This is a genomic window from Thermostichus sp. OS-CIW-29 (genome assembly GCF_054058195.1).
In genome coordinates, this window is record NZ_JBSSAB010000003.1 from 1 (window position 1) to 112762 (window position 112762).

105 protein-coding genes, 2 tRNA genes, 1 other RNA gene, 1 pseudogene and 1 riboswitch (1 of these 110 cut by a window edge) are annotated in these 112762 nt (G+C 57.9%); of the genes and pseudogenes, 44 read left to right on the top strand and 65 right to left on the bottom strand.

Annotated features, from left to right (window positions below; genetic code table 11):
- Positions 1-91: 91 nt before the first annotated feature.
- The 3 genes from ACVWZJ_RS01645 to ACVWZJ_RS01655 all read right to left on the bottom strand — a co-directional run bounded on the left by ACVWZJ_RS01645 (position 92) and on the right by ACVWZJ_RS01655 (position 2791).
- On the bottom strand, positions 92-679 hold the full coding sequence (locus ACVWZJ_RS01645; RefSeq protein ID WP_457394221.1) for a hypothetical protein: 588 nt from the start codon (positions 677-679) through the stop codon (positions 92-94).
- 93 nt (positions 680-772) lie between these two features.
- Entirely contained in the window at positions 773-1387 is a 615-nt protein-coding gene (locus tag ACVWZJ_RS01650; protein ID WP_414350202.1) for a Uma2 family endonuclease, read from the bottom strand.
- A 120-nt stretch (positions 1388-1507) separates the two neighbouring features.
- Positions 1508-2791, bottom strand: a complete 1284-nt coding sequence (locus ACVWZJ_RS01655; protein WP_457394224.1) for a serpin family protein — start codon at positions 2789-2791, stop codon at positions 1508-1510.
- A gap of 84 nt (positions 2792-2875) precedes the next feature.
- Here ACVWZJ_RS01655 and ACVWZJ_RS01660 point away from each other — a divergent pair, with 84 nt between their 5' ends.
- From ACVWZJ_RS01660 to ACVWZJ_RS01700, 9 genes are all read left to right on the top strand, one after another.
- On the top strand, positions 2876-3052 hold the full coding sequence (locus ACVWZJ_RS01660; RefSeq protein ID WP_414380870.1) for a hypothetical protein: 177 nt from the start codon (positions 2876-2878) through the stop codon (positions 3050-3052).
- A gap of 72 nt (positions 3053-3124) precedes the next feature.
- Positions 3125-3649, top strand: a complete 525-nt coding sequence (locus tag ACVWZJ_RS01665; RefSeq protein WP_414352063.1) for a DUF192 domain-containing protein — start codon at positions 3125-3127, stop codon at positions 3647-3649.
- A 145-nt stretch (positions 3650-3794) separates the two neighbouring features.
- Positions 3795-5090: a bifunctional sterol desaturase/short chain dehydrogenase gene (locus ACVWZJ_RS01670; RefSeq protein ID WP_457394349.1), complete on the top strand. Its 1296-nt coding sequence runs from the start codon at positions 3795-3797 to the stop codon at positions 5088-5090.
- Between the two features lie 183 nt (positions 5091-5273).
- Positions 5274-6044, top strand: coding sequence for a DUF4397 domain-containing protein (locus ACVWZJ_RS01675; RefSeq protein ID WP_414388065.1), 771 nt, complete (start codon positions 5274-5276; stop codon positions 6042-6044).
- A 174-nt stretch (positions 6045-6218) separates the two neighbouring features.
- Positions 6219-7118, top strand: a complete 900-nt coding sequence (locus tag ACVWZJ_RS01680) for an FAD-dependent thymidylate synthase (RefSeq protein ID WP_041436581.1) — start codon at positions 6219-6221, stop codon at positions 7116-7118.
- 77 nt (positions 7119-7195) lie between these two features.
- Positions 7196-7933 (top strand): class I SAM-dependent methyltransferase, encoded by a 738-nt coding sequence (locus ACVWZJ_RS01685; RefSeq protein ID WP_457394230.1) that lies wholly within the window; start codon positions 7196-7198, stop codon positions 7931-7933.
- A 353-nt stretch (positions 7934-8286) separates the two neighbouring features.
- A complete protein-coding gene (locus ACVWZJ_RS01690; RefSeq protein WP_011433382.1) occupies positions 8287-9846 on the top strand; it encodes a sugar transferase in 1560 nt (519 codons plus the stop codon).
- 10 nt (positions 9847-9856) lie between these two features.
- Positions 9857-10603, top strand: a complete 747-nt coding sequence (gene purC, locus ACVWZJ_RS01695; protein ID WP_414344193.1) for a phosphoribosylaminoimidazolesuccinocarboxamide synthase — start codon at positions 9857-9859, stop codon at positions 10601-10603.
- A gap of 17 nt (positions 10604-10620) precedes the next feature.
- Positions 10621-12111: a DUF2157 domain-containing protein gene (locus ACVWZJ_RS01700; protein WP_457394233.1), complete on the top strand. Its 1491-nt coding sequence runs from the start codon at positions 10621-10623 to the stop codon at positions 12109-12111.
- A 1074-nt stretch (positions 12112-13185) separates the two neighbouring features.
- Here ACVWZJ_RS01700 and hemC read toward each other — a convergent pair.
- Positions 13186-14172: a hydroxymethylbilane synthase gene (gene hemC, locus ACVWZJ_RS01705; protein WP_457394236.1), complete on the bottom strand. Its 987-nt coding sequence runs from the start codon at positions 14170-14172 to the stop codon at positions 13186-13188.
- A 278-nt stretch (positions 14173-14450) separates the two neighbouring features.
- Here hemC and ACVWZJ_RS01710 point away from each other — a divergent pair, with 278 nt between their 5' ends.
- From ACVWZJ_RS01710 to serS, 4 genes are all read left to right on the top strand, one after another.
- Positions 14451-14912, top strand: coding sequence for a YlqD family protein (locus ACVWZJ_RS01710; protein ID WP_011433386.1), 462 nt, complete (start codon positions 14451-14453; stop codon positions 14910-14912).
- Positions 14913-15099: 187 nt separating this feature from the next.
- Positions 15100-16581, top strand: coding sequence for a glycosyltransferase (locus ACVWZJ_RS01715; RefSeq protein ID WP_457394239.1), 1482 nt, complete (start codon positions 15100-15102; stop codon positions 16579-16581).
- A gap of 63 nt (positions 16582-16644) precedes the next feature.
- On the top strand, positions 16645-17637 hold the full coding sequence (gene ilvC / locus ACVWZJ_RS01720) for a ketol-acid reductoisomerase (protein ID WP_457394242.1): 993 nt from the start codon (positions 16645-16647) through the stop codon (positions 17635-17637).
- Between the two features lie 34 nt (positions 17638-17671).
- Positions 17672-18979 carry a serine--tRNA ligase gene (gene serS, locus ACVWZJ_RS01725; protein WP_414399944.1) on the top strand — a complete coding sequence of 436 codons (1308 nt, stop codon included), beginning with the start codon at positions 17672-17674 and terminating at the stop codon, positions 18977-18979.
- 333 nt (positions 18980-19312) lie between these two features.
- Here the strand turns inward: serS and ACVWZJ_RS01730 are convergent, their stop codons facing one another.
- From ACVWZJ_RS01730 to ACVWZJ_RS01790, 13 genes and pseudogenes are all read right to left on the bottom strand, one after another.
- Positions 19313-19717 (bottom strand): hypothetical protein, encoded by a 405-nt coding sequence (locus ACVWZJ_RS01730; RefSeq protein WP_011433390.1) that lies wholly within the window; start codon positions 19715-19717, stop codon positions 19313-19315.
- A 68-nt stretch (positions 19718-19785) separates the two neighbouring features.
- Positions 19786-19883, bottom strand: an RNA gene (ffs, locus tag ACVWZJ_RS01735) — signal recognition particle sRNA small type.
- Positions 19884-19955: 72 nt separating this feature from the next.
- Positions 19956-20672: a carbon dioxide-concentrating mechanism protein CcmK gene (locus tag ACVWZJ_RS01740; protein ID WP_011433391.1), complete on the bottom strand. Its 717-nt coding sequence runs from the start codon at positions 20670-20672 to the stop codon at positions 19956-19958.
- Positions 20673-20704: 32 nt separating this feature from the next.
- Complete coding sequence (locus tag ACVWZJ_RS01745) at positions 20705-21388, bottom strand: LbetaH domain-containing protein (RefSeq protein ID WP_238376729.1); 684 nt, start codon at positions 21386-21388, stop codon at positions 20705-20707.
- 66 nt (positions 21389-21454) lie between these two features.
- Positions 21455-23416 (bottom strand): ribulose bisphosphate carboxylase small subunit, encoded by a 1962-nt coding sequence (locus ACVWZJ_RS01750; protein WP_011433393.1) that lies wholly within the window; start codon positions 23414-23416, stop codon positions 21455-21457.
- A gap of 71 nt (positions 23417-23487) precedes the next feature.
- The gene (locus ACVWZJ_RS01755; protein WP_011433394.1) at positions 23488-23787 is read right to left on the bottom strand and encodes a EutN/CcmL family microcompartment protein; all 300 of its coding nucleotides are present in this window, start codon (positions 23785-23787) and stop codon (positions 23488-23490) included.
- Positions 23787-24128, bottom strand: a complete 342-nt coding sequence (locus ACVWZJ_RS01760) for a carbon dioxide-concentrating mechanism protein CcmK (protein ID WP_011433395.1) — start codon at positions 24126-24128, stop codon at positions 23787-23789. The genes ACVWZJ_RS01755 and ACVWZJ_RS01760 overlap by 1 nt, the downstream gene beginning before the upstream one ends.
- Positions 24129-24199: 71 nt before the next feature.
- Entirely contained in the window at positions 24200-24508 is a 309-nt protein-coding gene (locus ACVWZJ_RS01765; RefSeq protein WP_011430450.1) for a carbon dioxide-concentrating mechanism protein CcmK, read from the bottom strand.
- 138 nt (positions 24509-24646) lie between these two features.
- A pseudogene (locus tag ACVWZJ_RS01770) lies at positions 24647-24830 on the bottom strand (hypothetical protein); the annotation flags it as partial.
- 483 nt (positions 24831-25313) lie between these two features.
- A complete protein-coding gene (locus tag ACVWZJ_RS01775; protein ID WP_011433396.1) occupies positions 25314-26039 on the bottom strand; it encodes an energy-coupling factor ABC transporter ATP-binding protein in 726 nt (241 codons plus the stop codon).
- Positions 26040-26046: 7 nt separating this feature from the next.
- Entirely contained in the window at positions 26047-26874 is an 828-nt protein-coding gene (locus ACVWZJ_RS01780) for a cell division protein FtsQ/DivIB (protein WP_457394248.1), read from the bottom strand.
- A 57-nt stretch (positions 26875-26931) separates the two neighbouring features.
- Positions 26932-27150: an NAD(P)H-quinone oxidoreductase subunit O gene (ndhO, locus tag ACVWZJ_RS01785; RefSeq protein ID WP_011433398.1), complete on the bottom strand. Its 219-nt coding sequence runs from the start codon at positions 27148-27150 to the stop codon at positions 26932-26934.
- Between the two features lie 130 nt (positions 27151-27280).
- On the bottom strand, positions 27281-27685 hold the full coding sequence (locus ACVWZJ_RS01790) for a hypothetical protein (protein WP_011433399.1): 405 nt from the start codon (positions 27683-27685) through the stop codon (positions 27281-27283).
- Between the two features lie 1278 nt (positions 27686-28963).
- On the opposite strand from ACVWZJ_RS01790, the gene petE reads away from it, so the two are divergent.
- Both petE and ACVWZJ_RS01800 read left to right on the top strand, forming a co-directional pair.
- Positions 28964-29374 (top strand): plastocyanin, encoded by a 411-nt coding sequence (petE, locus tag ACVWZJ_RS01795; RefSeq protein WP_011433401.1) that lies wholly within the window; start codon positions 28964-28966, stop codon positions 29372-29374.
- Positions 29375-29557: 183 nt separating this feature from the next.
- Complete coding sequence (locus ACVWZJ_RS01800; protein ID WP_011433402.1) at positions 29558-29788, top strand: hypothetical protein; 231 nt, start codon at positions 29558-29560, stop codon at positions 29786-29788.
- 36 nt (positions 29789-29824) lie between these two features.
- On the opposite strand, the gene ACVWZJ_RS01805 is transcribed toward ACVWZJ_RS01800, so the two are convergent.
- On the bottom strand, positions 29825-30037 hold the full coding sequence (locus ACVWZJ_RS01805) for a DUF2997 domain-containing protein (RefSeq protein WP_011433403.1): 213 nt from the start codon (positions 30035-30037) through the stop codon (positions 29825-29827).
- A gap of 88 nt (positions 30038-30125) precedes the next feature.
- Here ACVWZJ_RS01805 and ACVWZJ_RS01810 point away from each other — a divergent pair, with 88 nt between their 5' ends.
- Entirely contained in the window at positions 30126-31175 is a 1050-nt protein-coding gene (locus ACVWZJ_RS01810) for a potassium channel family protein (RefSeq protein WP_011433404.1), read from the top strand.
- Positions 31176-31204: 29 nt separating this feature from the next.
- Here the strand turns inward: ACVWZJ_RS01810 and ACVWZJ_RS01815 are convergent, their stop codons facing one another.
- From ACVWZJ_RS01815 to ACVWZJ_RS01845, 7 genes are all read right to left on the bottom strand, one after another.
- Positions 31205-31873 carry a PHP domain-containing protein gene (locus tag ACVWZJ_RS01815; RefSeq protein ID WP_011433405.1) on the bottom strand — a complete coding sequence of 223 codons (669 nt, stop codon included), beginning with the start codon at positions 31871-31873 and terminating at the stop codon, positions 31205-31207.
- Positions 31874-31971: 98 nt separating this feature from the next.
- The gene (locus ACVWZJ_RS01820; RefSeq protein ID WP_011433406.1) at positions 31972-33135 is read right to left on the bottom strand and encodes a pyridoxal-phosphate-dependent aminotransferase family protein; all 1164 of its coding nucleotides are present in this window, start codon (positions 33133-33135) and stop codon (positions 31972-31974) included.
- Positions 33136-33169: 34 nt separating this feature from the next.
- Positions 33170-33241: transfer RNA gene (locus ACVWZJ_RS01825), tRNA-Cys, on the bottom strand.
- Between the two features lie 82 nt (positions 33242-33323).
- The gene (locus tag ACVWZJ_RS01830) at positions 33324-34505 is read right to left on the bottom strand and encodes a CO2 hydration protein (protein WP_011433407.1); all 1182 of its coding nucleotides are present in this window, start codon (positions 34503-34505) and stop codon (positions 33324-33326) included.
- 36 nt (positions 34506-34541) lie between these two features.
- Entirely contained in the window at positions 34542-36050 is a 1509-nt protein-coding gene (locus ACVWZJ_RS01835; RefSeq protein ID WP_011433408.1) for an NADH-quinone oxidoreductase subunit M, read from the bottom strand.
- 12 nt (positions 36051-36062) lie between these two features.
- On the bottom strand, positions 36063-37916 hold the full coding sequence (locus tag ACVWZJ_RS01840; protein WP_041436592.1) for an NAD(P)H-quinone oxidoreductase subunit F: 1854 nt from the start codon (positions 37914-37916) through the stop codon (positions 36063-36065).
- 104 nt (positions 37917-38020) lie between these two features.
- Positions 38021-39238 (bottom strand): lipid-A-disaccharide synthase-related protein, encoded by a 1218-nt coding sequence (locus tag ACVWZJ_RS01845; protein ID WP_457394352.1) that lies wholly within the window; start codon positions 39236-39238, stop codon positions 38021-38023.
- A 101-nt stretch (positions 39239-39339) separates the two neighbouring features.
- On the opposite strand from ACVWZJ_RS01845, the gene ACVWZJ_RS01850 reads away from it, so the two are divergent.
- From ACVWZJ_RS01850 to ACVWZJ_RS01860, 3 genes are all read left to right on the top strand, one after another.
- The gene (locus ACVWZJ_RS01850; RefSeq protein WP_011433411.1) at positions 39340-39675 is read left to right on the top strand and encodes a hypothetical protein; all 336 of its coding nucleotides are present in this window, start codon (positions 39340-39342) and stop codon (positions 39673-39675) included.
- 109 nt (positions 39676-39784) lie between these two features.
- On the top strand, positions 39785-40831 hold the full coding sequence (locus ACVWZJ_RS01855; RefSeq protein ID WP_011433412.1) for a thiamine phosphate synthase: 1047 nt from the start codon (positions 39785-39787) through the stop codon (positions 40829-40831).
- A 219-nt stretch (positions 40832-41050) separates the two neighbouring features.
- Positions 41051-42574 carry an AAA family ATPase gene (locus ACVWZJ_RS01860; protein WP_238376975.1) on the top strand — a complete coding sequence of 508 codons (1524 nt, stop codon included), beginning with the start codon at positions 41051-41053 and terminating at the stop codon, positions 42572-42574.
- A 103-nt stretch (positions 42575-42677) separates the two neighbouring features.
- Here the strand turns inward: ACVWZJ_RS01860 and ACVWZJ_RS01865 are convergent, their stop codons facing one another.
- From ACVWZJ_RS01865 to ACVWZJ_RS01880, 4 genes are all read right to left on the bottom strand, one after another.
- Entirely contained in the window at positions 42678-43535 is an 858-nt protein-coding gene (locus tag ACVWZJ_RS01865; RefSeq protein WP_011433414.1) for a DnaJ domain-containing protein, read from the bottom strand.
- A gap of 202 nt (positions 43536-43737) precedes the next feature.
- Complete coding sequence (locus tag ACVWZJ_RS01870; protein ID WP_011433415.1) at positions 43738-45270, bottom strand: leucyl aminopeptidase; 1533 nt, start codon at positions 45268-45270, stop codon at positions 43738-43740.
- Positions 45271-45351: 81 nt separating this feature from the next.
- Positions 45352-46677: an FIST signal transduction protein gene (locus tag ACVWZJ_RS01875; protein ID WP_011433416.1), complete on the bottom strand. Its 1326-nt coding sequence runs from the start codon at positions 46675-46677 to the stop codon at positions 45352-45354.
- 92 nt (positions 46678-46769) lie between these two features.
- The gene (locus ACVWZJ_RS01880; protein ID WP_238376731.1) at positions 46770-48452 is read right to left on the bottom strand and encodes a M23 family metallopeptidase; all 1683 of its coding nucleotides are present in this window, start codon (positions 48450-48452) and stop codon (positions 46770-46772) included.
- 340 nt (positions 48453-48792) lie between these two features.
- Between ACVWZJ_RS01880 and cysS the strand changes: the two genes are divergently transcribed.
- The 5 genes from cysS to ACVWZJ_RS01905 all read left to right on the top strand — a co-directional run bounded on the left by cysS (position 48793) and on the right by ACVWZJ_RS01905 (position 56893).
- Positions 48793-50376 carry a cysteine--tRNA ligase gene (gene cysS / locus ACVWZJ_RS01885; RefSeq protein ID WP_041436596.1) on the top strand — a complete coding sequence of 528 codons (1584 nt, stop codon included), beginning with the start codon at positions 48793-48795 and terminating at the stop codon, positions 50374-50376.
- A 152-nt stretch (positions 50377-50528) separates the two neighbouring features.
- Positions 50529-53192 (top strand): TIGR03960 family B12-binding radical SAM protein, encoded by a 2664-nt coding sequence (locus tag ACVWZJ_RS01890; RefSeq protein ID WP_011433419.1) that lies wholly within the window; start codon positions 50529-50531, stop codon positions 53190-53192.
- Between the two features lie 766 nt (positions 53193-53958).
- Positions 53959-56130, top strand: a complete 2172-nt coding sequence (locus ACVWZJ_RS01895; protein WP_414329422.1) for an Rne/Rng family ribonuclease — start codon at positions 53959-53961, stop codon at positions 56128-56130.
- Positions 56131-56165: 35 nt separating this feature from the next.
- Positions 56166-56807, top strand: coding sequence for a ribonuclease HII (locus tag ACVWZJ_RS01900; protein ID WP_011433421.1), 642 nt, complete (start codon positions 56166-56168; stop codon positions 56805-56807).
- A gap of 12 nt (positions 56808-56819) precedes the next feature.
- Positions 56820-56893 (top strand) — tRNA-Arg (locus tag ACVWZJ_RS01905).
- A 17-nt stretch (positions 56894-56910) separates the two neighbouring features.
- Here ACVWZJ_RS01905 and msrP read toward each other — a convergent pair.
- The 6 genes from msrP to gvpA all read right to left on the bottom strand — a co-directional run bounded on the left by msrP (position 56911) and on the right by gvpA (position 61412).
- On the bottom strand, positions 56911-57867 hold the full coding sequence (gene msrP, locus ACVWZJ_RS01910; RefSeq protein WP_457394263.1) for a protein-methionine-sulfoxide reductase catalytic subunit MsrP: 957 nt from the start codon (positions 57865-57867) through the stop codon (positions 56911-56913).
- A gap of 172 nt (positions 57868-58039) precedes the next feature.
- Positions 58040-58459, bottom strand: coding sequence for an LptA/OstA family protein (locus ACVWZJ_RS01915; RefSeq protein ID WP_457394266.1), 420 nt, complete (start codon positions 58457-58459; stop codon positions 58040-58042).
- Positions 58460-58531: 72 nt separating this feature from the next.
- Positions 58532-58867, bottom strand: coding sequence for a gas vesicle protein (locus tag ACVWZJ_RS01920; RefSeq protein ID WP_414408153.1), 336 nt, complete (start codon positions 58865-58867; stop codon positions 58532-58534).
- Between the two features lie 41 nt (positions 58868-58908).
- On the bottom strand, positions 58909-59793 hold the full coding sequence (gene gvpN / locus ACVWZJ_RS01925) for a gas vesicle protein GvpN (RefSeq protein WP_011433426.1): 885 nt from the start codon (positions 59791-59793) through the stop codon (positions 58909-58911).
- 79 nt (positions 59794-59872) lie between these two features.
- On the bottom strand, positions 59873-60904 hold the full coding sequence (gene gvpC, locus ACVWZJ_RS01930) for a gas vesicle protein GvpC (RefSeq protein WP_457394269.1): 1032 nt from the start codon (positions 60902-60904) through the stop codon (positions 59873-59875).
- Between the two features lie 289 nt (positions 60905-61193).
- Positions 61194-61412, bottom strand: coding sequence for a gas vesicle structural protein GvpA (gene gvpA / locus ACVWZJ_RS01935; protein ID WP_011429717.1), 219 nt, complete (start codon positions 61410-61412; stop codon positions 61194-61196).
- Positions 61413-61818: 406 nt separating this feature from the next.
- On the opposite strand from gvpA, the gene ACVWZJ_RS01940 reads away from it, so the two are divergent.
- The 6 genes from ACVWZJ_RS01940 to aroH all read left to right on the top strand — a co-directional run bounded on the left by ACVWZJ_RS01940 (position 61819) and on the right by aroH (position 65221).
- Positions 61819-62037, top strand: coding sequence for an Hfq-related RNA-binding protein (locus ACVWZJ_RS01940; protein ID WP_041437389.1), 219 nt, complete (start codon positions 61819-61821; stop codon positions 62035-62037).
- Between the two features lie 323 nt (positions 62038-62360).
- Positions 62361-63044 (top strand): V4R domain-containing protein, encoded by a 684-nt coding sequence (locus ACVWZJ_RS01945; RefSeq protein WP_414414032.1) that lies wholly within the window; start codon positions 62361-62363, stop codon positions 63042-63044.
- Positions 63041-63292 carry a hypothetical protein gene (locus ACVWZJ_RS01950; protein ID WP_414408155.1) on the top strand — a complete coding sequence of 84 codons (252 nt, stop codon included), beginning with the start codon at positions 63041-63043 and terminating at the stop codon, positions 63290-63292. The genes ACVWZJ_RS01945 and ACVWZJ_RS01950 overlap by 4 nt, the downstream gene beginning before the upstream one ends.
- A 36-nt stretch (positions 63293-63328) precedes the next feature.
- Complete coding sequence (locus ACVWZJ_RS01955; protein WP_414417972.1) at positions 63329-63787, top strand: globin family protein; 459 nt, start codon at positions 63329-63331, stop codon at positions 63785-63787.
- 269 nt (positions 63788-64056) lie between these two features.
- The gene (locus ACVWZJ_RS01960; RefSeq protein ID WP_457394274.1) at positions 64057-64743 is read left to right on the top strand and encodes a V4R domain-containing protein; all 687 of its coding nucleotides are present in this window, start codon (positions 64057-64059) and stop codon (positions 64741-64743) included.
- 103 nt (positions 64744-64846) lie between these two features.
- On the top strand, positions 64847-65221 hold the full coding sequence (gene aroH, locus ACVWZJ_RS01965; protein WP_011433434.1) for a chorismate mutase: 375 nt from the start codon (positions 64847-64849) through the stop codon (positions 65219-65221).
- 384 nt (positions 65222-65605) lie between these two features.
- Here aroH and ACVWZJ_RS01970 read toward each other — a convergent pair whose 3' ends face one another.
- Positions 65606-66007 carry a hypothetical protein gene (locus tag ACVWZJ_RS01970; RefSeq protein WP_011433435.1) on the bottom strand — a complete coding sequence of 134 codons (402 nt, stop codon included), beginning with the start codon at positions 66005-66007 and terminating at the stop codon, positions 65606-65608.
- 181 nt (positions 66008-66188) lie between these two features.
- Between ACVWZJ_RS01970 and ACVWZJ_RS01975 the strand changes: the two genes are divergently transcribed.
- A complete protein-coding gene (locus ACVWZJ_RS01975) occupies positions 66189-66992 on the top strand; it encodes a Ycf66 family protein (RefSeq protein ID WP_011433436.1) in 804 nt (267 codons plus the stop codon).
- 81 nt (positions 66993-67073) lie between these two features.
- On the opposite strand, the gene ppc is transcribed toward ACVWZJ_RS01975, so the two are convergent.
- Positions 67074-70010 carry a phosphoenolpyruvate carboxylase gene (ppc, locus tag ACVWZJ_RS01980; protein WP_011433437.1) on the bottom strand — a complete coding sequence of 979 codons (2937 nt, stop codon included), beginning with the start codon at positions 70008-70010 and terminating at the stop codon, positions 67074-67076.
- 273 nt (positions 70011-70283) lie between these two features.
- Here ppc and ACVWZJ_RS01985 point away from each other — a divergent pair, with 273 nt between their 5' ends.
- From ACVWZJ_RS01985 to ACVWZJ_RS02000, 4 genes are all read left to right on the top strand, one after another.
- Positions 70284-70520 carry a hypothetical protein gene (locus tag ACVWZJ_RS01985; RefSeq protein ID WP_148202738.1) on the top strand — a complete coding sequence of 79 codons (237 nt, stop codon included), beginning with the start codon at positions 70284-70286 and terminating at the stop codon, positions 70518-70520.
- A gap of 121 nt (positions 70521-70641) precedes the next feature.
- Complete coding sequence (locus ACVWZJ_RS01990; RefSeq protein WP_011433441.1) at positions 70642-70836, top strand: hypothetical protein; 195 nt, start codon at positions 70642-70644, stop codon at positions 70834-70836.
- 26 nt (positions 70837-70862) lie between these two features.
- Complete coding sequence (gene ribD / locus ACVWZJ_RS01995; protein ID WP_011433442.1) at positions 70863-71975, top strand: bifunctional diaminohydroxyphosphoribosylaminopyrimidine deaminase/5-amino-6-(5-phosphoribosylamino)uracil reductase RibD; 1113 nt, start codon at positions 70863-70865, stop codon at positions 71973-71975.
- A 340-nt stretch (positions 71976-72315) separates the two neighbouring features.
- Entirely contained in the window at positions 72316-73347 is a 1032-nt protein-coding gene (locus tag ACVWZJ_RS02000; RefSeq protein WP_238376732.1) for a hypothetical protein, read from the top strand.
- Positions 73348-73461: 114 nt separating this feature from the next.
- On the opposite strand, the gene ACVWZJ_RS02005 is transcribed toward ACVWZJ_RS02000, so the two are convergent.
- Positions 73462-73683: a hypothetical protein gene (locus tag ACVWZJ_RS02005; RefSeq protein WP_011433444.1), complete on the bottom strand. Its 222-nt coding sequence runs from the start codon at positions 73681-73683 to the stop codon at positions 73462-73464.
- 67 nt (positions 73684-73750) lie between these two features.
- Positions 73751-74131, bottom strand: a complete 381-nt coding sequence (locus ACVWZJ_RS02010) for an Npun_F0494 family protein (protein ID WP_011433445.1) — start codon at positions 74129-74131, stop codon at positions 73751-73753.
- 82 nt (positions 74132-74213) lie between these two features.
- On the opposite strand from ACVWZJ_RS02010, the gene ACVWZJ_RS02015 reads away from it, so the two are divergent.
- A complete protein-coding gene (locus ACVWZJ_RS02015; RefSeq protein ID WP_011433446.1) occupies positions 74214-74462 on the top strand; it encodes a hypothetical protein in 249 nt (82 codons plus the stop codon).
- 315 nt (positions 74463-74777) lie between these two features.
- On the opposite strand, the gene ACVWZJ_RS02020 is transcribed toward ACVWZJ_RS02015, so the two are convergent.
- Positions 74778-75608, bottom strand: coding sequence for a DUF1350 family protein (locus tag ACVWZJ_RS02020; RefSeq protein ID WP_011433447.1), 831 nt, complete (start codon positions 75606-75608; stop codon positions 74778-74780).
- Between the two features lie 311 nt (positions 75609-75919).
- Between ACVWZJ_RS02020 and ACVWZJ_RS02025 the strand changes: the two genes are divergently transcribed.
- Both ACVWZJ_RS02025 and ACVWZJ_RS02030 read left to right on the top strand, forming a co-directional pair.
- A complete protein-coding gene (locus ACVWZJ_RS02025) occupies positions 75920-76975 on the top strand; it encodes a TauD/TfdA family dioxygenase (RefSeq protein WP_011433449.1) in 1056 nt (351 codons plus the stop codon).
- 200 nt (positions 76976-77175) lie between these two features.
- A complete protein-coding gene (locus tag ACVWZJ_RS02030) occupies positions 77176-77358 on the top strand; it encodes a hypothetical protein (RefSeq protein WP_011433450.1) in 183 nt (60 codons plus the stop codon).
- Between the two features lie 92 nt (positions 77359-77450).
- Here ACVWZJ_RS02030 and ACVWZJ_RS02035 read toward each other — a convergent pair whose 3' ends face one another.
- The 4 genes from ACVWZJ_RS02035 to crtE all read right to left on the bottom strand — a co-directional run bounded on the left by ACVWZJ_RS02035 (position 77451) and on the right by crtE (position 80422).
- Positions 77451-78290 carry a SirB1 family protein gene (locus ACVWZJ_RS02035; RefSeq protein ID WP_011433451.1) on the bottom strand — a complete coding sequence of 280 codons (840 nt, stop codon included), beginning with the start codon at positions 78288-78290 and terminating at the stop codon, positions 77451-77453.
- A 45-nt stretch (positions 78291-78335) separates the two neighbouring features.
- Complete coding sequence (locus tag ACVWZJ_RS02040; RefSeq protein WP_011433452.1) at positions 78336-78983, bottom strand: hypothetical protein; 648 nt, start codon at positions 78981-78983, stop codon at positions 78336-78338.
- 13 nt (positions 78984-78996) lie between these two features.
- Entirely contained in the window at positions 78997-79458 is a 462-nt protein-coding gene (locus ACVWZJ_RS02045; protein WP_011433453.1) for a divergent PAP2 family protein, read from the bottom strand.
- Positions 79459-79528: 70 nt separating this feature from the next.
- On the bottom strand, positions 79529-80422 hold the full coding sequence (gene crtE / locus ACVWZJ_RS02050) for a geranylgeranyl diphosphate synthase CrtE (protein WP_011433454.1): 894 nt from the start codon (positions 80420-80422) through the stop codon (positions 79529-79531).
- Between the two features lie 243 nt (positions 80423-80665).
- On the opposite strand from crtE, the gene hemE reads away from it, so the two are divergent.
- Together hemE and ACVWZJ_RS02060 are read left to right on the top strand one after the other, a co-directional pair.
- Positions 80666-81766: a uroporphyrinogen decarboxylase gene (gene hemE, locus ACVWZJ_RS02055; protein WP_457394284.1), complete on the top strand. Its 1101-nt coding sequence runs from the start codon at positions 80666-80668 to the stop codon at positions 81764-81766.
- Between the two features lie 390 nt (positions 81767-82156).
- A complete protein-coding gene (locus ACVWZJ_RS02060) occupies positions 82157-83140 on the top strand; it encodes a glycosyltransferase family 2 protein (RefSeq protein ID WP_011433457.1) in 984 nt (327 codons plus the stop codon).
- Here ACVWZJ_RS02060 and ACVWZJ_RS02065 read toward each other — a convergent pair.
- Positions 83095-83976 (bottom strand): inositol monophosphatase family protein, encoded by an 882-nt coding sequence (locus ACVWZJ_RS02065; RefSeq protein ID WP_011433458.1) that lies wholly within the window; start codon positions 83974-83976, stop codon positions 83095-83097. The genes ACVWZJ_RS02060 and ACVWZJ_RS02065 overlap by 46 nt on opposite strands.
- Before the next feature lie 141 nt (positions 83977-84117).
- On the opposite strand from ACVWZJ_RS02065, the gene ACVWZJ_RS02070 reads away from it, so the two are divergent.
- Positions 84118-86094: a protein kinase domain-containing protein gene (locus ACVWZJ_RS02070; RefSeq protein ID WP_457394287.1), complete on the top strand. Its 1977-nt coding sequence runs from the start codon at positions 84118-84120 to the stop codon at positions 86092-86094.
- Between the two features lie 399 nt (positions 86095-86493).
- Here the strand turns inward: ACVWZJ_RS02070 and ACVWZJ_RS02075 are convergent, their stop codons facing one another.
- The 5 genes from ACVWZJ_RS02075 to ACVWZJ_RS02095 form a co-directional block, all read right to left on the bottom strand.
- Positions 86494-87687: an RNA-guided endonuclease InsQ/TnpB family protein gene (locus ACVWZJ_RS02075; RefSeq protein WP_457394289.1), complete on the bottom strand. Its 1194-nt coding sequence runs from the start codon at positions 87685-87687 to the stop codon at positions 86494-86496.
- Positions 87688-87759: 72 nt separating this feature from the next.
- Positions 87760-89283 (bottom strand): S10 family peptidase, encoded by a 1524-nt coding sequence (locus ACVWZJ_RS02080; protein WP_457394292.1) that lies wholly within the window; start codon positions 89281-89283, stop codon positions 87760-87762.
- Between the two features lie 77 nt (positions 89284-89360).
- Positions 89361-89954 carry a hypothetical protein gene (locus ACVWZJ_RS02085; RefSeq protein WP_414330664.1) on the bottom strand — a complete coding sequence of 198 codons (594 nt, stop codon included), beginning with the start codon at positions 89952-89954 and terminating at the stop codon, positions 89361-89363.
- A gap of 202 nt (positions 89955-90156) precedes the next feature.
- Positions 90157-91179: a thiamine-phosphate kinase gene (gene thiL / locus ACVWZJ_RS02090; RefSeq protein ID WP_457394295.1), complete on the bottom strand. Its 1023-nt coding sequence runs from the start codon at positions 91177-91179 to the stop codon at positions 90157-90159.
- 114 nt (positions 91180-91293) lie between these two features.
- On the bottom strand, positions 91294-91944 hold the full coding sequence (locus tag ACVWZJ_RS02095; RefSeq protein ID WP_011433463.1) for a class I SAM-dependent methyltransferase: 651 nt from the start codon (positions 91942-91944) through the stop codon (positions 91294-91296).
- Between the two features lie 116 nt (positions 91945-92060).
- Between ACVWZJ_RS02095 and ACVWZJ_RS02100 the strand changes: the two genes are divergently transcribed.
- Positions 92061-92276 (top strand): hypothetical protein, encoded by a 216-nt coding sequence (locus tag ACVWZJ_RS02100; RefSeq protein WP_011433464.1) that lies wholly within the window; start codon positions 92061-92063, stop codon positions 92274-92276.
- A 24-nt stretch (positions 92277-92300) separates the two neighbouring features.
- On the opposite strand, the gene ACVWZJ_RS02105 is transcribed toward ACVWZJ_RS02100, so the two are convergent.
- The 3 genes from ACVWZJ_RS02105 to ACVWZJ_RS02115 all read right to left on the bottom strand — a co-directional run bounded on the left by ACVWZJ_RS02105 (position 92301) and on the right by ACVWZJ_RS02115 (position 95635).
- A complete protein-coding gene (locus tag ACVWZJ_RS02105) occupies positions 92301-93155 on the bottom strand; it encodes an ABC transporter permease (protein ID WP_011433465.1) in 855 nt (284 codons plus the stop codon).
- A 140-nt stretch (positions 93156-93295) separates the two neighbouring features.
- Positions 93296-94309 (bottom strand): ATP-binding cassette domain-containing protein, encoded by a 1014-nt coding sequence (locus ACVWZJ_RS02110; RefSeq protein ID WP_457394298.1) that lies wholly within the window; start codon positions 94307-94309, stop codon positions 93296-93298.
- A 132-nt stretch (positions 94310-94441) separates the two neighbouring features.
- Complete coding sequence (locus ACVWZJ_RS02115; protein WP_457394301.1) at positions 94442-95635, bottom strand: RNA-guided endonuclease InsQ/TnpB family protein; 1194 nt, start codon at positions 95633-95635, stop codon at positions 94442-94444.
- 300 nt (positions 95636-95935) lie between these two features.
- Between ACVWZJ_RS02115 and ACVWZJ_RS02120 the strand changes: the two genes are divergently transcribed.
- On the top strand, positions 95936-96931 hold the full coding sequence (locus ACVWZJ_RS02120; protein ID WP_414351221.1) for a hypothetical protein: 996 nt from the start codon (positions 95936-95938) through the stop codon (positions 96929-96931).
- A 431-nt stretch (positions 96932-97362) separates the two neighbouring features.
- Here the strand turns inward: ACVWZJ_RS02120 and ACVWZJ_RS02125 are convergent, their stop codons facing one another.
- From ACVWZJ_RS02125 to ACVWZJ_RS02180, 12 genes are all read right to left on the bottom strand, one after another.
- Positions 97363-98499: an aminotransferase class V-fold PLP-dependent enzyme gene (locus tag ACVWZJ_RS02125; protein ID WP_457394357.1), complete on the bottom strand. Its 1137-nt coding sequence runs from the start codon at positions 98497-98499 to the stop codon at positions 97363-97365.
- Positions 98500-98769: 270 nt separating this feature from the next.
- Positions 98770-100395, bottom strand: a complete 1626-nt coding sequence (locus ACVWZJ_RS02130) for a peptide chain release factor 3 (protein ID WP_011433470.1) — start codon at positions 100393-100395, stop codon at positions 98770-98772.
- Positions 100396-100689: 294 nt separating this feature from the next.
- Positions 100690-101523: a hypothetical protein gene (locus ACVWZJ_RS02135; RefSeq protein ID WP_041436605.1), complete on the bottom strand. Its 834-nt coding sequence runs from the start codon at positions 101521-101523 to the stop codon at positions 100690-100692.
- A gap of 1 nt (position 101524) precedes the next feature.
- On the bottom strand, positions 101525-102325 hold the full coding sequence (locus ACVWZJ_RS02140; RefSeq protein WP_011433472.1) for a ParA family protein: 801 nt from the start codon (positions 102323-102325) through the stop codon (positions 101525-101527).
- A gap of 158 nt (positions 102326-102483) precedes the next feature.
- Complete coding sequence (locus tag ACVWZJ_RS02145) at positions 102484-103668, bottom strand: pyridoxal phosphate-dependent aminotransferase (RefSeq protein WP_457394306.1); 1185 nt, start codon at positions 103666-103668, stop codon at positions 102484-102486.
- Positions 103669-103725: 57 nt separating this feature from the next.
- The gene (locus ACVWZJ_RS02150) at positions 103726-104328 is read right to left on the bottom strand and encodes a hypothetical protein (RefSeq protein WP_238376736.1); all 603 of its coding nucleotides are present in this window, start codon (positions 104326-104328) and stop codon (positions 103726-103728) included.
- 61 nt (positions 104329-104389) lie between these two features.
- Positions 104390-105301: a cell division protein FtsX gene (locus ACVWZJ_RS02155; protein WP_457388007.1), complete on the bottom strand. Its 912-nt coding sequence runs from the start codon at positions 105299-105301 to the stop codon at positions 104390-104392.
- Between the two features lie 93 nt (positions 105302-105394).
- Entirely contained in the window at positions 105395-106069 is a 675-nt protein-coding gene (locus tag ACVWZJ_RS02160) for an ABC transporter ATP-binding protein (RefSeq protein ID WP_011433476.1), read from the bottom strand.
- The gene (locus tag ACVWZJ_RS02165; protein ID WP_457388008.1) at positions 106056-106985 is read right to left on the bottom strand and encodes an ABC transporter ATP-binding protein; all 930 of its coding nucleotides are present in this window, start codon (positions 106983-106985) and stop codon (positions 106056-106058) included. Before ACVWZJ_RS02165 ends, ACVWZJ_RS02160 begins: the two co-directional genes overlap by 14 nt.
- A 4-nt stretch (positions 106986-106989) precedes the next feature.
- Positions 106990-107883, bottom strand: a complete 894-nt coding sequence (locus tag ACVWZJ_RS02170) for an ABC transporter permease (protein WP_011429071.1) — start codon at positions 107881-107883, stop codon at positions 106990-106992.
- Positions 107880-108881 (bottom strand): ABC transporter permease, encoded by a 1002-nt coding sequence (locus tag ACVWZJ_RS02175; RefSeq protein WP_011429070.1) that lies wholly within the window; start codon positions 108879-108881, stop codon positions 107880-107882. The genes ACVWZJ_RS02170 and ACVWZJ_RS02175 overlap by 4 nt, the downstream gene beginning before the upstream one ends.
- A complete protein-coding gene (locus ACVWZJ_RS02180; RefSeq protein WP_457385430.1) occupies positions 108866-110491 on the bottom strand; it encodes an ABC transporter substrate-binding protein in 1626 nt (541 codons plus the stop codon). Before ACVWZJ_RS02180 ends, ACVWZJ_RS02175 begins: the two co-directional genes overlap by 16 nt.
- Positions 110492-110739: 248 nt before the next feature.
- Positions 110740-110944: riboswitch (cobalamin riboswitch) on the top strand.
- Positions 110945-111401: 457 nt separating this feature from the next.
- Between ACVWZJ_RS02180 and metE the strand changes: the two genes are divergently transcribed.
- A protein-coding gene (gene metE / locus ACVWZJ_RS02185; protein ID WP_457394309.1) for a 5-methyltetrahydropteroyltriglutamate--homocysteine S-methyltransferase crosses the window boundary here: on the top strand, positions 111402-112762 show its 5' portion. The gene runs 904 nt beyond the window's last position; only the first 1361 of its 2265 coding nucleotides appear in the window; the start codon lies at positions 111402-111404; its stop codon lies beyond the right edge, outside the window.

Genomic DNA, 112762 nt, shown 5'->3' on the forward strand with positions numbered 1-112762 from the left:
TCCGGGCTTGTTTTGTTCTCTGGTAGAGCAGAGCAGGCCCAGGGCTACTGAAAGCCCGCTCCGTACCGCTTAGCGGTCGGAGCCGGGTAGTTTACGGTGAAGAGTTGTTTCTTAGGTTTCCTGAGTGTTCGGATAGATAGTTCTGAATCCAGCGCACCAGCCGCTGAGAGAGCACGAAAGCTTCTGGTTCGTCCCCTTTGATGCCGACTTGGCTGCTAAAGCAGGCGATGACCTCCTCGTTCAGCTCCGGTTTAGAAGGATCTCCGCGAAACTGCAACCGCACCTGACTTTGTACCTGGAAACTCTCTTGAGCTTGGTTATCCAAAACTTCCTGACCCACTCGATGCAGCCGCACTCCTTGCAACTGAGCCAAGGGATAGGAAAACACCTGCTGCCGCCAAATCCCCCAAGGGCCACGCAGGTGGGTCAGGGTCACCACCTGCCTCTCTCGATCTAGGCTCAAGATCTGGCCTAGCCCCCAAGGGATCCCAGCCCACAGGCCCATCCCCACAGCCACCAAACCCAACAGCGGCGAACGGGCCCACAGTTGGGATCCCAAAATTAGCAGCACCAAGCCCCCTGCCGCCCGCCAAGCCAGTTGCTGAGAGGTAAACCGCTGTAGGGCAATGCGCAGCCGTTTGGGATTGCGCTCCAGAACCTGCGGATAGACCGGTGCCATGAAATGGGATCCCACTGCTTAGGCTAGCTTAACAGGGGTTGCTTTTCCCTAGGCGCTGAAGGCGTCTTATCCGGGCATTGCGTTGGTGAAAAACTACAACTCCGGCTCGGCAAAAAACTCTGATAAATCCAGCGCAAATCCAGGGATCACCTCTCCACCTTCCAGGATGTCGCCGGGTTTCTTCAATGCTTCAGGCTCAGGCCGGCGATAGACCAGAACGTATTTCTCTTCAGGATGAATGATCCAGACCAGCCGGGATCCATTCTCAAAATACTCAACGAGCCTATCATGGATCTCTCCAACGGTGTTGGCATCGGAGAGAACTTCTACAGCCAAGTCTGGGGATCCCTCAATATAACCCCTTGGGATCCCGCCCAGAGATTGCAGTCGTTCTTTGGAAAAAAAAGAACAATCCGGAGAACGGCGATTGCCGGATTTCATTTTGAAGGAAGTATCGGAATCGAAGGTAAATCCAATCCTTTGACTGCGAACGTAGGAGCCCAGAATGATGTGAATCAAACTTACGTAGTACCCATGCTTTGCACCTGCCGAGCCCACGGTAACCAGTTCTCCGTTCACAACCTCATAGCGATTGCCATCCTCCGGTAAAGCCATAAACTCTTCGTCAGTCCAAATTTTTCGAGAAGCTGCCGGAGAACTATCAGCAGGTGCCTCGGCCAATTTTTCTCTTTCCAAAACCTCGACCATCATGACCTCCGCAATGAAAAACGGCTAAACCAACCAAGGGAGCCGGTCTGGGGTCAACACATCCTGAAGAGCGATCTGCACGCCCGGTAAGAAGTCAGCAAGCTGCCCTGAGGGATCCCCTTATTTAGGATCCACCAGGGATCCCATGAACAACACGGTTTGGGCCGCTGGGTTGCCGCCGGATCCGGAGGCCACAATGGCAAACCAGAAGGGCCGATCTGCCACAAATTGAAAGGGCTCTTGCCGGTCGACAGCAGTCCGGGAGACGATCACCCCAGTAGCGGCTGCCGCCTCGGATCCCTCTTCGTTCACTTCAATTGCTGCTTTGTGCAGGACTTTGCTGATCCGCGCTGGCTCTGGGGTCATCTGGCTGAAATCGGCTCGGTTGGAAAAGGCAACTCCCAGGCCCAACTGCTGCAGAACGGAAGTGAGATCCGTTTCATAAGCCAATTCAAATCTCGGGATCCGCACCGAACCGGCACGGGGGCGCAGGGATCCCGTCCATTCTTGCCAAGTTTCCGGGCTCAGCTCTGCCCGCAGCGATTCCAGCTTCACTCCCTTCTTGGGCAGCAGGATCAGCATTTCCAGTTCTCCTTCCCCGTAGGGCAGGCTCACCACCTGCAACTGCTCGGTTTCCAGGTAGTCGTAACGACCTGATTGAACCATCATGGGTACTCGGACGCGGCGGCCATCCAACCGAGTAAAGGGCTGAGTTTGGGTGCGCTCCGGATCGAAGGGCTGAGTCCACTCGCCTTTGAAGTAGATGGCATTGAGCAAAACCATCAAATCCTCGCGGCTGAGGCGATCCACAATGCGGTTGATCTTGCCCTGGGTGCGCTCGGCCACCCAGCCGTTGATCTGGTTCACCGTTTGCCGGGATCCCAAATTCACCCGATTCACCACCGCTTGGTAGTAGGTGGCCAAAGCCTGCAAAAACTGGGGCTGTAAGGTGAGGGTTTGATCCACCCAGAGGCCGTTGGCCATTTGCACCTGGACTGGCCCTCCTGCCGGGGATCCCTCCGCCAGCCAGCCCACCATTTGGGCATTGCTCCAGTTCAACTCATTGAGGGAAAGGTCCTGTGCCTCCAGCACCTCGGCCATTGCCGTTTGAGTCTCCCCAGAGGCGCCGTTGTAGAGCATGCTCAGGGCCAGGCGGATGCTCAAGGGGGAGAAAAAGAGGTTCTCTTGGGGCTGCTGACGGAGCAGGTGATCAAACAGTTTCAGCGCAAAGCGGCTTTGGGCTTGTTGGGCCACGGTCTTTTCCCCATACCCTTCCCCATAGGTCACCGTTGGCTCAAAGGGAATCCGCACCGGGGTTTCCTGTGAACGGGATCCCATCCCGTGAGTGGGCCAGAGGCCCAGGCTCAGTAAACCCAGCAGAGCCAGAAGAGGGATCCGGCTCACCGAGGATCTATTGAATCTATTGAAATTGAAATTGAAAGGGTCTTTCATACGGCTCTCCTGGCAGGGTGGGGAACGATAAAGTCTATGGCTATGCTATCGGGTCGGTTGTGGGCTGCCCTTGCCCAGGGCCGCCATTCCGGCTGCGCTCAAGGGGGAAAAGCACAGGCCGCTTCCGGCAAGCAAGAATTGGCAAGGCTCTCCCAGGGGGGAACTTCCTGCGTCTGGCTGGTCAAGTCGCAGCAGCAGCGTCTGGCGCGATAGGATGAAGCCTGCACAGGAGAGTGCCACATGGTTCTGTTCACGATACACGTTCCAAAAGGGTGCAGAGTCGCCTTGGGCCTGGCTCTACTGCTCCTGGGATCCGGCTTGGGATGTACTGCTGCCACGGAGAGATCTCCCGCCTCACAAACTCAGGTAACCGAAGCCATCTCTCCATCCCCCCCAGCCATAGGGCAGCCCCAGCAACTGCCGGTTGAAGCCGAAGTCACCCTTGCCGGCCAACGCTTTGAGCTAGAGGTGGCCCGCACCCCTGAGCAACAGCGCTTGGGCCTGATGTTTCGCACCGATTTGCCGCCGGATCGGGGCATGTGGTTTCCCTTTGATCCGCCCCAGCCAGCTTCTTTTTGGATGTTCAACACCCTGATCAACCTGGACATCATTTTCCTTCACCAAGGCAAGGTGGTGTACATTGCCGCCGATGTGCCCGGCTGCCCCGCCCAACCCTGCCCCACCTATGGGCCGCCTCCTTCCCAGTTGGTGGACGGTGTGCTGGAGTTCCGTGGCGGGACGGCTGCTGCTTTGGGTTTGGCCGTTGGAGATCCGGTCGAGATCCGAGAGCTTCAGCCCGCAGCCCCTTGATCTCTCCCTCCCTTGGGGACAAGGAAGACGGGCTCGAAGATGATCTTTTGAAGAATTTTTGCGATGATTTTTGAGAGTCGCCAACTGAGTCCATAAAAGAGGCGACCGCGAGCTCAGGATTGGTTTGGCCACCGCAAGCGAGTCTATGGATGTCAGCAGCGTAAGTCATTGGATAGGGGTGGGGGCTGTCGCCCTAGCCTCCATCCTTTGGGCTGAGATCGTGCGGGATGTGCGCCATTGGCTGGCCCACCGGTGGCCCTGGCTGATGCCCAAACACATCCTGCACCACCGCCTGTTCCGCCCCGACCTTAGCGTGGTGGATGCACAGCTGTACCGAGAATCCCAGTGGCACCACGACGTTCCCGAAGCGGCGACGATGATCCTGGCCGGGATCCCTTGGGTGGTGGTATTGGGCCAGGGATCCCTGCTGTACGGCCTGGCGGCAGCGGTGGGGGTGGTCTACTCGGCCAGTTTCTGGGTGGCTGGTATGCTGCGGGGTTGGGGGCTGGCCCTGCAGACGGATATCACCCACCAGCCGGGGCCTTTCCCCGTTCCTCCCAGCCAATGGCATGTCAACCGCGCCTACCACTGGCGGCACCACTTCGACGATACCAACGCCTATTTTTGCGGCACCCTGACTCTCGTAGATCGGCTCATGGGCACCAGTCTCTCCTTGAAAGGCAAGCGAGTAGCCGTCACCGGCGCCTCCGGCACCCTGGGCCGGGCCTTGCTCAAGCATTTTCACCAGCAGGGGGCCAAAGTCATCGCCCTCAGCTCCCATTCGGATTCGGTTCACATCGAAGTGGACGGCCAGATCCAGCCGGTGGAGACCGTTCGCTGGCAGGTGGGGCAAGAGGGATCCCTGGCAGAGCTGCTGGAGCGGGTGGATATCTTGGTGCTCAACCACGGCCTGAACGTCCACAGGCAACGGGATCCCGAGTCTGTCCGCCAGTCCTATGCCGTCAACACTTTCTCCAGTTGGCGCCTAATGGAGCTGTTCTTCCAGACGGTGCGCGGCAACCCTGAGATGGCCACCAAAGAGGTGTGGGTGAACACCTCAGAGGCTGAGGCTAGCCCTGCTTTCAGTCCCCTCTACGAGCTCTCCAAGCGGGCCCTAGGCGATCTGGTTACTCTGCGCCGCCTCGATGCTCCCTGCACAGTGCGCAAGCTCATCCTCGGCCCCTTCAAGAGCAAGCTCAATCCCATCGGGGTTATGTCGGGAGATTGGGTGGCCGCTCAGATCTTGGCCCAGGCCAAACGAGACTGCCGCAACATCATCGTCACCATCAACCCCCTGACCTACTTGCTTTTCCCCCTGAAAGAGCTGGCTGTGAGCACTTATTTCCGCTTGTTTAGCCGTCGGTCTCCCCAGCCAGGGATCCCTGCCCCCAACCCAGATCCTGCAGGTGGGGCCGAGTCCGGTGATTTGCCTTTGGTTTAGTTAAAAGGAACTAGATCCCAACCCGTTCCATAGCTCTATGGCATTGGGCGCAAAAGTGGAGTAAGACAAGAGCAGGTTCCTTGGCGTGCCAATGGGAACTTTTGGGGAGCGAGAGTGCCCTCCTTGGGTTTGCAGAAATACAGCAGTTCGATCCCTGATGAGCGTTGGGTGTGAGGAGTAGGAGTGAGCGTGAACATGGTGCGACAGTGGGTGAGCGCAGTACTCTGCGTGGTGGGTGGATCGTTGATGTCGGGGCTTTTGTCCGGCTGTGCCATCCCGATGCCTTCGGCATCTGCGGGAGTTTCTGAAGTCCAAGTGCGCTTGGTGCATGTGGCCCCCAATGCCCCTCGGATCGACTTGGAAGTGGGAGGGGTGAGAGCTGCTCGGGGCATAGCCTATGGCTCGGTGAGCGAGTACGTGCGCATACCGGCGGGCGAGTACGACATTGTTTTGTTTTCAACGCCTGAGAACCCTGGCCAGCCTGCGAGTTCTGCGGTTGCGGCCAGAACCGTAGCCAATCTCAGGGGCGGGGGAGTATTCTCGGTGGTTGCTGCCAACGAGCCGAATCGCATGACGGCCCTGGTGCTGGAAGACAACATCCATCCGCCCTTTGATCAAGCCCTGGTGCGGTTTGTCCACGCTGCCCCTGATGCGCCGGCCCTGCAATGGCAAGGGGAGCAAGGGCGGGTACTGCTGCCCCAGTTGGCGTTTGGACAAGTATCCACCTTTCAAGCTATGCGCCCCGGCTTTACCCAAATTCAAGTGGCCATAGCCCCTTCAGCCTCCGCGCCAGGTGTGCAGTCGGCTCCCAGCCGGAGCATTCCCCTGCAGCGGTTTGACCTGCAGCTGGAGGCGGGGAAAGTCTATACCCTCTATGTAGCGGGATTGTTGCGCAGCAATCCGGCCCTAAGCCTGGTGCTGGCAGAGGAAACTCGAGCTCGCAGGCTCCTATAGCCAAGGTGTTTCGGTCTCTCTTCTCCTTACACTGAGTTAAGGAATACCTCAGGGTGGGGGCAGATAGGGAATATGCTCTGTGGTGGAGCAGGCCAATGCCGTTGGCGTTCTCCGCTGCCAATATGATCTTACAAGGATCTCAGAATCCTAACATGCGGTGCGAAGCACTAGGGGATGCAGCCTGTGGATGCTTTGTTTCAAGTTGTGGTGCTGAATCAAACCCCAGATCCAGAACGGGTCATCTACCAGGCAATGCACCAGGATTACAGCCCTGATTTTGTCACCTCAGAAAGCCGGATCCCGGAAAAGTATGGAGAGGCCGTGGTGCGGCATTTGCTGGAGGGCAACCGTGGCCACTATGGGCCTCTAGAGCATCCTCAGATCACCTTTGGGGTGGGCTATTTTCCCCACGCCGTCATGCAACAGGCCCGTACTCATCGGGTGGGAATTTCTTTTGATGTTCAATCCTTCCGATATACAGGCCAGCAAATTGCCGATTTGGGCAAAAAGCTCTTGTTCGCGTCAGCGGTGCGGAGCACAACCGAGACTGCTGCTCCTGTTGGCGAGACCGGCTACGGTTGCGTCAGCGATCGCGTCAGCGGGCCGGAGGCCTATCGCGACAGCGGTGCGGAGCACATTGCGGAGCACAGTGGCGGGACGGAGTCCTCCTTGTCTTTGCAAGAGCTGGAAACTTTGTTTTACGTTCCTGCCAGCGTCAAGGAGGGCAAAGCCAAAACCCGCCAGGGCTGCAAGCCCATCTCCCCCGCAGCTTTGGATATCATTCTTGCGCAATATCGCAGCCAGGCCATTGCTTATTATCGCCTGGTAGAAGAGTGCGGATTGCCCTATGAAGATGCCCGTAACATCATTGGCTACGGGATCCGACAACACTTCGTGGTCTCTTTCAATTGCCGTAGTCTAATGCATTTTTTGGATTTACGAGCCAAAGAAGATGCTCAACGAGAAATTCAACATCTGTGTGAACTGATTTGGCCCCACTTTGAAGCGTGGTGTCCCCACGTGGCGGCCTGGTATCGTAAGCATCGCTGGGGAAAGGCTCGATTATCCCCCTAAACTTAGTTTAGATAGATATGCTCTGCTAACCCCTTCTGCGGCTAATCCTGTTTTTGATCTTTTGTTGGGTTACGGGTATGGATCCCGAAGCTTATGAGCAAATGGCAGGCTTGGAAGACCGGCATTGGTGGTTTTTGGGTCGCCGTCACATTCTGAGTCGGGTTATTGGATCCCTGTCGCTTCCCCCCTCTGCTTATATTTTGGAAGCTGGCTGTGGTAGCGGCGGCAACCTGGAGATGTTGTCCAGATTTGGCAAAGTTTGGGCTATGGAAAAGAGTGAAATTGCACTGCCGCTGGCCCAAGCTCGCGGTATTGGGATCGTGGCAGAGGGGGAGTTGCCAAACCAGATCCCCTTTGGTTCTCAACGATTTGATTTGATTGCTTTGCTGGATGTGCTGGAGCATCTGGAGAATGACAAAGAAGCTCTCCTAGCCCTCAGTCAAAGGTTAACCCCATCTGGCTACTTAGTTGTAACTGTTCCGGCTTATCCGTGGCTGTGGAGTTTACATGATGAGCTTAATCATCACAAGAGACGATATACCCGCGGGCAACTTTTGTCGTTGCTTAAAAGCTCAGGTCTAGAAGTTTATACCCTTGTTTTCTTCAACAGTTTTCTTTTCCCAATCATTTCAGGGATCCGCATAATGCAGAAAGTGCTTCGCCTGAGGGAAAGCCAAGATCTGAAAATGCCGCCGCTTTGGCTCAATCGACTGCTGACGGGTATTTTTGCTGCAGAAGCCTATCTGATACCTAAGTTTTCTCTGCCCTTTGGTGTATCTCTGCTGGCAGTAGCCGGCCCGGCAACGAAATCGTAGTATCCTGTCATCATTGCTGTTCTCAGACTGCACTTTGATCATTGCTTAAACTCTCATGTTTCGACATCCAATGTCTGCAATTCTGGTAGTTTCTACAACAGCCTTTTCCGACGGTACTTAACCCACTCAACAGGGATTTTTATCTCTTGCATGATGAGGATCCCAATTACTTAAAGAACTTATTTTGTGTCAGCAGCATGAAGTCCTTTGAAGCTGGGAAGGGCCGTCAATAGAATTATCTGGTGAGGGCTACCCATTCAAGTTTTGGTCAACACTGATCTTGTCCAATAGCCTCAGATGCACAATCTTTTCTGTAAGATTGTCAACAGTCTTGATGCCGAAGGAGATAACCCTTGGCCGAACGCGGCTATAAAACTCGTCTGGATCTGCATCGTTTGTGGGTGCCCTTGGCCTGTTTTGGCGATGGCCTTTGTATTTGGTTGGCCTTTGGGGCGGGCTACTGGCTGCGCAGCTTGCGTCCTCATCAGCTCTTGCCTTGGGATGTCTACGCGGCCTTGGGATTGTTGACCGCCCTCAGTTATTGGGGCATTCAGGCGGGCTTAGGCGGATACGGTGAGTCGAAGCGCTTGTCTCGCTTTGAAGAATGGGCCAGTTTGCTGGTGGGGTTGGGATTGACGTTTGGTTTGGTGCTGGCAGGGGCCTTTTTCGTTCGCTCGGTCTCTTTGTCGCGGCTGGTGGTGGGCTACGCCGGCTTGTTGGCTCTGCTGAGTTTGACTTTGGTACGGGTGGGGTTGCGGCTGGGCATGGGCTGGTTGTGCTCTAGGGGCTACGGTCGGCGGCAGGTCATCTGGGTGGGATCCTGGTCGGTGTTGGCGGAAGTGTTGGAGCGATTGCAGCGATCCCCGCAGTTGGGCTTCCAGGTAGTCGCCTGGGCAGGCGTAGAGCAAGGCTCTTTTGAGGAAGATCCCCCATCTCAAAATGGGGATCCCTGTCAAGATTCATATCCAGTACTAAACACCGCCCGCCCTACCTCTGGCGGGGTTGAGTCTGCCGACAGGACTCTGTCCGGCTCATCCCGAGGAACCCTCTCCTGCTTGTGCAGTCAGCTTGAGCCTTCCTGGTCGGCTCTTGAGCGTCTGGATCTGGTCCATTTGATTGCCTATCTGCAAGCCCACCCAGAAGTGCAGGAGGTGTGGTTTGGGCAACCGGAGCTGGCAACTGCTCCTCTGTTGCTCAGTTTGCAAACATTGTCGGTGCAGGTGCGCTTGGTGCCGGATATCTTAAGTTTTTTAACGGTGAACTTCAGCCTGCAGTCTCTCGACGGGATCCCGCTTCTAACTCTGCGTCAGCCCCCTTTGCGCTACGCCCACAACCGGTTCCTCAAGCGAGCTGTAGACATCCTAGGAGCTTCCCTGGGCCTGATCTTGCTTAGCCCTCTGTTTTTGATTATTGCCCTGCTGGTAGCCTGCAGCAGTCCTGGCCCCATTCTGTATTGGCAAGAGCGGGTGAGCTTGGACGGGCGTCGCTTTTGGATTGCCAAGTTCCGCACCATGCGAGTGGATGCTGAGGCAGCCGGCCAGCCGGGCTGGACGCGCCCCGGGGATCCGCGCCGAACCAAGATAGGAGCCTTTTTGCGCCGCACCAACCTGGACGAGCTGCCCCAACTGTGGAACGTCCTGAAAGGGGAAATGAGCCTAGTGGGCCCCCGCCCAGAGCGGCCCTACTTTGTCGAGCAGTTTAGCCAGGAGATCCCCAAGTATCCGGATCGGCATTTGGTGAAAAGCGGCCTGACTGGCTGGGCCCAGATCCACGGCCTGCGGGGAGATACCAGCATTGCCCGCCGCACCCAGTATGATCTCTACTATGTGCAAAACTGGTCGCTGTGGCTGGATCTGCGCATCTTGGCCATCACCTTCTGGCAAGGGATCCGCGGACGGCTGGCCGGATACTAGGGGTTAGCGTATGCCATTCTCCCCCCAAGAGCTGCTCTACGAGGGCAAGGCCAAGCGCATCTACCGCACTGCCGATCCCAGGGTTTATCTTTGCCAATACAAAGACGACGCCACGGCCTTCAACGCCCAAAAGCGGGGATCCATCGCCGGCAAGGGAGAGGTGAATTGCACCGTCTCCAGCCATGTGTTTGCCTACCTGGCGCAGCAAGGGATCCCCAACCATTTCTTGGCCCAAACCGGCCCCACCGAGATGCAGGTGCGAGCCTTGCACATCCTGCCTTTGGAAGTGGTGGTGCGCAACCGCACAGCGGGTAGCCTCTGCCGACGGCTGGGTCTGGAGCAGGGCCTTCCCATCGAGCCGCCGCTGGTGGAGTTCTATTACAAAAACGATGCCTTGGGGGATCCCTTGGTGACCCCAGATCACATCCGCCTATTGCAGTTGGCCACGCCGGAGCAGGTGGAGCGCTTGGGATCCCTGGCTTTGGCCATCAACAACCATCTGCAGGCTTTCTGGCGAAGCTGCCGCCTAGAGTTGGTGGACTTTAAGCTGGAGTTTGGCCTGGACGAGAAGGGAGAGATCCTGCTAGCCGACGAGATTAGCCCCGATACCTGCCGTCTTTGGGATCGGGGGGGATCTGAGCCGCGAGTGCTGGACAAGGATCTCTTTCGCTTTGATCTGGGGGATCCAGTAGCTGGCTATCAAGAGGTGTTGCAGCGGGTGCTTCAGGCAGTGGGATCCCAATTCCTTCTCTCCTAGAGGGAGAGGAGCCAGGGGTGAGGGACTATAATCGCCTCAGCGATCCCACTCCTTTAACGCCCGAGCCTCCTTTCGCTTGTCGGGATCCCGCCATGACCTCTCCCCGCCCCCCCTACCCCGGCGAGCGTTTCCGCCGCCAACTGGCCAACCTGCTGGATGCCTGGGTGGAGCAGGGGTTGATTGAACCTGAGCAGCGGGATCGGCTGTGGGAGTACTACCAACTGGATAGCTTGCCCCGAGCGGCCGGCAGCCGTTTTGTCTTGGTGCTGCTACTGTTTGGCGCAGTTCTGGTGGGCCTAGGGGTGATCTCCTTTGTGGCGGCCAACTGGGCTGCCATTCCCCGCTGGGCAAGAGCCTGGGGGTGCTTGGCCCTCATGGTAGGGCTGCAGGTGGCTGGCTTCCAGGTTTGGCAGCAGGGATCCCGACGGCTGGGCAGCGCCCTGCTGATAGCCGGTGAACTGACCCTGGGAGCCTGTATTGGCCTGATGGCGCAGTGGGTTCAGCTTGGCGGATCCGCGGCAGGCCTGTTTTGGGCCTGGGGGATGGGCGGTTTGGCCATGGCCTACGGCTTGCGTCACAGCCCCAGTGGTGTACTGGCCTGCCTTCTGCTGGGCTTGGGGATGGTAGCCGACTTCGTGGATTGGGGGACTGTCAACTTCCTCTATCCTTGGTTGACCCTGGGCCTGCTGGTTCCTCTGGCCTATTGGTGTTGCTCTCGCTGGGTTTTTGCCCTGGCCGTGGTGAACTTTGGCCTGGCGTTGCAAGGGTTAGCCGAGCGTTTGGGCAGCTCTTTCCAAGGTTTAACCCTTTTGCATCTGCTTGGTGTTGCAGTTGTGTGGGGGTTGGGTCTGTGGCACCAACGCCATAAGCCTTGGCTAAGCCGGGTTTTAACTGAAGGAAGGGATCCAGAGCTTCCCGGCGAGCTGGAGCAAGGCTTGGATTTGGCCCCGACAGCCCAGAACTTGGCTCTGCTGGGGCTGGGTGTCCTGCTCTATGTCTGGAGCTTTGTCGGGACGTGGGTCGATCTTTCCGAGGATCCCCTCTGGAACGTTGGGGATCCCTGGGCGAGCTTGTCGGCAGTGGGGTTGCTGCTGCTGACGGGCTGGGGCTGGTGGCAGGGTTGGCAGGAGAAGAGATCCCAGCCCGTTTCGTCTTGGCTGAAGGATGCTGCTGTTCTGATTTCTCTGGTTGCCTTGGCGCTTTTGCTGGGGATCGGCAGCGCTGTGCCTTTGAACGTGACGGCAGGAGCAGCCTTGGTCCTCTTTGGCCCCTGGATAGTGACCTTGCTGTTGCTGGGGCTGTCAGCAGTGCTCTGCTGGGAAGGGCTACAGCAAGGGCGGCGGGGGCGCTTCTGGCAGGGACTGTTGGGGCTAACCCTGGTGGTGCTGACCCGCTTTTTCGAGTACCCAACCGGCCTGTTGGCCAAGTCGGCGGTGTTGGTGGCCTGTGGGATCGGGGTGATCTGGATTGGGCTGAAGTTTGAGCGGCGGATTTTCTCCCGTCTCTAATTCTTGCCCTTCTAGGAAGCCAAGCCCCGCTACATGATCAAGCAAAGGAAAAAGCTGGAATTGAGCTGGAATTCACAAGAATTTACAAAGTTTAAGGAACCTGCTTGTATTCCCCAATGTCTTTGCTAGTATATTCTCAGCTTTGGCTTGAGCTGAGAAGGAAGTGGGCATCTCTATCAAGATTTGGAGAATACAAATGAAAGTAGGACTGCGTTTGGGCATTTTGGCTTTGCTACTTACGCCCCTTTGGGAGAGTGGTTCTCTTTCGGGTGTTGCCTTGGCTGAAGATCATCTTTTAGTGGCTCAGGCCCCGGAGCCAGCTAGGCAGCCTATGCCTTCTGTGCCTAGATCGATACCCTCCCCAGTTCCCATAGCTCCGGCAGAATCCTCAGAAACTGTAGATGAGCTATTCCGCCAGGTTCCTTTCCCCCCTTCGCAAAGACCTCTGCCTGGCCTTCCGTGCTCGAGACCCATGGTGTTGCGCTCAGTAACCCTCAGCGCTCCTCCGCCAAACCCTGCTTCCCCCCTGCAATCGGAGCTTCACCCCAACATTTGGACAACTCTCCAGGGCCCTTTCGGGACAGTCAACTGGGGAGAGCGCCAAGCCAATAAACTCTTTGCTCATACCTTCCAATGGAGCCCCCCTTGTAGAATAGGCTGCCGGATGGGAGGCACCCTTACGTTTACCTATCGCAATAACTTGCAGGCAACAAGTAACACAGCTCCTAATGCCGGGAACGACAGGTACTACCTATTCAACGGCGGGACTTCAACTCAAGCGGGGTTTTTGTATACTTTCTCAAGTCCGCCTACCCCAATTCCGCCTGGCCAAACCTTCACCAAAACTCTAACCCTCTCGCCGGCAGAGATTGCCAACAACCGAGTGACCTTAGTAGTTCAAGATGATACGGCGGTTTTGGAAGCTAAGCTAGAGCTTAGATACTGCTGCTGCGAATGCGAATTTCCCATTTGAAGTTGAGTGAAATTTGCCTTAGGGGGGACTTCCGTGCCCCCCTTTTCTTCAACTCCCCCTGGCTGCAGACCTCAAAGCTTACTCAGAAAGGATGGAAAAGCCTAACGGCGGGCCTGGGCAAAAATGGCTTGCAAAATCTCGTCGGCCCCCTGCCGTTTTAGCTTTTCTGCAAGAGCCATCCCCACTGCCTCGGGATCGGCGGTGGATCCCGTCTGAGTATCGCGGATGAGCCGCCGGCCATCCAGGTCGGCCACCATACCGGTTAGGTGCAGCGCCTCCCCTTGGACTTGGCTGTGAACGCCAATGGGCACTTGACACCCTCCTTCCAAAGCCCGCAGGAAAGCTCGCTCTGCCAAGCAGCGGGCTGTGGCCTCCGCATCGGCCAAGGGTCGGATAAGCTCCAGAATCCGCTCATCTCCCTGCCGACACTCGATTCCCAGGGATCCCTGCCCAACCGCGTACAGAGACACGCTGGGATCCAGCACCTCGTGGATCCGGTCGGCTTTGCCCAGACGCTTCAAGCCGGCCACCGCCAAAATCAGGCCATCGTACTCTCCCCGCTCCAGCTTAGCCAGGCGGGTGTTGAGGTTGCCCCGCACGTCCTTAAAGCGCAAGTGGGGAAAGGCATGGCGCAGTTGGGCCAGTCGCCGCAGCGATGAAGTGCCGATCACCGTCCCCTCTGGCAGGGTGGCCAGTCGGTAATCCCGGAACTTTTCCCCCACCACCAAAGCATCCAGGGGATCCTCCCGCCGCGTGATCGCCCCCAACACCAAGCCCTCCGGCAGGCGAGTGGGCAAGTCTTTAAGGCTGTGTACCGCCAAGTCGCTGCTGCCGTTGAGCAGGCTAACTTCCAATTCCTTGGTAAAGAGACCTTTGTCCCCAATTTTGGCCAGTGCCACATCCAGGATGATGTCTCCCTGGGTGGAAAGGGTGTTGAGCTCCAGAGGTAATCCCGGATGGTGTTCTTGCAACTGACCCATCACCCACTGGGTCTGCACCAAAGCCAACTCGCTTTTTCGAGAGGCAATCCGCACCGGCTCGGTGATCCCAGCAGAGGGCTTGGAAGGGGTCGAGGCCCGTTCGCTCATGGCTGCCGCAAAAAAGAACACTGTCTCTCACGCTAGCCGAATCTGTGCCAGGGCAAGGCGGCGGCCTTTAAGATCCTTAACCAAAATTGCAGTTTCCCGAAATCAAGACTTTACCGCAGGGATCCCAGCCGGTAGGATAAGTAGATGGATTCTCCGGCTCGGCGGGGGAGGATCCGGTCTGTCAAGCTCCTCTTCCCCAACCCCAGAGCTTTTGAGGGGAGCTTTCTACAATGGGCACAAGCCCCTGGTTTGGTTGGTCGTCTGCCTGGATGAGTCTTATGGAAGAAAACAACGTCAGCAACGGCACTCAATTACTGCTCAAACGCAACATTCCCGTTAAGGTGGTGGTCACACCCCTTTGGAAAAAGGAAATGCAGGAGCAATTAGAGCGGCAGATCGAAGCCACCGATGCTCAGATGCAACAACTGGAGTTTCAGGGCAAGCGGGCTATTGCCGAACTGGAGAAACAGAGCCCCAACCCCAACAGCCCCCAAGTGCTCCAACAGGTGGAAGCGGTGAAAAGCCGCGTGAACGAGCAGAAAATCCGCCTCTTGGATCAGAAAAACCAATTGTTGCAGCAGATCAACCAACTGAGCACCCTGGAGCTTAACCAAGAAGTGCTGCAGGGCAATGTGGAGAGCTTCTTCCGAGTCCAAAAAGGAGACAACCTGATCCAGAAAATGCAGGTCGAGATCCTTCTGGAAGATGGGGTGATCAAAGAGATTCGCGGTAACCCATAGGCTACTCACCCCCTTGCCGGAGAAGCGGCAGTCGGGATCCCCAATTTTTCTCGCCTGTAGGTTCTCGAGAACTCCGTTTCGCCAACACAATGGGTGACAATAGGTAACAACCTCTTAACAGCCTTTGGGTTAACGCTTGGACAGGCTGGTGAGGTTGGGTAGCGTTGTCGCCCGGGGGAGGATTCCCATGTCTGAGTTCGTCTGGTCAGAGCCGGAGCCTCTCGAGGATCTTCATCTTCCCGATTGGTTGCTCACCTCGGCCCAGCGCCGCCGTCTCAAGGCTCTGCTGGTTCTGGCCATGGTGTGGGGGGTGGTCAGCCTGATGCATGTGGTGCCGACGGCTCGTTGGATCACCGTTGGTTTGGCCACGTTCATGGTGATCCACATTAGCCGCTTATTTCGCCTGCAACCGGCGACCTCCCTGCCCCCTCTGAGACTTCCTCCTGCCGCTGCGACCCGCCGGGATCCCAGGTCAACAGATAACAGCGATGACCCTAACAACAATGACTCTGTCCTGCCAATGCAACGGGATGGGCAGAGCGGGCTTTCTGAGTTGGGCGGGCTGGCCTTGCCCCGTGTGGCTGTGTTGATCCCAGCCAAGAATGAGAGCGCAGTGCTCCCACGGCTGTTGCACAGCTTGACCCAGCTCCGTTACCCCACCAGCCATCTGGAGCTGTGGGCCATCGACGACAACAGCAGCGATGCCACCCCTGAAGTTCTGCGGGAAGCCCAAAAGCGGATCCCGCATCTGCGGGTTTACCGGCGGCAGCCGGGGCGGGGCGGGGGCAAGTCCGGTGCCCTCAACGAGGTACTGCCCCTGACTCAAGGGGAGATCATCCTGGTCTGCGATGCCGATGCTGTGGTGCCCTCGGATTTTCTTGCCCGCACTCTGCCCTTGTTTGTTCAAGTGGGAAGCCTGCGCAGCCGTTTCAGCAGACGGACGGTAGGCGCTGTCCAGGTGCGCAAGGCCCTGAGCAACCCCAGCGTCAACTTCTGGACTCTGGGGCAGGTGGCGGAAATGGCCTCTGATGCTTACTTCCAGCAGCAGCGCGTGGCTGTGAGGGGTATTGGCGAGCTACGCGGCAATGGCCAACTGGTGCGGCGAGATGTTTTGGAAAAGTGCGGCGGCTGGAACGAGGCCACCCTCACTGACGACTTGGATCTCACCTTTAAGCTGCACCTGGCGGGCGTAGATATCGCCTTTCTGCCAGAGCCGGCCATCGTCGAAGAAGGGGTCACCTCTTGGAAAAGCCTCTGGCACCAGCGCTGCCGCTGGGCAGAAGGGGGCTACCAGCGCTATCTCGACTACTGGCCAGGGATCCTCGGTCGCCGGATGGGGATGGCCAAAACAGTAGATCTCTGGGCCTTCTTTATTTCTCAGTACTTGCTGCCGATGGCCTTGGTTCCCGATACCCTCTGGGTGCTGTTGACGGGCCACTCCTCGGTGCTGCTCCCCTTGAATGCTCTGGTGATGGGCTGCCTGACGGTGGCTTTTTACCGGGGGCTACGCCAGGTGGAGGGCTTGCGCGGACGGCGACTTTGGTGGCACACCGCCCTGGGCTTGGTCTACATGCTCCACTGGCTGCCGGTTATGATCGCCACAACCGCTCGCATGTGTGTACAGCCCAAGCGCCTAAGGTGGGTGAAAACTGTTCATCACGGCGCTTGAGGTCAGCAAGTTGGATCCAATCCTGCTATCCTAGTCAAGCACCTGCTCACGCCCTGCTCGACCATGGCCCGCCTCTACTACGACACCGACGCCAACCTGGAGCCTTTGGCCGATAAAACCGTTGCCATCATCGGCTATGGCAGCCAAGGCCACGCCCACGCCCTCAACTTGCGCGATAGCGGTGTCCAGGTCATCGTTGGCCTTTACCCTGGCAGCCCTTCCTGGCCCAAAGCCGAGCAAGACGGCTTAATGGTCAAAACGGTGGCGGATGCTGCCGCTGCCGCCGATTGGGTAATGGTTTTGCTGCCCGATGAAGTGCAAAAGGCCGTTTTCCAGGGCGAAATCCGTCCCCACCTGCAGCCGGGGAACGTGCTCCTCTTTGCCCACGGCTTCAACATTCACTTCGGGCAGATCCAGCCGCCGGCAGACGTGGATGTCATCATGGTTGCCCCCAAAGGCCCTGGGCACTTGGTGCGGCGCACCTACCAAGCGGGGGAAGGGGTGCCCTGCCTGTTTGCCGTCTATCAAGATGCCTCGGGAATGGCACGGGAGCGGGCCATGGCCTATGCCAAAGCCATCGGTGGCACGCGGGCCGGCATTTTGGAAACCACCTTCCGGGAAGAGACCGAAACCGACCTCTTTGGCGAGCAGGTGGTGCTCTGCGGTGGGCTGACGGCTCTGATCAAAGCGGGGTTTGAAACCTTGGTGGAAGCGGGCTACCAGCCGGAACTGGCCTACTTCGAGTGCCTGCACGAGGTGAAGCTGATCGTGGATCTCATCGTCGAGGGCGGCCTGGAAAAAATGCGCCAGAGCATCTCCAACACGGCAGAATACGGCGACTACACCCGTGGCCCCCGCATCATTACGGAGCAAACCCGCGCCGAGATGAAACGCATCCTCGCCGAGATTCAAAGCGGCCAATTTGCCCGTGAATTTGTCTTGGAAAATCAGGCCGGCAAGCCAGGGTTTACTGCGATGCGGCGCCGCGAGGCCGAACACCCCATTGAACAGGTGGGCAGGGAGCTGCGGGCCATGTTTAGCTGGCTAAAGAAATAGGTCGGATATCTGGAGCTGAGGGTAGACCATCTCTGTGCTGGATCTGAAGCTGCTGCGGGATCGCCCTGAACAGGTACGCCAAGCCCTGCAAAACCGCCGGGCCACAGTCGATCTGGATGGGATCCTGCAGTTGGATCGGGAGCGGCGGCAGTTGGAGACCCGCAAGGGATCCCTGCAGGCCGAAAGCAACAGCCTCGGCAAAAAAGTCGGCGAGATCATCCGCCAGGGGGCGGATCCCCAAGGCCCCGAAGTGGCGGCCCTGCGGCAGCGGGGGGTGGATCTCAAGGCCGAGATTGCCCAACTGGAGCAGCAGGAACGGGAGCTGGAAGAGGAGATTCGTGCTCGGCTGCTTACCCTGCCCAATTTGCCCCTGCCCAGCGTGCCGGTTGGCCGAGATGAGGCCGACAATGTAGAGGTGCGCCGCTGGGGTGAGGAGCTAAAGCCGGCCCATCCTGTCCTTCCCCATGACGAGATTGCCGAAAAACTGGGGTTGCTGGAGATTGGCCGTGCGGTCAAAGTGGCCCAAAGCCGCTTTGTGGCTATGGTAGGGGCGGGCGCGGCCCTGGAACGGGCTTTGATTGCCATGATGCTGGAGCGCCACGTTGCAGCCGGCTACACCGAGGTGATCCCACCCTTTTTGGTCAACAGCGCCGCTTTGCAGGGGACGGGGCAATTGCCCAAGTTCGCCGAAGATAGTTTTCGCTGTGCTGATGACGACCTGTGGCTGATCCCGACGGCGGAAGTTCCCCTTACCAATCTGTACCGGGATGAGGTAATCCCTGCGGAGTCCCTTCCTCTCTACTTCTGTGCTTACACCCCATGTTTTCGCCGCGAGGCGGGCAGCTATGGCCGCGACACCAAGGGGCTGATCCGATTGCACCAATTTCAAAAAGTGGAGCTGGTCAAGGTCACTCGCCCAGATCAATCGGAAGCCGAACACGAGAAGCTGGTGCAGGATGCCGAGGCCATCTTACAGATGCTGGAGCTGCCCTACCGGGTGGTGGAGCTGTGTAGCGGCGATTTGGGCTTTGCGGCAGCCCGCTGCTTTGACTTGGAGGTGTGGTTCCCCTCCCAAAATCAATACCGCGAGATCTCCAGTTGCTCCAACTGCTGGGACTTTCAGGCCCGCCGTGCTAACCTGCGCTACAAAGAAGCCGGCCAGAAAGGCACCCAGTTTGTCCACACCCTGAACGGATCTGGCTTGGCGGTGGGGCGCTCTCTGGCTGCCCTGCTGGAAAATCACCAACAGCCGGATGGCTCGATTCGCATTCCCAAGGCGCTGCGTCCCTTTCTCAGCTCCCGGTTTCTCTCGGAAGACGGGATCCTCATTCCTGCTGCCTGAGCTCAAACTCAACAAGATTGGATTGAGATGCTCCTGCCCAGATAGGCGGGTGTTCCCATCTTTTCTCCGACGACGGAGAATTGCAAGCTGTCTCACGGCAGTTTTTTGAAACCTCTGAAATGAACAACCTTGACCTGCCCCCGGCTCTAAAGGGCGAGGATCCCTAACACTTCACAGAGACGATCCACCTGACGGTAGCCTCAATCTTTAGGGTCATTTCAAGTTAGGTTGAGACACTTCCCAAGTGCTCTGCGGTACCGCTTCCGCTATGCAAAAGGGGAGAGGAGCTAGGAAGCAATGCATTCCTACCTTCCTGCCGGGCTGTCCTTCCGCTCAAGATTTGCCCTTGAGGCGATCCAACTCAGCTTGCAATTCGGCGATCTTCTGGCGCAGACGGGCCGCTTCCGAAAGTTCGATGGCCGTGCCTGCCTCGCCCTCGGTATCGCTAATGTCATCAATGGTGATCTTGCGGGGGCCGGCAGTTTGTCTGTATTCCCCCTTGCGGTTGGCGTTGGCAGCGATGGCATCCATGTAAGCCCGCGCCTCCTCAGCGGTCATCGCCCCCCGCTCCACCAGCTCGTCCACCAAAGCTTGCGCCTGCTTGCGCAATTCCATCAGACGGCTACCCGCTTTGCCAGCCACCTTGGCAGCATTATCCGCGGCCACAGCGGCCAGACCCATGCCGAGGTAGAAAGCCTTTTGAGCCCAGTTGGCGAGGGGATTGTCTGTCTCGGACATTGCTAGGACAAGGGGGAGAAAGGCGAGAAGGGGAATGACCCAGCAGAGAGGAAAGTGGGGTAGCAAAGGGCGACCCGGGTTGACGCGCCTGCTCTGAGCATCCCGTGGTGCTGCTATCTTCCGATCCTGACACGGTTTGGGCGTCGGAGCTGCACGGACCCAGGTCTTTCAGTAGCCTAGCATTTTTCCGTTCTGCCCTGCTCGGCTTTCTTGGGCAACAGATGGATTGCTCAGGGGGCTAGGGAGTTTCAGGCGGCTCCAGATAAACAGGGATCCGTTCCACAGCCGTATCGTTGCGCTGCACTTCCTGTTCCTGAACTTGAGGAAGGGTCACCGGCAAGGTCACTGGCTGGGCAACAAAACAACTGGCCACCGGCAGGGCTTGCTCCAGCTCATCCAGAGGGCGCGGGATCACCGCCACCGCGTGCAGTTCCCCAATGCGCTCTGCTTCGTACATGCCGGCATCGATGGCAATGGCCACGTTGGCTACCGTACCGCGGATAATGGCCGTACATAGGCCATCCCCAATGGTCTCGTAGGCCGCCAGTTGGACATCCGCGGTTTTGAGCATGACATCGGCAGCTCCTACCATTGCCGGGAAGCCGCGAGTTTCCAGCAGGCCCACGGCCAAGTTACTGAGGCGGCTGTAGCCGCGGTTTTGTGCCAGTTGAGACAGCTTGCTGCTGATCGGCAGTACCACTTCCAAGTTGGGCAGGGGGCGCGGGATCACCAAACTGGAGATCTCCTCTTGGTCAAACTGGCGGGCCAGCTCAATTCCCTCCTCAATGGCAATGCGCACATCGGCAATTCCCCCCCGCACAATGGCTGTGCAATAGCCCCCCGAGGTTTTCTCAAAGCCGATCAGCGTCACGCCTGCCGACTTGGTCATGGCGTCAGCAATGCGCACGATGACCGGAAAGCTGCGCGTCTGAATCAGGCCCAGGGAGGTTGACATCGGCATCCTAACTACTCACGCCAGTTTAGCCATCAGAGCCGGCTATCCCCAGAGGAGAGCACCTGTCGATGGGGATAAATCTTGCTCAAGAGGCGATCCAATTCCCAATGGCCAGGGATCCCGTTGAGGTTGCGCGTTTTGGTCCTTGGGGAACCGGACTTTTCTTGGGTTTGCTCGGCAGCTTCCTGCCAGCGGCGGGTTTGCTTTTCAACATTGGCCACCGGAGAACTGGGTGGGGGAGACGGCTCAGGCGACATCTCTGGAGCCATTTCCACTGCCGCCGGCGAGGGCTCTGCCGGGATGGGCTTGCTGCCGCCCGCCTCCTGGAGATCGAAACCATAGGTGGGATCCCCGATCAGCGAGCCGGGGGGAATGACTGCTTGGCTGAGCACCGAACAATTCAGCACTGTGGTTTCTGAGCCGATGCAGGCGTTTTTGCCGATGGTGCCCTGCCCGATCACCAGCACCCCCATTCCCAAGGTTGCTCCCGCCTCCACGATGAGGGATCCCCCACAGGCGTGCAGAACGGATCCCATGCCGATACACGCGCCGCGCCCGATGTGAATTCGACAGCCGGGGTTGGCCCGCAGCAGCACCCCTGCCCCAATCCCCGCCCCGGCTTCCACCTGTACCTCACCACTGACAAAATAGCGAGTTTCGTCGTTCTGGCCAGGCAAGGCGCGGAGCGTCATGGAGTTGGGCAAAGTAGAGGCCAACAAAGTGCTCCTCATCGCTGGGGGGTTGGGCTTGAACCAACAGAGGTCAAAAAAAGCTGGGATCCCTCAAGGGGTTTGGATGATTTGCTCCAGCACTCGCCGTTTGGCCTTGGGATCGATCCCCAGCAGGCGAACGTATTCTCCCTGGTGTTCCGCCAGGCAGGCTTCTAGAGCCGCCACCACTTGCGGCACTTGGGTGGCCTCGATGGGGCTACAGCTTTGCCAGGAAGACGTGCGAAAACGGCGCTTGTCCGCATGTTCGGTGCCGATGCGGTAGCCTTGGCTGAGCAACTGCTGCACCTGAGCCACCACCTCGGCGCTGAGGCGGGTGCCAGAAAGGGATCCCTTGGGGGCAGAAGCAGGAGCCGCGGCAGCAGCAGCAGATTTTCCGCTAGGGGTTTGGATGATGCGCTCATAGACCCGCCGTTTGCCTTTGGGATCGATCCCCAGCAGGCGTACATACTCTCCCTGGTGCTCCGCCAGGGCAGCCGTCAGCTTAGCCAACACCTCTGGCCCGCGGGTGGCGCGAATGGCCGGCCCACTCTGCCAGGAAGAGGTTTTGAAGCGGCGCTCGTCGGCATACTCGTAGCCAATGCGGTAGCCTTGGGCCAGCAGCCGATGCACCTCCTCCTGCACCTCCAGATCCAGGCCGGCACTGCCCCCTGCCGCAGGAGCCGTATCTGCCACCACGCCGGTTCCTGCAGGACTGCTGCTCACCTGGCCTTGCGGGGTTTGAATGACCTTCTCCAGCACCCGCCGCTTGCCTTTGGGATCGATCCCCAACAGGCGCACATATTCTCCCTGGTGCTCTGCTAGGGCAGCCTGAACAGCGGCCAGGATCTCCTGCGGCTGACCGCTCAAATTGCCCAAGGTCTGCCAAGAAGAGGTGCGGTAGCGGCGGGCATCGGCCACCTCCAGGCCAATGCGATACCCCTGCGCCAACAAAGTCCGGATCTCCTCCTCCAGCCCTGAGCCAGAGCGAGAGCCGACCGCCCCAGAACCCGGAGCAGCGGCTGCCGAGACGCGGCTGGGCATCCCAGAAACCAGCGCCGGCCCATCGGGGGTTTGGATGATTTGCTCCAGCACCCGCCGTTTAGCCTTGGGATCGATCCCCAGCAGGCGCACATATTCCCCTTGGTGTTCTGCCAGGATGGCCCCCAATGACTGCACCACCTCCGCCTCGTGGGTGCTGGTGATTGGGCTTTCGCTTTGCCAGGAAGAGGTTTTGAAGCGGCGAGCATCGGCATACTCTAGCCCCACGCGATAGCCTTGGGCCAACAGGGCACGAATTTGCTCCACCACCTCCGGCTTGAGAGGGGATCCGCCGCCGTTCCGGCCATTGCCGCGATGGGAAGAATGAGTCATGGGTGCCGTCTCCGTAGCCGTTGAGTTAGAGGTGCGCTGCAGTTCGTTGCGGATGGGAGCGATACAGACGAGGTTTTCGCTGCACTGGTAGCCCTCTCGCAGGGCTTGGTTGATGCCGATCACGTGTTGGGCAAACTTGGCATCGCTATCCTGGACGTCGGGCAGCCGGTCGGCCTCGGCCTGGGTGGTGATGATGGATCCAGAAGGCACGTACTTGCCTGGGGGGATCTCCACATCCTGGATCAGGCAATGCAACATGATGATGCAGCCATCCCCAACCCGAGCGTTGAACACCGTCGAGCGGAAGCCAATAAAGCAGTCGTTGCCCACGTAGGCCGGCCCGTGGATCAGAGCCATGTGGGCAATGGAAGTGTTTCTGCCAATCCAAACGGAGTAGGGTTGGCCGTCTTCTCCTATCACCCGCCCCTGTTCCAGGCCGTGGATGACCACCCCATCCTGAATGTTGGATCTGGCGCCAATGTGGAAGGGGGATCCCTCGTCAGCGCGAATGGAAGTTCCCGGGGCGATCAGCACCTCCGCTTCCACCCGCACATCCCCAATGAGGTTGGAGAAAGAATGCACGTAGGCTGTGGGATCGATCTTAGGCTCCGCCAGTCGGCGAGACCAGGGCGTTGGCGGTGCAGCATAGGTGTGAGCAGGCATAACCGTGAGCCTCTAGAACGCAGTAGGGCGGACAAGGGCAGCAAGAGAGATGAGAAGGGAAGGGATCCCAGCTAGCGTTGATCGCGCTTGTTGTAGAGAGAGCGACCGCCAACGCTGACGGTATCGATGATCGCCATCACCACCGCATCCAGCGGGCGAGTCTGGTTTCCTTGCGGCTGGCGAGCGGCACTGCCTTGGCTAACCAGCACCCACTCGTCAATGCCGGCCCCCACCGGATCGGCAGCCACAGCGTAATCGGGTTGCGGCTGGCCCTCGAGATCGACGTACTGCACCAACAAAAACTTCACGCCCGTTAAGCTGGGATCCTTCTGGGTGCTGGTGACGGTGCCCCGCACAATGGCAATACGCATCAGGGACGGGTGAAGGGACGGATGGCATTTACCCCTTCGCGGAACTGAGCCACATCCTCGGTGTAGCGAATGGGCAACACGTACTCCAGGTTCTCGTGGGGACGGGCGATAATGTGCCAAGACAACAACTGGCCGCCGTTCACCCGCTTCACCGAGTCAATGCCGGCAGCCACCGAGGCTTGCACCTCCGAGACATCCCCCCGCACGATCACGGTGACCCGACCGCTGCTGATTTTCTCGTAACCCACCAGGGTAACGCGGGCGGCCTTGACCATGGCATCGGCAGCTTCTACCACTGCCGGGAAGCCCAGGGTTTCGATCATTCCAACTGCAATAGCCATAGGTACTCCTTACGCTGAAAGTGAAAGTGGGGTGCGAACTTTCTGGGGTGCGAACTTTACTGAAGTGGGGACTAGGTGCGGAACTGCTCTACCGCCTCGGTATAGCGGATGGGCAACACAAACTCCAGGTTCTCGTGGGGACGGGCAATGATGTGGTGGGAGAGAATCTCACCCCCGCTCACCCGCTTGGCAGACTCCAAACCGGCAGCCACCGAGGCTTGCACCTCCGAGACATCCCCCCGCACGATCACGGTGACCCGACCGCTGCCGATTTTCTCGTAACCCACCAGGGTAACGCGGGCTGCCTTGACCATGGCGTCGGCAGCTTCTACCACTGCCGGGAACCCGCGGGTTTCGATCATTCCAACTGCAATAGGCATATCAACTCTCCACTTTTGAACACACTCAGTTCCTGAACGCTGTCGAACCCAGCAACAAGGTAAATTGATCTCGCTTATTGGGTTCGCTCATGCAATCTGATACATTTACGCTGAACACTGCTGAACATCACTGTTCAACTATGCAGCGATAGCATTCTGTTTGTTTCCAACCAGAATGGCGGTATCCCGCAAAGCTTTGAGTAGAATACCCAAAGCGCAGTTTCCGTGTCGTCTTACTACCAATTTTCTGCTTTGCTTTGGCTACCATGTTGGCAGACTCGAAAGTAAACAGAAAGATCAACTGGTAGTAATCCGTACTGAACATATTATACATTATTTTCAGTATAGTTGAGCTTATTATTGACTAGAGTCATGCTCCTTTCGATTTCATCAGAGAGATCCTCTGCCCAAATCTCGATTGACAGCTTTTCCCGGCGACACCTACCCCAGCCACCAGAGACCCCCCTCTGAGGGGAGAAGGCTCTGAGCCACAGACCTCCGACTGAAGTCAGAACAGGTTGTAGGAGCCATCAGGGTTAACCGCAACTGTCACTCAGGCGGGCAAAGCTGCCAACTCTGAGCTAAGTCCACATCTTTCTTGTACACAATCGATCATACAAAATCGATTAGGACGACTCAGAGAAGGGATCCCCGACTTAACAAAATGATATCCCCACTCAATCCTGGACGAAAATCAATATTTTTAATTAGCACGATAGCTTTTTATTAAGAGAGGCAAAATTGTTATCAATTCAAAAATAATTCTTGACATCTTTTCAACTTTCACCGCTCATCGACTCCTGGATCATCGGCGCAGCGAGGGGGGCACTTCCAGGCCGTGGGCTTCCATGAGGTCGGCTTGGCCCATCAGGTGGGCTGGGGATCCCTGGGCCCAGATCCGCCCTTGATCCAACAGGATGACCTGATCGCACACCTCCAAGATCAGCTCCAGATCGTGGGAAGCCAGCAGAAAAGTGTGGGCGGCCTGTTGCAAAAAAACCATCAACCGGCGCCGGGCTCGCAAATCGAGGTTGGCTGTCGGCTCATCGTAGAGCACCAACTGGGGCTGCATCGCCAGGATCCCGGCAATGGCAACCATGCGCTTTTCCCCACCAGAGAGGTGATGGGGGGGACGATCGGCCAAATGGAGGGTGCCGGTCATCTGTAGGGCGGCCTGAACGGCAGCCGCAATCTCCGCCTCAGGACGGGCCAAATTGCGCAGTCCAAAGGCCACATCTTCGGCCACCGATGGGGCAAACAGTTGATCGTTGGGATCCTGAAACACCAGCCCCACCTCAGGGCGAAACTGGCCGGGCCGCAGCGGCTGGCCAAACAAACTCACCTGGCCAGAGCAGGGGGGCAACAGGCCGCAGAGGGTGAGGAACAGAGTGGTTTTACCCGCGCCATTGGGGCCGATCACCCCCAGATGTTGCCCAACCTCGACCCGTAGATCCAGCCCTTGCAGCACCGGCGGATGACCGGGATAAGCTGTCCACAATTGGTTCACCTCCACCGCCGGCACCGGGTTCATAGCAAAGCTAGGGCATCCGCACGTCTTTCCAGCGCTCCTGGGTGGCCGTGGGGGTAAGTTGCAAGGTGGGCACACTGGGGCTGGTGAGGTCAATGTGGACGATGTCGTCGGGCGTACACTCGCAGTAGCGGCGCAGATCCCGCATTTGGTTGAGGGTCTGAATTTGCAAGGGCAAGCGGTCGGAAATCGGCCCCAGGTAGACGTTGCCCAGCTCAGTATGCAGGGTGATCCCCGCTCCAGATTGCCAATCCACTGCCCTGATCTGAATTTCAGACTGCTGTAAAGCCCTGAGCAACAGCGCCCATTGCTCTGGGGTGTGGTTCTCCCAGCCCAGCAGCTCCAGCTCAGGCCAAGACGCGGGGGAACGGTAGGGATCCGGAGACAGCCAGTTGCCCTGGACATCCACCCAGCCCATCTGGTCGCCCCATCGCGCCCGCGCAACAGGTTGCCGTTCTCGCACCTGGACGATTACCCCCACCGGCAGCAGCCGTCGCTGCACCTGGACGCTTTCGATGGGAGAGGGGCGGGCCGGGGATCCCAGCAAAGCCCTTTCCAAAACAGCCGGTTGCACCTGCCAAATGTTGAGGGGATACTGCAGGGGCAATTGTGCCCGTATCCAGGCGGGATCGACCCAGTGGGCACCCTTTACCTGAATCTGTTCTGGCTGACGAATTTGCCAGTGGGGCTGCCGTAGGCCCAGCACCAGCAGCGCCAAGAGGGTCATCGAACCGGTCAGGCGCCAGGATCCCTGCCAGAATCGGCTGCGCCGTTGCCGACGCAAAAGCTGCCTACGCTGCAGGATTTGTTCACGGTTGGGAGCAGCCAGGAGTGCCATGGATCCCCCTTCACCCCATCACGGGGTATGCAGATGGGGAACATTCCGTGCTTCTACTCAACCCGCCATCTCCTGAACCTGATCCGCCCGCAGCCAAACCGTAGGGGTGGGAACAGCCCCAAACTTAATCTGCAGGTAGTCACCTTTGATATCCACGACTTCTCCGGGGGTCTCGAAAACGTAGTTGGGAATAAAAGGATCGCTTGCCTGCGCTTCTAAGCTACCCTCCAGTTTCTCGCGGATAGCCCGCACCAAGGTGCCTCGCTTAATCGCCATTGCTCCTCCTCAGTTCAGTCGCAGATTAGCCGGTTCGATAGCAGTTGTATCACGCCTGCCGCTGCCGTGAAGAAGAAAGCTGGGATCCAGCCTCTGGCTCGGCTCTGACGGGGATCAACCTGAATTTGGCCTATTTGCGTCTCAGGCTGCGGGCCATATTGCGGAAGGTATCCATGTCCGATCCCCCCTGACGGCGTGGGCTTGCTCCGCTGCTGCTTGAAGCGGAGGATCCCTGCTCAGCAGCAGTTTCAGGAGTTTTGGCTTGCTCTGTGGACAACTTAACTTTGCTGAGGGAAGAGACCTGCTCCACCACCTCCACCTTCTCCTTGCTGCCGAAATCCTGGAAGGTGTGCTTCACGATCCTGGGGGTGCGCATATACTCGATGTTGCCAAGGGTTTTGGCTTCATCTGGGTCGAGAAAAAAAGTATTGTCGTTTTTCGCTTTCTTTGGGGTTGGCTTAGCAACAGTTTCCGGTGAGGACGTGGCCGCAGCTTTGCCGCGCGAGCCGAACAAGCGCTTGAAGATGCCTACCATGGTCGTTTTGCCTGCAATGGGTAAGGAAGTTGAGCCGGATCCCTAGGCACTGATATTGGCCACCCGCCCTTGGCAAGGTGAGGGCCAGGCCCGGTCATGAAATAATGTTAAGCCAACTTAGAGCACCCTGCCCTCCGGGGCAGAAGGGTTTCTGGATCCCGCACCTCAGAGGGAGAGAGTTTCAACCTCTGGCAAAGGGTTTGGCCGATGGCAATGTAACTCATCCCCAAAGCATCTCAGGATCAGGAAGTTCAGGGATCCCTGTAGCCGACTGCCATACAACCTTCTGGCCGAGAAATTGGCTTACGCTCGCTCCTCTCTTCTAGAGAGCCAGAGGAGTTTCCTCATACGCTAGATGCGTTGTCTTAGCTAGCAGTGGCTATATGGCTATACAGTGAAGTAAGAAGTCCAAAAACTCACTCCAGGCTCAGATAAGTAAAAACTGCAGTATGAAGCTGTGCCTCCAGATCGGCCTGGTAAGAAAACCTTACTGCTGCACTTTTGAGGTGTAGTGTACTTCAACCCTGAGGGGAGCGCCCAGGTTCAAGGCACTGCCGATGCAACGGGCCAAGATTTGAATGTTAAGCCGCTGATCCGTCGATTCTAAACTTGTTGCAAGCCGACTCTTGCTTGGACCAACTACGGGTGAACGCTGTACGCTCATCTTAACAGACTCCCTATTTTGGTGAGGGCTGAACAACCAACTGACTTTCAGGTGATGTTATTGAGGAATCTCAAAGGAATACCGACCAGCAGCATCCAAGAACCTGCTCTTTGAGATTAGGATGATTTGCCCTTCTTGTGCATCGACAACCCTACGGATTTGTTAGGCAAGACACTCTTGGACTTTAAGGGATCCCACGGAAAAAGAATCTCTACTTTGCGAAACTTTGCGAAGCACTTTTGGGTAGAGATGAGGACGACCCGGAAAACTGGCTCTCGGTTCCCTGCGCACGCTCGCCAACTGCCAAGATGCTCTACCCCAAGTGGTTGGGGATCCAGCCGCATCGGGTTGCCCAGCAGAAGTGTTGCCATAGACCCGCGAGAGAGTTCTGTTGTTTGACGGGTTCGGTCTGCTGTGGCCTTCTGTTAAAGAACGGATGCTACCGCTCCATAGGTGGGCATGCTCTATTTTGGGATGAGCCCCCTTATAATGAACATTAGGAATCCAAGTGTCCCTGCTGTCCCTCCGCCTGGCTGGGTTCTCTTCACTGCATACAAGGGAACAACCGAGCCGCAAAGTCCGGGATAGCTGCTGTTGCGTTTTGAGAGGAATCCATGTCTCTAGTTTTTAACCTGGTGAAGCGTTTGCAGCTCATCCTGCTCAGCCTTGTGGTTGGGGGATTGGCTGTGGCGTTCTTGTCCAACCCTGCTGCTGCCGAGACCTACATTGTCAAAATGGGATCTGACAAGGCCCAGTTGGTCTACGATCCGCCTTCTCTCACCATCAATCAAGGGGATACCGTCCAATGGGTGAACAACAAGGTCTATCCCCACAACGTCGTCTTTGACAAGGTGCCCGGTGGAGATGCGGCTTTGGCGGCCAAACTCTCCCACAAGGCGCTGCTTACAGCTCCCAAGCAGGTTGTGGAGTCAGCTTTTGTCGATGTTCCTCCAGGTGAGTACACCTACTACTGCACGCCCCACCGTGGGGCCGGAATGGTCGGCAAGATCATCGTGAACGGCTAAATCCACACCCCAAGTGCTGAACTTCTAGGGATCCCACTTTTGGTTTTGCCTTGCTGGACAGGGATCCCTGCCTTTAGCATAAAAGTTAGCCCTCTCAGGAGTGGGAGGGCTTTTTGGTGAATGAATACGCATTCGACCGGCTTGCCCTGTACTGCACAAGTTTAGTCCACAAACGGGTTCTCTATGACCACCAGCGTTAAAGGTTACCTGCTCTTGGCCGTTTCCTGCCTCAGCGCCATTGCTGCTGTTGGCTCAATTTTCGAGTTGGCTTCTGGCGAGCCGGATTTTGGCGTCGGCCCCACCAGCATCATCTTGGTTGTCGCTGCTCCATTGGCTGTTTGGCTGTTTCAGGCTGCGGTTGGAGCGGCACGGGCCGGCAATACGGCCGGAAAGGGGAGCAAAAAGAAAAAGTGAGAAGATGGTGAGAACCCTAGGCAAATGGATATGGAGTCAGCGGGTTTGCTTCAAAGAGACTTCTGACTCCCTCTCGATTTCAGTCAGTTGGTGAAACTCCGGCAAGAGCTCCCGTTTCTGCACAGTTCCGAGAGCCGATTCCAAGCCGGCGGTAGCTAGGGTACAACTGGAGCCAGAACCATTCAGTACGGTCTCGGTGACCTGTCCGTTTTTGTCGATCCGATATTCCACTTTGATGTATTCAGGCATCCGCACTCCACTTGTTACCGAACAACAACGGGTTCTTCCCCATTCTAGTTCTTGCTTCCTTTTCCTGGGCTAGATCTGGCTGGGCTCTATGGCTTCTGCTCGTCCCCCCTTCCAGGCTGCCAAAAGGGATCCCGGGATCCGGCGAGACCTCGGCTTGGGTGTGGGGGCATTGGTGTGTGTGGTGCTGATCGGCACCCTCTGGTACCACGGGGTGGAGCAGTGGCCTTGGGTGGAAGCTTTTTACATGACCGTTATCACCCTAACCACCGTGGGCTTCATGGAGGTGGGGCCGCTGGGGGAGCGGGGGCGTTTATTTACGGTGGCCTTGATCCTGATGGGGGTCTTGAGCATTGGGTTCATGGTGAATCGCTTTACAGAGGCCCTCATCCAGGGACATTTTCAGGAAGGGATCCGGCAACGGAAATGGAAGAAACAGATGGAAGCGCTGAACAACCACTACATCATTTGCGGTTTCGGGCGCATTGGGCGGCAGGTGGCTCAAGAGTTTCGAGCAGAAGGGGTGCCATTTTTGGTGATCGATCAGTCTGCTGAGGCGATTCAGGTGGCTCAAGAGCTGGGATATGTGGCTCTCCAGGGGGATAGTACTCTGGATGCCACTTTGCTCGAAGCGCGGGTGCAACAGGCGGAGGGGCTGATTGCCGCCCTGTCTTCCGATGCCGAGAACCTCTACGTGGTCTTGTCGGCCCGCACCTTGAACCCCCGCATTCGCACCATTGCCCGCGCCAATACGGAGGAGGCTTTGCAAAAACTGCAGCGGGCGGGCGTTGCCCATGCCATTTCTCCTTACATCACGGGCGGAAAACGCATGGCGGCGGCTGCCCTGCGTCCTCGGGTTGTGGACTTTGTGGATGGCATCCTTGCCGGTCGGGATCGCACTTTCTACCTGGAGGAGTACGAGCTGGCAGCCCAAGAATGTCCTTATGTCGGGCAAACCCTACGGAAAGCCGATTTGCGCAACCGATCCGGAGCTTTAGTGGTGGCAATCCGGCGGGCCGATGGCCAGTTGATCGGTGGCCCCAGCGGAGAAACCCTGTTGCAGCCGGGGGATCTGCTGCTGTGTATGGGCACTGCAGAGCAGTTGCGCCGGCTTGGTCAGCTGCTCTATCCACGCCCGTAGCAGCCCGTTCTCCACCTGGGTAGCCTGGCTCAAATCCGCCTCAGAATACTGGGGCCATGAGAGTCGGTGCCACAGGTTTTCAAAAGTCCGTAGGTCTCGGCCAGCTCTTCGGCTTTCTCCGTCACTTCCGGGCTAGGGATCCAAATCTCCGGGTTTTTGTAGGCGTAGTAGACCTCAAGGCCATCTATTCCCAACTCCGCTGCGGCTGGGACAATTTCCTCTGCAGGCAGGCAATAGCGAAAGGGATGGGCCAACACCGCCAAGCCTCCTGCCGCTTGAATGGCCTGGATCGCGTCGGCGGCGGGCAAGCCGGGAACCTGCTCCCCTTGGGCAAAGGGATCCAGGACACCATCGGTGGGATCGAAGCCGTAGCCCAGAATATGCACTTCACAGCCCAACAGGTTGGCGGTGATCTCGATCCCCGGCCACAGGATGGGGTCGTCGGGACGATCCAGGTGGGCGCGGGCTCGCTCGTAGCCCTTCAGGGTGTGGTGATCGGTGATGGCCAGTCCCTTCAGACCGTGCCGGCGTGCTTGCTCCGCCAGATCCACGGGATCCATCTGCCCATCCGAACAACGAGTGTGTAGGTGAAAGTTGTACTGCAAGGGACAAGAACGAGGGCCAACCCCCTGTAGCACCTGCCGCAACTCCCCAGCAGAAGGCACCACGCAGGGATCCCGTTCCAAGCTGACAACCATAGCCACCCTTGGGTTCTGAAGTTTTATTAAGCATGTCCCCCCATTGTAGCCAGGGGCAAGGGTCAGTGCTATGGGTCAAAGACTACTGAGCTGGGGGCTCAGAAGCCGTGGGCCAGTACTTCCTCGGCGGCGCGAGTTCCCGCCCCTGGGGTGAAGTCGCTGTAGCCCACGGTGTGTAAAGCTGACTCCAGAGCAGCCAAGGTCATCAGCACATCGCGGTCACTCACAAAGCCCAAATGGCCAATGCGGAAGATTTTGCCCTTGAGGTGGTCTTGTCCAGCGGCAAGGGCGATGTCGAAGTGTTTCTTCAAGGTGCTGCGAAGGGTATCGGCATTGATCCCTTCGGGAGCGAGTACAGCTGTTACCGAAGGACTGGCCGCTGACTCTGGATCAACCAAGAGCTTTAGCCCCAGAGCCTTGACGCCAGCACGGGTGGCTTGGGATAACCTGGCATGACGCCGGTAAATGGCCTCCAAACCCTCTGCCCGCATCATCTGTAACGTCGTTCGCAGGGCATAAAACAGGTTCACCGCCGGTGTAAAGGGAGTGGTGCCTTGGCGCAGGGCCTTTTGCGCCAGCTTAAAGCTCCAGTAGTACTTGGGAAACCTAGAGCGCTCCGTAGCGGCCATGGCCCGCGGGCTGACGGCCACAAATCCCAGCCCTGGTGGGATCATATAGCCCTTCTGGGATCCCGAGGCCACCACATCCAAGCCCCATTCGTCCATTAACACCGGCATTGCCCCCACGCTGGTGACCCCATCCACCAGGACGAGGGCTTCCCCGTGCTCGCGGGCAGCAGCAGCAATGGCTTGCACATCGTTGGCTACGCCGCTGGAAGTCTCCGAGTGGGTGAGGATGACGGCTTTGATGGTTTTTTCCCGGTCGGCAGCCAGCTTTTCTTGGAAGATCTCGACGGGGTAAGGGATCCCCCAGGGGGTTTCCACCCGCTCACACTGAAGGCCAAACTGCTCGGACATTTCCGCCCAGCGCTCCCCAAACTTGCCGTTCACCCCCACCAAAACCCGATCCCCAGGGCTGAGGGTGTTGAGGATCCCGGCTTCCATAGCGCCGGTGCCACTGGCGGAAAAGACAAACACATCGGAGGTGGTTTGGTGCAGCCAGCGCAACCCATCGGTGACCTCTTCCAAAATGGCGGTGAACTCTTTGCTGCGGTGCTCGATGGGCCCCCGTGCCATCGCCAGCAGCGCACTCTCGGGAACGGGAGTGGGGCCGGGGATCATCAATATCAGCTTGTCTTTCATGCTTGCCCTGCTTGGGATGCAAGTGAGGTTTAAAAGGTGGCGGCCAGATTCGAACTGGCGCATAGAGGTTTTGCAGACCTCTGCCTTACCACTTGGCTACGCCACCCCATTGCTCAACTGGGCGCAGATATTGTATCCGAAAAGGGGATCCCCCTTCCAGTAACCAAAAGTAGCAGTTCCCAGCTCAGCTAGGCCTCAACCCTTTCTTCCTGCACCTTTAACAGACGGGATCCCAGCAGGCGCTGCAGCCAAGGAGCCAGAAACTTGCGGTTGGCCAACTGCTGCTGGGGATCCTGAGTTTCCAGAGGGAAGGGGGCAAGAGCCCGCAGGGCGGCAGTGGTAACACAGAACATGGCCTTTTGGAAGCTGAGGCAGATTTTCACCCGCAGGTCATCATCCCCGCGAGGCTGGCGGCGGTAGTGCTCTCGCAAGTAGGGGGGCAGGTGGCGCATCATATCCTGCATCAACAGGGTAGGCGGGATCCCAGCGCTGCCTACCGGCAGCGGATCGGCGTAGAGGGCGCCGTAGGCAAAGTCAGCCTGCTCAGCCGGGATCTGGTGGGCCTGGGCGTTGTAGGAAACCGTGCCCATAAAGGGAAAGGAGCGGAAAAACACCGCTTCCACATAGGGAATAGCCGTATCTGATAGGAAAGTCAGACCCGCCGAGAGAGGGATGATCTCGTAGCGGCGGCCCCAGATGCAGGGAGCGTAGGTGATAGGCTTGTCGGCAGCTGCCACCAACCCCTGCTGGATGTGAGCCACCACGTCGGGAATGGTGAGGTGGGGTTCTGTCTCAGAGCGCTTGGCCAGCGCCAGGAAAATATCGCTCATCACCCGCCAAAACTGGCCCAAGCCGCTGTACATAGCCAGCATGCGCACCTGTTCTAGAGCAAAGTCGGGAAACAAGATCCCCAAGCCCTGCAAGAAGGGATTGAAGCGGATTTTGGCCCGGATGGCTCTCTTGGCCCGCTCGACAAATTCAGGGGTATCCAGGTAGCGGTCTAGCCCCCCTCCCCCATGCCAGAGCATAGCCTTCATGCAGTATTCGGCAAACTCGTAGTTGATGCGGTCATGCCACAGGTAGCGCAGCCATTTGCCCAGGGTAATCTCGCCGTTGAAATACTTGAACGCCGGAAAAAGCTCCAAAAATTGGTGGTCGGCAATAAAGATCAAATTGCGCGAATAGGCATCCAGCACCTCGCCGTAGCTATGCAGGATGCCAATGACCTCTAGGCGATTGGCAGGGGCATCCGGCACAAGGGCTCCCCCTGCCTCTAGGCGCTGGACAATAGGAGCCAGTTGCAGTTGCTCCAGAGGAGATAAGCCGGCCAGAAAGAAGCAGGAAGGAGCAGGAGCAAGAGTGGCAGTCATGGGAGCAAAAGAAACTCCGTCGATCTCATCAAATCATCAAAAGGAAGACAACCCAAACTGAAAGGCAGTGACCAGTCCTGCAACACCAGCTAGGTTAGCCTTGGCCAAGGCCAAGGTGGTGGACTCCACCCAGCGGGTTGCCCAGCTAGGCTGCAGGCCCAGTAACACCACCAGCGTTGCCAAAACAACAGCAGGCAGGCGCTCTTCAGTGGCGTGGCGTTGCATGGCTATGGCCACTTGCGAGAGGCGCCCAAAAAAGACACGGTTCACCATCAGCAGAAAATAGGCCGCCGTCAATCCCGTCCCCACCATGCACAGGAGCGTTTGCAGGGGAAAGACGGCAAAGCTGCCCCGAAAGAGGGTGAACTCAGCTATAAAGCCCACCATGCCCGGTGTGCCGCCACTGGCCATCACCCCTAGCACCATCAAGCTGCCAATAAGCGGTAAGCCCCGCTCCGGGTTGAGCAATCCCCGCAGCAGCTTGAGATCCCGTGTGCCGGTGTTGGCATAGACGGCTCCCACCAGAAGAAACAGCAGCGAGGAGATGAGGCCATGGCTGACCATCTGGAAGACGGATCCCACCAGGGAGAGGGGAGTGGCTGCTGCTACAGCCAAGAGGATGTAGCCCATGTGGGCAATGGAGCTGTAGGCCACCAGCTTTTTCATATCCTGCTGCACCAAGGCGTTCAGGGATCCATAGAGCACGTTAACCACCGCCCAACCGGCCAGCCAAGGCCCGGCTTGATCCCAGGCATCCGGCAAGAGCTGCAGGCCAAAGCGCACCAGGCCGTAGGTGCCCAACTTCAAAAGCAAACCCGCCAGCAACACGGAAATGGGGGTGGAAGCCTCCACATGGGCATCCGGCAACCAGGTGTGGAAGGGCACCAAGGGGATCTTGATGGCCAGGCCCAGCAGAATGGGAATGAGCAAAAGGATCTGCGACAGCCGAGGTAAAGGGTGGGCCTGCAGGACGGTGTAGGTAAAGCTGTGGGCATCGCTCAGCCAACTGAGGCCGAAAAAGCCAATCAAGAGGAGGATCCCCGACAGAGCGGTGTAAACCAAAAACTTGGTGGCGGCATAGGTGCGGCGCGGCCCTCCCCAGATGGCGATGAGCAAATACAGGGGGATCAGCTCCACTTCATAGAACAGGAAAAACAGCAGCAAATTCTGAGCCAAAAAAGCTCCGGCCACCGCTGCCGCCAGCATAAGCACCAAGCTGTAGTAGAGGCGGGGCCGCTCCACCTGGCCACTGGCCCAAATGGCCATCAGCACCAGCAGCCCGGTCATCACCACCAAAGGCAGAGAGATCCCATCCACTCCCACCTCATAAACCAAGCCCAACTGGGGGATCCAGGCCATCCTTTCCGCCAATTGCAGGGATCCAAGGTGGGGGTCAAAGATCAGCAACAGCCCCGCGCTCAGGCCAAACAAAACCCACCCAAACCCCAAGGCCAAAGCCCGGTGCAAGCCCTTCCCCGCCTGCTCGGGAATCAACCCAATCAAGATGCTCCCCAACAACGGGATCCCAATCAAAAGGCTCAACATGGCTCTCTCCCATCAATAGGCCAACCCCAAATGGGGCGAACGCAGTAGCCAAGCTGTAACCAACACCATCCCGATGACAATCACCAGCACATAGAGTTGCATCCGCCCCGACAGGGTGTACTTGAGGGCTTCGCCGCTGAAGAAAAAGGCCAGGCTCACCCCGTTCACCAAGCCGTCCACTCCGTTGCGATCCAGCCACTCCAATCCGCGGGAGAGGGCGCTGACCGGTTGCACCACCAGGGCTTGGTAGAGGTGCCCCGTGTAAAAGTCGTGGGCCAGCAGATCCTGCAACTCCGGCCAGGGCAGATATACCCTCCGTTGGTCCCCCCAGTACAGCCAGCCGCCAATGGCTGCCCCCACCAGCCCAGCAGCCGTCAGCAGAGCCGCCATCCACCTCAGCTGCGGGTTCCAGTCGGGATAGAGCCCCCAGCGCCCCAACAGCCAGGGCATGAGCAAGGTTTGCACCGTCAGGATGCCCATGGGCAGAGCCATCAGCCAGCCCACCTCAGGGGCCCGGCGGGTTTTGGGTTGCGGGGATCCCAAAAAGACCAGGCCAAACACCCGCGCCAGGTTGAGAGCCGTCAGCCCATTCACCAGCAGCAGCACCCCCACCAGGGCCGGCTGCACCCCGCTGTAGACCAGCGCCAGGCGGGTCAGCGTCCAAAAGCACCCTAGGGGCAGCAGAGCCACCATCCCCAGGGATCCCACCGCAAAGGCGGCAACTGTGGCCGGCATACGGCTGCGCAACCCTCCCAATTCCGTCAGGTTTTGGGTAGCGGTGGTGTAGATGAGGGATCCCACCCCCATAAACAGCAGCGCCTTAGCCAGGCCGTGCATGAGCAGCAACTCCAGGGCCAGCTCCGGCTGCTGCATTCCCACTGCCACAAACACCAACCCCAAGTAGGCACTCGTGGAGTAGGAGAAGGTGCGTTTGATATCGATTTGCGCCAAGGCCACCAGGGATCCGCCCAGGGCTGTGATCGTGCCGATGGCCACCAAGACCCCATTCGTAATCGGCGACAGGGCCAGTAGCGGTTGCAGCTTAATCAGCACAAAAGCCCCGCAGGCCACCACTGCCGAATTGCGCAAAATCGAAGCCGGGTTGGGCGCTTCCATCGCCTCATCCAGCCACAGGTGCAGCGGAAACTGGGCGCATTTCCCCAAAGGCCCTGCAATCAAAGCCAACCCCATCAAAGCCGCCCAGGCCGGATCCAAGCTAGTCGTAGCCGCCCAGTCCCGCAGGCCGGAAAAGGTCAAGGCCCCAGAAAAGTTGGAAATTGCCACCACCCCCATCAGCAGCAACAGATCCCCTACCCGCTTGGTTAAAAACGCATCCCGCGCCGCCGTCACCACCAGAGGCTGGGCGTACCAAAAGCCCACCAGCAAATAGGTGGAAAGGGTGAGCATCTCCAGCAGGGCATAGCTGAAAAACAGCGAGTCGCTGAGGGCGATCCCTGTCATTCCCCCCTCGAAAAAGCCCATCAGGGCGGCAAAGCGACCCAGGCCCCAGTCCTTATCCAAATACCCCAGCGCATAGATCTGGGCCAGCAGGCTCAAACCGCTGATCCAGACGACGGCCCCCATTGTCAGGGGCGAGATCTCCAAAGACAGAGTCAAATCCAAATCGGCCACCCGAAACCAGGGGTAGTTCAGGATCTGGGGATCCCGACCCCAAACCTGCCGCAACAGCCAAAGGCCATGGGCAAAGGCGGCAAAAGTCAGAAGGATGTTGAGGTAAGCTGCCGGGCGCGGGCCACTGCCCTTGACCCACCCCGTTGCCCAGGGAATGGCCAAAGCTGTTCCCGCCCACCCATAGCAAGGGATCCACCAACTGCTCTCCAACCCCAAAAGAAGGTTCAAGGCCATCAAATACTTATACTTAAAAACGGAAAACTAAACTTAACAGCAATAAGTCGGGCCTTTTAACGACCTGCTCCCCATTTCACAATATATTTCACAATGTGTCTGGCTCACAATGTGTCTGGCTCGAACGGTTCCAAAACCGGGCCGGCTGGCCGGAGCCAATCTCGAAGTTGAGCGGCAATGCGCCGGGCGGCCCCTGGGGATCCCATGCGGCGGCGTCCATGGGCCCGCAACTCAGCCGCGTAGTTGGGATCGGCGGCCAGGCGTTCCAGAATCCGGCCAACCACGGCGGGAGCCTGCTCCACTGAGGTCAGGTGGACGGCGGATCCCAAAAGACGAGTCTGTGCTTCGGCAAAGCGCGGGGTAAACTGCGGTCCCTCTCCCGGCAGGGTCACCACCGGTTTTCCCAAGCCCACACATTGCTCGGTGGCCGTTCCCGCCATGGCCAGCACCACCGTTGCTCGTTGGGCACAGGCGCCGAAGTCCCCCCAAACCAGAAGCACATCGCTGCGCTGAGATGGGATCCGAGCCTGAAGCGGGTCTCGCTCCAGGTTGGGGCTGAGGGCAGCATAGACTTGCAGCTCCGTTGGGAGCCGCTCCACCACCTGCATCATCAGGGCCCAGTTGCGATAGGCTTCCGGCGGACGGGATCCGGGCAAGAGCAGCAAGGCCGGCCGGTGGGGATCCAAAGGCAATGTCCCGCGTGGCTCTAGGCCATCCATCATCGGGTTGCCCAGGTAAAAGGCCCTTAGGCCCCGTTTTTGCAAAGCTGTAGCCGTCAGCTCATCCCGCAAAAAAGAACCCAGGCAGCGCTTGTGGGCCATCAGCCAGCGCTCCCAGGGCAGGTAATCGGAAATCGGCTGCCCAAAAGGGATCCAGGGGCGTCGGTAGGGCCCCCCTTCATCCCGCCAGTAATAGTCCGACTTGGCCGTGCCCACAAAGGCGTAGGGGATCCCGCTCCACCATGCCATCAGCAAGGGCACAATATCCCCCACGGCCAGCACCAGGTTCCTCTGGGCTGCTGCCCGCCGAACCAACGCCAATTGCCGCCCCGTCAGCCCCAGCAAACCGGCCCGCAAATCCCGCCACAACTGCCGCCAATCCTGATAAATAAACCCCCCCGACGGCATCACCTGGGCAATGGGCAGCAGGGGGATCCCTTGGCGTTGGTAGGCTGTCCCTTCTCCCACAATCGGCAAGGCTTGCACCGGGATCCCCAGTTGGACTAGGGCAACAGCAAGGCGACTGCCCACCTCATCTTCCCCGTGTCCATTGCTCAGACACAGCACCTGCGGTGGATTCGTTGGATTCCATTGGGTTTCCACAGCTTGCCGTAGGCGCAATCTGGGCTGAATCAAGAGGGATCCCCCAGCTCACCAGAAATCTCCTCATAGAATAGAGCCAATCCAAGAGGGGAACCCGGGAGATGATCCGAAATGAGCGACAACGAGCCGAGCTTATTGCAGCGGTAGAAGCCCTTCAGCTGGAAGGCCCCTACTTTATAGAAGAGCGCCTCGCCCGCCATCGCGGCCCTTTCTTGCGGGCAGTGAAAGATGTGCCTGTAGGGGGAACTTGGTGGGAGATCCGCTACTTTCCCGCCTGCGAGCGCTATGCTTGGGCCTACTTGCCGGAAGGGGCCGGCCCACGGGCCTTCGCCTGGGGACACACGCCGCAGCAAGCCTTTCTTAACGCCTTATGGCATCACCCTCTTTCTCCTCAGGGCCAAGGACAGCCTCAGGGAAACCATTCCGATTTACAGTGAATTGACTACTCTCCACCCTACTGACTTGCTTCCGGCTAAGGGTAGGACGGGGCTTTAGGCGCATTTTTTTGGTAAAAATTAAGCAACTCTCTTCCCACGTATAGGGAACATGAAACCCCAGGCCGTCGCCCGTATTCTGGATGCCAACCTCGATCGAGCTCGTGAAGGACTACGGGTATTGGAAGAATGGTTTCGTTTCGGCCTGGAAGAGGGAAAGCTCTCTGCCGAATGCAAGGCCATGCGCCAAGCCCTGGCCCGCTGGCACAGCGATCCCCTGCGTTTGGCCCGCGATACTTCCGCCGATCCAGGCACCCAGATCTCCCACCCGCAAGAGGAGCAACGGCGGGATCTCCGCCACCTCTTGCAAGCCAATTGCAGCCGTGTGCAAGAAGCCCTGCGGGTGTTAGAAGAATACGGCAAGTTGGCCGAATCCCACCACTGGGTGGCCCCTGGCCTGGCCAAGCTGGCCAAAGACATGCGCTATCGGCTCTACGTCTTGGAAAGTGAACTGCTGGGCGGATCCCTGCGGCAGCGTCTCCTGGCAGCCCATCTTTATTTGGTGACCAGCCCTGTGCCCCACTGGCTAGAGGTGGTGGAAAAATCCCTGCGGGGCGGGGTGACCCTGGTGCAATATCGCCGCAAAAACCTCCCCGACGGCGAGATGCTGCGGGATCTCAAACAGCTGCGGCAGCTGTGCGACCGCTACCAGGCGCTGATGATCGTCAACGACCGGGTGGACTTGGCTCTGGTCAGCCAGGCTGATGGGGTTCACCTGGGCCAGACGGATCTGCCGGTCGCCCAAGCTCGGCACCTCCTGGGATCCCAGCGGCTCATTGGCCTGTCCACCACCAACGCCGAAGAGCTGGCCCAAGCCCTGAACAGCGACGTGGACTACATTGGCGTCGGCCCCGTTTACCCCACCCCCACCAAAGCGGAGAAACCCCCTGCCGGCCTGGAGTACGTGCGCCTGGCTGCCGAGAAAGCCCACCTGCCCTGGTTTGCCATCGGCGGCATCGATCCCCACAACCTGCCCGAGGTGCGTCGAGCTGGGGCCACCCGTGTAGCTGTGGTGCGGGCTTTGATGGAAGCTGCCGATCCCACCCAGACAGCCCGCACCATGCTGGCCGAACTGCAAGGGATCCCTGCCCTATCCTAAAGATCAACCGTGAAGCTCAACCGTGAGCATTTTGCTGCTTATTGGCTGTTCCAATCCAAATGGTTTCTGAACAAGTGAGAGGAAGATGAAGTAAGGATGTTCTAAACTCCAGAGGCGATGACAGAAGCCGCAAGAAAAACAAATCCAGACAGCAGGGATCCTGCCCTGGTCGAGATCCCGGCGGAGCTGCAAGCAGGGCTGGTGACAGAGCTGGATTTGATGATCCGGGCCCGCTACCCCCTGGTTTACTTGGTCTCTCCAGAAGAAGAGCCTGCCGATGCCGTGCTAACCCAAGTAGCCAGACGGACAGACCCACCGCGGCAATTGTTGTTCTGGGACTTGGTGCGGGGCTGGCAAGATACAGGCGAGGATCGGGGCTCCATCATGGCAGCTCTGGGGCGGGTGTGGCGCTCTGCCCCCAACGAGGACACCCTGTTTGTGCTGCGGGATCTGCACTTTGTGTTGCGCAACGCCAGCAGCGACAAAAACGCTCCCATCATCCGGGAGCTGAAAAACCTCAGCCGCGAGCTCAAGCGCACCCGCAAGATGCTGATCCTGCTCAGCCACACCCTGGAAGTGCCCAGCGACCTGACGGAGGAGATCACCGTCGTCGATATTCCCCTGCCCAACAGCGAAGAGATCAGCCGCCTCATCCAGCTCTATGTGGCTCCAGATAAGCTCAAGCTTACCCCTCTGGCCCGCGAGCAACTGGTCAAAGCCTGTCAAGGGCTGAGCCGAGAACGTATTCGCCGCGTTTTGGCCCGCGCTTTGGCCGCCAAGCAGGAGGTCAATGAAGCCGATATCGACCTGGTGCTAGAGGAAAAAAAGCAGGCCATCCGCCAAACCGGCATCCTGGAGTTTTTCACCGCCCGCGAGACCCTCAAAAGCGTGGGGGGCCTAGATAATCTCAAGGCCTGGGTGCGGGTGCGCCAGGAAGCCTTTACCGAAGAGGCGCGGCGCTATGGCCTGCCCAACCCCAAAGGCGTGCTGCTGGTCGGGATCCAGGGCACCGGCAAATCCCTCTCCGCCAAGACCATCGCCAATGAGTGGCGGCTGCCCCTGCTGAGATTGGATGCCGGGCGGCTGTTTGCCGGCATCGTCGGCGAGTCGGAAAGCCGGGTGCGGCAGATGATCCAACTGGCAGAGGCGATGGCCCCCTGCGTGCTTTGGATCGACGAGATCGACAAAGCCTTTGGCAACATCACCAGCAGTGCCGATGGAGATTCTGGTACCAGCCGCCGGGTGTTTGGCAGCCTGATTACCTGGATGCAGGAGAAAACCAGCCCTGTTTTCATTGTGGCCACCGCCAACAACGTGCCGCTGCTGCCGCCAGAGCTGTTGCGCAAGGGCCGCTTTGACGAGATTTTCTTCTTGAACCTGCCCACCCACGCTGAGCGCAAAGAGATCTTCCGGGTGCATTTGCAGCGGTTGCGCCCCAGCCGCCTGCGAGAGTTCGACCTGGAAGCCTTGGCAGCCGCAGCTCAGGATTTCAGTGGTGCCGAGATCGAGCAAGCCATTGTAGATGCCATGTACAACGCCTTTGGGGGCAGTGGCAGCGGCGCCCGGCGGGACTTTACCCAAGAGGATATCCTGCAGGCCATCCGCGAAACCGTGCCTTTGGCCTCGATTGCCCGCGACCAAATCGAGAGTCTTAAGTGCTGGGCTGCTCAAGCGGGCGCGAGAACGGCCTCTCAAGATGCCCAGGTGCTGCAGGAGATGAAGCAGTGTTTTGCCTCTTCTTGAGATTCAGAATGGGTGAAATCCACCTCCCAGCCCAAATAAGGCGGCTAGTATGCCAATACCCACAGCAACTCCAGCCGCTATCTTCAAGTTTTCTTCTAGGCTTTTAGCATCTGCCTTTTCCTTCATTGCAGTTAGCAAAAATAGCTGATCCTCCCCACTCAGCCCACTTATAAAATGGGGATATAGATTCGATAGGGACAGCTTTAAAATGATCGATCCTACTTCTACAGTGAAGCTCAAGCTGGGAAAGCTTCGAGTTCCTATCTTTCTCTATCTGGGCTATTACTGATTTTGCCTCTTCCTGTAGCTTCTTAGCGCTCTCAACTTGCGACTTGCTATATCCTTTATCAAAAATGGCCATAAAAAGACTAATAACTGAGATTAGAAAGAGCACAAGCCCGATTGAGCTACTTAAGGCACCAATGAACAAGCTCAGGACTAAAAGCGAGAGGGCACCCAGTATAGTGTCACTTTTGGTGGCAAAGGTATGATCAATTTTAGCTTCCTCTTGTTTTATTCCGATAGAGATCAAGTTTCTCCTTAACTCAGACTTAACTTGCTCTACTCTTTGGTTATAGTTGGCCTCGATGTTTTTCTTACGACGTTCTATCTCTTCTGCAGCTTCCTTTATCTTGTCGAAGTCAAAGGGCCAAGGTTTGCCATCTTGTGTGCTGTAACCGCGTTCTGCTTTTAAGTCTTGGTCATACCCGCTCCCTTTTGTGGGCGAAGTCTGGGAAAGCCTTTGGGAGTCATAGGCTTTTCGCTTCACAGGATCACTCAGGACCGAGTATGCTTCCTGAATAGACTTAAACTTTTCCTCAATGTACTGCCGCCCCTTAACAGGTGTATCTGGGTGAAGTTTATCGGGATGGTATTCTTTGGCAAGCCGCCTGTAGCTCTCTTTAATTTCTTCTAGAGTTGCATTGGGCTGTAATTCCAGCTCGCGGTAAAGGTCTTTCATGGGAGGATCCGGCGCAGGGGGCCTTGTGCCAGCTACTTTGATGCGGGGATCCTATTCCCTGAGGGGAAGCCTTGCAAAGTGCTACTCAATACCTAGACTCTTTTTTAAGCCTATTTTAGGGATCGGACAGCTCCAGCCAAGCAGCCCTTGGCTCCTCCCTCAGTAGATGCTTTTTCAAGGCCCAACGTCCAGAAAGGCGGGGTTATGAGCAAGCTGCTGCGGCTTGCCGCGCCAAGACCCACTCCACCAGGGTGCGCACCCCATAACCGGTGGCCCCTTTGTTGTTGTAGCCTGCATCCTTCTCTGTCCAAACGGGGCCTGCTATATCCAGGTGGGCCCAAGGGGTTTTCTCCACAAACTGCTTCAGGAACAGGGCAGCGGTGATGGATCCCCCTGAGCGGGGGCCGGTGTTTTTCATGTCGGCCACAATGGAGCTGAGACCCTCGAAGTAGCCTTCTTCCAGCGGCAGGCGCCAGATTTTTTCGCCGGAAAGGTTGGCAGCTTGCTGTAGCTCCTGGGCCAACGTCTCATCCGGGGTGAACAAGCCGGCAATTTCTTCCCCCAGGGCAATCACACAGGCACCGGTCAGGGTAGCCAGATCGAGGATGGCATCAACGCCCAGCTTTTCCGCAAACACCAGTGCATCCGCCAAGGTGAGGCGACCTTCTGCGTCGGTGTTGTTGACCTCGATGGTCTTTTGGTTAGAGGCGGTGAGGATATCCCCTGGGTGGATGGCATGGCCGCTGATCATGTTTTCCGTGGCAGCGACGATGAAGTGCAGCTCCACTTGCGGCTTGAGGGCGGCTAGGGCCCGTGCAGCTCCCAAAACTGCCGCTGCTCCCCCCATGTCGGTTTTCATCATGGCGATGCTGCGGGAGTCGGTTTTGATGTTCAGCCCACCGGAATCAAAGGTCAGCCCCTTGCCCACCAGGGCCAATTTGGTAACAGGATCCCCTTGTGCCGGCTTGTAGGTGAGGTGAATGAACTGGGGCGGCAGGTCAGAGGCTTTGGCCACACCCAAAAAAGCCCCCATCCCCAGAGCTTCGCATTCTTCCTGTCCCAAAATCTCCACCTCTAGACCATATTCCTGGGCCAGTTGGCGGGCGGTATCGGCCAGGGCAAGAGGAGTAACAATGTTGGCGGGGGCAGCCACCAATTCCCGAGCCAAGATGGTTCCTGCCGCCATCTCAATGGCCCGCTGCAGCGCGACTTCGTAATCGGGGCGAGCCTGGGCCAACCCCGGCACCAAGAGAGTTACTTCCTGCACAGAAAAGCTGTTTTCCTCTTCCCCTTTGGCTGAAGATTTAAACCGATTGTCCCGGTGCGCCACCAGTAGGCAGGCTTCGGCCACCGCCTGAACCCCACGCACCCGATCCAACCCCGTCTCCGGCAAAGACAGCATCACCTGCTTGGCTTTTAGGCTGTGAGCCTGGCGCAGGCCGTTGGCTGTGGCCCGTCGTAGGGCTTCTAGCGTTAGGGCGGCGGGATCCCCTAGCCCCACCAACACCAGTTTGCGGATCTCTCCTGTCAGGCGCAGGGCAACACTGCTATTCGGCTTCCCCTGAAACCCCTGCTCCTGAACGGTTTCCGCCACCAGCCCTGACCACGCCTTTTCATCCCAAGAGGCGATCTCAGGGGGCAGAGGAAAGCGGCCATTCCCGCCGGAAGCGGCAAAGCAATAGACCAGGGCACATTCCCCTTGAGTGAGTGGCGGCTCGCTAAGATGAAGCTGCATGAGAAACCCTTGACCAAGCTGTTGACAGCAGATCCTCAGTTTATCTAATTTTGCCGGCTCTTAGGGCAAGGGATCCCCCCTCTAGTGGGCGGGCCGGAAGATCCCGAAGCAGGAAGTGTAGCCGTGCAAAAAGGTGGATCCCCCAACGGGGCCGATCTCACCATTGCAAAAGAACCCCCCCAAGGGCAGCTCTCCAAGCAATTCCCGAAACCGTTGCGAGTCAAAATCGGGAGTGCCGTACAGGCCCTTGCCTCGCCCCAAACAGGAGAACATCAACGCCCCACAAGGCTCCGGCCTCGGTTGAGAGGGGCTTTGCCTCAAGTTGCGCTCGGCACAATAGCGGCTGAGGGCCCAACGCAGATCTTCTGCCGAAGTCTGGGCATCCCGCAGATGAAATTGCACCGTCTGGCCAGGGCGCACCTGATCCCCGATGGCCAGCGCCCCCACGCGCGGATCAACGCCCAAGATTACGCGAATGAGGAAATCTCCCGGCGTCGGCTCCGACTTGAACTCATCCATCAGCAGGCCGATGAAGAGAGAGTGGCGGGCCAATCGCTGATCCACGGGACTGAGCCGCTCTGCCAAGTCCTGCAAAACCGCTAGAGGAGGGCGACCCTCCAAGCCAAGAATCACATTCCCCTCTGCTTCCGTCACCCGCAAGGGATCCCCAATGGGGCGACACCCCTGGGCCACCACTGCATCCAGCACCACATTGCCGTAGAGCGCTAGCCCCACTGTGCCCTCTCGATACAGCTCCCGCCGAGGTGTGAGGGTACGCGCATCCAGCAAAAACAGAGCATTGCCCCGAGGGCCGCGGCCCCCACTGGCCAATCCCCCCACTTTGACGGATCCCGGATAGGCGAAATCCAACCCCTGCAGCAACTCTGAGATGCCAGAGGAAAATCCATCGGCCAAGAGCAGAAAATGAGGCTTGCTCTGCGGCGAAACCCCAACACAATCGACCCAGGCAGAAGGAGCCGCATCCAAGTCTGGCAATTGGTTCCCCCGCAGATGAAAAGGATGCAGCACCACCTCCGGCATGACCGCCAAAGACAAGGAGAGAGCCGGGCCATCCTCAATTTCATGCCCGCCACCCACAATGCCACCCCCGGAGCAGCCGATCAAAACGTCCACCTCCAGCAGCCCCGACAGCAACGGCAACACCCGGATGTATTCGCTGGCAAAGGCCGCCGACACAAACAAAACCCCCAGGTTGGGCCGCAGAGGCTGAGAGGGGACATACCCCGTCAGCAGCCCCGGCAAGCTGCCGGATCCCACCGTCTGCACCTGCCGACTCAAGGCACTTTTCAGCTGGGCCGCCTGAAGCTTGGCCTTGGCTTCCTCCACCACCTGCCGCAGAGCCGCTTCTAGGGAAGGGAGCTGGGAGAGCGCGTTCACCCACTGCATCGGCGTGTTCCTACGGTCTGGAGTTTGCTGTCTTTAGGCTAGCAATTTATGGCCAGGCTGGCTGTTCTGCACGGTCTCTGTTCAAGACAGGATCAGGGCAGATAAGGCCGGGGATCCACAGGCGCGCCCCCGCCGGGGCGGACTTCAAAGTGCAGATGCGGCCCTGTGCTCCAGCCAGTGCTGCCGCGGCTCATGATTGTCTGCCCCTGCTGCACGTACTGTCCCGTGGAAACATAAATCTGATGGCCGTGGGCATAGCGAGTAACAATTCCGTTGGGATGGCGAATGTCCACTCGATTGCCGTAGCCATCCCCAGCATTCCCCGCGAAGATCACCACTCCCTCCTGAACGGCTACAATGGGGGATCCCACGGGGCCAGGAATATCTACCCCTGCATGAAGGCGACCGCGACGGTAGCCAAAGCCAGAGGTGATTTGCCCGGAGACCGGCCAGACAAACCCACTGCTGCGAACCTGGGGAGGGGCTGGAGGGGGCGCTGGCGGAGCCTGTCGGGCAGGAGCAGGGGTGGGCTGCGTACCCGGCGCCGGAATCGTAAGGCGTTGGCCAATGCGCAGCCAGTGGGGATTGCGCAAGTTGTTGGCTTGAATAATGGATCGCTGAGTTACCCCATAGCGGGCGGCGATCCGTTCGATGGTGTCACTGGCTCCAACTGTGTGGGTCAGGGATCCACCGGCCAAGAGGGCCTGCCGTTCTTGTTCCATTTGCTGGGCCCGGCGTTGCTGTTCCGCCTGTAATCGAGCTTGGGCTTCGGCTTGGCGTTGGGCTTCCTCCTCTTGCTGGCGGCGCTCTTCCTCTTCGCGAGCTTTCTGGGCAGCGATCATCTCCTTCTGACGCTGGATCAACTCGCCCACATCGCCGGGGATGAGCAGGCGTTGGCCAATGCGCAGATATTCCGGGCGATCCAGAGGAGTCGCTTCGATAATCCGCTGCTGGGGAACTCGGTAGCGGTTGGCAATGTCCTCCAGTGTGTCTCCCTGCTTGACGGTGTAGATCAATCCCGGTTGGCTGGGGATGAGGAGAACTTGCCCCGGCTTCAGCTCAGTACTGGCCTGAATACCATTGGAGACGGTGATGGCAGCCGCGTCGAGCTGATACATCTGGGTCAGTTGCCAGAGGGTTTCCCCCGGCTGAATTTCATGCTCCAGAATGCCTCTGGGCCCTTCTCCTGTCGGGATTCGCCCTTCTGCGAAGGCTTGGCGCAGCTGCTCCTTTTTCCGCTCGTAGTTTTGCTGCAGAGCGCCAGATAGCGTATGCACAGAGGGTGGGATCGGCTCTACCGCCGGAGACAGGGGGCGATTCAACTGTCGCTGCTGTAGGGTAGCGACTCCGGCCAAGCCCAGCATCAGCAAAAGACCAGTGGCCCAAGCCGGATATCCCCGACGCGCAGGAGCAGAATCCCCCGGCTCTGGATGGGCTGTCTCAGGCTCGGTTGGGCACCTGGGGGTGGCCGGCAGCTGCTCTTCCCCAGCTTCTGCGCAGGGATCCGCCTCCAGCTTCAGAAGCCATACCAGGCCCGTTAAGCTGAGAGAGAGGGCCAAACCAACCCATCTTGGCTTCGACCGCCCAGAGAGAGGGGCTGGAGCCCACTCCAGAAGATAGGCTTCCTCGGCAGATGAATCCGCAGAAGTCCAGGACTGTTCTGAAGGGATCCCTGCCGAGCCCTTTGGGGGTGGGGGGGAAAGGGTGCTCACGGCAGCACCGCGGAAATCCAGCTCCCCGTTTTGGGGATTGGGGAAAGTGGGTTTTAAAGGCATCCTCACACCAACAGGCTGACACTAGAGTGCAAGAGAAGAAGATGTCAAAATGAGGGGCATAAGCCCCTTGGCACCGAGCACCCCAGGGGTGACTCAAGCCGGGGTGGAGCTCGCTAATGAACAGGCTGGCTCGCACTCAGGTTAGAGTACCGTAGTTAACAAATCTAGACAAGTCTTGGCAGGTAATTTCAGCCACAATGCTTGCCTCACAATGGTTCCAGCCCTTGGCTCGTTGAGATTTTGTCGAGCCTCATCCGATTCAAGACAAAGTGCGCCATCGTCTTTTTTTGGAAGACAAAGCCTGTTTTGCTGTAGCTGAAACTACAAACTAGGGATACCCATGGATTTGGTTGTCTATAACACATTGACTCGCCGCAAGGAAGTGTTTCAGCCGCTGGCAGCAGGTGGATCTCAATCCGTTTCCGTCGGCAATTCCCAGGGATCTGCAGCTCCAGTTGCGGAGGAGAAGCCCCTGGTGCGGATGTATGTCTGTGGTGTAACGGTTTACGACCTCTGCCACCTCGGCCATGCGCGTACCTACGTGGTTTGGGACATGGTGCGTCGCTACTTGGAGTGGCGCGGCTACCGAGTGAAGTATGTGCAGAATTTTACCGATGTGGACGACAAGATCCTCAAGCGGGCGTTGGAACGTGGCGAATCCATGCAAGCGGTGGCGGAGCGCTTCATCGCCGAGTATTTCCGAGATATGGATTGCCTGAACATCAAGCGGGCCGATTTCTACCCGAGGGCAACGCAATCGCTGCAAGCCATGTTCCAGTTGATCCAATCTTTGGAGCTCAAAGGCTTTGCCTACCGGGTACGGGATCCCATTCGACACCAGACCGACCAGTCTTCCCTCCTGCAAGCGGGACACCAGCCAGAGACCCCCGCCTCTGTTCAGTACTCTGTTTACTACTCTGTCCGCAAGTTCCCGGATTACGGCCAGCTATCCGGTCGAAAACTGGAGGAGATGGAGGCGGGAGCCAGTGGCCGGGTAGGAGAAGAAGGAGCTGAGAAACAGGATCCCTTCGACTTTGCCCTTTGGAAAGCGGCCCCCCCTTCTGAGCCGGGGTTTGCCTCCCCTTGGGGTTGGGGGCGACCGGGCTGGCACATCGAATGTTCCGCCATGGTGCGGGAGACCCTGGGAGATCACATCGACATTCACGCCGGCGGGGCAGATTTGATTTTCCCCCACCACGAAAATGAGCTGGCCCAATCGGAGCCAATCACCGGCAAGCCGATGGCCAAGTACTGGATGCACAACGGTTTTCTCAACATCAACGGCGAGAAAATGTCCAAATCTTTGGGCAACTTCACCACCCTGCGACAGGCCCTCGCCGTCTATCACCCCATGGCCTTGCGGCTGTTTCTGTTGCAGACCCACTACCGTAGCCCCATAGATCTCACCGAGGCAGCCATGCAGGCGGCTAGCCGTGGCTGGGAAACCCTCCAGAAAGGGATCCACTGTGCCCAGCACTTCTGCAAAGAAGAAAAGGGATCCCCTGATGCTGAGGCCATGCAAGCCTTTCAAGCTGCTATGGACAATGATTTTGGCACCCCTGAAGCGCTGGCTATCGCCTTTGAATTGGCCAAAGAACTCACCCGCGAACACAACCTGTTCACCCATCAAGGCCAAACCCATCTGGAGCCCCAGGCCCTCAAACAAAAAAGCGCTGCCTTGCTGGAGATTTTGGCTACTTTGGGATTCTGTTGGCCCTCATTCTCTGAATTCGAGGGATCCAAAGAAGCAGCTACAAATGGGGAACTTAACTTTAAAAAAATCGAGGAGCTGATCGCGCAGCGCTCGGCAGCCCGTAAGGCGAAAAACTTTTCAGAGGCAGATCGCATTCGGGATCAGTTGAAAGCCCTGGGCATCACCCTCATCGATCAAAAAGATGGCACCACCCGTTGGCTGCGAGAATAGGGGTTGAGGAGCATTCCTCGGGCTCATTCAAAATGGATGTGGCTGTAACCTAGGGGCTCAGAGGGGCAAAGTGCTTCTCCCTTCGTTTGGGTTGCTGGAAAAGTTCGGCTAGAGTCAGATCAGTGACTGTGTCAACGTCTCGGCGGATCTCAATGCTTTCTCCAGCTACTGCGCAAACTGATCTGAGTCCCATCGATCTGGATTGCCTGCTCACCCCTGAGATTCAGCGGCCAGCCCGCTACTTGGGCAAAGAGTTTGGCGCCGTCCACCGTCCTTGGGATTCGGCACGGGTGCGTTGGGTGCTGAGCTATCCAGAGCTGTACGAGGTGGGAGCTTCCAACCTAGGCCACCTCATCCTTTACAACATCCTCAACGCCCAGCCGGATCAACTGTGTGACCGCACCTACTTGCCAGGCCCGGATCTGGCGGCCCGCCTGCGGCAGTTGGGGATCCCGCTGTTTGCCGTGGAGTCCCGCCGCCCTCTGCGCGCTTTCCATATCATTGGCTTCAGCCTGGCTTACGAGCTGGGGGGCACCAACATCCTGGAGATGCTGGACCTGGCCGGGATCCCGCTCAAGTGGTGGGAGCGGCAGCCCTTTACCCCGGAAGAGTGCCCTCTGATCTTTGCCGGTGGGCCAACCGCCACCTCCAACCCAGAGCCTTTTGCCGACTTTTTCGATTTCTTCGTCTTCGGAGATGGGGAAGAGGTGCTGCCGGAAATTGGCCAAGTGCTGGCCGGATCCCTGTCCAAGCCCCGCCGAGAGGTCTTGCTGGAGCTGGCCCAGGTGCCGGGGGTGTACGTGCCCCAGTTTTACGAAGGGATCCCACCGCGGCCCATCGTGCCTGGGGTGCCGGAGCGCATCCGCCGTCGGGTGGCCCTGCCTCAACCCCAATACTCCGTCGGCCTGGTGCCTTTGGTGGAAACCGTCCACGACCGCCTGGTGATGGAAGTGCGGCGGGGCTGCACACGGGGCTGCCGATTTTGCCAGCCGGGAATGCTTACCCGCCCAGCGCGGGATGTGGCTCCGGAAGCAGTGGTGGAGGCTGTGGTGCAGGGCTTGCGCAAGACCGGCTACAACGAATTTTCCCTCTCTTCTCTCAGTTGCTCCGACTACCTTTCCCTGCCGGCGGTGGGAGCGGAGCTGCACAACCGTCTCCTCAGAGAACACATTGCCCTTTCCCTGCCCAGCCAGCGGGTGGATCGTTTTGATGAGCAAATTGCCGCCATCATGAAGGGATCCCGCCGCTCCGGCCTCACCTTTGCCCCCGAAGCTGGCACCCAAAGGCTGCGGGACATCATCAACAAGGGCCTCACCGATGCCGACTTGATTCGCGGCATTCGCACCGCCGTCCAAGAGGGCTGGGACAAAATCAAGCTCTATTTCATGATTGGCCTGCCCGGCGAGACCGACGCCGATGTCCTGGGGATCGCCCGCACCGTCGAGATGCTGCAGCGAGAATGTGCAGCCCTGGGTCGCAAGCGGGTGGAATTTACCCTCACCCTCTCCAACTTCACCCCCAAGCCACACACCCCCTTCCAGTGGCACCGGGTAGACTATGCCGACGTGCAGCGGAAGCAGGCCCTGCTGCAGAAGGAGCTGCGGCGGCTGCGGGGCGTCAAAGCCCACTTCACCGATATCCGCTTCAGCATCCTGGAAGACTTCATCGGCAAAGGGGATCGCTCCCTGGGACAGATGATCGAGCGGGCTTGGCGGGCCGGTGCCGGCATGGATGCCTGGTGGGAAAGCATCGACACCGCCTATGCTGCCTGGGTGAGGGCCTACTGCGGCGAAGAGGTGGATCCTGCCGCCGATCCGGTCGCCCTCTGCGCCCATCTCCCCATCCGGGAATTGGGCCTGGAGGATCCCTTGCCCTGGGATCACATCGATACCGGCATCGACAAAAAATGGCTGCAAAAAGACTACCGCCGCGCCCTGGAAGCCCTCACCGTGGAAGACTGCTCCTTCGAGGGCTGCTCCGCCTGCGGCATCTGCGGCCCCGGCTTCGGCCACAACATCGTCATTCCCCCTCCGCCCGTCCCGCCCCTGCAGAGCAAACCCACCCCCACCCCGGATCCCCTGGAGCCGGAGCCACCTGCCCAGCGTTTCCGCATCACCTACGGCAAAATCGGGGATCTGCGCTGGCTGGGCCACCTGGATCTCATGCGCCTGTGGGAACGGGCCTGTCGGCGAGCGGGGTTACCTCTGGCCTTCAGCGGCGGCTACCACCCCATGCCCCGCCTGGCCAACGCCAACGCTCTGCCCATCGGCCAGGAAGGCTACGGCGAAATCCTGGATCTGGAGCTGCTGGATCGGCCTGAAGGTCCTCTGACGCCTGAGAAACTGCGCGCCCTTCTGAGCGAACAGCTGCCCCCGGAGATCCCCATCCAAGCGGTCCAAGAAATTAGCCTTCGGGATCCCTCGGCCACCGCAGCCGTTTACGCCGCCGAATATCAGCTTACGGTGAGCTGCGAGTTGCCCAAAGCCGTTCACGGCAGCGGGACGGAGTCCTCTTGGCCTGCCTGGGTCACCCAGATCCTAGACGCGCAGGAAATCTGGATTGAAAAAACCTCCAAGTCTGGCAAGTCCTCTCCCTTCAATGCCCGCGCCCTGCTTTACTACCTAGAGTTTCAGGGCCTGACCCCCGAGGGCAGCGCTTGCCTCCTTTACCGGGGCAGTTGCCGCAACGACGGTGCCTACCTGCGGCCCACCCATCTGGTTCAAATGGCCGAGTCATTGGGGTTGCCCCACTGGACACTACAGACGGCAAAGCGGCTGCGCCTGTTGTGGGAGAACCCCCTAGCCGATCCAGATTGAGCACTTCCTCTGGGAGCAACCCAAGGGCTAAGGGTCTGTCTGGGCTGAGGGATCCCACAAGCGCTATAATGCTGCTATTGCTGGCTCCTGCCGCTGTGGGGCTCGCCAAGCATCAACTTGACCAAGGGCGGGGTGAGCAGCAGGCAAAAGCTGGGCCGGATTCTGGAATGGAGACACTCTTAACTCAGTACCCAGGGCAGGTAACAGGCGTGATGGGGTCGAGTCGATAGGTGCAACAGAAAAGTGTGCCTCTTCGACCTAGCCCAGATCTAACCAGAAAATTTTACCCTGAGAAGGTGCTTCTTTCCGCGCGCAAACCCTGTCTTGTTGTGGACTATCGCTACGCGACGCTTTCGCGAACAGGCTGGGCCGCACAACTGGGGTTCTGCAATGGGCCAGCGTTCGATCTCCCGAGGCGGAGCCGTCTTGCTCCCTGAGCCTATCGATTGAGCCCATCCATGAATCTCCATGCAAACCTCACCGAATCCATTCATCCCATCCGATGAGTTTTCCTTCCAATCAGCAGAAGCCCCCCGCTGTACCCACCAGAGCCAGCATTGGGTAGTTCACATGCACTTAAACTCACCTCACCCATTGGAGAGGAAACAAAGCCAAGCGTCAAAGCAGAGCTGAGGGTAATGGACAGCCCCATGACGACTCGATCCTGGTTAAAGAAACTTGAGCAGATCCCAGCAAAAGGACAACACCTCGCCAGAACGAGGGTTCAATCCGTAACCGCGTGCCCTTGGGGCGGGGAGGGAAGTTAATGCCCAGGCAGATTGTCATTGCCGAGCAACATCGCGTGGCAGCCGTCTTCGCCGAAGATCAAGTGCAAGAGCTGATCGTCGCCAGCGGCGCTCACCAAGTGGGAGACGTTTACGTCGGAATCATCGAGAACGTTCTGCCCAGCATCGATGCCGCTTTCGTCAACATCGGCCCTGCAGAGCGCAATGGGTTTATCCACGTCAGCGACCTGGGCCCGCTGCGCCTCAAGCGAAGTCATGCCTCGATTTCTGAGCTGGTCTTGCCGCAGCAAAAGGTGCTGGTACAGGTGATGAAAGAGCCTACCGGCAACAAAGGGCCAAGGCTTACCGGAGATTTGGCCTTTCCAGGGCGGTATTTGGTGTTGCGACCCTACGGAAAAGGCGTTCATCTGTCCCGCCGCATCGAGGATCGAGAAGAACGCAACCGTTTGAAGTCGCTGGCCATTTTGATTAAACCCCCGCAGATGGGCCTGTTGGTGCGCACCGAAGCGGAAGGTGTGTCCGAAGAAGCGATGATCGACGACCTGGAGCAATTGAAGAAACTCTGGGAAGATATTCAACAGCAGTATCAGGCAGCACGGGGGCCGGGGCTACTCAACCGGGATGACGACTTTATTCAGCGGGTGCTGCGGGATGTTTACTCCGACGATGTGAACCGTATTGTGACCGACTCTGCGGCAGGAGCGAAGCGAGTCCGTAGCTATCTGCAGGGCTGGAACAAGGGCCAAATGCCCCCCGGTGTCGTTGTCGATGCCCACCGCGAGCCCACCCCCATTCTGGAGTATTTTCGGGTCAACGCGGTCATTCGGCAGGCGCTGCGGCCACGGGTGGATCTGCCCTCTGGTGGCTACATCATCATCGAGCCCACCGAGGCCCTGACGGTAATTGATGTTAACTCGGGCTCCTTCACCCAATCGGCCACTTCTCGGGAGACAGTGCTGTGGACAAACTGTGAGGCGGCTACCGAGATTGCCCGCCAATTGAGGCTGCGCAACATTGCCGGTGTGATTGTGGTGGACTTCATCGATATGGATTCCCGCCGCGACCAGTTGCTGGTTTTGGAGCATTTTAACAAGGCCCTCTCCAGCGATAAAGCTCGCCCACAGGTGGTCCAACTGTCGGAATTGGGGCTGGTGGAGCTCACCCGCAAACGGCAGGGGCAAAGCCTTTACGAGATCTTCGGCTATTCTTGCCCCACCTGTGAGGGGCTGGGGATCCTAGCCCGCTTGCCGGGGGCCGAGCCAGGGCATCTGTTAACAATAGAAAGCGGCCTGACGGTAACGCTACCCACCGAGGCGGAAGGAGGGGATGAGGAAGAGGCCGGCCCGATCCTGCCCCGCGATGGCAACCCCCAACGGGCACGCCTGCGAGTGGGGAGCGATGGGCTGTCTCGAGGCGATAGCCGTGCGCTGCTGCGGCGGTCGCGCTCTGCCCCCGGACAACGACGCCCCAGCCCGGATCCCTTTACGACTTCAGACGATCTGGAGGAAGAGCCACGGGTTGAAACGGGACGCAAGCGTCCCCGTGAAGACTGGGGGGATCCCCGCACTGGCCAGCGCCTCGTTGCTCGGAGCCTGGATACTCCTGTAGAAGAGGAAGCCCCAGAGCCGATGCAACTGCCAGGGGGCGGAGCAGACCTAAAGCGTCAAGAACCCCGCCGTTCTGGCCCTGGGGAAGAGGCAGAATCCGCCTCACGCAAAGATCACACTTCCCCAGCCCGCACCGTTCGCGCCAGCGGGACGGAGTCCTCAGAAGGCCGTCCGGCTCCGGTACGGCAAACCGTCACCGTGGAGATGACCCCGTTACAACAACGGGTCTACTCGGAGTTGGGGCTGTCGCCGCTGTTGCTGCTTGACCAGCCGCCGCCTTGGGGCCGAGACACGGCGGTTAGGGTGGTTCTGCCGGGAACTCTAGAGGCGGAAAGTCCGCCCAGGATGGAGACTGAGGCAACTTCTCAGACAGAGGAGTTTGCACCCGAACCGGAGGCTCTGCAGGAGAAGGAGCTGCTGGACAACCTCTCTCCACCCGAACTTTCTGAACCCGAAATCCCTTCTGCTGAATCGTTCGTGCCAGCAGTGCAGAGCAGCTTGGCCGAGCCAGCCGCGGAACTGGGGATCAGCCCTGCCCAGCAATCTCCGGCAGCCTCCAGGCGACGGCGCTCTCGCAGCAGTTAGGCGCTGCTCTCAAGCCCAGGGGCAGGCATGGGAGTATGGTGGAGCGGGCAAGGCCGAGTTTGATCTGGGAGGGATCCCTTTGGCAGCAGGGGATCCTGCGGGTGGCGGGGGTGGATGAGGTGGGGCGGGGAGCCCTGGCCGGGCCGGTAGTGGCAGCGGCGGTAATTTTGCCGGCCCAGATGGATCCCAAAGAACTGGAGGGAGTGAGGGATTCCAAACAACTGCGTCCGCAGCAACGCGCTCAATGGGCGGAACGGATTCGGCAGGTGGCTTTGGCTGTGGGCGTTGGCAGTGCCTCTGCTGCTGAGATCGACCGGCTCAACATTCGCCAGGCCACGGTGCTAGCCATGCAGCGGGCTTTGGCCAAGTTGGATCCAATCGAACACATTTTGCTGGATGGATTGCCGCTGGCCGAGCTGGGATCCCGGCAAACGGCCCTGGTCAAGGGGGATCACATCAGCCTCTCCATTGCCGCTGCTTCAGTTGTGGCCAAAGTCTGGCGAGATGCCTTGATGCAGAGCTGGGATCGGCAGTACCCCGGCTACGGCTGGCGCACCAACGCTGGCTATGGCACGCGGGAGCACCGACTGGCGTTGCAGAACTTGGGGCCCACCCCGCAGCACCGCCGCAGCTTTGCCCCCTTGGCAGAACTGAAAGTCAGCAGATATGATGGTTAATGCAGTTGCATTGCCCACGTAGCTCAGTGGACTAGAGCACTGGGTTCCGGTCCCAGGGGTCGGAGGTTCGAATCCTTTCGTGGGCGTCTTCAGGCATATAAGTTCAGCCATATAAGTGGGCAACATACTCTCCGTACCCGTTGTAGGGCAAGGTGGGAACGATTTGCCACTGGGAACGGGATCCGAAACCAATCAAGACTTCCTGCTCCTGTGACCAGCGGGGGTGGGGCGCCCTAGGATCCACGTTGGCCTCAAATCCATACTCCTCAGGGGCGAGGGTATTCCAAAACGTGGAGGGTTGACGGGCCAAAAACTCGATTTTGACGATGGATTTTCCCCCCTTAAAGCCATACTTCCAGGGAACTACCATGCGAATTGGCGCTCCGTGCTGTTTGGGCAACGGCTTGCCATAGATGCCGAGGGCAAAAAAGGCCAACTCGTTAGCCATTTCCTCGATCCGCAACCCTTCCGTGTAGGGCCAAGGCAAGTTGGGGGGCCAGATTGGGCCAGGCATAATTTCCGGATCGTAAAAGGAAGTGAAGCGGACAAATCGAGCCGTCGGCAAAGGATCCACCCGTTCCAGCAACAGCCGCATCGGAAAGCCCAACCACGGCACCACCATCGCCCAGGCTTCCACACAGCGAAAGCGATAGATGCGCTCTTCGAGGGGGAAGTTAAACAGATCTTCCAGGCCCAACCGCTGAGGATGCCGCACCAGCCCGGTAATCTCGACAGTCCAGGGATCCGTGGGCAAAGCCTGTGCAGCCCGCCAGACGCGCTTTCCGGAGCCAAACTCGTAAAAGTTGTTGTAACGAGCAGCTACAATCTCCTCGGTGACGGGCCTGCCCACATCCGAAAAGTGGGGGTTGAGTGGGATCCCCGTCAGCTCTCGTTCTACCGAGGGAGCGGATCCCCTGCTGCCAAACCCAAAAATAGAAAAACTGGCTCCCACCCCAACGGATCCCAGTTGCGCTAGAAATTGCCGCCGGCTGAAAAACATCTCTTCTGGAGTGACCTGTGCCTCTCGTTGCCAGGGGTGAGGAACTCGGATCCCGAACATCCATCAGCCATCCTTTGATTCAGAGTCAGGGAAAAAGTCTGCCGCCCGAACTACTACATCCTAAATGAATTACTACATCCTAAACGGATCTAAGCCGACATTCCCCGAGCTCGTTTCCAGCGCTGCCCCATGTGTAGTCATTTCAGCTGCTGGAAAAAAGTGTGGGGATCAGCTAAGAACTTGAGCTGGGCTCCGGCAAAACGTAGATGGACTCCACTTGCCGCCCTGCCGATGGCACTGCCTGGATGGTGCCCTTGTCGATGTGGTAAATGACTTTCTCCGCTTGCAACTGATTCTCCCCTTGGTTGATGATGACCTGGCCCTCCAGCTCAATGCGTTGCTCCTGGCTGTAATACACAGCTCTTTGGGCGCGGGCCGTAAGCCGCTCGGCAGGAAAACTGAGGGTGACATTGCCAATGGCCGTAAAAACTCCTGTGTTGGCGTTGGCCTCCTGCACATCAGCGCTGATGCTGATGGCACGAGGATTTTGACCCCAGGCCGGGATCCCAAGGGCCAGCACCACACCCACAGCCCAGCCCAGCGTCCCTAGCCGCTGCCAACCCTTCCGGTCAAACGCCATCTCCAAAGCCATGCCCCATCACCCCGTCAAACCACCCCAGCAGCCAGTCTAGCTTCTCAATCCTGGTCATAATGGCGGGGCAGCCTACTGATCCGTTCCCTTTCTCCCCTGGGGCAGAGCTTGGGCAAGCTGTCTTTCCAATTCGGCAACGCGCTGCATGAGCTGTCGGTTGGCTTCCAGCAGCTCCCGCGCCTGGCTGTTGAGGTAGGGATCCGATTCCCACCAATTGATGCCGATCTCCTTGGCCTTATCCACCGAAGAAATCAGCAGGCGAATGCGCACATTCAGCAACTCCACATTGCCCACCGAAACGGTGATGTCTCCGGCGATCACAATGCCCTTATCCAGCACCCGCTCCAGCACATCGGCCAGCGAGGAGCCATGAGTAGCCGTGGTCAAGGGTTGAGAGCTAATCGGCACAGGGTTAATCGACCTCCAAAGTGTACCAACAGGCAAAAGACTCAGCCAGGCAGTTGGTCTAGCAGATAATTCAGCAGCTGGGATCCCTCTTCATAGCGCTTGCCAGCCCGGGGCAACAGCACATCCGCACACAAAGCGCGAAAATCGGCATTCTCTTTGCTAACTGCCAGCTCATGTTCCTTGACAATGCGCCCGATCATCAAACAACTGCGCAGGCTGGGGTGGCGCGTCAGATCCAACTTGCGGCGAAAAGCCCGCACAATGTGGACGATCTTGAGGGCGTCGGGGCCGGATAAGCCTATTCGCGAGGTGAGAATCTCCTTTTCGGTCTCGATGTCCGGCTCCCCCATATCGATGGTGATCATCCGATCCAGCAGCGCATCTTGGGCCCTGTGAACCCCGGTATATTCCTCCGGGTTAGAGGTAAAAATGGCCCGGAACTGGGGATGCACCCGCAGATATTCCGAGCGGTTGCTGTCCGGCGGCAACACCAGCAGCCTCTCCTCCAAGGCACTCAGGAGAGCATTGTTGGCCTCAGGGCGGGAGCGATTGAACTCGTCGTAGATGAGGGTAAACCCCTCTCGGCAAGCCAAGGTGAGGCGGGCATCCACCCAGCGCTGCTGCACATCCTCCTCCGTCTTCACCACCGAGTGAATGAAGTTGTCCACCACCCGCCGATGGGTAAAACCGGTGCGCCCCCCGATGAGGTCGGAAGAATCGAAGCGGTCATCCCCATAGATCAGCATGATGGGGCGGCCCAGCAGGCTGGCCAGATGCATCGCCAAAGTGGTTTTGCCCGTACCCGAAGGCCCCCGCAAATGCACCGCAAAGCCCGATTGCAAATAGCGCAAAGCGCGGCGGGTAATCCGCTCAATGTAGGGGGTGTTCACGAACTGGCGGGGACGCGCCTGCAGAACCGTGGCCATAGAGATACCCAACCTCTTTGCTGCCCTAGACTCCTTTGCCTTGACTATAGCCCGGATGTTCTTCCTGCGCTCGGCACAACTAAACTGCGACCGTCCCCGACACCATGCGCCGCAGCGTAGCCAAGATTTCCGAGGGATCCAACCCCAGATCCACCGCGCCGCGGGCCAACAAATCCCGCACCCGTTCCCGATCCCCAATTACCTGCAGCAGGGTCAAGTTGGGATCCTGCGCTTGTAGATCACTCACATACTTGTTGACATAGTCAAGGATGGGATCCGCTTGTTTCTCAACAGTGGGCGGAACTTCAGGGGGTTCAGGCGTTATTAAACCCTCCGAGGGCTGGGGCTGGGGAACAGAGACGGGAGCAGGCGGCTCCACCGGGGCTTGGTCTTCGGCTATGGGCGTTGAGTCAGAGGCAGATATTGGCGCCTCACCGGCAATCTCAACGGAACTGCCAGAACCTTCACCGGAAATGGAGACCTCAGGTTCTGGGATGAGGTCAGGGATCCCATTGCCCCACACCTGCTTATGCAACTCTGCCCGGAAAGTGGCCAGGGATCCCCGCAGGGCCTGGGCCTGGGCTTGCTGTTCCTGAGCCATCTGAGCCAGCTCCTGTCGAGCCATTTGCCGGAGAGCCTGTACCCACTGCCGCAAATCGGCGCAAAAAGACTGCCGCGCTTGCTGAGTTTTGTCGGCCATCGCCTGCCGAGCCTGCGTATAGGTGCTCAGCAAATGCTCCACAGCCGCAGTCAAGTTAGCCCGGAAAGCCTGCAATTGCTGCCGGCTGGCTTCCAATTGAGCAGCTCGTTCCTGCTCCAGGCGAGCCAGACTCTCTGCCACCGACTTGGCCCGCTGAGCCGCCGCTTCCGAACGGGAGCATTCGTCCAGGGATCGCCTCACAGCCCGCTCCTGCCTCAGTTTCTGCAATTGGCTGCGGGTTTGCTCCGTCTGGTGCCGTATTGCTTCCTGTCGTTGCTGGCGGCGCTGCCCCAGCTCAACCATCAGGGCTTGGTGCTGCTCTAGGCGCTGCTGCCGGGATCGGCTTAACAAACTTCGGTTTTGAGTCACCCGCCGGCTGCGGGCCATGGCCCATTGTTCCTGCAAACTCATGATCTCCAATCCCTCACGTCGTTTTCAATGCTTGGGTGGATACAGCTTCTCTGCCTGTTCCCAACTCGATGGCACTGCCAACCTGTAGCTCAGTGCGGCTGCAAGACTCAATCCTCGAACAAAACCCGCAGAAGCAAGGCAGAGACCGGCGGTGGATCCCTGCCTCGCTTTCCGACGGCTAGCTTCCTACGCCTCCGCCCAGAGAGCATAACTCATCCAACCATTGCGATGCTCAAGGCGAGAGGGTTGTGGGCACTTTCCTTGGTTGAGTGATTTTGGTTAGGCAGATTTAGACGGCAGGAGCAGCAGCAGTAGCCGTCAGACCCACAGCCTCAGCGTATTTCAGGTAGGTTTCCACGGAAGCCACAACGACGCGGGCTTCAATGGCCAACAGCTCGATCCCAACCAAAGAAACCCGCACCCAGGCATCGACCACGATACCTTTATCCAAGATGCGATCGATCACTTCGGCCAAGCTGGACGAGGAGTTCACTTTCTCTACTGCCATAACGATCTCTCCTGCACTGATACTGCTGATACTGATGAGGGTTGAAAAGGACAGACAACTCGGCGGCAAAATGGCATGTAGAAGGGATCCCAGCTGAGGATTCACCTTCCCTAGGGCGACAGCCGCACCCTCTATCACCCTAGCCCTATTGTGCTGGCTTTTTTCGGGGAGAACACCCGTAGATTCGCTTAAAAAAGACGGCGAACTCGAAAGGTTTACCGCTTTTCTAAGCGCCATCCCCCCTACATAGTACTCGCCAGCAGAAAAAATGGGCAAAGATGAGGGCGAGTTTTGAGCCCAAGTTGTGGAAGTGTGGTGGAGGGGCAGTGGGAAGCGGCAGGGATCCCCTATACTGGGGACAGTGGGCTTGCTGACATACCGTTTCTCGCTGGCTGATAGGGCTGTCGTGACCGATTTCAACACCGGGATCCCGAGCGTGCGTCGCCTGCAGAAGGTCATCAAGGATCGGGAAACCCTCGAGGTCAAACTCAATACCGGAGATGTCTTCGTCGGCCAGTTGCGCTGGCAGGATCCCGATTGCCTCTGTTTAGCCGATGCCGAGGGGCGGGAGTCGCTGCTGTGGCGGTCTGCCATTGCTTTCATCAAGGTCAGGCCTCAGTCTTAAGTACTGCTCCGGATCCCTGTACAGCTCTTCTTCCCAATTTTTGAATAAATCTTTACAACAACTCAGGGCTTTTCTGTCTCCCTCTGAGGGCAGTTTTCTCCAGTTGACCCACTCCTGCTGGGTTTTTGGAGTGGTTGACTACCCTGCCGTCGCCCTGAGTCTATCCCAAAGCCGTCCCCCATTGCTCCGCAACGCTGTTGCAACTGCGTCAGCGGGCCGTAGGCCTTGAGGACGAGGCTTTAGACCCAGTTTTTTGGTAAAAATGCCAATTAAGAAGGGTATGATAAGGAGTGTTAAAAAATCTGATCTCTCCTCACCCAACCATGACGACTGCCCCCATTGAGATACCTCTTCAGCCTGCCGCCCAACGGCATAACCACTACAGCCGCGAAGACTTTTTCCGCTTTAATCTCTCCCAGGGATCCCTTGTGGACTGGACGGGCGCCCGCAATGTCTTGGTGAGCGAAGACTTTATCCTGGGTTTACAGCAGGGCCTGGAGGAAGAAGTGGGAGATGCCTCGGCTTCTCTGATGTACACCATTGGCCGAGAGTGGGGACGCAACGATGCCCTCCATTTTTCCCGCTGGTTTGAGGAGGAATATCGGCGCCACCCCAAGCAGAGTAATCTCATGTTTCTCTTGGAAACCTGGTGGTGGCCTCTGACCTCGCAAGGATGGGGGCGCTGGGAGGTGGAGACCGAGAGTCGGCGGCAAGGGTTTATTTTCATCAACCTCTTTGACTCCGCCGTGGCCCGCACCCTGGGGGATGTCGGTAAACCTGTCTGTCATCTTTACGCCGGATTATTTGCCGGCTTTTTTAGCACCATGGTGGAACGGCAGCTCAACTGCATCGAGATCCAGTGCTATTCTATGGGGGAAAGCTATTGCAAGTTTTTGCTCGGCAGCAAAGATCGCATCGATGCGGCTGCCTTCTGGCTGAACGAAGGGGCCAGTGCTGGTGAAATTGCCCAAAAATTGCGTTCAGGTCAGGGAGTAGCTAAGGCATGACCTGGAAGATTACTTTAGAGGATTCGGTGCAGAGCTTTTTTGCCCGTCTAAATTGGGATAACCGCCCCCTACAGATGCGCTCTCTGCCAATGCCTTTTCTGCAAGTGCGGGAGCATTTTGGTTCCATCCCCTGGGCGGGGGATCCCCTGAGTTTGGCCGCGCATTCTCTGGGATCCCTGTCGGCAGCACCGGAACCCGAGCCGGAAGAAGAGCAGATCACCTTGGCGGATCTGTTCAGCCTGTTTTGAATCTCCTAGCACCCACCGACATCCGGGAGGAGCGAGATGGTAAGCCCCTTGGAGCAGATGCTGATCGAGTCGGAAGCCCGTTACCTCAAACCAGAGGAGCTGGAGCATCTGAAAGCCTATGTTCTCGGCTGGCCAAAACGGCAGCATGTGTACCGAGTTTTGCGGGAACGGGAGAGCCAGGTGGTGAGCCAAACCCTGAATGCCCTGCAAAAAGAGATGCCCGACCTTTCCCCCCAAGTGTTGGATCTGTGCCGGCGGCACCTGTTGTTGCTGCTGCGTCACAGCGCTATGGCCATGTTGCTGCAGGACGAAAACCTCCTGAAAGAGCGGCTGCTCGAGTGGATGGAGGAAGAGGTGCGCCTGTACGGACTGCAGAGGGTTTATGAGGTTGCCTATCGGATTTTCCAGCAGGAGCTGAGAGACCATCTGGCCCCTGGAGAGTTGGAGTTTATCCGCCCCTTAATCACCCAGGTACAGGTGGCCTTGCTGTTTTAGAGCTAGATACTTTTTTGCTTTTTGCATTTTTCGGTGCTAGAGCGCTCTATCTCAACTAGCCGGAGACTTCAGTGTCGTTGGAGTTAATGTTAGCGTTGTAGTAAATCTGCCCAAGGGGTATTCAATTGCTGGAGGGATCGCCATAAGATTTGGAGCGTAAACAACCGTTCTCCCAGCTCAACAACCAACGAACTGTCAACTGCACCCTGCTCCTATTTGGATGCTTAAAGCTCAATAACGACTTGGATTGGATAACCAGGGGATCCCTTATGACCGGCACTAGCTCTATCTCCAATGGCTCAGTCACCTTTGATCCCTACACGCCCGTTTTGGCCAACTACTATGCACCCAGCGCCTATCTGCGAAGCGATTTGGAATCGGGCTTACTGGAAAGTCGCCACGGTGAACGTCTCTTGGCCCTTCCAGAAGCATTGCTGCGGGGCATCTACACGGGCCTGGAATACGAGACTGGCCAGGCTGCTCGTTTGGTATTGCGCAACTGTGGTCGGATGTGGGGCAAGGAGTTTTTCCGCCGTTTTGCCCAAGAACTCTCCGACTACTACCAGAAGCCTTTGGCCGAGCTGGAGATGGGCCTTTTCCTGCAAAGTCTGAGACAAGCTTGGAAAACTCATGGCTGGGGATTGATCGAGATCGACTGGACTTACAAAGATCAAGGAGTGCTGGTGGTGTCGATTCGCAATTCTCCCTTCGCTGCCGTCACGCCTCCCCATTTCAAGCGGCCGATGGGCTTTCTGGAGGCAGGGCTGTTGGCCACCTGGTTTAGCCAGCTAACCGGCCAGGATTTGCTCTGCGTGCAAACCGCCAGCGAGGCTTTGGGAGCGAAGAGCAATTTGTTTGTCGTAACCGCTGCTGCCCGCCTCAAAGAGGGAGAAGCCTGGGTGGACTCCGGCCTCAGCCACGAGCAGATCCTGGAAAAGCTCCTGCAGCCCAGCTAGGCGATGGGGGCTGGTTTTCCCCAGAGGGATGGGATCCCAACAGGGATGAGTCTGTATAATTTTCTGGAAGCGAGGCGAGCTCAAGCGCACGAGGGTGTGGCCATTGGGGTGGCGAGTCAGAGCAATTCGGGGAGCCATCACCGTACCTACAAACAGTGCCGAGGCCATTGGCGCGGCGGTGGCTGAGCTGCTGGATACGCTAGAGCACCGCAACGCCCTCGATCCGGCTGAGTTGGTCAGCGTTATTTTTTCTGTTACTCCTGATTTAAATGCAGCTTTTCCCGCCCAGTTTGCTCGTCGTCGCCCCGGTTGGGAGTCGGTGCCTCTGTTGGATGTGCAACAGATGGAGGTGAGCGGCGACTTACCCCGTTGCATTCGGGTTTTGATCCAGTTGAATACTCCACTTGCTCAAGCGGACATGCAGCATGTTTATCTGCGAGGTGCCCGCGAGTTAAGGCCAGATCTCAGCACTGTTTGATCGATCCATACAGCACCAGCACAGGGTTGACACTCTCACCGACTAAAGTCGGGGGATTTCTACACTGGAGGTGGGACAGTCTGTTGCCATGGGCAACATGGGGCATGATGGATCCCGGATTTGCCCCGCTTATTCTGGGGGAAAAGAATGGCTTAACTCAAGTTGATCCGGGTCGTATCACTACTGATTTGGGAAGGCGCAGAACATCCAGATTCACTCATAGACTTACTTGGACTTACAGTCATTTTAAACAGGTATGAAACATTTCCATCCAGCTCCCCTTTCTTTTTAGGAGATGGGGTGATGGCAGCGGCACAGAGCACTTGGGGGGCTTCTCAATTAGCTTAAAATGACTCTACTTAAGATAAGAGTAGATCTGAGAGCTCAAGGAGACAGCTTTTCTCGCAGACGGTTTTCCCACTGTTGCAGTTGCTCTTGGCGAGCGGCCACCTCTGCTTCGCGACGGCTCAGCTCTTGGCTTTGCCGAGTCAAGGATTGCCGCCAGCTTTCAATCTCCGACAGATCCACCAGACTGTGGGTTCGGGATAGGTTGTGCAACATCTCCACCAGCTTCATGGCTGCCTCTTCCGCCCGCCGTACCTGCCGCTCTTCCGAAAGCTCAACCAGCAGCAACACCCCAATGTTGTAAGGGCCAACCTCTTTGCAGGTGACCCCTTCTGGCTTGCGCAGCGGCATCCAAACACCGTCCTCGGCCTGCCGGGCCAAGAGCTGCAGCTCCCCCTGGCCGAAGAGACTTTTTTTGTGTACCCGTGCCAGATACAGCATGGAACATGCAGGAAGATGCTGCCGATTTTAGCACCGATCCCTTTTATTGAAGAGGGATCCCGTCCCTACACCCAAACCTGGGTTTTGTTGTCCGTGCCACCAGGAGGATCAATGCTAGGATCGGCTGTGGAATGGATAAGGCTCAACGCTCTCCCGTCTTCATCGTTTAGGGATCCCTGGCATGTTTCTCACCCAAAGCCCCTACTTTTTGATGGCAGCGCTGGTGGCGATTGCCAGTGGAGCCATCTTCGCGGTTCGGTTCATCAAGCGCGAGGCCTCCGCTGAGTACGACGTGATTTTTGCCACGATGGGCCTGATCTATTCCGTCTGCTTGCTCTTGGAAGGTCAGCGGCTCATCCCGTTGCTGTTCTTTGCGCAGGTGTTGCTGGCGGTGATGGCCGGCTGGTTTGCCATCGAAACCTTCCGTTTGCGGATTCTCTTAAGCGAAAAAGCACGGCAGGTGGGCGGGGCTCGTCCGACCGTTCGGCGGCAAGGCTTCAGCCGCACCTATCCCCCGGATGGCTATGCCCAAGGACGCACGGTTTCCACTCGAGCCGAGGGATCCCGTATCCGCGATACATCCTCTTACAGTCGCTCCATTCCTGGGCGCAGTGGTGAAGATCCTAGCCGTCGCCCCAGGCCCCAACTGACCGGCGATACCCGTGTGCGTCCACGCCGCCGACCCGAAGGGGATGAGTATTACGAGGAGCCAGGAGTCCGCCCGCGTCAGGACACCGACTACGATGAGCCGGCTCCGCCGCCAGAGGCCCGTCGCCCCCGTCGCCCTGCCGGAGAGTATCCAGAGGATGTGGATGTGCAGGAAGAGCGCAGCACAGGTACAGCTACCCGCCGCCGTCCCCCACGGTTGCCCCAAGACCAAGGGGAAAGCTACGCGGATGAACCTCCCCGCCGTCCTTCCCGCCGCGTTGTCGAAGTAGAGCCAGTAGAAGTGGAGCCAGAAGAGTATGATGACGATCTGTTCTGATAGGCTCTCGACACTGCTCTGAAACTCAATAGGGACAGCGCCAGCCTTGCTTGGGAGGTGTGGTGAATCCGGTTGGATCCCTCAGCCCGTGTTGCGCATCCCGGCGGCAATGCCGTTGATGGTGAGCAGAGCCCCACGCAGAAGTTCAGCTCGGTCGTAGCGTGTTCGTCCGGTGCGGGATCCCTGACGCTCCCGCAGGCGCTTGAGGAGAGAGACTTGAATAAAGCCCAAGGGCACAATAGAGCGGTTGCGCAACTGCACCGAGCGCTTCAAATAAGGGTCGTTCTCCAACAGTTCCCTGTGGCCCGTAATCTGCAACACTATTGTGCGAGTACGGTGCATTTCTTGGGCAATACACTCAAACAGCTCCATCGCCCGCTCTAGACGCTCTGGAGAGCTCATCTCCCGCACGTAGTGACGCGCTATTTGCAGATCCACTTTGGCCAGAGTCATCTCCACTTTGGAGATCACCATGCGGAAGAAAGGCCATTCGCGATAGAGGTGCTGCAGGTGGTTGAGGTTGTGCTCGCCCCTGGCCACGTATTCTTGTAGGGCGGTGCCAACCCCATACCAGGCCGGCAAGAGAAAGCGGCTTTGCGTCCAACTGAATACCCAGGGAATGGCCCGCAGGGATCCGATGTCTTTTTGGCTACCGCTGCGGCGGGCGGGACGGGAGCTGATCTGCAGTTGGCTGATCTCTTCAATGGGGGTGACCTCGTGGAAAAACTCCACAAAGCCCTCCTGCTCGTAGACCAGGTTACGGTACACCTGCCGGGAGCGCTCCGCCAAGGATTCCATCAGGCGCGACCACTCGTGCAGATCGTTGGGGTAGGTGCGCAGTAGGCTGGCCTGGATCACGGCGCTGGTGACGGTTTCCAGGTTAAAAATGGCCAGATCCTGGAGGGAATACTTGGAGGCCAACACCTCTCCCTGTTCGGTAATTTTGATGCGGCCCCCCACACTGCGCCCTGGCTGAGCCAAGATGGCCTCGTAAGCCGGGCCCCCTCCACGGCCCACCGAACCGCCCCGGCCATGGAAGATCTGCAGCTTCACCCCGTAGGATTCGGCCACCGTCTGCAGGCGTTGTTGAGCCTTGTAAATCTCCCAGTTGCTGCTCAAAAAGCCGGAATCTTTGTTGCTATCGGAGTAGCCCAGCATCACCTCCTGTAGATTCCCCTGCTGAGCCAAGTACTGGCGATAGAAAGGGATCTCCAGCAACTGCCGCAAAACTTCCGGGGCCCGCTTCAGGTCTTCGACGGTCTCAAACAGCGGCACCACCGCCAGGGATCCGCGACCACTGATGGGATCGTAGAGACCCACCTCCTTGGCCATCAGCAGCACCTCCAACAGGTCGCTTAACTGGCGGCTCATGCTGATCACATAGGTCTGGCAAATGGCCAAGCCGAATTCCTGCTGCAGGCGGCGCAGGGTGCGAAAGGTGGCGATCAGCTCTGCCGTTTTCTCGGAAAAGGCGATCTCCAGCGGTATCAGAGGCCGACGTGTTTGTAGCTCCTGCAGGAGAAAGGCGGTTTTTTCCTCTTCCGTCATCTCGTTGTAGGGACGCGGCAAAATGCGCAAGTACTCGAAAATCTCCGTGAGAGCGGCTTCGTGGTAGCTGCTGTCTTGGCGGATATCCAGATGGGCCAGGTGAAAGCCAAACACCTGTACCTGTTGAATGAGATGATCCAACTGACGGCAGGAAAGGCCGCTGTTTTTCAAGCTTTTCTGGATAAGCTGCAAGTCGGCCAGAAATTCTTCTGCGTTGGCATAGGCGTTGTCCACAGGGGGAGGGGTGGGCAAACAAGCGGAGTCGGCCAAGTTGCGATTGCGCTCCCGCGTCAACTCCAGCCGCCGCTGAATGTAGCTGAGCTTGAGGCGGTAGGGCTCTTGGCGGTATTGCAGCGAAAACGATTCGTAAACCTCAGGCATGAGGCGGTGATCCTGCTCAAGGGCATCCAGCAGTTGGCTGTCCACATCCCCCCAGTGCAGGGAAATGCTCAAGGTTTTGGTAAGAGCCTTCACCGATTCGATGTACTTGCCCAGGATGAGGTTGCGCTGATAGCGAGCCGTTTGCCAGGTAACATCGGCGGTGACGGAAGGGTTGCCATCCCGATCCCCGCCTACCCACGAGCCGAAGTTGCAAAATCCTGCCGGCGGTGGCTCGACGCTGGGAAAAGCTTTTTTCAGGCTGCGGCTGAGGTACTCGTGCAGCAGGGGGATGGCCTGAAACAACACCTCTTCAAAATAGTGCAAAGTGTAATCGACTTCGTTCAAAACAGTCGGCTTGGACTGATGCAACTCGTCGGTGCGCCACCAAAGCAAAACTTCTTCCGCCATCTGTTCTTTTATCATCTGGGCCTGCAAAGGCTGGGTTTGTTCTGCCCAATCCAGTTGGCTGAGCAAGCGAGAGAAAGCTCGTTGCTTCTCGCGGATGGTGTGGCGGACGATCTCGGTGGGGTGGGCGGTAAAAACCATGCGAATGTGCAACTGCTCCAGCAATCTGCGCAGTAGGCCCGGCGGCACCCCTTGAGCCCGCAGGTAAGGGAACAGCCGTTCAAATTTTTCGTTTTCTCGCACGGTACGTTGTTGGCTATCCACCATGCGCATGTCCGAGTCTTCTGCCCGTTCGTAGTGCTGTTCAACAATGTTGATCAACTGGAAGAAGAGGGCAAAGGCCCGTGCCGTTTGGATGGTGGCGTCGAGGCTGAGGTACTCGATAATTTGTAGTACCTCTGGGATCGGGTACTCCAGGGCTTGTCCTTCTGGGGAACACATGGAACGCAGTCGCTGCAACAGATCCACCAGAGACTGACCGCACTCCTGCAGGATCACCGATTCCCAGAGTTCTTCCACCAATTGCAGGCGACGGTTCAACAGGTTGTTCCTGCGGTTGAAGGCTTCGTTGACTTGAAGGGAATGGGCCAAGGGATCCCGTTCCCCAAACAGGGATGCCTCCTTCAGCCCGTTGGCAGAACCCGCTGCCCCCTCTGCAGCGGTCAGGTGGGGGGAAGAGGTCATGAAGGCAGCTCCTAGAATAACCATCCCAATATTAGAGCCTGTTTGTCGAAACGGCAGATGTAGCAGGTATCACGCTCAGATTGCGGTCTTCTCCGCGTCGGATTTTGTAGTTGAGCCTACAAATTGCAAGAAAAAAGTGTTTTACCTTGCCGCAATACCGGTCTAACGCCTTGTTGACAGGAGTTCTGGTGGCTGCCACCCTGTTTATCAACGCACATCTGCTGGATCCCGACCAGGGATTGGACGAGATCGGGCAACTGGGTTTTCACGTCGGTGGGGGATTTTTGTCTGCCGGCGGATGAGGCGGGGATCCGCTCAGGGGTGACCACGGTGGTGGAGGCGGGGATCACCTTCCCGGCGTTTTGTGCAACGGTGGCGTCAACTGCCCAGACGCGGGTTTATGCTTTGATTCTTCTCTGCTCTACATCGCCACTGCGGATTTCATCGCCCACCGCCTCAGGCTGGCTGTGGATTGGAAAAATCAAGATCTGGATCGGGCCAGAGCAGTGATCGAGACCCATCGCCAGGTGGTGGTTGGCCGCAAGGCTCGTCCCACCCTCAAGCTGGGAGAGAGGGAATCACCCACGCTCACTTCCGCTCTGATTCTTGGCGAAGAATATGCCTGCCGATCATGATTCATCTGGGCCGCTTCCCGATGGATGAGGTGTTGGATCCCTTCGATTTGTTGGATCGCCTGCGTTCGGGAGAGATTGTTAGCAACGAACAAAAGGCCCGCGCCCGCGACTACGCATTGCAGGTGGCAGAGCTAGAATCCAAGGCAATTGCAGCTTTCAACCGCAAGTTGGCAGCCTTGTCACCGGCTTGAGCCGCTCTGGAGCGGATGCCCATTTTATGATTTCGGATCAGCAGTGGATGGAACGGTGTCTATCCCTGGCCCGTTCCACACCTCAGCGTCCCTCTCCCAATCCGCGGGTGAGTTGCGTGATCGTGCAGGGGGATCGGGTGGTGGGGGAAGGCGTTCATCCGGGGGCAGGGCAGCCCCATGCGGAGGTGTTGGCTCTGCAACAGGCGGGATCCCTGGCCAGAGGGGCAACGCTCTACGTCAACCTGGAGCCCTGCAACCACTATGGGCGCACTCCCCCTTGTACCGAGGCCATCCTAGCTGCCGGGATCCGGCGGGTGGTGGTGGGGATGCAGGATCCCAATCCCTTGGTGGCCGGCAAAGGGATCCGACGCCTGCAGGAGGCGGGGATCGACGTGACGGTGGGAGTGCTGGAGCGGGAGTGCCAGGAGCTGAACGAGGGGTTTGCCTTCGCCATTGTGCGGCAACAGTGTTTCGGCCTGCTGAAATACGCCATGACCCTGGATGGCAAGAGCGCCGCCGCCACCGGCCACAGCCGCTGGATCAGCAACTCTCCGGCGCGGCAGTGGGTACACCAACAGCGGGCCTGGCATGATGCCGTCATCGTTGGATCCCGAACCGTTTGGCAGGATAACCCGCGCCTCACCTGTCGCCTGGCGGAGTTGCAGGGATCCCAGCCGTTGCGGGTGGTCCTCAGCCGTTCCCTGAACCTACCTCCCGTCGCCCATCTGTGGCAGGTGGAAGAAGCGCCGACGTTGGTGATCACAGAAGCTGTGGCAACCCATCCTTTGTGGGGATCCCTGGCCAAGCAGGGGGTGGAGCTGCTGCATCTGCCCCAAGTAACCCCCTCGCGGGCGGCACAGGTGCTCTTTCAGCGGGGGTGTCTGAGTGCCCTCTGGGAATGCGGGGGCACGCTGGCCTGGGCAGCCCTCAAAGATGGGGCGATCCAGAAAGTAGCCGCCTTCATCGCTCCCAAGATCCTAGGCGGAGCCGCTGCGCCAACCCCGGTAGCAGGGGAGGGGATCCCTGATGTAAACCAGAGCTGGCAACTGGTGGAGCCCCGGCTGGAGACCTTGGGGGATAACTGGTTGATCATCGGAAAGATCTCCTCTTCAGTTGGCCACAGTAGCCTACTAAAGTGACCAGCTTTCGATTGCCATACAGGGAGCTTCAGGTTTCTGAACGAACAGGCTGATATCTGTTCAATGTAAATGGATATACTCATCAGAAAAACACAACATTTCTGCACAATAGGGTTCAGAATTGAGCTAAATTGTGCTAAGCTAGTCGGCGTTCTGGGGAGTCAATAACATTTGGGTAAGGTTAGCAAAATCAAGCTATAGGAATCTATCAAGATTCTTCTGAGGTGAGCCTTGTAAACGGCAACGACCTTGTTCAGCCCTTCTTTGCTTGCCCAGTGAGCAGTTTGAAAGCTCTCCTGTCCCGTTTTCAGGTGCAAATCCCAGGATAAGGAAGGGCATTGTGTTGAATCTTTTTGCCGGCCTGCTGTTTGCATCCGCTTTCATCAGCCCCTCGGGAAACGTTGTTATCGAAGGGGATTCGGGGGAATGGGTTTTCGCCGATCATCAAGTCCTAGAAGGGGTTACTCTAACCCTTCTCACACGGCCCGGAGAGAGCTTGGCCTCTTGGAGAGAAATGCTCTCCGTCATGGACGTTCATGTCCAGGGATCGCCGCGCTTTCTCGCCAACCACATGCGGGACAACATCCTGGCTAGCTGCCCCCAAACGACTTGGGAGTTTCATCGGGAGAGCGAAGAAGATGTGCTCTACGAGTTCCGCAGTGCTGGTTGCCGTGGGACGGTGAGTGGAGTTGAGGAACATGAGATTGGCCGGATCACCCGAGGCCCGCGCGGCAGTGTGCGCATTGCCTACGCCGCCAAGCCCCAGATGATGCCTGAACTGCGCAGCCGCTGGCTGAACTTACTGGGCAGCGAGGTGGGGACAGCTCAGGGTTTTCCCATTCGCAACCTCAGCGGGGCGGCTGCACAGCCTTCTTCCCCGGCTTCAGAAGTCCCAACCTCAGAGCGGCAGATCGCCCAGTGGCTGCAGGAAGCAACCGATGCCCTGAAGCAGCAGGAAGATTTGCTGGCCGAGCTGGATCGCCTAGGTCAGGAAGCGCAGGCGGATGCCCGTGCCTACAGCCAAGGAACCCCCAAAGAGGCGGGGCTAAGGACAATCGGCCTGTACCGAGGTCGGGGGGACGGCAGCCCTGGCGAGGCCACAACCGAGTTCAAGACCACTGACACCTTGATCTGGGCCATCTTGCCGGTGGGCAACCTTCCTGCCAACGCCAAGGTGGAGATACTCTGGTACTACGAGGGCGGAGAAGCCGGGGGCGAGCAACTGATCCGCAGGCTAGATGTTCCCTGGGATCCCTTGGCCGATACCGTGCGAGGCTTTCTGAGCTTCAGCCAACCCTACACCGGCCGCTACCGCGTCGAGATTCATGTCAACGGCGAGAAGGTGGGAGTTGGCCGCTTCACGATCCGGTAGTCTCCTGCAAGAAGTACCCCTCCTACGGGGTTACACAGGCTTGGGGGTGGACAATCTCCATCACCAACTCCGACGGGGTGAAGACCGCTGTGCTGGGATCCAGAGGGGGGCTTGCTATCCTCGACGGGTTCTGCTGACAGGCCTGGCTTTGAGGTTGTAGATAAGGCTGGTGCGGTATTGCAACAGCAAATTGCGCAGATAAAGGGGCAAGTTGCGTCGGTAGAGGGAGCGGGTTTTGCGGTAGATAGATTTGCTGCGCCGGTTAATTGCTTGGCTGCGCCGCTGCAAAGAGGTTTGGAGTGGACGTTGGAGTGCCAGGGATCCGGGCACACGCATCAACCTTGGCCGTACCATATCCCCCCTCGAGAGCGGCGTTGAACGTTGGATCCAGTGTAGGGGATCCTCAGGGAAGCAGCCGCCAGCGGGTCAGCCTATTCTGCAGGTGGTCTGCCCAGCTTGCCGAGATCCCGGCAAAAGCTTCATCCCTCTCCAGATCTTGCAGCAACTGCCGACCCAGAGGTGCCAGACGATACCGATCCGTGATCCCCTGCCCATCCACTTCCCGCCGCAACAGCCCTACCTGAATCAGCCACATCAGCTCCTGATCCACCCGCATTTCCGATAACGGGCGTCGGCTGTAGCCCGCTTGAACGCCGGCCCAACCTGCAATCTTCGCTGGTGGGATCCCTTTTGTGCTCATGGCCTGCAGCAAGGGCAACCGAAAAGGGCTGCAAATCCAGGCACGCCAAGCCCTTCTGTACACTGACTCAGAGTCATGGAGCATGAGGGACAAGGGGAGTCCTTATGTTCTTATTCAATTCTGTCAATGGCCGTTGAGCAGCAGGCTTGTTACAATAAATTACGATATGTTGATCATCCTTGCCATTGTTGTCCTCCTGGGATTCTGGGCGCTGCGCTTGATGGAGCAGGCTTTTCAGAGTCAGGAGTTCTCGCGCATGTTGGCAGGGACACTGGTGGCTGTGGCTGCCGGCGGCGTCTTGACCTGTTACTTTCTGATGAGCGATACCCTTCAGATGTTGTTTCATCTGCAAGCGCAGTCCCCCTCTTCCTACTCTCAAGATCTGCTCTCCGATTTGAGCTGGCTTGATCAGTAAATGGGCGGTCATGAGCTACACCAATGCAGTAGCTCCGCTAGCGAGGTTGTGACGCAGCTTTTATAGTCGTTTTAAGCCGGAATGAAACATTTCCATCTAGCTCCCCTCTCTTGCTGGGGGTAGGGCGGCAGCGGAGAACGCTTAGGGAGTGTTTCAATCTAGTTTGAAATGGAAGGCCAAAGTATCTGGGGTTATGGCATCCTCCTGCATCCGCAAGGATGGAGTAGCAAGACCTGCCGCCCGCTTGCCAACAGTGAGCGGGAGAAATCCTGCAAGCTGTGAAAAAATCCGTTGACTTGAGCCGTGGGAAGAATGTCAATGGGCCAATTGGGTTGCCAGCCAGGCTCGGATGCTTCGGATCATTTGGTGGTTGGGGGCCAGTAGGTTCTGGTAGATCAACTGTCCAAAAGCATCGATGGGGCTGAACTCCTCCCCGACTTGGAAAGGATAGCTAAAACCCAGTGGAGTGAGGTGATCCCCCTCGAGATGCTGCCACTCGGTGTGGCCTTGATACTTGCGGCAAAGCTGCTGGTAGAGCAGAGGAATGTCGTCAATATCATCCTGTCGAAATTCCACAAGCAGGTTGTTTCTAACCGGATACTGCTCCTCAATTAAGCGGTTGGTTTCTGTCGGGGAAGGCTCGAACTCCAACCACAGGTTCACAGGCGGCGAGGAGGATCCCATCCACATCCGCCACAGATCGGCGAGCTGTTGTTGAGGCCAAGCTTGGGTCAACAGCCGCAGCAATGGCAAAGCCCGATCCAACCCGGCATTGCTGTAGGCCAGAAAAATATTGCCTCGCCGACGGGATCCCAGAGAAGGAACGGCTAGACAAGAGAGGATCTGCAACTTACAGCCCAGGCTATGACCCAAGCCAAACAGAGGCAACTCCAGCAAACCCTTGCTTTGCAGGCTTCTGTGCAAAGATTGGGCTGCGTTGAGCGCCAGTTGGGCGTGATCGATATCGGTGGTGTAGGGGGTGGCAACAACGGCCATGCCCATACGGGCCAGTTCTTCCAGCAGGCGGCTGTAGAACACTTGCGGGGCAGCTCCCACAAAAGCTCCACCCAGAAAGTGAACGACGGCGCGGGGTTGAGGGGGCAGAAGGAACCAAGTATGCCCATCGGTTTGCCAAGTTGGTGCCATGGTGTTGCAACCTCGCCTGCGATTTTGTTGGAGCTTTTCCCACAACCCGGCAGATCCCACTTGCCCACCTCACGCCGGTTCCCTGCGCTGGCCAGCCCCTGGAACTCATCCTAATGGACATCTTGCCCAGACATGGGGATCCCCAGTTAACTTCTGATGCAGCAGGCAAAACTCTGCCCCGCCTCAGACTGAGGTTCTAGCACCGAAGGGTAGTGCGCTACACTCGCCGAGATTGGGTTTTGAGTGTAGGATCCCTGCCCAAAAGTTGCTGTGGCTGCTATGACTAGGGCAGTGGGTGGTGAGGGATCGTGATGAAGACTTCACAGCTTGCAAAAGGATGCCTGCTGATCGATTGTCGGGACTTTGATGAAAAGACGATAAACCTGTTTTTGGCACCTGGGCCCGATCCCTACCGGGAAACAGAGGAATTTCTCCTGGACTGCGAGATGCGGGCAGATGAGCTGCCCCGTTATCTGCGGCGGGCCTTGCTGGAGTTTCAGTTGTATTCCAATTCGGAAGGGATCCTGCTGCTGCGGGGCTTGCCCGTGGATCCCGGACTAGACCATACCCGCACACCGGCTCTGGCGCAGCGCTCTGAGGAGAAAACCACTTTTGTCAGCGAACGCTGCTTGGCGATGATCGGCAGCCGCTTGGGGCATTTGGTCTCCTACATCCAAGAAAAAAACGGGGATCTGTTTCAAAACTTGGTGCCTACTCCCGACAGCGAAGAGGTGCAATCTTCCGAGGGATCCCGCACTCGGCTACAGTTTCACCGCGAGACGGTTTTTCATCCCCACTCACCGGAGTTTTTGCTGCTGTTTTGCCTGCGCCCCGACCATGATCGTGTGGCGGAAACCACCTACGCCAGCATCCGCCATGTCCTGCCTTTGCTGGGAGAGCGCGATCGAGAGCTGCTGTTTGAACCCCTGTATCGCACCGGCATCGACTACTCCTTCGGCAACCGGCAAGCCCTGATCAATGGCCCCATTTTGCCGGTGTTGTATGGCCGTCGAGAGGATCCCTTCTGGAACTACGACGAAGACCTGATGGTGGGGCTCACCCCCGAAGCCAGTCTGGCTCTAGAAGCCCTGAGGAAGGGAATCCACGCTGTCTACCGAGGCATCAAGCTGGAAACAGGGGATCTGCTCTGTATTGACAACCGCCGCACCGTCCACGGACGGACTGCCTTCTCTCCCCGCTACGATGGCTTCGACCGCTGGATCCAGCGCTCATTTGTGGTGCGGGATCTCGGCCTTTCGGCAGGGGATCGCCATCCCGGTGAGCGCATCATTCGCACCGCCTTCGCAACAGACGATGAGGCCCAAGCTGCCCTCAATGGGGAGCAGGTCTGTCTCAGAAGATCCTGAGAAGTTCGCAGACTTCAGCGCCATCCATAGCTCAAGTCCGTAAAAGTACTATTGGCGATTTCCCCGAAAGGGTTTGGATGAGTCGCCCCAGATTCTGATGTCAAAATACGTGATCCTCACGATGGCTATCGCAGAGCGTTTCCAGCATTCTAGGCTTATGAGCCAAAGCCATCAATTCTTCTCACGATTGCGAGGTTAAGATGAGCATTCGCCAGATCATCGATGAGGTTTTACAATCTTCGGTTTTAACTCTGCAGCAGGAGTCCAACATTAACCAAATCCTCTGGGAAAGAAACTATGATCCATCTGATCTAGAGGCTCTGGATGAGTTGGTAGAAGCCATTTTGCGCCAAGAGGTAAGGGCTGCTTCCGATCCCTGCTAGAAACCTAGCCTTGCTTGCAAACGACGGCAGATCTTGCTCAAAACTTACACACTTACACAACGCACAACTGAGAGCAATTGTGCATGCTCCTATCATGAGTCGGGATGAGATTCCAATCTCTCGACAATTTCCCGGATTAAATGCTCATCAGAGCGATTGATCTCGGGGTGGAAAGGCGCCTGTTTTAAGTAGCGCTTGAGATCCTGGCAGGCTTGCTGCCAACGGCCCAACTGATAATACAACAGCCCGCGATCCCTTAGGTGGGGCAAGGATTCAGGGATCAACAACAAGATCCGTTCCGCTGCTGCCAAAGCGGGTTCCAGTTCGGCGCGGCTCAGATAAATTTGCTTGAGGTTGTTGAGCAAGCGTACCAAGATCAGGCGGGGAGGGGTGGGGCGTAGGTGGTGTTCTTGGAAAGGGATCCCAGGCCCGTAGATTTGCGACAAAAGCTCTTGACAATCTTCTGGAAATAAAATCTCCCCCTGCTGAAAGGGATCCACAAAAATCTCGGCGCCTGCAAACAGGGGCCGGATTAAAAAGTGGCCGGGCATGCCCACTCCTGCCATGGGAAAATCGATCCGCCGCGCCAGCTCTAGATAGATCAGCGACAGCGTAATCGGGATCCCGGTGCGCCGATCGATCACTTCGTTCAAAAAGCTGTTGCGTGGGTCGTAATAATCTTCGCGATTGCCACGAAAGCCCAGATCCTCAAAGAGATAGTGATTCAAGATCTTGATGACCCGCAGGGGATAACGCTCCGGGGGAAGGCGCTCTTGCACCTCTGCGGCCATCTCATCCAGAGCGGCCACATACTCTTCCACCTCCAGATCGGGATAGGCTTCTTGGGCAATCCAGAGGGCCGCCCGACCCAGATCGATGGGCTCCGATTGGATTTCAAGGGCAAAGCGTTGACGGGCAGCAGGAATGCTCATGAAATGTTAAATATTAAATATTAAGGTTCTTTGCAAGGATCTCGGTTAGAACAGCAGCGTGCAAAAGCTGGTCAACAGCAAGGTCACCGCCGTCAGGAGCAGGCTAAAGCTCCAAAGCCGCAAAGCGGCAAGCAGCAGGATCCCGATCACCCAAATCAGCAGAGCATTCCAATAGGGTCGGTTGGGGGCTTTGGACACATTAATTTTCTGGAAGAAGGGCAGCAGGATGAACGATACATCCAACAACAGGCGCGGCAGCCGCAAATTGTCCGGCAGCGGCAGATCTCGCACCGCCAAATAAAGCAGCCCCCAGCTCAACAAAAGCGGGATTAGGAGCAGATAGTTGGATTCGGCCAGCAGGGGTCGATCCACCACCAGCGGAAACAGAGGGCTGATCCCCCAGAGCAGATAGAGGTAAAAGTTGAAGTTCAGCAGCGGCTGTAGCAGAGGGGGCACCTTGAGGCGTTGACCTTGGGATCCGATCCCGTTTACCTGAGCTGCGATTTTCTGGCCCAGGGATCCGCCTTTTTGAGGGGCTTGCGCTGCCGGGGCCGCCCGCCAACCGCAGTGGTCGCAGTAGGGAGACTTGAACCGGTAGGCTGGGATCGGCTTGCCACAGGAAGGGCAACGTTGGATCGGACGAGGTTGAGAACTGGAAGCCATGACCACCCCGCGGTACTTCTGCCTTAGCATGCCCCAATGGCTCTCAGTTTACTCCCAGGGCAAACGACAATGTAATACAGGCTGCCCCCAAAGCCGCGCCGGCCATGACCTGAACGGGAGTGTGCCCCAGCAATTCTTTCAGGTAGGGTTCTGGAAAACGGTCGGCGCCCTTTTCTTCAAACCATTCTTCCAGGAGGCGATTCAGCACCCGCGCCTGTTTTCCAGCGGCTTGGCGGATCCCCGCGGCATCGTACATCACCACCAATGCGAAAACCACCGTCGCGGCAAACAGCAGGCTGTCCCAGCCTTCCTGCATCCCCACCCCAACGGACAAAGCCGTCACCAACGCTGCGTGGGAGCTGGGCATTCCCCCGGTTTCCACCAAGACTCGCAGGTTAACCTTGCCTGACCGCACATAGGAAAGGATCAGCTTGATGGCTTGGGCCAACACACTGGCCAGCAAAGCAACCCAGAGGACATGATTGGCCATCAACTGTTGCAGCATACGGCTCTCCAGCACAGGAATGCGAGCAGGGTCTCCAGGGATCCCATCTAACTTGTCCTCTTGTCCTGCCCTAATGCTGACGGCGAGTGATGAAGTCCGCCAGAGCCAGCAGCGGTTCTGCCCGCGGTCCGTAGGGGCGCAACGTTTCCTTGGCCGATTGAATCAGCTCCTCGGCTTTTTGCCGGGAGGCCTCTAGGCCCAACAAGCTGGGATAGGTGGCTTTGGCGGCAGCTTGATCCTTGCCTGCCGTTTTGCCCAGTTGCTCGCTGGTGGCGGTGATGTCCAAAATGTCGTCCACAATCTGAAAGGCCAAGCCAATATCGCGGGCGTAGCGGCTCAGGTGGGCCAGCAGCTCCTCATCTCCCCCCGCCAGGATCCCTCCCGAAACCACCGAGACTTCCAATAGAGCGCCGGTTTTGTGGCTGTGAATGTACTCCAGAGTTTCCAGGGAAATGGCCTTGCCCTCCGACTCCAGATCCACCACCTGTCCCCCCACCAAACCGGTTGCAGCCACAGCATGGCCAATGCGGGCGATCACCTGTAACACCAACTGCGGCGGTACCCCCTGAGTTTGGCTGGCAATGTGCTCAAAGGCAAAGGCCAGCAGGGCATCTCCTGCCAAGATGGCAATGTCTTCGCCGAACACCTTGTGGTTGGTGGGTTTGCCGCGGCGAAAGTCGTCATTGTCCATGGCCGGCAAGTCGTCATGGATGAGCGACATGGTGTGGATCATTTCCAGGGCACAGGCGGTAGGCAGAGCCTGCTCCACAGTGCCGCCGGCCAACTCGCAAGCAGCCAGACAGAGGATGGGCCTGAGGCGCTTCCCCCCTGCCAATAGGCTGTAGCGCATCGCCTCGTAAATGCGCTCCGGATAGGCGGGAACCAAAGCTGCAGAGAGAGCTTCTTCCACCTGTTGCTGACGCTGGCTCAGGTAGGCTTTCAGGTTAAAGGTTTGGGCAACCAAGCGGGGTTTCCTCTCAACTCGGCAATGGGGGGATCCTTGTCGAGCCGTTCTTCAACAGACTTGTCAGGTGTCATTATCTCATGTCCACTTTAATTGGGGATCCCAGCCCAGAGGCCAAAAGGGTAAGAAGTAACAGCAAGTTGCAGCCGATGAAGAAACTGCAGGGATCCTGAGCCGCCAACTTGCGGTTGCTGTCGCCACAATGTCAGGATTCATAAGGATCTTTAGCCGGATTGCCCTCCTATGTCCCACTCGCCTGTTCAGCTCAGCGCCACCTCCTCCACCGCCAGCGGTGCGGAGCACTTGGGTGACCGTTTGCTGCGGGCGGCCCGAGGGGAAGTGCTGGATCGCCCTCCAGTTTGGATGATGCGCCAGGCGGGTCGCTACATGGCGGCCTACCGCGAGCTGCAAAGCAAGTACACCTTTAAGCAGCGTTGCGAGATCCCGGAGCTGGCCGTCGAGATCTCGTTGCAACCGTTTCGGGCCTTTGCCCCTGATGGAGTGATCCTGTTCAGCGATATCCTCACCCCCCTTGAGGGCATGGGCATCCCCTTTGAGCTGGTGGAGCATCAGGGGCCGATCATCGACCCGCCGATTCGTTCGCAAGCCCAAATTGAACGCATCCGCCTCCTGGAACCGGAAGAAAGTCTGCCCTTTATCAAGACCATTCTCAGCACCCTGCGCCGCGAGGTGGAAGGGAAAGCAACGCTGCTGGGGTTTGTCGGCTCCCCCTGGACTCTGGCCTGCTATGCTGTGGAAGGGCGCAGCTCCAAAGATTACGCCCACATCAAGAGCTTGGCCTTCGCGCAGCCGCCATTGCTGCATCAGTTGCTGAGCAAGCTGGCCGACAGCATTGCCCGCTACGTGATCTACCAGATCGAGGGCGGTGCCCAGGTGGTGCAGTTGTTCGATACTTGGGCCGGACAGCTCAGCCCAGTCGATTACGAGTGTTGGGCCTTGCCCTACCAAAAGCAAATTGTGGATCAGGTGAAAGCTCGCTATCCGCAGGTGCCGCTGATCCTCTACATCAACGGCAGCGCCGCTTTGCTGGAGCGGGTGGGCAAAGCCGGCATCGACGTGTTCAGCCTCGATTGGATGAGCGACATGGCAGAGGCCAGGGCTCGCCTGGGATCCCTAGCGGTGCAGGGCAATCTGGATCCGATGGTGTTGCTGGGATCCCCGGAGTTCATCCGGCAGCGCACCCTAGAGGTGATTCGAAAAGCCGGATCCCGTGGGCATATCATGAACCTGGGCCACGGCATTCACCCAAGCACTCCAGAGGCCAATGTCCATTACTTTTTCGAGACGGTGCGCCAGTCGGCAGAGCTGATACATTTACACTGAACACTGCTGAACATCACTGTTCAACTATGCAGCGATAGCATTCTGTTTGTTTCCATTCGCGTTAGCGGGACGGAGTCCAAACAGAATGGCGGTATCCCGCAAAGCTTTGAGTAGAATACCCAAAGCGCAGTTTCCGTGTCGTCTTACTACCAATTTTCTGCTTTGCTTTGGCTACCATGTTGGCAGACTCGAAAGTAAACAGAAAGATCAACTGGTAGTAATCCGTAATGAACATATTATACATTATTTTCAGTATAGTTGAGCTTATTATTGACTAGAGTCATGCTCCTAAAAGCCCTCTAGCCTAACAGGCAGCGCGAACCCCTCCTCCCTGAAGCGTTTTGCTCAACTTTTGCTCTAAGGTTGCACGGCCATCTCCAGGGATCCCCGGTGTACATCAGCGTCATCATTCCCACCTACAACCGCCGTCCCATTTTGGAGCAGTGTCTGCGGGCCCTGGCGCAGCAGCAGCCCGGCCCCTACGAGGGCTACGAGGTGGTGGTGGTGGACGATGGCTCCACCGATGGCACAGTGGAATGGCTGCAGAACAACCCCGTTGGCTTGCCCCAGTGGAAACTGTTGCAGCAGGAGCACCGCGGCCCCGCCGCTGCCCGCAACCTGGGGTTTCGCCACGCCCAGGGATCCCTCATCGTCTTTATCGACAGCGACCTGGTGGTGGTGGATCACTTCTTGGCCAGCCACGCCCAGATGCTGCGGCGGCACGGCGTTACAGGGGATCCCCGCTCCCCCCACGAGGCCAAGGTCTTCACCTACGGGCGGGTGATCAACACGAGCAATTTTCAGGATCCCCGCTCCGAACCCTTCAAGCCCACCGATTTTTCGGCAGCCTTTTTCGCCACCGGCAACGTGGCCATTGCCCGCCATTGGTTGGAGCTGGCCTGCGAAACCCCCGCCGGCCCCTTTGACGAGCGGTTTCACCTCTACGGCTGGGAAGACCTGGAGCTGGGGGTGCGGCTAAAACGTTTGGGCCTGCGCCTGGTCAAGTGCCCCCAGGCCACCGGCTACCACTGGCATCCGCCCTTTGAGCTGCAGCAGATCCCAGGATTGATTGAGCGGGAACGGCAGCGGGGCCGCATGGGTATTCTCTTTTACCAAAAACACCCCACCTGGGCCGTGCGCCTGATGATCCAACTGACGCCCCTGCACCAATTCCTGTGGGGCCTTTTATCCCTGGGGGGCTGGCTGAACGAGAAGCGGGTGGAACCGCTGCTGCGCTGGTTGATCCGGCATGGCCGCTCGCAGTTGGCCTTGGAGCTGTGCCGGATTTTTTTCCTCAACTGGTACAACGTGCAGGCCGTTTACGAAAGCTACAGAGCGATGAAGGCGCGAAATAAGGGGATCCACTCGGCTTGAGCTGCCACCAGGGCGGGGTAAGTGAGTCGGCCATAATCCTTGCCGGGAATGAGAGGCTGGCCGGGATCCGGATCGGCACAGCTCAGGGGTTCCCAAACGGCGCCGGCCCCCTTGACAATGGCCCACACTGCCGCCACATCCCAGATCTTGGGCGAGCGTTCTACCGCCCCCAAAAGGCTGCCACCGGCCACCGCCAGCAGGTTGTAGGCAGCGCCCCCCAACATCCGCGCTTTGCAAGGGAATTGCGGGCTAATCCAATGGCTGCTGCGGGAACAGAAATTGAACAATTGGTTGGGGCCGGGTGAGGCGGTGCTAGGACGGATTGGCTGGGGACAGGCGGGATCCCGGTCGTGGCGGGTGAGAAAAGCTCCTGCTGCTGCATCCCCAGGAAACCGAGGCCAATAACCGTAAAAAGTCTGGCGGATGGGCGGCAGATGGACACAGCCAAACACCGGCACGCCCCAATGCAGCAAAGCCAAGGAGCTGCCCCAAATGGGGATCCCACGGGCAAAATTGGTGGTGCCATCCAAAGGATCCACTACCCAACACCACTCCTTCTCGGGAAAAATGTGGTTGGACTCCTCGCTCAGGTAACCGTGATCGGGGTAGGCAGCGGCAATGGCCCCTTGAAAAGCGCGATCTGCCCACTGGTCAGAAGAGGTTACCAAGCTGCCGTCGGCTTTTAAGGACTCCGTCCCGCTGGCGCGAACCGTAGGGTGGGCCTGGCCAAAGTCTGCCAAGAGCTGGGATCCCACGCTGGCCGTAGCCTGCAAGGCAAACTCGGTAACCTCCAGCCAGAAAGGGGATAGAGCAGCAGTTGCAGAAGGAGCACTCATGCCCCAATCCTAGCGGGATCCCTGGCTTTTGGGGTGGAAAAGGGGTCGCAATGGCAGCGGATCCCTCACAAGCAGGTTCTAGGCCCATAAGCTGAATAGAATCAAATCATAGGTAAACTCCTCAGCTGGCCGCCCTCCTCCATGAACCAGCGCCTGATTGGACAACTGATTGGCAACCGCTACCGGCTGACCCGCCACATCAGCGAGGGTGGCTACGGCAATGTGTTCGAGGCGGTGGATACCCAGCTCAATGAAGAGCTGGTGGCCGTCAAGTTGTTGCGCCCGCCGCCCCCGGACATGGGCCCAGAGTACTACCAGCAACTGCAGCAACGCTTCATGGATGAGGCCAGGGTCAGCGCTCTGTTGGGCGAGCACCCCAACATCGTGCAGGTGCGCTCTTACGGCCTGTACCAAAACCAGCCCTATCTGGTGATGGAGTACCTGAATGCCAAACCCTACAGCGGCCAGGGGTTGGACTATGTGCTGGCTCGGGAAGGCCCCTTGCACCCAGAGCGAGTGGTGAACTTGGCTCTGCAAATTTGCTCTGCCCTGCACCACGCCCACAACTTTCAGATGGATCTGGGCAAACACTCCATTCGCGGCGTCATCCACCGCGACATCAAGCCCAGCAATATCTTTGTGCAGAAAGGGCCCGATGGGAAAGAGCGGGTCAAGATCCTGGACTTTGGCATTTCCAAGCTCATGGGGGAGACCTCTCGTGGCCTGACGCAAACGGGCTATTTTTTGGGCACGATGGTCTACGCCTCGCCGGAGCAAATGCGCGGAGAAAAGCTGGATGGCCGCTCCGACATCTATTCCCTGGGGGTGGTGCTGTACGAGCTGTTAACCGGTGCGTTGCCCTTCGAGCCGGATACCGACACCTTGCAGGGCTGGTACCACGTCCACAACTTTCAAAAGCCCCGCCCCTTCCAAGACCACAAGCTAGCCCACCCCATCCCCGCTGCTCTGGAGAGGGTCATCCTCCAGTGCCTAGAGAAAGACCCTGCCCTCCGCCCGGCCAACATGGAAGTGCTCGGCCAGCAGCTACAGGCTGTCTATGGAAACAAGGTTGCCCCTCCTGCCCCGTTCGTCCCCTCAAATTCCTCTCGTTCACCTCAAGGTGTTCGTCCCCAGCGGATCCCGACCGGATTTGGCCAGCCGACTTCCCAACAGCCGATGGGTCGAGCCGCCCCAGACGAGGAAGAAAAGCTACAACGGGCGGTAAGGCTGATCGAGGCAGGCGAGTACAAGATGGCCGTCCATCTGCTCAATGAGCTGATCCAGAGCGCCCCCAACGAAGCCCGCTACTATCTCTACCGCGGTCTGGCCCACCAACGACAGGGGCATTGGGGCCTTGCCCAGATGGACTATCAAGGGGTGCTGCGGCTGGAACCGGGTAACCCTTCAGCGGAACAGGGACTGCGCGAGGTGGAACAGAAGGTTGGGCAGGAACATGTCAACAGCAAGTCCGGCTCTCATCTGTTGGATGCACCCCTGAATGCACCCCGCCTGGGCAAAGGGTCGGCGTTGAGTTGGCTCTTGGCCAATTTGGGGGCGGCTGGGATCGGCTACCTGGGGCTGGGGGCATCAGCGCCTCTGCTGGCGGCTTTGGGATCACTACAAGAAGCGGTGGCTGGAGCCGGCCTTGGCTTGCTGATGGGGCTGCTGCAGTGGCTGGTGTTGCGGCGGCAGGTTTCGGTGGGATGGGTGGCTGCAACTTTGCTGGCCACGGCTTTGGGCTGGGCGGCGGCGGATTTCCTCGCTCCCCAGGTGGGGGTAGCAACCTCTGCTTTTAACCCGACGGATCCCTGGCTCCAAAATGTCTTGCAGGCAATGGGAGATGCGCTGCGCGGTTTGCTGGTGGGGGTTGGCGTCGGTGGGCTGCAATGGGCCTTGTGGTCTCAGGGCTGGAAAGGTGGCCGGGCTTGGCTCTTGGCGGCAGTTGCCGAAGGGGCAGGATCGGCTCTGTTGATGGGCTGGCTGCTGGCCAATACTGCCTTGAACAGTTGGCTGCTGCTGATCGTGGGGCTACTGGCCAACACGCGCCCCCTCAGCGCAATGGTGCTTTTGAATTTGCGCCGGATCCCTCCTGTTCAAAGTCAACAACAAGCCCCTTAGCCCACAGGGATCCCATCTGAGTTCTCTCTCTCAAGAAGAGGGAAAGACAGGAATCAAAACCGCTCATTATTTTTCTCACGATTTTTCTCACGGTTACCGGGGAGCGCCGTGAGATCCCCAGCTCAGAGCTACGCGACTGGTTGTAGGGAGTAGGGTCGTTTGAGCTACTGAGAAAAGCCCTATGGCCCTGTGCATGCAACGTTTTGGGTGTGGGCCACTGTCCTGGCCTAAATTTCAAGAGGGCAAGATGCACGCTATAGAGGAACTTTCTAGCGGAGCTATTGCACCGGCTAGTGTCTCATTGCCATTTGAATTGACTATAAGTGCTGCTGCAAAACCAGGAACCAGAATCCTCGCCCGGCGAGTATGTTATGACTGTAAACTACCCGACTCCGACCGCTAAGCGGTACGGAGCGGGCTTTCAGTAGCCCTGAGCCTGCTCTGCTCTACCAGAGAACAAAACAGGCCCGAACCTCTAGGCTGGTTTACGGCAGCCCCCAAGAGCGCAATCACATTCGCACCATTCAAATCCGCATCTCCTCCCCATCCACAGTGCCCACACTTGAACGACTTGCCACTGCGGTAGGACTGCGCAGGATCGGGATGGATATGCAAACACTTGTGACAGGTCTGCGACGTGTAGGCAGGCGGCACAAGAACCAGAGAAACCCCTGCAACCCTCGCCTTGTATTCCAGAAACTGGCGTAGCTGGTAGAACGCCCAACTGTTGGCCCTGCGCCTTTCGGTTTTGCTGCGGGGTTGTTGATTGACCCTTTCCCGGATCCCTGTCAGGTCTTCCAGAGCAATAGCGCTGTTGGTAGCTTTTGCCCTAGAGACAATAGCTTTGGAGATGCGATGATTGACCCACGCCTGAAAGCGCCTCTCCTTGCCAGACAGCCGTTGCAACAGTTCTCTGCATCTGCGCCGCGAACTGCGTGTGCCCTTACTGGCTTTGCGTTGGAGTACCGCCCTCAACCGGGAGTAGTGGTCTCGGACTCTGCTCAACTGCTGTCCATTCCAGTGATCTCCTTCCGATGTATGAGCAATATCCGTCCTGCCCAAATCCACCCCGATCACCTTGTCGGTATCTTGTTGTTTGGGTGTTTTTTCCTCTACGCAAATCTGGATGTAGTAGGAGCCATCCTTCCGCTGGACTAGGGTGGCCGATTTGGGGTTAGAGCCAGCCAGCATTCCCCTCTGGTAGTTACCAATGGCTAGCTCAAAGCGTTCTCTCCCTTCCACCGTGGTCAGCGACACCGTCCAGTCTTTCTCGCGGAACGAGAAGATACGAGCGTCGTAGGTAGCGAACCTACGCTTGAACTCTTTAACTGGACGGTTGCGCTGTCTCGCCACTTTGCGGGCGCCGGCCACCCGCCTGCAGACCTGTTGGGCCAAGTTGCTAGACAAGCCGAATCGGGCGCGAATCTCGTAGTAGCAAAGGGATTGCAGTTTAACCGCGTTGACGATCTTCTCCGGCGTGTTCTGGTTGACCCAGTTCAGTGCCTGCACAAAGGCATCCATCGTCGCGTCCAATTTAGCGGCTTGCGACTGGGACACCTTGAGCTTGCAGGAGATGCTCAGGATTTGGCTCATAAGTTCATTGTACTTCATCAAAGCGCATTCCTCCCGGCACTGACCCTACGGGTACAGTGCGGGGCTCCTGCGCTAGTAAGCTGAGCTGGAAGCTGTTTTCGAGTAAAACTCACGCATTTCTGTAAACCACTCCAACCGCGAGAGATCCCAGGTGTAGAACATGTGTCCGCCGCGATAATGACGTAGGGTGAGGTTGGCCTTCAACCGCGGATCCAACTTCATCAAATCCACCAGGTGATTCGAGGCAAAGTAGGGCGTGACCAGGTCGTAAAAGCCATGATGAATGCTCACCCGCATGTGGGGGTTGAGGGCCATGCTGCTGCGCAGCTCGTCCATTGCCCCGATGAATCCTTGCTTAAACTCTCCTTTTGGGGTGAACCGCCAGGACTTGAACACCTCCAGGTTCAGTAGGTGATAGGTCAACTCCGTTTCCACCTGCAAGGTCTCTCGCAAGTGGCTGTTGATGGCTGCCGTGAACAGGCGATCGATCCCATCCAAGGTGGGATCGGATCCCTCGAAGGTAGGCCGATCCGGAAAGGGATCCACCGTGGTTACAGAAGCATCGTAGAGCCCCAGCACCAGTCGCTGCGACCGCAACAGCTCGCGGGCAAAACTGGCGATATCGATCCGCCCGCCTTTGTGGGCTACATATTCTGGAGATAGGCCGATCCCTGCTGCCATTTCCTGATACACCGCTTGCCGTTCTGCCTCTGGCATTGCCTCCCCCATGGCCAAGAGGGGCAGCAGACGTTGTCGGGCAAAGTGTTCTGCTTTGGGCAGCAGGATCTGCAAATCCTCCCCCCAGCCACACCGTCCATGATGGGCTGCTGTGGCCACATAGGAAGGGAAAAGGGCTGCCCAGGTGCTGAGGTTGTAATCGTTGGTCTCCAGCAACCCAAACTCAATCGCAGGCGAGATGAGAATGGCCCCCGACAGGCCCACGCCAAACTTGGATTGCAGCTCCTTGGCCAGCCGCGCCACCCGAAACCCACCGTAACTCTCGCCGGCAATGAAAATGGGGGAGAGCCAGCGTTTGTATCGGGAAAGAAAGCCCTGAATGAATTCTCCCAAGGATTGCAAATCCCGCTCCACATCCCAGAAGGGCGATTCCTTAGGAGGCTCCTCCACCTTAGCATCCGGCTGAGGGGGCTTGGATGCCGGATCGGATTTCTCCCGGGAATCTTTGGGGTCTTGAGAATCCTTGGGCAGGGCGCGGCTGAACCCCGTCCCCACCGGATCGACAAAGACCAGGTCGGAAAAGGGCAACCAACTTTCGGCATTGTCCACCAGCCGCACCGGGGAGGGGGGCAAACTGCCATTGGGCCCGAAGCCAATCCGTTTGGGCCCCAGCGCTCCCATGTGCAGGTAGGCAGAGGCTGCCCCAGGCCCACCGTTGAACACAAAAGTGAGAGGGCGGTGCTGGGCAGCAGAGTCTTGCTTCAGATAGGCGACGTGAAAGATCTCGGCCACCGGTTTTTCCCGCTGAAAAAGGGTCTGCCAACCGGCCAGCGCTCTGTAGGTAAAGCTCTCCTCTCCAGCCGTAAACCTGTGCTCGGTGGAGGAGAGGGGGGGAGTGGGCTTAGATTCAGTAGCCATGAAATGAAAACAGGGATCGGCAACTTGATCCCCAGTGAATCACAAGTCGCCGACCATCAACACCTCCAAATGGAACCTCACAGCGTCAGCGGAGCTTCCAAGGTCAGATTGAAAGATTGGCCGGGGCGCAGCACCACCACCTGGGGAGCGGTAACATTGCCCACCACCACTCCGGTCACGGCGCCTCCTAAGACATTGCCCACCGAGACTCTGCCCGTGATGGCCCCCAAAATGGCTCCCGCGGCTGCCCCAATGGCTGCATCCTGAGCGATGGCCTCAGCCGAATACTGACGGGGATCCTTTTCGTCGTGGAGGATGTTGGAGGAAGCCCGCAGGCTGTAGGTACGACCGCCGAGAACAATGGAAGTGCCGACAAAGCGGGATCCGCCCGGTGCAGGTTCCATCTGTCCAAAAATGCGGCTACCCGCCGGGATCACCAAGCGCCCCTGGCTGTCAAAAATGTTCTGAGTAACGGCCACTTCCAGGGGATAGACGGTGTCGGGATAAAAGTATTGCGGCCCTTCGCTACTCAGGCTGCCGACCGGGATAATCGTCCCCTGCTCAAGGCGGTAGGCACCCAATTCAAAAAGCGGCTGAGCCGAACTGGGCAAGGGGGCCAACGCAGGGATCCCGGCCAGGCCAAGAATGGCTGCTGTTAGGATAGCTTTCATGAGTAGAGTCTCCAATGCTTCTCCAAGTTCTGCCGAGTTCTGAGCAGTTGCCTGAAGCTATTCCAAGTCAATTTGCTTCCTTGTCTCAGCTTCTCTCCACTTCATAGGTTATCGAATCCTTCCTAGGGCTTGTTTTCTCCCACAAGTCGATTTGTTTTCAACTGTTGGCAGTTTGGGTGGCCATCCTGCAGCACAACTTCTCTCAGAAATGCTGGAAGGCTTGTTGACGGCTGAGGGCCTGCCCGTCCTTCAGCCAGACGGTTCCCTGCGGATCCCAGCCTGTCACTTCTCCAATCCAAACGGCCCCTGGCAATTCTTCCAACAGATGCTTGGCCACCGACACCTCGGCACTGAGGAGCAGCTCAAAATCTTCGCCCCCATAAAGCGCCCACTCCCAGGCTTGGGCCGGAAAAGCCTGCCGCAAAGCTTCTGAAATCGGGATCCGCTCCACGGCAATCCTTGCCTCCACCCCACTGGCCTGACACACCTGCACCAGGGCATCTGCCAAACCATCGCTGGTATCCATACCGGCAATGCGCAAGGGATCCGGGATCCCTTCTAAGAGGGGCAACAGATCCAGTCGCGGGCGTGGGTATTGGTGAGCCCTGATCAACTGCTCGCGCTCGGCTGCCGTGGCTGAGGATCCCTGTTCAGGATGGAGAAGCAGCTCCAAGCCTGCCCGCGCATCTCCGTGGGGCCCTGTTACCACCAGCCAATCGCCGGGTTGAGCCCGTCTGCGCTGAATGGCCCGCCCCGGCTGCACCGATCCCAGGGCCGTGATTGCCACAAATCGATGCGGCGACCGACACAGATCCCCTCCCACCAGTTGGCATTCCCAGCGGGCGCAACAGGCTTGCATCCCTTGATAAAGCTCCTCCACCCAAGCAACCGGTGTGGAGCCCGGCAAGCCCAAACCCACCACCAACGCCTGCGGACGGGATCCCATCGCGGCCAGATCCGATAGATTGGCGGCCACCGCGCGCCAGCCCACCGCATGGGCCGGGGTCGTCAGATCGCTGAAGTGAACTCCCTCCACCAACACATCGGTTGTCACCACCAACTGCCCCTCCGGAGCAGCCAACACCGCCGCATCATCCCCCACCACCTGGGCCGGACAGTAGCGCTGCACGATCTGCAGCAGCCCCGCCTCCCCAATTGCTGAGATGGGTAGGGGGGAAGGATCGCCGTTTTGTGGGGAAGAACTGTCAGAAAGACCGGAGAACAAGACAGACCTATGAGGGTAGCGAGGATAACACAGCTGCAAGATCTGGTGGATGCTGGAGTCTTGTTGGATATTTCCAAGGATCCCGCCTGCACGCCACAGGCAAGCTGGAGAATTCTACCCCGCCGTCCGCTGTCCAATCAGGGCATAGAAGGGATCCCCGCCTCCGCCTGCCCAAAAGCCCAGCCAACCCATAGGGGCAGGCCGCTGGATCACTTTCACCACCGCAAACCCTGGCACCGACTCAAAATAGCGCCTGACCAACTCCACCCGCCCCGCCTCAGAGTTGTCCCGCCAAGCCTGGATCGCCTTCTGGAAAAACATGCGATTGGAGAAGCTGACGATGAAGAGGCCCTGGGGCTTTAGGATGCGATACACCTCGGCAAACACCTGCTCCGGCTGCTGCAGATACTGCACCGAGACCGTGTTTAGCACCGCGTCGAAGGATTGATCAGGGAAGGGCAGACTTGGGTTTTGGTTCAAGTTTTGGATGAAGAAGTGATCCAGCCGGGGGTTGGCCGCCAGTTCCTCAGGGTTCATCCCATGCCCCTCCACATGGGCAAACTCCATCTCAGGTGGCAAATGGGAGACCCAACTGCTCATTAGATCGAGAATGCGGGTCTGGGGCCGCAAATGCTCGCGGTATAGATCGGTGAGCTGGCCGATGAAGCCAGAATCCACATGAGTCACGAAGCGAGGATAGCTGTAAAAGAGGGCATCGTCGCTGGGATCCAACTTGGAGCGCTGCCAATCCTTGAGCACCACCATGGCCAAACGGTTGCAAATCTTAATCAAAGCTAACATTTTGGAAGCTTCGGAAAAGGGGTGGGCGTGATACCTTAGCAGAGCAACAGTGGCCATTTCGCGAAGGACTCTTTGCCGTGATGTCTGTGTCTCACCCCTCTTCAGCGGCTCCTTCTTCTTCTGGGTCTAACTTTGGCCTGCGGGAGTACGTAACCGAACTGCAGCTCCACATGGCTCTGCAGGCTCGCAGCCTTACTCCTTCTCTCAGCGTTTCCCCAGCCCAGGACAGCCCCCTGGCTCTGGTGCAGCGGGCACAGGCAGCTATGGAGAAGTCCGTTTCCCGCCAGTGGCTTTGAGGGGCACAGCCTGGGCAGAGAGGCTCAGGCCAAGCTTTTGCGCAACACCCCCTGCACCAGTAGAACCGACACCCCCACAAACCCCGTCAAAAGGCCCAGGGATCCCGCCAGGGTGAGATCGCCCCAGGGAGCCTGCAGCACCACATCGGCCCAGCTCCAATGGCTGCTGCGGTAAACATGGCGGATGGGCTCGATGGCAAAAGTGAGGGGGTTGAGGCTGGCCACCCAACGCAGCCAGGTGGGCATAAAGCTCAGGGGAGCCAAGGCCGTGCTGGAAAAGATCAGGGGCAAGTTGACCAAAAAGATGAAAGCCAGCAATTGCTGGTGCCCCGGCATGGCAAAGGCCAAGCCCAAGCTCAGGGCCGTGAAGCCCAAGACCAACAGGCCCACGATCAAGGCCACCACCGCCAAGCCTGGCCCGTCGGGGATCCCGGCCCCAAGGGCGTAGTCTGCCCCCACAATGACTGCCGTCTGCAGCAACGCCAAGCTGACGATAAACAGGCTAGAAGCAAGAACAATGGAAAAACGAGAGGTGAGGGGAGCCACCAACAACCGGTTCAAAAAGCCAAATTCTCGGTCGAAAATCACCGGCACTCCGGCATTCAAGGCTCCACCAAAAGCCGTAAACACAATGACTCCCGCCCCCAAAAACTGGGTGTAGTTTTGTCCGGCCCCGAAAATGCCGGCAGGAGCATTCTGAAACAAGGCTCCAAATAGAATCAGCCAGAGCAACGGCTGGATAATGCCGGCCAGCAAGGTTGTGGGGCGACGCTGCAGTTGGATAAACAAGCGGCGGGTGAGGGCAAAGGTCTCCTGCCAAAAGTCAGCCGTCAGAAGGGGGATCGGGTTAGATTGAACCGGGGAAGAGGCAGAGGTCATACCCAAGCTCCTGTAGAGTTGTGATCAATGAATGTGTGATGAATGAATGCAGTATCTAATCCATCAACCAATACAACCAATAAATATCTCGATATGCCTTTGTACAGGGATCAATGGGGCTCGATCATGAGGTGATGAAGTTACTTTTTCTTTTTGCCCAGATTGGCCTCGGCAGCGGCCAGCTCCGCATCCATGAGGGTTTGCCCGGTTGCCGCCAAATACACATCATCCAAGCTGGGACGAGACTGGGTGCTGCTGAACACCTCTAGCCCATGAGCCTGCAAGTGGGCGCGAATCTGGCTGAGGGGATCCTCTCCATTCCGCTGCACCACCAGGTTCAGGGCGTTGCCCTGGGCGCTGTTGATCACCACCTTCTGGACAAAGGGCAGGGATCCCAGCAGTTGGGCACCCCGTTGGGCCAGTTCCGCCGGGGCAAATTCCTGCAGCTTGACGGTGATGCGCTCGCCGCCGACGCGGGTTTTCAGCTCCTCGGGGGTTCCCTCGGCAATCACCTTGCCCCGGTCGATGATGGCCACCCGATCCGCCAGCAGGTCGATCTCCTCCAGGTAGTGGCTGCTGAGCACCACTGTGATCCCTGTGTTCTTGAGTTGGCGCAAAAAATCCCAGATGGCCAGCCGACTGGGAATGTCCAGGCCCACCGTGGGCTCGTCCAAGACCAGCACCTGGGGTTGATGGAGCAGTCCTGCCGCCAGATCCAAGCGTTTGCGCAGCCCGCCGGAGTAGGTACCGATGCGCTGGTCGGCGCGGTCGGTCAGCCCCAGCAGTTCCAGGACGGCAACGATTCGCTCTTGAGCCAAGGGGCGAGGCAGGTGGTGGAGATCGGCCTGCAACTGCAACAATTCTCGCCCGGTCAGCACCTTATCCAAGGCCACCTCTTGGGCGACAAACCCCAGTTTTTCTCGTACCGCTTTGGGGTTTTCGCTGGCCGGGATCCCGTACACCTCTATCCGGCCCGCATCGGGACGGAGCAAGGTGCAGAGGCAATGCAAAGTGGTGGTCTTGCCCGCTCCATTGGGGCCGAGAATGCCGTAGATCTGGCCGGGTTCCACCTGAAAGGAGACATCCGCCACGGCCACTGTGGATCCGTAGCGCTTCTGAAGTTGCTGTACCAAGACCGCAGGAGTATCTGACATGGGTATCCACATCTCGCTTCCTCTAGGCTATCAAGCCTGTTCGGGAGATGAGGCCAGGGATCGCCACCATTTCTTGCTCGTTGCCGCCAGCCCCCTAGGGATGGTGGGAGGTAAACTACCCGGCTCCGACCGCTAAGCGGTACGGAGCGGGCTTTCAGTAGCCCTGAGCCTGTTCTGCTCTACCAGAGAACAAAACAGGCCCGAACCTCTAGGCCGGTTTACGACAGCCCCCAAAAGCGCAATCACATTCGCACCATTCAAATCCGCATCCCCTTCCCATCCACAGTGTCCACACTTGAACGACTTGCCACTGCGGTAGGATTGCGCAGGATCGGGATGGATATGCAAACACTTGTGGCAGGTCTGCGACGTGTAGGCAGGCGGCACAAGAACCAGAGAAACCCCTGCAACCCTCGCCTTGTATTCCAGAAACTGGCGTAGTTGGTAGAACGCCCAACTGTTGGTTCTGCGCCGTTCGGCCTTGTTGCGCGGCTGTTGATTGACCCTTTCCCGGATCCCTGTCAGGTCTTCCAGGGCAATAGCGCTGTTTGTGGTCTTTGCCCTAGAGACAATAGCTTTGGAGATGCGATGATTGACCCACGCCTGAAAGCGCCTCTCCTTGCCAGACAGCCGTTGCAACAGTTCTCTGCATCTGCGCCGCGAACTGCGTGTGCCCTTACTGGCTTTGCGTTGGAGTACCGCCCTCAACCGGGAGTAGTGGTCTCGGACTCTGTTCAACTGCTGTCCATTCCAATTGTCCCCGTCTGACGTATGGGCAATATCCGTCCTTCCCAAGTCCACCCCGATCACCTTGTCGGTATCTTGTTGCTTGGGTGGTTTTTTCTCTACGCAAATCTGGATGTAGTAGGAGCCATCCTTCCGCTGGACTAGGGTGGCCGATTTGGGGTTAGAGCCAGCCAGCATTCCCCTCTGGTAGTTACCAATGGCTAGCTCAAAGCGTTCTCTCCCTTCCACCGTGGTCAGCGACACCGTCCAGTCTTTCTCGCGGAATGAAAAGATACGTGCGTCGTAGGTAACGAACCTACGCTTGAACTCTTTAACCGGACGGTTGCGCTGTCTCGCCACTTTGCGAGCGCCTGCCACCCGTCTGCACACCTGTTGAGCCAAGTTACTGGACAAGCCGAACCGGGCACGGATTTCGCGGTAGCACAGAGACTGGAGCTTAACGGCGTTGGCGACTTTCTCGGGTGTGTTTTGGTTGACCCAGTTCAAGGCTTGGCCAAAAGCCTCCATCGTCGCGTCCAATTTGGCGGCTTGCGACTGGGACGCCTTGAGCTTACAGGAGACGGTCAGGACTTGGGTCATGGTTCTATTGTGACTTCCGCATTCCTCCCGGCACTGACCCTACGGGTGCAGTGCGGGGCTCCTGCGATTTCTAGCTGAACCGAGGCTCACGGTATAGTGGTTCAGGCGAATCCGATGAGTGCAGAGGGATCCCCGCCCATCCTCAACTCAGTCCGGTTGGGTTTAACCCTCGCCAAGGTGTCTGTTGTGGAGAGGAGATGAATGCTGAAGCCAAAGCATGCCTGCCGGCCCCTGCTGCCGACTTGTGGGAGCTCGGATTCCCCTATCGAAAAAGGATGCTCTGTTGTAGCTTATACAGCCTTGGCCATTTTAGCGCTTGGCTTGGTCGGTTGCGGCGAGGGAACAACTCCTCTGGGCCCACTGGAAAATGTCTTTCTGCGGGCAGATGATTTTGAAATTACAGGGGGATCCCCGGCAGCGGGCGCAGTGGGGCCCTACCTACAGTTCAACATGCGGCGGCAGCGGGATAACCAAATCCTAAATCGCCCCCTTAATGTCTATGTGGACAATGCCGGGCTGGCAGAAAGGCGGAATCCCCTTTTGGATAACCAAAACCGTCCTATTCTCTTACAGCGCTCGGTGGCCTTCTTGGGCAATGGGCTGGATCTGAACAGAGATGGCCAGCCGGATCTGCCCCCCAAAGAACCCCCCAACTTCACCAGTGGCCCGCTGCTGCCCTACACCCCGCCCAATCAGTGGCAAAGCCGGGCTGCCCTTGCCTATGTCCCCGGACAGGCCAATATCCCCGGACGGAGTCCCAGCGACCGCTTTGGCATCTACTTTTCTTCCATCCTGCCCTACACCGGGCAGCTTCGCTTTCGCGCCCGCGACGAGCTGGGCAATGCCTTTGCCCGCACCTTTGAGGTCACCTACCCGCCGGCAGCCAGCCGCGCCACGGTCACGGTTACCTTGGCCAACCTCACCGCCACTGCCCAAGAGCCGGTTCTCATTGCCATTTGTAACCAGTTGGGAGCTGCTGCCGTGGTGGGCCTGCGGAGTGGCACGTTCACCGAGCTGGTGGATCTCCTGCCGGCCCCAGGGCTGCCGGTGGATCCCACCTTGAGCGAGCCCATCCGCTATGTGGCCGAGGCTTATCAATTTAACCGCGATCGAGCCGTCATCCGCGTTTCCCAGAATCCCACGGATCCCAGCCGCATGAGCGTTCCTCTACTGGGATTTGAAGGGACAACCGGTCGGGCAGATCTGACGCTGGTGAACTCTGTAGGGGATCGGCTTACCTGCTTCAACGATCGGCTTTCGGATCTGCGGGATACGTTTTCTGACTTTTTCAGATAGTCAATTCAAATAGCAATGAGACACTGGCCAGTAGAATAGTCCGACTCGCAAAAGCAGGCCTTGTCACTTCATCAACAGAAGTTCCTCCATCTGCATGCATCCTTGCCCTCTTGAAAGCACTGCGGTCGCTTCAAACTAGATTGAGACGCTCCCCAAGCGTTCCGCGCTGCTTTTACCGACTCCCATACCCTTCCCTTCCGCTGTATGACCGGCTTTGTACGTCTGTGGGTCTGCTCCCTTCCTGGACATGCCCTACGACTCTCTCTCAGGTCAAGGCTTCTTTCTGAGGTCTACTGGCATGCCATCCTACCTGTAACGCCATCTCATCCTCAACTGAATTGACTGTAGAGACTGTAGATCTGAAATCGTTTTACTGGTGTGCGAAGCAACTATACTTGCAATGTCGTGAAAGCGGCTCAACCGACAAAGCTCTAGGGCAGATGCTGCAAGGCCAGCGCCAACTGTTCGTACTCTGCCAAATGGTTGTAGACCTGGGCCGAGATGCGTACCCAAAGCTGCCCGGCGAAGGGGATGATCGGAACCTCAATGCGGTACTTGTACCAGAGGTAATCGTGAAGCCGACGGGCGCGCTCCCCAAGAGGCAGCTCAGGGATCCACTGTTGCCAGAAGGGCGGCAAGGGTAGGGTGGCCATAAAGCCCAACATTTCTTCAGGGGCGGGCGGGATCCCCTCAAGAGCCTCCAAGAGCAACTGCCGCGCCTGGAGCAGCAGAGTGTGGTTGTGCTGACGGATGTTGTCCAGTCCCACCCCTTGGATAAACGCCAGGGCTGCTGAAACGGCCAACCAAGCGCTGGGATCCCGTGTGCCCACCCAGTCGAACTCGGCTGTGAACCCTTGCCCAAAGCCGTGGGAGATCACCGTAGGATGGGTTTGGGCCTGTCGGTGGGGGGCCACCCACAAAAAGGCACAGCCTTTCGGGGCAAACAGCCACTTGTGGGCATTGCCGGTGTACCAATCGGCCCCCAGCCTTTCCAACTCCAAGGGGAGAACCCCAGGGGCATGGGCGCCATCCACCAAAACCGGGATCCCGCGCTCCCGACAGAGGCCGATCAGCTCAGGCAGGGGGTAGATCAGAGCCGTAGGCGAGGTGAGGTGATCCAACACCGCCAGGCGAGTTTGGGGAGTGAGGATGGCCTCGAAGGCCGCGATAACCTGCTCTGGCCCCGCAATGGGGAAAGGGATCTGCGCCTCAACTGGGATGGCTCCCCACTGGGCATAGATGTACTGCAATGCCTGACGAACGGCCCCGTAACCGTGATTGGTGCAGGCGATCTGATCCTCTGGCCGGAACCGCAGCGAGCGCAAAACGGCATTGACCCCGCTGGTGGCATTTTCCACAAACACCAAATTTTCGGGTTCGGCCCCGACGAAATGGGCCAGTTCTGCTGCCGCCGCCCGCAAGGCTCGAGGAAGTTCCTCTCCCATAAACTGCACCGGCTGAGCCTCAAGGCGTTCCCGCCATACACTCTGGGCTTGCAACACCTTTTTCGGGGTCGCGCCGTAGGAGCCGTGATTCAAAAAAACGGCTTGCGGATCCAGTCCCCACAAGGAGCGTTCGCAAAGTGGCGCACAAGCACTGAGGGCAGCGCCAAAGTGGGGAGAATCGGATCCCAGGTTGGAGAAGAAAGGCATGGTTCACTCCCTCTGTCCCTAGACGATGCAGGAAAAAGATGGGGGAATTGCTGCGATCTGTGTGAGGGGTTTGCTCAGAAATCCGAAGATATCAACACCTATCAACACCGCTGATGTGGAGACCAATGGCATCTCGACTGAATGTCAGAACCTAAGGCTCTTTGAGACGGATTCTCTTAGGTTGATCTATTGGCCGTCACCCAATTCTGGGCCGAGATCCGAGATAGGGGCAATTTTGCTGAGCTTGATTTTAGGGTTGCTGGCAGCAAATTGCTGTAAAGTCCACTCGTTCTTAAACAGAAGAACGGGCCTGTCTTGAATGTCTTTAACAACTAGGGTGTTAAACAAGCTGGGAATATTCTCCAGCGCCTTCCAGCCATTCTCGACCCAGCGAGCCAGTGTGTAGGGCAACATCTCCAGTCGGGTTTCGACGTTGTATTCACTTTCAAGGCGATACTGCAAAACCTCAAACTGCAACTGGCCCACCGCTGCCACAATCGGATCCCGTTTGGAATCGTCGATAGAGTACATGATTTGCACAGCTCCTTCTTCCCGCAGTTCCGCTACCCCCTTCTGGAACTGCTTAAACTTGGAAGGATTGGGATTCTTCAAGTAGGCAAACAGCTCAGGAGAAAAGCTAGGGATCCCGGCGTAGCGCAGCTTCGGGCCGGTGTAGATGGTATCCCCAATGGTGAAGATGCCGGGATTATTCAGGCCGATCACATCCCCAGGGTAAGCTTCATCGATGGAGATGCGCTCTTGAGCAAACAACTTCTGGGGATAAGATAGGCGAATGGGACGATTGAGGCGGGCATGGTTGACCACCATATCCTTCTCAAACTTGCCGGAACAGATGCGCACAAAAGCAACGCGATCCCGATGGCGGGGATCCATGTTGGCCTGCAGTTTAAAGACGAAGCCCGTAAACTCAGGATGTTCGGGCGGGATTAGCCCAGCAGTGCTCTCGTGAGGCATTGGCGGTAAGGAATACTCCAAAAATGCATTGAGGAAAAGCTCCACCCCAAAATTGGTCATGGCACTGCCGAAAAAGACCGGGGTTTGTTTGCCAGAATGCACCTGTTTTAGATCCAAGGTGGGCATGAGACCATCCAGCAGTTCCAGCTCTTCCTTGAATTGGTAATACAAGTCCTTGTCGATCAACTCCTCAATTTGCGGATCCCCAAGTTTAATGACGGTATCTTGAACTCTTAGCCGCCCCCCAGATACCCGCTCAAAGAAATGAAACTCCTGAGTTCGGCGGTCAAATAGCGCAGTAAACCGCTCGCCTGAGCCAATTGGCCAGTTGACAGGATAGGGCTTGAGGCCCAGTTCTGTCTCAATTTCATCCATCAGCTCCAAGGGATCCCGACTTGGGCGATCCATCTTGTTGATAAAGGTAAAAATCGGCAGCCCCCGCATCTGACACACTTCAAACAGCTTGCGGGTCTGGGTTTCCAACCCTTTGCCGGCATCTTCCAGCATCACGGCATTGTCAGCCGCTGCTAGGGTGCGATAGGTGTCTTCGCTGAAGTCCTGGTGGCCGGGAGTATCCAGCAGATTGAGACGAATGTTGCGGTAATCAAATTGCAGGACGGTAGAGGTGATGGAAATACCCCGCTGCTTTTCCAGTTCCATCCAGTCGGAAGTGGCCCGCTTTTGCGCCCGACGGGCCTTCACAGCTCCCGCTTCTTGAATGGCCCCCCCGTACAACAGCAGCTTTTCGGTGAGGGTGGTCTTCCCCGCATCGGGATGGGAAATAATGGCAAAGGTGCGCCGTTGCTCTACAGCTTTGGCCAAATCAAGTTCTTTCATCAACTGTTGCCGCTCCACTACAACCTGGTCGCCTTAAAGAAGATTCCGCCGCGATGTTGTCCCCTAAAGGATGGGAGAAATACGGAGAAGGAAAAAATAGAAAATCAGTGGGAAATACGCTTGAGAATAATGAGGTTGGGTTGCCGCCAGGTAGCGAGGGGGAGAGAGCACAGGCCGAAAAGCGCGAAAAGCCAACAGAACCATTTTGACCCTAGCACAGGAACAGGGATCCCTGTTGTCTGGCATACTGGCGGAGATCTTGAGGGGGAATTTCCCAGGCCAACCGGCCAGAACTCAAAGCAGATGCTGCTCGTTGTTGTTGCGCAACGCTGACGTGAAGAGCAGTTGCTCAATCGTGGCAATGGTGAAGTTTTGGCTGATCACCAGCCGCTCGACGCGAATGCGGTGGGCTTGCAGGAGGCAATCTTGCTGCAAGGGCTTGGGCAATTGTTCCCAATGATCCAGCAAGACTTCCAGCAAAATCTCGCCCGGTAGGCCGGTGGCGCTTTCCAGGGATCCCAGCTTTTCTACCCTCTCGGCAGACCATTTGAGGGTAAGCTTTTGCAGGCCCAGTTGTGCATCCAGAGCCTCGCGGGGATCCGACTGGGCACCCTGCCCATTGGGGGTGCCATTGCGGCGAACCCCATTGTCGGTGCAAGCAGTAGCAGGGGGCAAAAGCTCGGCTGGCTTTTCAGTTGGCAGCGAAGTATTGGCCCATTTGGCCAGACTGACCTGGGGTGGGGAGACAACCCTTTCCACCTCGACCGGAGCGGGCGACAAGTTGGACAAGGGATCCGCATCCCGAGAAGGAGCTTCAGGTGTGGAGAGCACACTGGCCAGGAGAGGCATCCGTCCTGCCTCTGGTGGGGTTGTGGCAACCTGGCACAGAGGGGACGAGGCGGCGGCAGATGGATCGGGCTCAACATCTAATGCCGCAGGGTGAGGCAGATCCAGGGAATCCGTCCCCCTGTTGTCCTCTGGACGGTGCGGAGCCTCAACGCCATCGGCAGCCGTAGGCGCAAGTTCCATCGGCTCTGGCTGCTTATTCACCCCCATGCGCGAGAGCAAATCTGCCTTGGTGGGGCCGGTGGGCAATTTTTTTTTGGGAGGCTTCTTGGCGGTAGCCATGTTAGCGGGCCTCCAACACAGCCTTGAGGACCTCACGATAAGGTTGGGCCAGGAGATCTTCCCCCGCCTCCGCCAAGGACCAGCCCATGCTGTTGGTTTGCTGCACCACTGTACTTTGCCGCACCGGCGTGAAAATGGGGATCCCTTGCATCATTTCCGCCAAGGCTTCCACCGCGGCCCGCGACATTTTGGTGCGGTTGTTGCCCACCCACTGTTCCCGTGTGGGGAGCACCCCCAAAAACTTGGGCACATGAAAATCCAGCTCTTCCAATTCTTTCAACAGCACCAGGGTACTTAGGGCCCCCATCACCCCCTTTTGGGTACATTCCGTCGGCACCACCAGCAGATCGGCGCTGAGAATGCTGTTGTAGGTGAGCAACCCTTTCGAGGGGGGGCTGTCGATGACCAAAAAGTCATACTCCGGCAGAATCGGTCGCAAAGCCCGCTTCAAAAACAGCTCCCGCCCCGGCTCCATCACGATCGCATCCATAGCCCGCGAGAGACTGTAATCGCTGGGGGCCAACCACAGCCGCTCCTGGCGATCCTCATTCAACGGCGGACGGATAATCTCCCGAATGTGAACCCGATCCGCCCCCGGCAAAATCGTCTCGGCAATGGTGGCCGACTCCGACAGATCCGTCCAGCCCATCCACTGGCTCAGGTTGCCCTGTGGGTCAAAGTCAACGGCCAGCGTCTTGCCATGCTCGGCCAACATGATGGCCAGGTTGAGGGCGGCTGTGGTCTTTCCGGATCCCCCACTCAAACAGGCAACGGTGATGACAAGCGCCGTTCTGCCAGACATGAGTTATCCCCTCGTAGCCCATCCCCTAACACTATAGCTAGGGTTAAGCAATAGTGTTCACACTTCAGATAGGGATCCCGCCGCTGGGAATGGCCTACAGGGATCCAGCCGCTGGGAGCTGAGCTTCCTCAGTTCTTTTCGATCCTCGGATTGAATTCTCAGAGGGAAGACACAAACCGGTGCAGCCGCTGCAGCCCTTTTTCGAGGGTGGTGCGATCGGCAGCATAGGAAAGGCGAATGTAGGAATCTGCCCCAAAGGCTACCCCCGGCACAGCAGCCACGTGGTGTTCCTTGAGCAGCTGCCGGCAAAACTCCACCGAACTTAACCCGGTTTGGCCGATGTTGACAAACACATAAAATGCGCCCTCCGGCTCCGGGCAAGTCACCCCCGGCAAGGTGCGGATCCCGTCCAGCATCAGATCTCGCCGCTGCCAGAATTCTTGGCGCATTTTTTCCACAGCTGCTGCCGATAGGGGGCTGGTCAGGGCTTCCAGAGCACCATACTGGGCGAAGGTGCAGACATTGGAGGTGCTGTGGCTTTGCAGGTTGATGGCCGCCTCAATGATGGGCTTGGGCCCGGCCAAGTAGCCCACCCGCCAGCCGGTCATGGCGTAGGCTTTGGCAAAGCCACTGCTGAGAATCAGGCGCGGCATCAAGTCAGGGCAAAGGGATCCCAGGCTGATGTGGCGGGCCTGTCCGTAGACCAGCTTTTCGTAGATCTCGTCGCAGATCACGTACAGATGGGGGGCGGAGAGGATCACCTCTGCCAGATCTGCCAGCTCGTGCTGGTGGTAAACGGCTCCGGTGGGGTTGGCCGGCGAGTTGAGAATCAGCAGCTTGCTTCGGGGGGTGAGGGCCTGGCGCAGTTGGGCGGCGGTGAGCTTGAACCCCTGGGCCTCTTCCGTCTGCACCTGCACAACCTTTGCCCCTGCCAAAATGGCAATTTCGGGGTAGCTGACCCAGTAGGGAACAGGCAGGATCACTTCATCGCCGGGATCCAGCAGCACCATGGCCAGGTTAAACAGGGTTTGCTTGCCGCCGTTGCTGATCAGGATTTGGTCGTGGCTGAACTCCAGGCCGTTTTCCTGCCGCAGCTTGTCGGCCACTGCTTGGCGAAGGGCGGGGATCCCAGCGGTGGGGCCGTAGCGGGTTTTGCCCTCTTCCAGAGCACGGATGGCCGCAGCCCGAATGTGGTCAGGTGTATCGAAATCCGGCTCGCCTGCGCTCAAGCTACACACATCCAGCCCCTCTGCCTGCATGGCTTTAGCCAGAGCCGAAATGGACAACGTGGGGGAAGGGGATAGATGGGCGACCCGTTGGGACAAGCCGGCAGCAGACACCATCGGTTGGGAAGCTCTTTGTTTTATTTTAAGGTTCTCAAGCAGGGCCAATCTAGATAGCTAGGCTACTGCGGTCAACAGGCGGGTACCATCCACCAACAGCAGTTTGTTGCCCTCTCGCTCTGCCAACAGATCCCAAAACTCTCCCGCCACAGCTCCGGGCAAGAACCCTTCCAAGCGCAATTGCAGAGGAGCAAATTGCTTGGTTCCCTGGGGCTTGCGCCGCACGGTCACCTCAACAAAGCCATCGTGGGGCTCGACAATGCCGCGGATGTTAAAGCCTTCCTCTGTGTCCTCAGGGGCAGGCAAAAACGGTTCTTCTTCCCACTCTGGGTCTTGCTCCTCTTCCGGCAGGGCCAGGATGCGGATGATGCTCAAGCCCAAAGCCCCCCCTGAACGCGGCTGCGGCTGCACGTAGTACCAGTAGGTATGGCCGCTCTTGATGCAGTGCTCGAAGGGGCCGAGAAGCTCGGCGCGTCCGGGGGTAGCCGGATATTCTGCTCCGTCAGAGGCAACCAAGGTTGCCTGCGCATAAGTCTTGGGGATCGATTTCAGGGATCCCTTAATCAGGCCCAAAGCGCGGAACTGGTAGGGGTGGGCGGGAGGAGGCAATGGGTTCATGGCGGCCAGATCTTGGAAAGCCAGGGAAGTAGAGTCCATCATCTTATCCTATGGCGATCCTCAGATTGGAATATCCAGGGCTTTCCTCAGCATCGCCTCCAGCTCATCGCCCTGCCGACTTGCGCACCGCGATCAAGCTGCTGGTGGTGCCCAGAAAAACCCCCATCCCCAACAACATCGACGGCAAGAGCCAAAACTCCAGTTGGCTGCGATCTGCCTGCATCACCTTGAGGAAGGGCAAGGCAATCAACTGCTCCAGCAGCTCCTGCAGCAACTGCTGGGATCCCAAGATCAATCCCCAAGCTCCCACTGCGCTGATCACCCCAAACAGGCACCCTTGCAAAATAAAGGGCAAGTAAATCCAGGCTGCTGTCGCCCCCACCAATTGCATCACCTCGATCTCCCGCCGCCGCGCCATGACGATGAGGCGAATGGTGGTGGTGATGACCGCCACCGCTGTCAGGGCCAACACGCCGGTAATGGTCAGGGATCCCAGCCGTAGCATGTCCTGGAGCTGGGCCAGTTGCTCCACAATGCGGTCGCCGTAGTAGACCTCATCCACCCCTTCCAGTTGGCGAATCTGCTCCGCCACTTCCCCCAAGGCTTCGGTGGAATCCGCCTTAACCCGCAGAGCATCCACCAAGGGGTTCTCCCCCAACTGGGTTTCCATGGCCGCCTCGTCTTGGATCCCCATCTCGATCAAGAGGGTGCGCCAAGCTTGGTCTTTGGTGATGACCTTCACCTCGGCCACATGAGGCAGTTGGGCAACCTGGGGTTGCAGCTCCACCCCCTGTCGTTCCGGCTCCAGATAGACGGAGATCTCCAGTTGTCCCCCCAGAGACTGCACCGTTGCATCCACACCCCAGGACAGCTCAACGCCGATCCCCACCAGGAACAGCAACACCAGCAGGGTGCTCACCGCAGCCCAGTTCAGCCAGCCCCCCCGCCGCAACCCCAAAAAAGTCTCCTGTAGGAGATAGCGGATTTTATTGAGAAATCGGGAGAGAGATTGCATGCTGTTCTCCATCCAACAATCAATGGGCTCAGACCCTTGCCCCCTGGAGCTCAACAGAGCCTGTGGAGAGCAAAATAGGGATCCCGGCAGCCCTCAGCGCAGATCATACAGGCGCCCTCCCTCCATGCGCACCACCCGGTGGCCGGCCCGCTCCACCAGATAGGGGTCATGGCTGGTCATGATGACGTAGCGGCTGCAGAGCCGTTCCAGGAGAAAGCGATCATGACTGATGACCAAAAGCCCCATCTGATGTGCCCGCCCATAGGCCAAGACAGCTTGCCAGATCAGGGCTTGGGTATTGGCGTCGAGCATGGCTGTCATCTCATCTGCAATCAAATAGCGAGTTTGTGGGTTGAGAACCCGGGCGATGACAACCCGCTGCAATTCTCCCCCGCTTAGCTCATGGGGATAGCGGTTGAGCCAACTGGGGGAAATGCCTAAGGTGTGGAGAACCTCTGGCTGGGGAGGAGGCCCTTCCCGCAAGACCTGAGCTATGCGCCAGTGGGGGTTAACGGCCTGCTCTGGATGTTGAAAGACAAGCTGCACTGGGCAGTACCCTCGCCGAGGCAAAGGCTGCCCTGTCACACTCACCCGACCTTGGCTGGGGGTAAGGTAGCCCGCCAGCAACTTGGCCAGAGTAGTTTTGCCAAAACCAGAGGGAGCCATCAGCCCTACGACTTCCCCAAGTTCTACTTGAAGGGTCTGATCTTGCACCACCCAAGGCAGATGCCGTCCATAGCGAAACCAGAGATGCTCACCCTTGAGCATGGATACACCTCACCCAACCTCCTCCAACCGCCCGCAGAGGCGGACGCTCAGCTCGACAGATTTCACTTGCCCAGGGGCAGCGATCCCCAAACAAACAACCCGCAGGCAGTGCCTCAGGGTCAGGCTGGTTGCCCGGCAGGGGAGCAAACTCATTTTGGGGCAGGGATCGCCACAGAGCTTGAGTGTAGGGGTGGCGCAAGTTTCCCCTTTCGAAATCCTGAGCCGAGGCCAACTCGACTGTAGTGCCCGCATAGAAGACTGCCACTCGATCTGCCACCGACAACGCCGCCTGAATATCGTGTGTAATCAACATAACGCCTCGGCCCTCCTGGGCCAGCTCCCGCAGATGGGCAAGGGTCTCAGCCACCACCTCCGCGTCCAAGCCTGGCGTAGGCTCGTCGGCTATCACCAGCTTGGCTCTGCTAACTGCCGCCGTCGATACCAGCACCCGCCGTGCCATGCCTCCGGAGAGCTGGAAAGGGTAGAGGCCCTCTGTTCCCGGCGGCAAGCTATAGCGGGCAAAGATGCGGCTCACTGCTCTACGGGCCTCGCCTTGGGAGGCACCGCTGAGCCGAGCTACCCGCTGTACCTGGGATCCTACTTGCATGAGGGGATCCAGGTAGTCCACAGACTGGGGGATGAGAGCAATGGCCTTGCCGCGCAGTTGCCTACACCGCTCAGGGGTCAAGGGCTGCCCCTGAAATAGGAGAGTACCGCGCAGGGTAGCGTTCTCTGGCAAAAGACCCAAGAGGGCATGGGCCAGCAAACTTTTGCCCGATCCGCTGGCCCCCACCACTGCCACCACCTCCCCTGCCTTAACCTCCAGATCCAGATCTGTAATCACCTGAAGGTAGCGGCGGCGCAGCCCCCGCTCGTATCGGCTGAACCTAATGTTTAGGCCGGAGACCACCAACATTTCCCTACTCCTGAGCCGTACGCGGATTGAGAAGGGCCTGCAGGTTTTCTCCCAGCCAGTCAAAAGCCTTGACCGACAGCAGCAGCAGCAGTCCAGGCATAACCCCCAGCCACCAGTAGCCGGTGGAGAGGTGGCGCATGGATTCGGCCAGAATAATGCCGATGGCCGGTAGGTGCGGCGAAATACCTACCCCAATGAATGAGAGGGCTGCTTCGTGCAAAATGGCGTGGGGAAACAGCAGAATAAGTCCCACTAGGAGCTGGGGCAAAATGTGAGGCATCATATGGTAGCGGGCAACCCAGAGGGAAGAGCGGCCCAGTCGGTAAGAACTCTGGACATAGTCAGAACTGCTGACCTGTAACACCTCGGCCCGCACCAGGCGCGCTAGGCTGGGCCAGTGGGTGAGGGCAACGGCAACAATGACTCCCCGAACTCCGCCGCCGACAGCAAAAGCTATAAGGATCTGCACCACCAGGTGAGGCAGGCTGAAACATAGGTCAATCATCCAGCAGATCGAGGCATCCACCCAGCCTCCCACCGTGCCACCCACCAAACCCAAAACAGCGGCGATCACCACGCTGACGGCGGCAGCCAGCATGCCTACCCACAGACTAAGGGACATCCCGTGCAAGGATCGGGCCAGCATATCCCGCCCCAGCCAGTCGGTGCCGAAGGGATGGGCCAGGGAAGGAGGCTGATTCCGCTGAGTTAGGTTCGGGCTCAGTCCGGTATCGCCGATAAGCCCAGCGCTGCAGAGGATAGACACCAAAAAAAAAGCACACAGTCCAATTGCCCACAGAGTCTGCCGCCTGCGCTCTCCTTTGACAGAGGACTCTGAGAATTTCATCCCCCCATCGGCATCAGCAGCAGCAACACGAGGCGATGCAAAAGGGATCATCCTATCCTCCCGCCAAGGCGAATGCGTGGATCGACAATCTGGTAGGACAGGTCAGCTAGGGTATTGCCGGCATAGACAAACAAGGCGCTGAAAAACACAATGCCCACCAACAGAGGCACATCACTGCGCAAAGCTGCCTGTACCGTTGCTTGTCCCAGTCCTGGATAAGCAAACACCTGTTCCACTAACACTGAGCCACCAAACAGTTCCCCAAAGGAGGCAAATTGCAGCGTCAGCGCAGGCAGCAAGATATTCCGCAAGCCGTGGTACCACAGGATCCCAGCCAGGCTTTCCCCCTGGGCACGAGCAAACAGCACATAGTTGCTGTGCAACACGTCAATGAGCTTCTGACGAGTGTGCAAGGTGATGTTGGCAACGCCGATGAAAGTTAGGGTGAAAGCAGGCAAGAGCAAGTGGTGTAAGCGCTGCCAAAAAGTCACCTCCTCCGCCAACGCGCCAGGTGGCGCGGCGCAACAGATAGGTGTTAGACCCAGCTCTACCGAAAACGCGATCAAGAGTAGCAGCGCCACCCAGAAAGGGGGAGAAGAGGCGAGGGTGTAGGCGTAAAGACGAATACCGCGGTCAACCCAAGTGCCCTGAAACGCTGCGGCCAAAACCCCCAACCCCACTCCCAGGAAACCGGAAAGCAGCCAGGCAATTGCCAGTAAGGGCAGCGATAGCTCAAACCGCTGTTGAATGACCTGCACCACTGGCTGATTGAACACCATTGAGGTGCCCCAGTTGCCTTGAACCATCTGCCCAAGCCAGTTCCCAAAGCGAAGCAGCATGGGCTGATCCAGCCCCCAACGCTGGGCAATCAGGTCTCGTTGGGCTGGGCTGATCTGCAGCATGTCGGCCCCTACATAGGCTTGTACGGGATCAACAGGGGAGAAGCTGAGCAGGGCAAACGTCAGGACTGCCACAGCCGCCAGCAGCAACCCCAGCCGAGTCAGCTTATAAGCCAGAAACAGCAGAACTGACCTCAGTTGCACGTCCATTTCCAACGGGTGATGTTGGCTGTGATTGGCCAACCATGGCCATGAGGCTGTACCTGCGGCTGGCCTATATCCAAGCACTCGTGGACAAAGTAGGTATGATCCAGGTTTACCAACCAAGCCCAGGCTGCATCTCCTTTGGCAGTAAAGCCTTGCTTTCCATCCCACTGGGCTGCCCGCCAGAAGGGGATAGCTTCAGCTTCAGAGGGGGCCTCCATAGCCAGATCCAGCATTCGATCCACAAACGGGTTGGCATAGTAGCCGGCATTGAAAAATCCCCCCTGGGCCGCTTTGCTGTGGTAGAGGTTGTACACCTCAGTTGGGTCATGGCTGCCCCAGCCAAACAGCACCACGTTGCTGTGCATGAGCGGAGTGATGTCATCCCAACTTTTGCCCTCGACATTGACTCGGATGCCCACAGGCCGCAGCATTTCTGCAACAGCTAGGGCCAGGGCTTGGCGAATGCTGTCGTTGGCCGGGTAGAGCACGGTGAACTCAGCCCGCAGCCCGTTTTTTTCCACTACCCCATCCCCATCTTTATCGCTCCAGCCTCCCTCAGCTAGAATCTGACGGGCCAGGTCTGGATTGTTGTCCTCAATCTTGGCGGTCGGCTCTTCCCAGGGCAAACCGCTGACTGGGCCATAGGCAGGGGATCCGTAGCCTTCTAGGACTCCATCCACCAGCGCCTGTCGGTCAATGGCGAAGTTGACCGCCTTGCGAATCGCCAAGTCAGAAGTCACATCGTTGCCGATGGGGTATCCCTTTGGGGTTGTCGCACCGGTTTTAGGGGGAAAGGGGAACATCAGCCCTCGGTTATCCACACTGGGAATGGCGTGAAGCTTCATGCCCTCAACAGTTTGCTTAGCCAAAGACTGAGGCACGCTAACCACGTGTACCTGTCCGGCTCGGGCTGCTGCAAAGGCTGCATCCTCCTCCAGGAAAAGGAAAACCAGCCGCCGAATGCCAGGAGTCTGGCCGTAATATAAGGGATTTGCCTCCACAATCAGTTGTTGCCCCTCATCCCACTGCACCAGTCGGTAGGGGCCAGAGCCAATGGGTTTGCGAGCATAATCAGGCCCGTGGGCATGTTGAGGCACGATACCCAAGGTGATGAGGCGGTTGACAAAAGTACTTTGGGGTTTTTGCAGCCGCAGCTCCACCGTATGAGTGTCGATAGCTACTGCTTCCTTTAGGGCGGTTAGGTCGACCAGACCACCACTCCGAGCTGCTTGGTTAAAGGTGTAAGCCACGTCCGCTGCTGTGACAGGTTTTCCATCGGAGAAGACTGCATCCTTTCGTAGGGTTACCGTCCAGGTTAGGCCATCTTGGCTGACAGTGTAGCCAGTCGCCAGGTCGTTTACAATCTCAAGGTTCTCGTCCCGCCGCAGCAGAGTGCTTTGGAACAAAGGCGAACCGTAACGTCCCCAGCCCAGGGTGGGATCAAATCCTTCTTCCCTTTCCCCTCCAATGGCCAGCACGATTTGATCGCTGGATCCTGCTAGCTTTGGATCGAAAGCTGTCCGCTCAGCAGCATTCTGAGCGCATCCAGCCCACATCTGGCTCAGCAAGAAGAGGCCCACAGACCACACAGTTACTTTTAAGCTTGATGCCATAGAAACCCCGATCTGTCGCTTTTTCAGCAAAGCAAAAAGGAGCAAACCCCCTTGCCTCCTGGACAAGACTTATGGCAGCTAAGCTATCACTGCCTTATCTTGAGAGCAATGCAGGGGGGGAGGATGCTTAGAGGATTCCGATGACTTCCTGCAAGACCGCTGGGTGAAAGGTGAGGTCTGGTAGCTCCAAAGGCTGCTGGCTTGGTGATGATTGAAGCACTCTACTCCCGTCTCTGAACTCCGTGATACGATGTAGCTCAGCTATCGGTTCTGACGGGGATCAGCCGCCAGAGGAAACGGGGAAAGAGCAGTGAGAATCTGCCGCTGTCCCGCAGCTGTGATCCGGTTTAGGAGAAGTTCTGCAGCAAATCTCTAGAGTCATTCGCTGCCGATCCAGATCTTGTCCCCCAAAACCGTGTCAGTCAGAATGCCCGCCGATGGTTTTTCTAAACTTCACAACATCTGCGAGGTACAGATGGTAACTGTCTTGGCTTTAGCTCGTTTCTGCTTTCGTTATCCTGAGCATTTTCCCGGCGTTGCTCCCACAAGCTTTCGGTACTCCTCAGCAGTAGAAATAAGTCCAAGAACCCAAGCAAGACTCTGAGCCAGTTGGCCGGGAGAGAGTAAATTTTGGGTGCTGTTGCACCAAGATCTATCAAGATCTACAGCCCGCCTACGCGAAGGAAAGAGTGAGATGTCAGGCTTCCTGACTTCAATTGGTAGGCTGGCAAGTAGCCACTGCGATCGCTGGCTGCGTTGAGTATCTTTTTTGCGCAAAAGGCAGTGTTTTGTTGGGGTTCCAGAGGCAAGAGAGGAACAGCCGGTTTCTTCCTTGGCGGGCGGGATCCCAGTTGAGGGCGAATTGAACGCAGGAAAATTAGAAAACTCAGTATTTGGGATGGCACACAACATGACTGCACAAACCATGACATTGGGGTATGCCCGCATGGGCAAGCGCCGCGAGCTCAAAAAAGCTTTGGAAGGCTTTTGGAGTGGTGCCCTAGGGTCAGAGGCTCTGCTGGCTACCTTTTGGGATTTGGAGACTCAAGCCTGGCAGACTCAGCTACAAGCTGGGATTGATCACATTGCGGTAGGGGATCAGACTCTCTACGACCATGTACTGGACTGGGCCACCTGGCTGGGGCTGATCCCCTCTCGGTTCCGAGATCTGTCGGGTTTAGACCGCTACTTTGCCATGGCGCGGGGGCGGGAGGGCCTGCCGGCTTTGGAAATGACCAAGTGGTTTGACACCAACTACCACTACTTGGTACCCGAAATTGAGCCGGAAGCCGATCCCAGTCCTAACTTTGGGGATTTTTTGGAAAGAGTTCGGCGGGCCCAAGGGATCCTAGGGGAGCGCACCAGCCCCGTTGTCCTCAGTCCAGTGACTTTGCTCTGCCTTAGCCAGCGATCTGGGGATCTGCGGGCGGACTTGGAAAAGCTCCTTCCTCTGTACCGGGATCTCCTCCAGGAGTTAAAACAGCTGGGGATCCCAGAAGTCCAGATTCACGATCCCATTTTGGTTACCAGCCAGGGAAGTGGCCTGCGGGAAGCTGTGGAAATGAGCTACCGCCAGTTGGCAACCGCCGGGATCCCCGTCCACTTGGTCACCTACTTCGATGACCTGGGGGAGACTTACCCCTGGGTGGTGCAACTGCCGGTGGCCGGCATTAGCCTTGACTTTACCCGTGGCCACACCCTGGATCTGGTAAGAACCTATGGCTTTCCGGCTGACCAGATCCTAGGTGCTGGCGTAGTGGACGCTCGGAATGTCTGGAAGGTTCAGCCTGAGACTGTCTTGGCCAGCCTGCAGGAGCTGCAGGGGGTAGCTCCCAACCTACGGGTGCAGCCTTCCGCTTCGTTGCAATTTGTGCCCCACGACGCTGCTCTGGAAGCCCAGTTGCCGGAACCCCTCAGAAATGTCCTCAGCTTTGCCGAACAGAAGCTGGCCGAAGTAGCTCTCCTGGCGCGAGCCCTCAACGGCGAAGACACTGCTGCCCAGCAGGCGGAAATCCAGCAGCAATGGCAGAGCTTTGCGCAGTTTAGCCCCCCCAACCCCCAAGTGCGCCAGGCTTTGGCCAACCTCAAGCTCCAGGACTTCGAGCGATTCCTGCCCTACGAGCAGCGCCTAAGTCGGCAGGTTCAGCTACCACCTTTGCCCACCACCACCATTGGCTCCTTCCCCCAAACTCCAGAGGTGCGGCAGTGGCGAGCTAAGTACAAAAGAGGGGAGGTTTCGCAGGCGGAGTACGAAGCAGCCATTGACGCTGA

Bases quoted from the DNA above. Each gene is read 5' to 3' on its own strand.
- ACVWZJ_RS01815 (WP_011433405.1), bottom strand. From the start codon at position 31,873: ATGGTTGTCAGCTTGGAACGGGATCCCTGCGTGGTGCCTTCTGCTGGG.
- ACVWZJ_RS01855 (WP_011433412.1), top strand. From the start codon at position 39,785: ATGAAACCCCAGGCCGTCGCCCGTATTCTGGATGCCAACCTCGATCGA.
- ACVWZJ_RS02035 (WP_011433451.1), bottom strand. From the start codon at position 78,290: ATGAGCATTCCTGCTGCCCGTCAACGCTTTGCCCTTGAAATCCAATCG.
- ndhO (WP_011433398.1), bottom strand. From the start codon at position 27,150: ATGGCGATTAAGCGAGGCACCTTGGTGCGGGCTATCCGCGAGAAACTG.
- ACVWZJ_RS01810 (WP_011433404.1), top strand. From the start codon at position 30,126: ATGGCTTCTGCTCGTCCCCCCTTCCAGGCTGCCAAAAGGGATCCCGGG.
- ACVWZJ_RS02105 (WP_011433465.1), bottom strand. From the start codon at position 93,155: ATGACCTCTGCCTCTTCCCCGGTTCAATCTAACCCGATCCCCCTTCTG.
- ACVWZJ_RS01915 (WP_457394266.1), bottom strand. From the start codon at position 58,459: ATGGCTTTGGAGATGGCGTTTGACCGGAAGGGTTGGCAGCGGCTAGGG.
- ACVWZJ_RS01730 (WP_011433390.1), bottom strand. From the start codon at position 19,717: ATGTCCGAGACAGACAATCCCCTCGCCAACTGGGCTCAAAAGGCTTTC.
- ACVWZJ_RS01880 (WP_238376731.1), bottom strand. From the start codon at position 48,452: ATGCCTTTAAAACCCACTTTCCCCAATCCCCAAAACGGGGAGCTGGAT.
- ACVWZJ_RS02045 (WP_011433453.1), bottom strand. From the start codon at position 79,458: ATGCTGCAACAGTTGATGGCCAATCATGTCCTCTGGGTTGCTTTGCTG.
- ACVWZJ_RS01950 (WP_414408155.1), top strand. From the start codon at position 63,041: ATGACCTGGAAGATTACTTTAGAGGATTCGGTGCAGAGCTTTTTTGCC.
- ACVWZJ_RS01945 (WP_414414032.1), top strand. From the start codon at position 62,361: ATGACGACTGCCCCCATTGAGATACCTCTTCAGCCTGCCGCCCAACGG.
- ppc (WP_011433437.1), bottom strand. From the start codon at position 70,010: ATGACCTCTTCCCCCCACCTGACCGCTGCAGAGGGGGCAGCGGGTTCT.
- ACVWZJ_RS01790 (WP_011433399.1), bottom strand. From the start codon at position 27,685: ATGGTAGGCATCTTCAAGCGCTTGTTCGGCTCGCGCGGCAAAGCTGCG.
- ACVWZJ_RS02095 (WP_011433463.1), bottom strand. From the start codon at position 91,944: ATGGTGGTGCTCAAGGATTGGCAGCGCTCCAAGTTGGATCCCAGCGAC.
- ACVWZJ_RS01975 (WP_011433436.1), top strand. From the start codon at position 66,189: ATGTTTCTCACCCAAAGCCCCTACTTTTTGATGGCAGCGCTGGTGGCG.
- ACVWZJ_RS02180 (WP_457385430.1), bottom strand. From the start codon at position 110,491: ATGGCATCAAGCTTAAAAGTAACTGTGTGGTCTGTGGGCCTCTTCTTG.
- petE (WP_011433401.1), top strand. From the start codon at position 28,964: ATGTCTCTAGTTTTTAACCTGGTGAAGCGTTTGCAGCTCATCCTGCTC.
- ACVWZJ_RS02160 (WP_011433476.1), bottom strand. From the start codon at position 106,069: ATGCTCAAGGGTGAGCATCTCTGGTTTCGCTATGGACGGCATCTGCCT.
- ACVWZJ_RS01850 (WP_011433411.1), top strand. From the start codon at position 39,340: ATGATCCGAAATGAGCGACAACGAGCCGAGCTTATTGCAGCGGTAGAA.
- ACVWZJ_RS02155 (WP_457388007.1), bottom strand. From the start codon at position 105,301: ATGCAATCTCTCTCCCGATTTCTCAATAAAATCCGCTATCTCCTACAG.
- ACVWZJ_RS02085 (WP_414330664.1), bottom strand. From the start codon at position 89,954: ATGAAAGCTATCCTAACAGCAGCCATTCTTGGCCTGGCCGGGATCCCT.
- cysS (WP_041436596.1), top strand. From the start codon at position 48,793: ATGGATTTGGTTGTCTATAACACATTGACTCGCCGCAAGGAAGTGTTT.
- ACVWZJ_RS01895 (WP_414329422.1), top strand. From the start codon at position 53,959: ATGCCCAGGCAGATTGTCATTGCCGAGCAACATCGCGTGGCAGCCGTC.
- ACVWZJ_RS02130 (WP_011433470.1), bottom strand. From the start codon at position 100,395: ATGAAAGAACTTGATTTGGCCAAAGCTGTAGAGCAACGGCGCACCTTT.
- ACVWZJ_RS01870 (WP_011433415.1), bottom strand. From the start codon at position 45,270: ATGCAGCTTCATCTTAGCGAGCCGCCACTCACTCAAGGGGAATGTGCC.
- ACVWZJ_RS02040 (WP_011433452.1), bottom strand. From the start codon at position 78,983: ATGCTAAGGCAGAAGTACCGCGGGGTGGTCATGGCTTCCAGTTCTCAA.
- ACVWZJ_RS01775 (WP_011433396.1), bottom strand. From the start codon at position 26,039: ATGAACCCGGTGCCGGCGGTGGAGGTGAACCAATTGTGGACAGCTTAT.
- ACVWZJ_RS02115 (WP_457394301.1), bottom strand. From the start codon at position 95,635: ATGACCCAAGTCCTGACCGTCTCCTGTAAGCTCAAGGCGTCCCAGTCG.
- ACVWZJ_RS01715 (WP_457394239.1), top strand. From the start codon at position 15,100: ATGTCTGAGTTCGTCTGGTCAGAGCCGGAGCCTCTCGAGGATCTTCAT.
- ACVWZJ_RS01890 (WP_011433419.1), top strand. From the start codon at position 50,529: ATGCTTTCTCCAGCTACTGCGCAAACTGATCTGAGTCCCATCGATCTG.
- ACVWZJ_RS01780 (WP_457394248.1), bottom strand. From the start codon at position 26,874: ATGGCACTCCTGGCTGCTCCCAACCGTGAACAAATCCTGCAGCGTAGG.
- ACVWZJ_RS01990 (WP_011433441.1), top strand. From the start codon at position 70,642: ATGATTCATCTGGGCCGCTTCCCGATGGATGAGGTGTTGGATCCCTTC.
- ACVWZJ_RS01685 (WP_457394230.1), top strand. From the start codon at position 7,196: ATGGATCCCGAAGCTTATGAGCAAATGGCAGGCTTGGAAGACCGGCAT.
- ACVWZJ_RS01955 (WP_414417972.1), top strand. From the start codon at position 63,329: ATGGTAAGCCCCTTGGAGCAGATGCTGATCGAGTCGGAAGCCCGTTAC.
- ACVWZJ_RS01865 (WP_011433414.1), bottom strand. From the start codon at position 43,535: ATGAAAGACCTTTACCGCGAGCTGGAATTACAGCCCAATGCAACTCTA.
- ACVWZJ_RS01835 (WP_011433408.1), bottom strand. From the start codon at position 36,050: ATGTTGAGCCTTTTGATTGGGATCCCGTTGTTGGGGAGCATCTTGATT.
- ACVWZJ_RS01760 (WP_011433395.1), bottom strand. From the start codon at position 24,128: ATGGCTATTGCAGTTGGAATGATCGAAACCCTGGGCTTCCCGGCAGTG.
- ACVWZJ_RS02015 (WP_011433446.1), top strand. From the start codon at position 74,214: ATGTTGATCATCCTTGCCATTGTTGTCCTCCTGGGATTCTGGGCGCTG.
- msrP (WP_457394263.1), bottom strand. From the start codon at position 57,867: ATGTTCGGGATCCGAGTTCCTCACCCCTGGCAACGAGAGGCACAGGTC.
- ACVWZJ_RS02140 (WP_011433472.1), bottom strand. From the start codon at position 102,325: ATGTCTGGCAGAACGGCGCTTGTCATCACCGTTGCCTGTTTGAGTGGG.
- ACVWZJ_RS02025 (WP_011433449.1), top strand. From the start codon at position 75,920: ATGAAGACTTCACAGCTTGCAAAAGGATGCCTGCTGATCGATTGTCGG.
- ACVWZJ_RS02070 (WP_457394287.1), top strand. From the start codon at position 84,118: ATGAACCAGCGCCTGATTGGACAACTGATTGGCAACCGCTACCGGCTG.
- ACVWZJ_RS02005 (WP_011433444.1), bottom strand. From the start codon at position 73,683: ATGCGTGTGCCCGGATCCCTGGCACTCCAACGTCCACTCCAAACCTCT.
- purC (WP_414344193.1), top strand. From the start codon at position 9,857: ATGCCATTCTCCCCCCAAGAGCTGCTCTACGAGGGCAAGGCCAAGCGC.
- ACVWZJ_RS02150 (WP_238376736.1), bottom strand. From the start codon at position 104,328: ATGATGGACTCTACTTCCCTGGCTTTCCAAGATCTGGCCGCCATGAAC.
- ACVWZJ_RS01755 (WP_011433394.1), bottom strand. From the start codon at position 23,787: ATGCGTATTGCCATTGTGCGGGGCACCGTCACCAGCACCCAGAAGGAT.
- ACVWZJ_RS01750 (WP_011433393.1), bottom strand. From the start codon at position 23,416: ATGCCTGCTCACACCTATGCTGCACCGCCAACGCCCTGGTCTCGCCGA.
- ACVWZJ_RS02020 (WP_011433447.1), bottom strand. From the start codon at position 75,608: ATGGCACCAACTTGGCAAACCGATGGGCATACTTGGTTCCTTCTGCCC.
- ACVWZJ_RS01830 (WP_011433407.1), bottom strand. From the start codon at position 34,505: ATGACTGCCACTCTTGCTCCTGCTCCTTCCTGCTTCTTTCTGGCCGGC.
- ACVWZJ_RS02170 (WP_011429071.1), bottom strand. From the start codon at position 107,883: ATGATCCCTTTTGCATCGCCTCGTGTTGCTGCTGCTGATGCCGATGGG.
- gvpN (WP_011433426.1), bottom strand. From the start codon at position 59,793: ATGGCCACGGTTCTGCAGGCGCGTCCCCGCCAGTTCGTGAACACCCCC.
- ACVWZJ_RS01670 (WP_457394349.1), top strand. From the start codon at position 3,795: ATGGATGTCAGCAGCGTAAGTCATTGGATAGGGGTGGGGGCTGTCGCC.
- ACVWZJ_RS01840 (WP_041436592.1), bottom strand. From the start codon at position 37,916: ATGGCCTTGAACCTTCTTTTGGGGTTGGAGAGCAGTTGGTGGATCCCT.
- ACVWZJ_RS02075 (WP_457394289.1), bottom strand. From the start codon at position 87,687: ATGAGCCAAATCCTGAGCATCTCCTGCAAGCTCAAGGTGTCCCAGTCG.
- ACVWZJ_RS01820 (WP_011433406.1), bottom strand. From the start codon at position 33,135: ATGAAAGACAAGCTGATATTGATGATCCCCGGCCCCACTCCCGTTCCC.
- ACVWZJ_RS01960 (WP_457394274.1), top strand. From the start codon at position 64,057: ATGACCGGCACTAGCTCTATCTCCAATGGCTCAGTCACCTTTGATCCC.
- ACVWZJ_RS01875 (WP_011433416.1), bottom strand. From the start codon at position 46,677: ATGCAGTGGGTGAACGCGCTCTCCCAGCTCCCTTCCCTAGAAGCGGCT.
- ACVWZJ_RS01970 (WP_011433435.1), bottom strand. From the start codon at position 66,007: ATGCTGTATCTGGCACGGGTACACAAAAAAAGTCTCTTCGGCCAGGGG.
- ACVWZJ_RS01645 (WP_457394221.1), bottom strand. From the start codon at position 679: ATGGCACCGGTCTATCCGCAGGTTCTGGAGCGCAATCCCAAACGGCTG.
- ACVWZJ_RS01765 (WP_011430450.1), bottom strand. From the start codon at position 24,508: ATGCCTATTGCAGTTGGAATGATCGAAACCCGCGGGTTCCCGGCAGTG.
- ACVWZJ_RS02165 (WP_457388008.1), bottom strand. From the start codon at position 106,985: ATGTTGGTGGTCTCCGGCCTAAACATTAGGTTCAGCCGATACGAGCGG.
- ACVWZJ_RS02100 (WP_011433464.1), top strand. From the start codon at position 92,061: ATGTCTGTGTCTCACCCCTCTTCAGCGGCTCCTTCTTCTTCTGGGTCT.
- ACVWZJ_RS02175 (WP_011429070.1), bottom strand. From the start codon at position 108,881: ATGGACGTGCAACTGAGGTCAGTTCTGCTGTTTCTGGCTTATAAGCTG.
- ACVWZJ_RS02145 (WP_457394306.1), bottom strand. From the start codon at position 103,668: ATGGTGTCTGCTGCCGGCTTGTCCCAACGGGTCGCCCATCTATCCCCT.
- ACVWZJ_RS01740 (WP_011433391.1), bottom strand. From the start codon at position 20,672: ATGTCAACCTCCCTGGGCCTGATTCAGACGCGCAGCTTTCCGGTCATC.
- ilvC (WP_457394242.1), top strand. From the start codon at position 16,645: ATGGCCCGCCTCTACTACGACACCGACGCCAACCTGGAGCCTTTGGCC.
- ACVWZJ_RS01650 (WP_414350202.1), bottom strand. From the start codon at position 1,387: ATGGTCGAGGTTTTGGAAAGAGAAAAATTGGCCGAGGCACCTGCTGAT.
- ACVWZJ_RS01680 (WP_041436581.1), top strand. From the start codon at position 6,219: ATGCAGCCTGTGGATGCTTTGTTTCAAGTTGTGGTGCTGAATCAAACC.
- ACVWZJ_RS02110 (WP_457394298.1), bottom strand. From the start codon at position 94,309: ATGTCAGATACTCCTGCGGTCTTGGTACAGCAACTTCAGAAGCGCTAC.
- gvpC (WP_457394269.1), bottom strand. From the start codon at position 60,904: ATGAGTTTGCAGGAACAATGGGCCATGGCCCGCAGCCGGCGGGTGACT.
- hemE (WP_457394284.1), top strand. From the start codon at position 80,666: ATGTCCCACTCGCCTGTTCAGCTCAGCGCCACCTCCTCCACCGCCAGC.
- hemC (WP_457394236.1), bottom strand. From the start codon at position 14,172: ATGAGCGAACGGGCCTCGACCCCTTCCAAGCCCTCTGCTGGGATCACC.
- ACVWZJ_RS02080 (WP_457394292.1), bottom strand. From the start codon at position 89,283: ATGGCTACTGAATCTAAGCCCACTCCCCCCCTCTCCTCCACCGAGCAC.
- ACVWZJ_RS01660 (WP_414380870.1), top strand. From the start codon at position 2,876: ATGGCTATGCTATCGGGTCGGTTGTGGGCTGCCCTTGCCCAGGGCCGC.
- ACVWZJ_RS01710 (WP_011433386.1), top strand. From the start codon at position 14,451: ATGGAAGAAAACAACGTCAGCAACGGCACTCAATTACTGCTCAAACGC.
- ACVWZJ_RS02135 (WP_041436605.1), bottom strand. From the start codon at position 101,523: ATGGCTACCGCCAAGAAGCCTCCCAAAAAAAAATTGCCCACCGGCCCC.
- ACVWZJ_RS02010 (WP_011433445.1), bottom strand. From the start codon at position 74,131: ATGCTCCATGACTCTGAGTCAGTGTACAGAAGGGCTTGGCGTGCCTGG.
- ACVWZJ_RS01805 (WP_011433403.1), bottom strand. From the start codon at position 30,037: ATGCCTGAATACATCAAAGTGGAATATCGGATCGACAAAAACGGACAG.
- gvpA (WP_011429717.1), bottom strand. From the start codon at position 61,412: ATGGCAGTAGAGAAAGTGAACTCCTCGTCCAGCTTGGCCGAAGTGATC.
- ACVWZJ_RS02030 (WP_011433450.1), top strand. From the start codon at position 77,176: ATGAGCATTCGCCAGATCATCGATGAGGTTTTACAATCTTCGGTTTTA.
- ACVWZJ_RS02065 (WP_011433458.1), bottom strand. From the start codon at position 83,976: ATGAGTGCTCCTTCTGCAACTGCTGCTCTATCCCCTTTCTGGCTGGAG.
- ACVWZJ_RS01900 (WP_011433421.1), top strand. From the start codon at position 56,166: ATGGTGGAGCGGGCAAGGCCGAGTTTGATCTGGGAGGGATCCCTTTGG.
- ACVWZJ_RS01860 (WP_238376975.1), top strand. From the start codon at position 41,051: ATGATCCGGGCCCGCTACCCCCTGGTTTACTTGGTCTCTCCAGAAGAA.
- ACVWZJ_RS01800 (WP_011433402.1), top strand. From the start codon at position 29,558: ATGACCACCAGCGTTAAAGGTTACCTGCTCTTGGCCGTTTCCTGCCTC.
- ribD (WP_011433442.1), top strand. From the start codon at position 70,863: ATGATTTCGGATCAGCAGTGGATGGAACGGTGTCTATCCCTGGCCCGT.